This is a genomic window from Solitalea lacus (genome assembly GCF_022014595.1).
Classification (GTDB): domain Bacteria; phylum Bacteroidota; class Bacteroidia; order Sphingobacteriales; family Sphingobacteriaceae; genus Solitalea; species Solitalea lacus.
This window is the reverse complement of the sequence record NZ_CP091740.1, coordinates 2,364,529-2,479,871: the sequence shown is the minus strand read 5'-3', so window position 1 is coordinate 2,479,871 and position 115,343 is coordinate 2,364,529. Positions and strand designations below refer to the sequence as shown.

Sequence of the window (115,343 nt, the reverse complement as noted above, 5' to 3'; positions counted from 1 at the left end):
ACGAAAATGACTAAATTATTTTAAAAACTTAATGTTAAAGTTGAAACTTTAAACTGTTAGTAAAAGTATAAGTAGATAGAAAACCAAACACATTGCATTTAAACCAACTAAAAACCGATCAAAATGTTTGCTTTTATTGTATGTTTACTTATCGCGGTCCTGGTAAGTATTACAATGTCGACCTGCATTATTATGGTAACTGTCGACGCTTATAAAAATAAGGTTTCGAACATGTTTTTTTGGGTATTATTATCGATTTTTTTGCCAGTAATCGGCACTTACATTTATTTCTCAATGCGGAAAGGAAAACATCAAAAAAATAAAGAAAAACTCCTTTTTAGTTAAATGCGGATGCATTGTTTTGAAGGATTAAACTTTTGTTTACTGACCAACAACAGAAATGGAAAGTTTATCGTTCACCTTCACTTAATGCAATATGTGCTGTTTTTTTCGCATGGTACAGAGGAGCTAGTTTAAGTAGGTTGAAACAAGAATCCCCCGCTATATAACGGGGGATTTCTTGATTTGGTTGAGATTGAGAAAAGTTATTCTGAAAAACGTAAATATTGTAAAACAAAAGCCTCCTTTAGAGGCTTCTGCTGTATTTAAGCAACTGTATTAATAGCCTTCATAGCTGTCATTGCCTGACGTAAGAAGTCTCCAACTGCTTCAATTTGATGTGAACGAATAGTTTTATTTACGGCAATTAACTGTTTGTTATCCACTCCATTATCTTTGCCATCGTTATAGTTATTACCAATAATATCTGTTTCAACTGTTTTCATGTAATCAGCCAATAAAGGTTTGCAAGCATGATCAAACAAGTAACATCCATATTCAGCAGTATCAGAAATTACACGGTTCATTTCAAATAGCTTTTTACGGGCAATAGTATTGGCAATTAATGGAGTTTCATGCAATGATTCGTAATATGCCGATTCAGGTTTAATACCTGCTTCAACCATAGTTTCAAAAGCTAATTCAACACCAGCTCTAACCATAGCAACCATTAACAAACCATTATCGAAAAACTCCTGCTCGGTAATTTTTACATCGGATGGAGTAGTTTTTTCAAAAGAAGTTTCACCGGTGGCAGCTCTCCAAGTCAATAATTTAATATCGTTATTAGCCCAGTCTTCCATCATGGTTGATGAAAATACGCCACTCATAATGTCGTCTTGATGTTTTTGGAACAAGGGACGCATGATGGATTTTAACTCTTCCGAAACCTCAAAAGCTTTGATCTTAGCAGGATTTGAAAGACGATCCATCATAGCAGTAATACCACCTTGCTTTAAGGCTTCGGTAATTACTTCCCAACCATATTGAATTAGTTTTGCAGCATAACCACCATCTATTCCTTTCTCAATCATTTTATCAAAACAAAGGATTGAACCAGTCTGCAATAAACCGCATAAAATTGTTTGTTCTCCCATAAGATCCGATTTTACTTCGGCAACAAATGATGACTTTAAAACACCAGCTTTATGGCCACCTGTTCCAACTGCGTATGCTTTTGCTTGAGCCCAACCTTTACCTTCCGGATCATTTTCAGGGTGAACTGCAATTAGGGTTGGTACACCAAAACCCCTCTTATATTCTTCACGCACCTCTGTTCCCGGACACTTGGGAGCAACCATAATTACCGTGATATCTTTACGGATTTTAATTCCTTCCTCAACAATGTTAAAGCCGTGTGAATAAGATAATGTAGCTCCTTTTTTCATTAAAGGCATAACTGCCGAAACCACCGCCGTGTGCTGTTTATCAGGGGTTAAATTAATTACAACATCGGCTGTCGGAATTAATTCTTCATAAGTACCTACAACAAATCCATTTTCTGTGGCGCTTTTCCATGATTGGCGCTTAGCATCAATAGCTTCTTGACGTAAAGCATAAGATACGTTTAACCCTGAATCTCTTAAGTTTAGACCTTGGTTAAGTCCTTGAGCTCCACAGCCAACGATTACAATTTTTTTACCTTTTAATACTTCTACCCCGTCAGCAAAATGATTGTTGTCTAAAAACTCACATACCCCCAATTGGTTTAATTTCTCTCTTAATGAAAGTGTATTGAAATAATTAGTTCTTGATTCCTCTAGTGTTGCAATTTCTTCTGCCGTATCTGCAAAATTGATTTCAGCCATTTTAGTTCTCGTTATTTAGTTAATAGATTGTTTTTTTGTCTCTTAACAGCTCAATACTGTTCTTATTAAACGAATATTCTTTCGTATTCAGTTAATTCTTCTGCATGGTATAGTTCATGCGCCTGCTTACGTTGCTTATGAATAGCAATACGACCTGAATGCACAAACTCTAATAGCCCAAAAGGCTTTAATAAGTCGTAAAACTTCATTAAGTCTTCAATGGTACCAGTTTTTTCTAATGCAGCAAACCCTGGCTCCATATACATTACCCTTGCGCCATGCTCATTGGCCAAATTAACTATCGGGGTTAATTTGATTGATTCCTCAGTATTTACTTTATAAATAGCCACCTCACTAAAGATCATATTGTCTGCATCGTATGCATAGGCAATCAGCACCTCAATAACTTTATTGATTTGTTGTACGAGCTTTTTACTCATATCTTCAGTACAGCGCACTACAATTGTAAAGCGCGAAATTCCCTTCTTTTCTGTTTCGGAAACTGTTAAGCTTTCAATGTTAATACGGCGACGAGTAAAAATGATCGTTAACCGGTTTAATAAACCGATATTGTTCTCCGTAAAAACTGATATGGTATATAATTTTTCCATACACCCGCCCCTTTTGGGTATTTAGTTGATTATTAATTAAACTGAAAATTCAAATTATTAAACCTTTCTTAGGCTGGTTATTCCAATCTTACCTCCGCAACACTTGCTCCGGTTGCTACCATTGGAAATACGTTTACTTCTTTTTCAACCACTACTTCCAATAAGTAAGGCTCTTGAGATGCAATCATTTCTTCAACAGCATTATCAAGTTCACTTCTATCAGTAATTTTGCGTGCTTTTACACCAAAACCTTCAGTAATTTTAATGAAATCAGGATTCTGGAGTTCAACAAACGAGTATCTGTGGTCAAAAAACATTTCTTGCCATTGACGAACCATTCCCAAGAAGTTGTTATTTAAGATTACGATTTTAACCGGAAGCTTATTCTGGGCAATTGTTCCTAATTCCTGAATAGTCATTTGGAAACATCCATCTCCAATAACAGCTACCACTTCTCGTTCAGGAGCGGCTACTTTGGCTCCAAATGCAGCCGGAAGCGCAAAGCCCATTGTTCCTAGCCCACCCGATGAAATAAACGAGTTGGTTCTTTCAAATTTATAGTAACGAGCCGCCATCATTTGATGCTGACCAACATCAGCAATTAGTGCTGCTTGACCCTTTGTTTTTTCAGAAATCTTATTGATTACCTCCCCCATTCGTAAACCACCTTCAGTTGGGTAAATCTCATTCTGAATTACTTTTTCATATTCCTTTAGTTCACATTCCTTAAATTGGTTAAGCCATTCTGAATGTTCGTTTTTGCAAATCAATGGCAGCAATACTTGTAAAGCTTCTTTAGCATCGGCATTAATTGAAACAGCTGTTTTTACATTTTTATTAATTTCTGCCGGATCAACTTCAATATGAATTACTTTTGCCTGCTTTGCATAACGGTTTAAGTCGCCTGTAACTCGATCGTCAAATCGCATGCCCACGGCAATAATCACATCGGCCTGGTTAGTCAACAGGTTGGGGCCATAATTACCATGCATTCCCAACATACCCACATATAATGGATGCGCTACAGGAAAAGCAGAAAGTCCGTGTAAAGTACTCGCCACAGGAATTCCAGCCTTATTTACCAATTCATGAATTTCATTTTCTGATTTCGAAATCAAAACACCCTGACCAATAAATATGAAAGGTTTATTAGCAGAATTAATTAACTCTGCCGCCTTTTCAATCTGCTCATATGTATAATTAGACTTAGGGCGATAACCTCTTACGCTATTACACTTTACATTTACAAATTCTTTAGAAAGGTTTTCGAACTGTGCATTTTTGGTTATATCAATTAAAACAGGTCCAGGGCGACCACTTTTGGCTATGTAAAAAGCCTTGGCGATAATTTCAGGAATTTCATCCGCTGAGGTAACCTGATAATTCCACTTTGTAATTGGCATAGTCATACCCATTACGTCAGCTTCTTGAAAAGCATCAGTTCCCAATAATGATTTAGCTACTTGACCAACAATACAAACCATTGGTACGCTATCCATCATGGCATCGGTAATTGGGGTAATAAGATTGGTAGCTCCAGGTCCTGAAGTTACCAGACAAACACCAACTTTACCAGAAATTCTAGCATATCCTTCTGCTGCGTGTCCGGCACCTTGTTCATGACGCACTAAAATGTGATTCAATTTATCGCGATAATCATACAATGCATCATATACTGGCATAATTGCGCCACCAGGATAGCCAAAGATGGTATCAACCCCTTCAGCAACTAATGACATCATTAATGCTTCAGAACCATTTATCTGACGATTTTCTTTCATGATGGTATTTACCTTTATAGTATCGTTTTGTATTGTTGAATTCATATTGTTTATTTGAAGAGCTTACACAGATTTATGTAAAAACCTGTGTAAGCAATTTTATATTATAACTCGTCTGTTACGCACCCTTCAGATGCAGAAGAAACATTTTTGATGTACTTTGCAAGAGTACCTTTTGTTGCCCTCCATGCCGGTTGTTGCCAAGCAGCTTTTCGGTTGATAATTTCAGTATCACTCAAATTAACATTTAACACACGATTTTGGGCATCTATAGTGATTACATCACCATCTTTTACTAAACCAATTAAGCCTCCGTTTTGAGCTTCAGGTGTAATATGACCAACCACAAAACCATGCGTTCCACCAGAAAAACGACCGTCAGTAATTAAAGCAACATCTTTCCCTAAACCTGCTCCCATAATTAATGACGTTGGTTTAAGCATTTCTGGCATTCCAGGAGCTCCTTTAGGCCCTTGGAAGCGAATTACTATTACATCACCTTTCTGGATTTTTCCACTTAGCACTGCATCGTTAAATTCGAACTCAGTATCAAATACTTTCGCAGGTCCTGAGAACTTTAGCCCTTCTTTGCCAGTAATTTTTGCTACAGAACCTTCTTCGGCTAAGTTTCCATAAAGGATTTGCAAGTGCCCTGTTGACTTAATTGGCGTTTCAACCGGTACTATTACTTTTTGTTCTACAGATAATTCAGGTACTTCTGCAAGGTTTTCTGCAACTGTTTTTCCTGTAACAGTTAAACAATCACCATGTAAAAAGCCTTTGCTCAATAAGTATTTCATTACAGCCGGCGTTCCACCTATTTTATGAACATCCTCCATTAGGTATTTACCGCTTGGCTTTAAGTCAGCGATAAACGGAGTTTTATCTGAAATACGTTGGAAATCATCAATTGTTAATGGCACACCAACTGCTTTTGCCATAGCAATAAGGTGCAATACTGCATTTGTTGATCCACCCAAGGCCATAACCATAGTCATAGCATTTTCAAAGGCTTTGCGGGTCATGATATCCTTTGGAAGAATATTCTTTTCTAAAAGCAAACGAATCGCTTTTCCTGCATTCTTACATTCTTCTTGTTTTTCTTTGCTTGTGGCCGGATTTGATGAGCTGTAAGGTAAGCTCATTCCTAATGCTTCAATTGCTGAAGACATTGTATTGGCTGTGTACATACCGCCACAAGCTCCCGAACCAGGACAAGCATTTTTTATAACTTCCTTAAATTCTTCAGGAGTAATATTGCCTGCTATTTTTTGACCCAATGCTTCAAAAGCCGAAACAACATCTAATTCTTTCCCGTTATGATGGCCAGCATTAATTGTACCTCCATAAACCATTATTGAAGGACGATTCAAACGCCCCATGGCAATTAATGCACCAGGCATATTTTTATCACAGCCCATAACAGTAATTACTGCATCATACCACATAGCTGAAACTACAGTCTCAATACTATCGGCAATTATTTCGCGCGATTGAAGTGAGTAACGCATCCCATCAGTTCCCATTGAAATACCATCACTAACACCGATGGTATTAAAAATGAGTCCAACCATCTCATTTTCAGTAACGCCATGCTTAATTACTCGTGCTAAATCATTTAAGTGCATGTTACAGGTGTTACCCTCGTAACCAGCACTTGCTATACCCACCTGGGCTTTGTTCATGTCATCATCTGTTAGTCCAATGCCGTGAAGCATAGCTTGAGCTGCAGGTTGAGTAGCATCCTGAGTTAATGTCGCACTATATCTATTTAAGTTGTTCATTTGTAAAATTTAATCCTAAGGTAAGTTTTTTTGATATTTTGCTAATTAATCATCGTTTTTCTTTACGATGTTCAATTTATATAATGTATCCTTTGTATTCTTTTAAAGTGACTCGTTTTCTGTATTTTACACTTATTTCATAACCAATTGTATCTTCCCATTTTTTACGAAATCCTCTTCCATCAATACTTTCAATTCCGGCTACTTCTGCTGCGGTTCCAGTTGAAAATGCACCATCAATGTCAAGTAACTCTTCTGGCTTAATATTCTTTTCAACTACTGTATATCCTAAATCTCTAGCGATATCAATCACCGTAGAGCGAGTAATTCCTGGGAAAATATTTCCGAGGTCCGGAGTATAAATCACATTATCCTTTTCAAAAAAGAAGTTTGATGCAGCACATTGAGCAACAAAACCATTTTGGTCTAATAATAGGGCCTCATCGAACCCTTTTGATTTAGCCTCTCGGGTAGCAAGAACAGCATTTACATATTGTCCGCTCACTTTGGTATCAACATGAAATGCTGAAGGACTAATACGACTATATGATGACGTCATCAATTTGGTTTGCTTATCTCCATAATACACTGCCCAACTAAATGAACCAATAAAAATATTATGGACATTACTTGGGGTAAGCGACAAATTATCACCAGCAAATATTAACGGACGGATGTATGCGTTTTTTAGATGATTTCGTCTGATTAGCTCATATGAAATGTCTGTAAGTTCTTCAACTGAATAGTTTAACTTGAAATGTAATTTATCACACGAATAGTGTAATCGTTTGAAATGTTCAATTGGCTTGAAAATACGTGTTCCCTCATCCGTTTCGTAGGCACGTATACCTTCAAAGGCACTATTACCGTAGTGAAATGATTGACTATAAGGGCTTAATAGAACTTCGTTTGCTTTTACATATTTGCCGTTGTAAAACACAATGGAATTTTCATTTGAATACATACGTTATACTATAAGGTTAAAAGATAAAATGCTTTGTGGCGAATATTTTATGCCAATTAACTTGACCTGACTTAAATAATTAATTAAACAAGATACTTTCTGAGCATTTCGTGCTCGTTGACGTTGATGTAATTAATATTATTCTGTTTCAGTCGGTAAAGCAACGGTTCCAAGTCTATTCTTTTTGCCAGCTCAATTCCGACCAATGCCGGCCCAAATTCCTTGTTCGTTTTCTTCAGGTATTGAAAATGCACAATGTCATCATTTGGCCCTAATGCATCATTTAAAAAATTACGAAGTTCACCCGGCTTTTGAGCAAATTCAACAATAAAGTAATGTTTAAGACCCTCATAGATTAAGCTGCGCTCAATTACCTCTGGATAACGGGCAATATCATTATTGCCTCCACTGATTACACATACAACTTTTTTGCCTTTTAAATGACGCCCAATTTTATCTAAGGCGGCCACAGAAAGTGCTCCTGCAGGTTCTGCGATGATACCCTCATTTTGATACAACTCAATCATTGTTGTACAAACTTTGCCTTCTTCAACAGTAATGCATTCATCAACATTTTCGGTTATAAGCTGATAAGTGAGGTCGCCAATTTGCTTTACTGCAGCTCCATCAATGAATGTATCAATGGAATCCAAACTAATGGGTTTACCGGCTTTCGAAGCTGCAATCATTTTTGGAGCACCGGCTGGATCGATTCCAAATATTTTTACTTCAGGTTTATTTTCTTTGTAGAATGAGGATACTCCGGATGCTAATCCGCCACCGCCAATTGGGAGTACTAATACTTCTGCATCAGGCAGTTCATTATAAATTTCCTTTGCTACAGTAGCCTGACCAACTATTGTATTCCAATCGTCGAATGGATGAATAAAGGCTAGTAAATTTAATTCGGAAAATCGCTTTGAAGCTGCATATGCTTCGTCATAAGTGGTTCCTGTAAGTACAATGTTTATCCAGTCGCCACCAAAGCTTTTTACTTTCTCAATTTTCTGACGTGGAGTAACCTGGGGCATAAAGATATGCGCTTTAATTTTCAGTTTATTACAACTTAGAGCAACTCCTTGTGCATGATTACCGGCACTCGCGCAAACCACTCCACGTTCACGCTGCATTGCATCAAGATTAATTATGTTATTGTACGCACCCCTGATTTTATACGAACGTACAGGTTGCATATCTTCACGTTTAAAATAAAGCTTGCAGTTATATTTTTCAGATAAACGTGAGCAAAATTGAAGAGGTGTTTTTACTGCAACACCGTTAAGCTTTTCGGCGGCTAGTAAAACCTGATCTGTTAAATTGGCGGTTGTTGTTTGCATAATATCTTTTATTAAGCAAAAGAGCCGCTCCCTGGTAGGGAAGCGGCTCTTTTTTATGTTTGTGTTTGTTTTACATTTTTGAGTGCACTACTTCCCTGTCATGTGTGAATAATCACCACGATAATAATAATGACAGTAATAATAGTGCTAAGAGTTCTCATTTGTTGATCTATATAGCGAATGTATTGTGATAATTTTAAAAAAGCAAATTTAAGTTTAAAGAAATAATAAATCTTTTACGACGTCCATCGGATTAATAGGTATCATTATAGTAGTAAGGACGGCGCTTGCTAAGCTTCAAATCCTGCAAAATAGATGATCTGACACGTAAATCAATATTATAACTTTTATAAGCGCCAAACGGTATCCAATAGATTGATAAGTCCCAGCAATGCAAATCACGAACAATTCCTAAGCTGGTTTGAGATAATGATTTATTGGTGAAATCATAACCCGTCATACCATTGATTTTCCATTTCTGAGTTAGACTAAAATCGCCATTGATGTTAACAATTTGTGATACAGAGCTTGTATTACCTTGATTAAAGTAGCTAAGCGAGTAATTTACTCCCAAATTCCAAGGAATGTTAAAGTCTATAAATTCATTTGGGTTAGGGTCGATTAAATACAAATCACGTCGTTGCTGAGGAGTTAATGCAGGTCGATTTTTTGATTTTGAGTTAAAATTAGCACTTAAACCTATACTTGCACTGGTTACACGCACCAAAGGCCCTCCATTGGCAATGGAATAACGGTCAATATCTCGCCCTAATGAATCTGTTGCGTATGGGTTAAAAACGGCTGAAAAGTTTAAGTTAACAGTTTTAAACAGGTTAGTGAAACCAGACATATTAATGGGGGCCAACCTAAAGTGCTCCGCTGCAAAATTATAGCTACTCGAAAAGCTTAAGTCGTTCAAAATAGAAATTTTTTTCTCACCATTAATCGTATCTTTCTTTGACCGGACCTTCATTTCAATATTATTGCTCAAACTAAAACTTAAAGCACTTGATTTACCTGTTCCCGGTCCCCCTGTTTCAAATACGGAGTATTGCACAGGATTTCCTGCTGTATCAGTATAGGTTTTGTAATAACCATACTTAGGGTCAGAAAAGTCAGGACGATAGCTATACCCTACCGATGGCCTTAAGGTATGTCTAATTGCTTTCACACCTCCCTTTTTAAACTGCTTTATTCCGTATAAAGTAGTTGAGGCTGAAACAGAAAAACTATATTCCCTTGCTGCTTTAAAACCATTATTATAAGTTGTAATAGGTTTATTTGTTACAGAGTCAACGGTTTTTGTTATGGTTTTAAAGTACCAATTCTCAGTGTACGGTATACTAGGACTGATGTTTATATATTTAAGTACATTGAAATTGGTTTGCAATGAACTCGTATGTGTAATACGGGTTTTAATCTGATCTGCAATCCCCGATTTAAACAATAGACTGTCATAAGTTTGCAAATTGTTATCAAACTGGAGGTTGTAATTTAATCCCAACTTATGATACCAACGTTGAGGACCTATCCTTTTCTTAGAATCAAATGGAGTAATCCGGGCAACGCTAAAGTTCAGGTTAGGTAAGCTTATATAAACAGATCCTGAATTTAGTTCCTGACTGGTTGTTAAACTCGTAGTTAGGTTAAACGGTGTGCCAAGCCATGTTTTGGAATAAGCAATTGATGATCCGATAGTATTATTGAAACGGTTCGGCAGAGGAACAAAACTTCCCGTATTTTGATAAAAGCTGGTAGTTCCGGCATTTACAGATGCCGAAAAGTTAGACCCGGTTCCTTGCCGGCTCTGCGAGTGCGACCATAAAATCCTAAAATCCTTGGTATTTGAGTAGCCAGCGGTCCCTTCCTCTCCAAAAATTTGATTGGAATAAGTAAAATTCAGATTTCCTGTATACTTGTATCGAACCAAATAACGTGATGATAATCCCAAATCATAACTTCCATTTGTGAAAATACTCCCTTTTAGGGCCATATCCATGTTATCGGTTAGGCCTAAATAATACCCTATATCTCTTAGGAAAAAGCCTTTTTGAGCATCTTCTCCAACTGACGGAAAAATCAATCCGTTAGCCCTTTTTGATGTTTTAGGAAAAAAACCAAATGGTAATACTAAAGGAGTTGGAATATCTTCGATAAACAAGTAAGCCGGCCCTGTTACTACCCTGTTTTTCATTACTTTGGCTTTGGTTATTTGAATTCCAAAGTGCATATGACTGGGGTCGTTACATGTTGTATAGACACCACCTTTTAAAAATCCTTCCTGTTTTTCATTTAATTTCATTTGGCCGCCTCTGATAAATCCTTCCCCTTCCTTGCTCACGCCAGACCAAACTTTTGCCTTTTTGGATTTAAAATTATAAGCCAAACTATCGGCAATTAAATCACTTCCTTGACCGGATATAAATGGACGACCTGTATATAAATTTGCTGAATCCTTTATACCTTTTGCATAAACCTCCATCGTGTTTTGGTTTATACGCATAAAGTCAGCTTTAAGAGTTATTCCTTCATAGGTGACAACAGCATCTTTATATAAATACAGAAACTTTCCATCTAAGTCAGTAATAATAGAGTCCTTAGCCGTGTAATCAACTTTAGACTTTATTGCATTACTACTTTTATGACGTTTTATACCTTTCTTAGTAACTGTATCAATTTTAATTGTATCAATTTTGTTGGTTTTAACTTTTACGGTGTCTTTCGCCAGGTTTGATTTTGGTAGAAATAGCAAAAAATCCCTATCATAAGCTTTTGAAGTAGAACTAAAAACGCTTAAAATTGATAGAAACAAGAAGACAGCAAAGGTTTGTAAAAAATGCTTATCTGATAATTTCAAAATATTTAAAAATATTTAATTGAATATTATTTTTGCGATTATGGAATTTAATAGCACCCCAAAGTTAAAGAAATTTAGAGCAGAGAGAATAGTTTTTAACACTTTGGCTCTTTCATTTTTTTTCATCAGTTTATCTTCTTTTAACTTACAAACTAATAATGAGAGTATTAAATTTAAAGAAAGATCAAATTATAAATTTAAAACTGTAGTTATTGATGCGGGGCATGGAGGTAAAGATATTGGCGCAAACAGAGGGTGGGCAGTTGAAAAGAATATTTCTCTTTCAATTGCGTTAAAATTGGGTGATCAAATTCGTGAGGCCTTCCCTGATGTAAAAGTTGTGTTTACACGTAAGGATGATACTTTTGTTGAATTAGATGAACGGGCAAGTATTGCTAATAAGAACAAAGCTGATTTGTTTATATCAATACACTGCAACTCAAACAACAGTAGTTCTCCATATGGAACAGAAACATACGTATTAGGATTACACCGTACGAAAGATAACTTAGAGGTTGCTAAACGTGAGAACTCGGTTATTTTACTAGAGGATAACTACAAAAAGAAATACGAAGGTTTTGATCCGAACTCTCCAGAATCATATATTATCTTTTCTCTTTATCAGAATAAAAACCTCGACAAAAGCTTATCCATTGCAGCCAAAATTGAAGATGAATTTAGTGAAAATGATAACAGGTATAGTCGTGGCGTGAAACAAGCTGGATTTGTTGTGTTGGTTAGAACCAATATGCCTTCAATATTAGTTGAAACTGGTTTCGTTTCTAACCGTGAAGAAGGAAAATACCTTGCAAGCACAGATGGACAGGAAGAAGTTGCATCTTCAATATTTAGAGCATTTAAATCATATAAAAAAGAGCTAGAAATAGCTAATTAACTTGATTGATTACCAATACGATAAATACTGTCATTTTAAAACCTTTGATAATTATACAATCGACAATCATTATCATTGTATAATTGAACGAAGGTTTTTCTTATTTTTGCCACCTAAGAGTTAAGGGAAATTAACCCATGTTAGCTATTGGTTAATTATAAATAACTATCTATTATAGAGTTAGGTAGTGCTTATCTCTATCTATTTTTAAACGAGTCTGATGAAAATAGCAAACGAAACAAAGATTGGAATTTTAACGGCTTTGGCCATTACTTGCCTTATTTTAGGTTATAATTATTTAAAGGGTAACGACGTTTTCTCGAATACACGTAAATTTTATGCTGTTTATGACAGAGTGGAGGGATTAACCGTCTCTCGTCCTGTATTGGTAAACGGATATCAGATTGGTCGCGTGGCTCGTTTAGACCTTTTACCTAATCATAAAATAAGAGCCCGTTTTGATATTTCCGAAAAGTTAGAATTTCCAAAAAACTCAATTGCTGAGATTCAAAGTCCTGATTTGCTTAGTGGAAAAGTAATTGTTTTTAAGTTGGGTAATTCTACAGAAATAGCAGAAGAAGGATTTGAATTTGCCTCAGGAATTGAATCTTCACTGATAACATCGCTAAATCCGGTAAAGGATAAAGCAACCGATGCCCTTGTTAAAATTGATTCGGTATTAACTGCTGTAAATAATATACTTAACCCAGAATTTCAGAAAAGTGTTCAAAAAAGCTTTAAGAGTGTTGAAGTTACCATGAAAAATCTGGAAGGAACCACCGTTAAGTTTAATACGAGTGCAGAAAGGTTAAATAATATTATGGCTAATGTTGAGTCAATTACTCAAAATCTAAATAATAATAACGATAAGATCAGTAGAGTTTTAGCCAACATAGATAACATTACTGATCAAGTTGCTAAAGCAAATATTCATGAAACTTTGTTGAATACGAGTAAAACTATGGCTACGGTTAGTGCTATAATGACTAAAATTCAGAAAGGTGAAGGTTCAATAGGGTTGTTATTAAACGATAATCAGTTATATAATAACTTAAATAAAACAGCCGCTGACTTGGATAAACTGATGGTTGATTTCAGACTTAATCCTAAACGTTATGTTCATTTTTCAATGTTTGGTAAAAAGCCATCACAATACACCACTCCCGATACAGTTGTAATTAAGAATTAACTATATTTTATTTTCTGTAAAAAGGTTCGTTCCCATTTAAGGAATGAACCTTTTTTCTTTTGAAATACTGTTTTAAATAAACTAAAAATTTTAGTTTTTTAAGTTGATTTTAATACTTTTGGCTAAATCAAAAATTAATGATGCAGAATCCAAATCTTGATCCCAACGCAGAACGATTGACTCCAACAGAAAAGGAAATTGAAAAAGTATTACGGCCCCAGGAGTTTGAAGACTTTACCGGTCAAGATAAGATATTGGAAAATCTTAGAATTTTTGTTAAAGCGGCAAAAAACAGAGGCGAGGCATTGGATCATGTGTTACTTCATGGCCCTCCCGGTTTAGGAAAAACTACTCTTTCATATATCATCGCTAATGAAATGGGGACCGGAATTAAAGTTACATCAGGTCCGGTATTAGATAAACCCGGTGACTTAGCAGGTTTATTGACGAATTTATCTGAAGGCGACATTCTTTTTATTGATGAAATTCATCGGTTAAGCCCGTTGGTTGAAGAGTACCTTTATTCAGCCATGGAGGACTATAAAATTGATATTATGCTTGAAACCGGTCCGAATGCTCGTTCCGTGCAAATATCATTGAATCCATTTACACTTGTTGGTGCGACTACTCGGTCTGGTTTATTAACGGCTCCCCTCCGGGCAAGGTTTGGAATTAACGCTCGCTTGGAATACTATGATGCTAAATTACTTACCTCAATTGTAATGCGATCAGCCGATATATTAAATACACCTATTTCAGAAGAAGGAGCCTATGAGATTGCACGTCGTAGCAGAGGAACTCCCCGTATAGCAAATGCACTGCTTCGTAGAACTCGTGATTTTGCGCAAGTAAAAGGTAATGGCTCTATCGATCCTGAAATTGCTCGTTATGCTTTAAATGCTTTAAATGTGGATGAACACGGTTTGGATGAAATGGACAATAAAATTCTATTGACCATAATAGACAAGTTTAAGGGGGGGCCGGTTGGATTAAAGACAATAGCGACAGCAGTTGGTGAAGATGAAGGCACTATCGAAGAAGTTTATGAGCCTTTTTTAATTCAAGAGGGGTATTTGATGCGCACTGCCCGTGGTAGAGAAGCTACAGAGATTGCTTATAAACACTTAAAGAAACTACACACTTCAAAGGGAAATACCCTGTTTTAATAGGTTTATCGAGTAGGAAGATAGGGATTATTTCCCTATCTGTCCTCTCACACCACCGTACGTACGGTTCTCGTATACGGCGGTTTGTTAAAATAACGACGGTTGCCCATCGGCTTGCCATTGACAATAATAATGCTGAAAACCCCAATAGCCTTTCTTTTTCCAGTAGCTGATATTCAGCGTTCTAAGTAAAATGGGGCTGTGTGCAACTCTGGCTGCACCTTTACTTGTGTTGCCCCACTGATAGGCCAATGATTTTCCTACTTCGAGTTTTATTAGGTTGGAGACTTTGGTTCGTATCCGTTTCCATCTCCTCCAGGTGTTGATTCGCAATCGGGTTCTTAACCATTCATCAAGTTTCTCCATTTTACTTCTCGCATTGGCGATTTTAAAGTAGTTTACCCAGCCTCTGATGATTTCATCGAGCTTTTTAAGCTTGTTTGCTTCTGGGCTGGGGTTACTTGATTGGGTTATCCTTTTACATTTCGCTTTCACCCTTTGGAAGGGCTGTTCTCCTATTCTAATCTGCCAGCCTTTCTTTGTTTTATAAAAGCTGAAGCCAAGCAGGTAGCTGTTGGAGGGTCGGCTGATTTTCGTCTTTACCCTGTTTACCTTTAGTAGTAGCTCCTTTTCTATGTATTCTATGATTCCGGCAGCTACTCTTTGGGCTGCTTTCTTACTTTGTACATAGATACTGCAATCATCGGCATAACGCACAAATTTATGTCCCCGCTTTACCAACTCCTTGTCCAGCTCATTTAAAATGATGTTGGAAAGCAATGGGCTTAGCGGGCTACCTTGAGGGGTACCTTCGCTGCGAGGGCTTAGCACTCCGCCTTCCATTATGCCGCTTTTCAGGTAAAGGCTGACTAGTTTTAGGGTGCGTTTGTCCGCAATCTTCTTACTTAGTAAACCCAGTAGTTGCTGGTGGTTTACCTTGTCGAAGAATTTCTCCAAATCCAGCTCTATTATCCATTCCCGGCCTGTGTTAAGGTACTTTTGGGCAGTCATTACTGCCTTATGGGCATTCTTACCAGGCCTGAAACCAAAGCTGTTTTCGTTAAATTCCTGTTCGTACTGCGGAATTAGCCATTGGGAGACCGCTTGTTGCAGCATCCTGTCCACTACACAAGGAATTCCTAGCATCCTTTTGCCACCCTGTGGTTTGCGTATTTCTACTTTCCGCACGGGTTGTGGCTCATAAGTGCCTTGGAGTATACTTTTCAGTAGGGCTTGATAGTGGGCATTTACATAGGGGCGAAGTTCATCGCTCTGCAGATGGTCAATACCCGCTGCCCCTTGGTTGCGTTCTACGGCAACAAGGGCTCTTTCAAGGTTCCTTCTGTCGAATATTCTCTCTAGCATTACTTTAACCGATAGCGCATTCGGGCAATTCCGTCAGTTTCTTTCATTTTCTGCTAAGCTCCTTCTGCAGTCTACTTTCGGTTTCCGACCTTTCCTCATGCAGACAGTTCTCTTACGTGTTTCGGCTTTTTTTTTTTTTTCGCTTCAAATGATTTAGCTGTTTCCTTGCCAATTTTAACATTCAGCCCTTTTCCCAACATTACTTGGAATACTATGGCTTCTGCTGACTTCTGATAACACCAGTGCTTGCATCCCTGCAAGCTGTTTCCGCTTTAGGTTGCGCTTCTCCCGCTGCCAGATTGTTATCAGATCTCTCAGGGTAAGTCTAATCGCTTTCCTCTCATGTAGCCTCTGCATATACATTCATGGCATCTGTGTAGTGTGGGACTTTGATTTCTTTAGCAATCTTATCCTGCCATGACTGCCTCTTATACAGTTTCTGTTCGTAGGCTCGAGAGTTTGCCTTGGGCTTCCTTCTATGTTGTAAAGCAAGAGATCTGGAAGTTTTTTTAATGATTACCTTTGTGATATAAATCCGAAGAGGAAGTGGGCGCTGCTGGAGAGCAACTCACCAGCAATAGGATTTATGACGGTGAATATAGCTTTGAAGCCCCACAATGACAGGGGCTTTTTTGCTGTATTCATTGTCCTAAATGGCTAAAGAAAACTCTCTTGCCCTGAATCTTCAGACACACCTGTCTTTTCAATGAACTAAAAGCCTATAAAAACATCCTTCTATTAGCAGAACCGGTAAATCGGGCTGCAATGCCGTGTTTAATTTTTTATAGATAGTGAGCTGTAGCCTTCAGATAGCAGATACAGAATGACCAGCACTGCAGGAAGCGTGTTATCAGTCTCAGATTAAAAGGATGTTTTTATATGGCGTTTTAGTTTTATTTAACCACTGCACACTCATATTCTTGTTTGTTTATTAATACATACCTGATTCTGTTGAGTAATTTCCGGGCTATTCTTACGATGGCCTTATTCGGTTCCATTCGCCGGCAATACTCATGAAAACTTTTAGTCAGTGCCGGATCCAGGCGTGCGGCTACCCATGCACTTTCAATCAGGGCGCTGCGCAGCACGCTATGCCCCCGTCGGGTGATAGTACCGGCTAGTTCTTTTTCCCCACTTGAATGCGTCGAGGGGATGAGTCCTATAAAACTGCAGAGTTGATCCGTGTTTTTAAACCGGTTAATCGTCTCCAGCTCGGTTAATAAGGTCATGGCCGTTAATAATCCGATGCCAGGGATACTTCGCAGTAAAGCGATGGCTTCCTGGTAAGTACCTGTTTTTGATAGCTCTAGTAAATGCCGGGTGAGTTGCAATACAGAGGCTCTCAAATGTTTCGCTTCTAAAATCATGGCCTGCAGGGCCGTTTTACTACTCTGCTCAGCCATAGCGATGCTTTCCAGCCAATCAACAAAAGGTTTCGACCAGTGGGACTGTTTTTTGGTGAAGGGCGCAGGTAGTTCAATGCCATGAAAGTACAGGAACGATTTTACCCGGTTTTTATACCGGGCAAGGTCCTTGGTCAGTATGGACCGGGTGCGAACTAAACAACGGTCCTCTAGGGTTTTACTGGAAGGAACATAAATCGGGATTAAGGCGCCACTTCTTAATGAGTGTGCGATTTTACGGCTATCCCTGGAATCCTCTTTTTGCACTTTTTCTTTATCGGTGGTGGGAATATCGGCAGGATTGACCACGATGGAGTGAATGCCCAGAGCCTCCAAGCGGTTATGGATCCAGTAGCCGCAGAAGCCTGCTTCGTAGGCGGAATGATAGGTGCCGCCGGGGAAATTCTGCCGGAGATACTGGTGTAATACTTCGGGTTTAGGTGGCTGCGAAAAGGTTTTATGGGTGAGCAGTTCAGTCATAACGGTAACCTGCCAGCTTTTTAAGTGCACGTCAAAACCAACATAAATGTTTTGACCGCTAAAATCTAATTGATTAACTTGTGGTTGCATAAGTTCCAGTGTTATAAAATTTTAGGGGTTCTTTCTTAAATTTACATAACTTCCTGGAACTTATTCCTTTACAAACATACGGCCTTCAGATTCCTTCTCGCGAAGGACACCCTTGCCGTCGGCTAACACTTCCCACTACAAAGCGTGTTCGGGACTTGCACCCTAGAGCTATTAAACATGCCTGACGCACATCGAGTAGGAAGATAGGGATTATTTCCCTATCTGTCCTCTCACACCACCGTACGTACGGTTCTCGTATACGGCGGTTTGTTAAAATAACGACGGTTGCCCATCGGCTTGCCATTGACAATAATAATGCTGAAAACCCCAATAGCCTTTCTTTTTCCAGTAGCTGATATTCAGCGTTCTAAGTAAAATGGGGCTGTGTGCAACTCTGGCTGCACCTTTACTTGTGTTGCCCCACTGATAGGCCAATGATTTTCCTACTTCGAGTTTTATTAGGTTGGAGACTTTGGTTCGTATCCGTTTCCATCTCCTCCAGGTGTTGATTCGCAATCGGGTTCTTAACCATTCATCAAGTTTCTCCATTTTACTTCTCGCATTGGCGATTTTAAAGTAGTTTACCCAGCCTCTGATGATTTCATCGAGCTTTTTAAGCTTGTTTGCTTCTGGGCTGGGGTTACTTGATTGGGTTATCCTTTTACATTTTTCTTTCACCCTTTGGAAGGGCTGTTCTCCTATTCTAATCTGCCAGCCTTTCTTTGTTTTATAAAAGCTGAAGCCAAGCAGGTAGCTGTTGGAGGGTCGGCTGATTTTCGTCTTTACCCTGTTTACCTTTAGTAGTAGCTCCTTTTCTATGTATTCTATGATTCCGGCAGCTACTCTTTGGGCTGCTTTCTTACTTTGTACATAGATACTGCAATCATCGGCATAACGCACAAATTTATGTCCCCGCTTTACCAACTCCTTGTCCAGCTCATTTAAAATGATGTTGGAAAGCAATGGGCTTAGCGGGCTACCTTGAGGGGTACCTTCGCTGCGAGGGCTTAGCACTCCGCCTTCCATTATGCCGCTTTTCAGGTAAAGGCTGACTAGTTTTAGGGTGCGTTTGTCCGCAATCTTCTTACTTAGTAAACCCAGTAGTTGCTGGTGGTTTACCTTGTCGAAGAATTTCTCCAAATCCAGCTCTATTATCCATTCCCGGCCTGTGTTAAGGTACTTTTGGGCAGTCATTACTGCCTTATGGGCATTCTTACCCGGCCTGAAACCAAAGCTGTTTTCGTTAAATTCCTGTTCGTACTGCGGAATTAGCCATTGGGAGACCGCTTGTTGCAGCATCCTGTCCACTACACAAGGAATTCCTAGCATTCTTTTGCCACCCTGTGGTTTGCGTATTTCTACTTTCCGCACGGGTTGTGGCTCATAAGTGCCTTGGAGTATACTTTTCAGTAGGGCTTGATAGTGGGCATTTACATAGGGGCGAAGTTCATCGCTCTGCAGATGGTCAATACCCGCTGCCCCTTGGTTGCGTTCTACGGCAACAAGGGCTCTTTCAAGGTTCCTTCTGTCGAATATTCTCTCTAGCATTACTTTAACCGATAGCGCATTCGGGCAATTCCGTCAGTTTCTTTCATTTTCTGCTAAGCTCCTTCTGCATTCTACTTTCGGTTTCCGACCTTTCCTCATGCAGACAGTTCTCTTACGTGTTTCGGCTTTTTTTTTTTTTTTTCGCTTCAAATGATTTAGCTGTTTCCTTGCCAATTTTAACATTCAGCCCTTTTCCCAACATTACTTGGAATACTATGGCTTCTGCTGACTTCTGATAACACCAGTGCTTGCATCCCTGCAAGCTGTTTCCGCTTTAGGTTGCTTCTCCCGCTGCCAGATTGTTATCAGATCTCTCAGGGTAAGTCTAATCGCTTTCCTCTCATGTAGCCTCTGCATATACATTCATGGCATCTGTGTAGTGTGGGACTTTGATTTCTTTAGCAATCTTATCCTGCCATGACTGCCTCTTATACAGTTTCTGTTCGTAGGCTCGAGAGTTTGCCTTGGGCTTCCTTCAGATTCCTTCTCGCGAAGGACACCCTTGCCGTCGGCTAACACTTCCCACTACAAAGCGTGTTCGGGACTTGCACCCTAGAGCTATTAAACATGCCTGACGCACTAAAAATATAGGGTTACACTTTTTTGGTGTAACCCTATATTTTAGACGAATATCATTACTATTCGTTGTAAATTACATTTACTTTATTTCTTAGGTTATAGTTAGAAGCCATTACCTCTCCATAAGCACCTGCGGTTCTTATAGCTATAAGATCACCACGATTAGTATCTGGTAATTCAACAGCTTTGCCAAAACAATCAGTCGACTCACAAATAGGTCCTACAACATCATATTTCTTATTTTTGACATTGTGATCTTTGGATAAGTTTTCGATTTTGTGATATGCCTGATATAGTGCCGGACGCATCAGTTCTGTCATACCCGCATCTAAAATAGCAAAGTTGGTTACTTGGCCGTATTTCACAAACAAAACCCTTGAAATCAATGAACCACAATTGGCAACCAAAGCCCTGCCTAATTCAAAATGAACCTCCTGATTTGCACTTCTTTCCAGGAAGGAATCAAAAATTCTAAAATAGGTTTCAAAGTCAACAATGTTATTCGTATCCGGATTATAATAATCAACCCCTAAGCCACCGCCAACATTAATCACTTTAATATTGAAATGATGATTAGTAAACCAGTTAACGATTTCATTAACCTTTATGCAAAGGCTTTTGAATACGTTAAAATCTGTTATTTGTGAACCGATATGAAAATGCAATCCAATGCACTCGATGTTGCTTAAAATTTTAATCGCTGCAGCAACTTTTTCGAATTCCCACTGATTGATTCCAAATTTGTTTTCCTCTAATCCTGTAGTAATATACTTATGGGTATAAGCATTAACATTTGGATTAATCCGTAAAGCAACTTTGGCTGTTTTACCTTTTTGTAGTGCCAATTCATTTATAATCTCAAGCTCCTGAATTGATTCTACGTTAAAGCAAAAAATATCTTGATCTAGGGCGTAATTGATTTCAGGGTCCGACTTCCCTACACCGGCAAATACAACCTTATCATTTGTAAAACCACACTCAATTGCCTTCTTAACCTCGCCACCACTAACACAATCAGCTCCTATTTTAAAAGAGCGAATAGTATCTAATACCCGTGGATCAACATTTGCTTTCATTGCATAATGCACATGAAAATTATACTTTGAAGAAGCTGTGGAACAAGCCTCTAACGTTCTTCTTAGTAATGCCAAATCATAATAATAGAATGGCGTTTCTTGAGTACTAAATTTGTTTAGTTGTTCTTGTGAAAACATTTTGGTTTTTGGTTTATAAATCAGTTGTTGCGAACTGATTATAACTAATTAGTTTATTTCACTTAAGTATAAAGGATATTAGTTAAATAATCCTTCATGTAAATCTTGCAATGCAGAATTCTTAAAGCTTGAATCAACAATAATTGAAATGTTATTATTACTACCTCCGTAAGAAATCATACGCATTGGTACTTCTTTTAAGCTATTAATAACTTTCGCTGCATATCCGGTTTTCGAAGCAACAAAGTCTCCAACAATACAGATAATTGTCAGGTCTTTATCAACTTCAACAGAACCAAAATCTGCTAATTCAGCAACAATTTCTTTTAAGTTATCAGTTTTATCAATGGTCACCGATACAGCAACTTCTGAAGTTGTAATTACATCTATCGGGGTTTTATAGCGTTCAAATACTTCAAAGACCCTACGTAAAAATCCATAAGCCATTAACATACGGCTTGATTGAATTTTAACAGCTGTAATACCATCTTTTGCTGCCACAGCTTTAATCTCACCTTCACTACGCTGAGCATCAATTAAAGTTCCAGGTGCTGATGGTTCCATTGTATTTTTTAAACGAACGGGAATGCGGTATTTTTGAGCAGGCAGTACACTTTGCGGGTGTAAAATTTTAGCACCGAAATAGGCCAACTCGGCAGCTTCCTCAAAAGATAATCGGGCAATTGGGCGCGTGTTTTTTACAATACGTGGATCATTATTGTGCATTCCATCTATATCAGTCCAAATCTGAACCTCTTCACTAGTGATCCCAGCTCCAATTAACGAAGCTGTGTAATCACTGCCTCCACGTTTTAAATTGTCAATTTCACCGTATGGATTTCTGCAAATAAACCCTTGAGTGATAAATAAGTTAACATCAGGGTTAGCTTCGAGCATTGGCGTCAATTTTTCATTAATAAACGGTACAATTGGCTCAGCGTCTTCGTCTATCTTCATAAACTCCAATGCAGGTAATAAAACCGCATTAATACCAATTTGCTCCAAATAGATGGTAAATAAATTAGTAGAAATGAGCTCGCCTTGAGCTAAAATAGCACGCTCGTGAGCCGGAGTGAATGATGACTCGTTACCAAATGAATAAATGGTCTCAAAATGAGTTTCAATTACTTCATTACCCTTAGCATAATACTCTTGTTTGGGGAATAAATCCTGAATAAAAACTATGTACTTCGATTTTAAATTATCAATTAATGAAGTTGCCTTATTCTTATCAACCTTATATGCCTCACTAATTTCTACCAGGTTATTTGTTGTACCCGATACTGCTGATAATACAATGATCTGACGTTCATTCGGATTAATGATATCCATCAATTTGCGCATGCGCTCTGGACTACCAACTGAAGTTCCTCCAAATTTTAATACTTTCATTTTTGGGTGAATGATTTAAAATATTTATGTAATTGAGTTTAGAATTCTAATTAAAGTTTGTTACAGGCATTTACCTGTGCGGGGATTAATGAAATTTTAACATTAATGAATGCAATCCTTTATCTATTTATTAAAAGGAATTGTTTAAGTTCCGCTTAAATTTAAAATTTCGCCAAAATAACGATAATTTTTATAATGAATCATTAATTTAGCCGCGAAATTGAAAATTTATGATCAACATTAAATTTGGCACCGATGGATGGCGTGCCATTATAGCTCAGGAATTTACCGTAGAAAATGTAACCAGAGTAGCTTATGGTACAGCATTATGGCTCAAAGAACAGAACAATAAAGCTACAGTTGTTATTGGTAACGATCCACGCTTTGCTGGTAAGCTTTTTGCCGAAACCACAGCTAAAGTATTTGCCAATGCAGGTATTAAGGTGTTTCTTTCTTCGACAGACTTTGTGTCAACCCCTATGGTTTCATTAGGAACTGTATTGTTGAAAGCAGACTTAGGTGTTATCATTACAGCTAGTCACAACCCACCTGCTTACAGTGGTTATAAAATTAAAGCAGCATACGGCGGGCCGGCAACACCATCTTTGGTTGAAGAGGTTGAAAATCTTATTCCCGATAGAGTTCCATTAGAGTTATTGTCAATTGAAGAATATAAAAAGAAGGGACTGATTGAAGATATTAATCTTGAAGATTTATATATCAAGCATATTGAAGAGAATTTTGATTTAGATGCGATTCGCAATTCAGGGATGAACTTTGCTTACGATGCAATGTATGGAGCTGGCCAAAATGCAATGCGTCGCTTATTCCCTGAGGCTACTTTCTTGCATTGTGAGAATAATCCAGGTTTTGACGGACAAGCTCCTGAACCAATTCACAAGAATCTGCAAGAATTCTCTGAGATGATTAAACTAAGTGGTGATATTGATTCAGGTTTAGCTACTGATGGTGATGCAGATCGTATTGGTTTGTATAATGCTGAAGGTGAATTTGTAGATTCCCATCATATTATTTTATTGTTGATTCATTACCTGTATAAGTATAAAGGCTTAAATGGTGATGTAATTACTACGTTCTCTTGTACACAAAAAATTGCGGACTTATGCCGTGCTTATAATCTGCCTCACACTATTACCAAAATCGGCTTTAAATATATTTGTGACCTAATGGTAAACTCAGGCAAAAAGATACTTGCCGGTGGAGAAGAATCTGGAGGCATTGCAATTGCAGGTTACATACCTGAGCGTGATGGAATTTGGATTGGCTTAACAGTGTGGGAGTTCATGGCTAAAACTAAAAAATCACTTAATGATCTAATTCAAGAGATTTACGATTTGGTAGGTTCTTTTGCTGTTGAACGTTATGATTTACATTTAACTGAAGAGAAAAAACAAGCTATTATTACTGCTTGTAAAGAAAGAAAATATCAGTCATTTGGGTCATATAACGTACAAAACGTGGAGGATATGGATGGCTTTAAGTTCCATGTAGGCAATGGATCTTGGGTCATGGTTCGTCCTTCGGGAACTGAACCTGTTTTAAGGGTTTACTCTGAAGCTGCCACATCTGATGATGCATTTTCAATATTAGATGCCACCAAAGCGACTCTGTTAGCTTAAAACATATCATAAAAATCCTCCTGCTTGTCAGGAGGATTTTTTCTTTATGCACTCACGCATTCTTCTCCATAATCAATTGCTTATTTTTGCTGCCATGATAATTAAGTTTTTGATTTAATAATCAAATAAGCTCATGCTATAAATCCTTATGAAAAGAAGTAAGTTTCTGTCAACGCTTGTGGCTGTTACAATAATTACAACTGCCTGTAATTATAAAGGGACAAAAGAACAAGAAAAGGAGATGGATTTGTATACCGAATGTTTAAAGGTACATGATGAAATGATGCCGCAACAAGAAGAATTAATCTCATTAAGGTATAGGCTCAGCACTTTATTAAGTCAATTAGATAGTTTGAAAAGAAGCAATAAAGATTTTGATACTGCAATGTTGCGTAGAAGGATAATTAAAGTTTCATCAAAATTGGATTCAGCAGAAATTCACACTACAAACTGGATGAATGGCTTTACTACTAATCTTGATGAAAAATTTGAAGGCAAAGATCATCAACAAGTTATGGGCTATTTAAATAAGGCTAAAGTTGATATCATGAATATTAAACAAGAGCGAAATCAATCAATTTTGAATACGAAACAACTATTAGATGAATATAAAATTAAATAAGCTTTTAGGGTTAACATTAACAATTCCTTTGTTTTTTGCCTGTACAAGTAACAATAATGAGCAATTACCCATTTTAGGTAGAAGACAAGCCGTAAAGAAAATTGTTAATGGAAATGAAGTAACAGATACCATTTATCAGACTATACAATCTTTCAGGTTTGTAAATCAGGATAGTCAATGGGTAAGCAATGAGACATTTAAGGATAAAATCTACGTTGCTGATTTCTTTTTCACCTCCTGCCCTACTATTTGTCCGATTATGAAAAAGAACATGCTGATAGTTTATAACAAGTTTAAGGGCAATCCTCATTTTGGTATTCTTTCACACAGTATTGATCCCCGTCATGATTCAGTAGCTGTGTTAAAAAAGTTTGCTCATAAAATAGGGGTTGATGATACTCAATGGAATTTTGTAACCGGTAATCGAGACTCGATTTATGCATTGGCTGAACAAAGTTATATGACTATGGCAAAAGAGGATTCTGCTGTACCTGGCGGTATTGTTCATAGCGGTGCATTTATTTTAGTTGATAAGAATAGACATATACGTGGAGTCTATGATGGTACCAATGAACAAGCTGTTGAAAAGATGATTGCTGATATTGATCTGTTACTAGTCGAATCCAATAAAAAATAGTTCTAAAAGGAATGAGTAAAATCATCGGGGTGCTTTCGATTATTGCAGCTACGGTTTTTATGAATGTTGCATGCTCTAATCCAAAGGAAATAAAAGATAAACAATATTATTCAGAAGGTTTATACCTGTATCAGAAATACTGTCAAAACTGTCATATGGATAGCGGCAAAGGATTAGGAGAATTGATTCCGCCACTTGCCGGTTCTGATTATCTAACTAAGCATACCAATCAAATAGCCTGCTTAATAAAAAATGGTAAACGCAATAAAATGTTAGTTAATGGGAAAGAATATGACGGAATAATGCCCGGGAATAACTTAAGTACCATAGAAATTGCTGAGATTATTACGTACATAACGAATTCTTGGGGCAATAAGCTGCCAACATATAGTATAAATCAGGTTGAATTAGACCTTAAAAAGTGCCAATAATTTTTAATTTTGCATTGCAAACTGGTCTGTCGCTGGCCCAATATTGCAAAGTATTGGACGAGAGGAAAGTCCGGGCAACATAGAGCATCCTGCTTCCTAACGGGAAGGTAACATGTAAGTGTTAACAGAAAGTGCCACAGAGAAAATACCGCCTCATTTTTTTGGGGTAAGGGTGAAAACGTGAGGTAAGAGCTCACGGCTTTATCGGGCGACTGATATCGCGGTAAACCTCAGGAGTTGAAAAACCAAATAAACCGGAGCTTGAGGGCTGCTCGCCTAATTTCGGAGGGTAGGTTGCTTGAACTGTTTGGTAACAAACAGTCTAGATAAATGACAGATAATTGTGAGATTTTATCTTGCAATGAAACAGAACCCGGCTTACACGTTTGCATTTTTATAAAAACCCTGCAATTATTATTTTGAATAGTTGCAGGGTTTTTTATATTTACAATATGGCAAAACTATTAATCGTTGACGACGAGCGCAGTATTCGGAATACCTTGCGCGAGATTCTTGAGTATGAGAATTACGATGTTGATGATACCGATAACGGTACATCTGCCCTTGAAATGATTGCCAAAAACAACTACGATCTTGTGTTATGCGACATTAAAATGAACAAGATGGATGGTTTAGAAGTGCTTACACGCTCTCAGCAAACTAATCCTGATCTGCCGTTTATAATGATTTCTGGACATGGAACTGTAGAAACAGCTGTTGAGGCAAGCAAAAAAGGCGCTTTCGATTTCATCTCCAAACCACCTGATTTAAATAGACTTTTAATTACGGTTCGCAATGCTCTAGATCGGGGTGCTTTAGCCACTGAAACTAGAGTATTGAAGAAAAAGGTTTCCAAAACCCGTGAAATTTTAGGAAACTCGGCTGCTATTCAGAAAATTAAGGAAACAATAGAACGGGTGGCCCCTACTGATGCACGAGTACTGGTGACAGGCCCCAATGGTTCGGGTAAAGAGCTTGTAGCCCGATGGATTCATGAGAAAAGTAATCGCTCAAGCAGTCCTATTATCGAAGTAAACTGTGCGGCAATACCATCTGAACTAATTGAAAGCGAATTATTTGGACATGAAAAAGGTTCATTTACTTCTGCAATAAAGCAACGCATTGGTAAATTTGAGCAAGCTCATGGTGGCACCTTATTTTTGGATGAAATAGGTGATATGAGTCTTTCAGCCCAAGCAAAAGTACTCAGAGCCTTACAGGAAAATAAAATAACTCGTGTTGGGGGTGAACGAGAAATTGATGTGGATGTTCGGGTAATTGCTGCAACCAACAAAGATCTTTTGAAAGAGATTGATAAAGGTAATTTCCGATTAGACTTATATCATCGTTTGAGCGTTATTATAATTAATGTTCCACCTTTAAAAGAAAGAACCGGTGATATTAACCTAATTGCGCAAAATTTCTTAGAAGAAATCTGTTCAGATTACGGAATGCCGGGAAAACAATTGACCAGGGAGGCCTTGCGTGCATTGGAACAATTGGAGTGGTCAGGAAATATTCGAGAGTTACATAATATGATTGAACGTTTAATCATTATGAGTGATAAAGTCATCACAGATAAAGACGTTCAAATGTTTTCTCACACTCCACAGGTTTCAACAAGCAATAGTAAGGGGTTTGATTTTGAAAACTTTACTAAGTTTCAAGAGTTTAAAGACCACATTGAAAAACAGTTTATTAAACATAAACTTGAAAAAAATAATTGGAATGTTTCAAAAACTGCCGATGAGATTGATATCCAACGGAGTCACTTGTATAGCAAAATAGAGAAATTTGGGTTAAAGCGTGAAGAAATTGTCGTGAATTAACTTACTGAAGTTATTTTTTTAATAGGTTAAAATTAAAAAGCAGGGGTTAGCCCCTGCTTTCTTCATTTGCAAAAAAAGTAACTTTTATGCGTATTTTATGAAATTTCAAAAAGGTTAACTGGTAAAGTTTTTAAATTTTACAATAAATGGCAGCGTTAAACCATATCCCTTATTGGTTTTACCATTAAATGAATAATCTTGCATACTTATTAAAATATTGAAAAAAATTACCCTTATAGTTTAGTAATAAGCAATACTTTTAACTACTATCTTACAAGTTTTGTGCACTTTCTATAAAAAATAAAAAACATTCATATTTACTGTCTATTCTACTTTTTTACATTTTTTTCTCCATTTAAATAAGAAATATTTTTGTGGTGATTAATGGCATGTTCATTGCGCCAATTAATAATCATTAATCACAAAAATTAAACAGACTAGATTAACGCATTGCCTGAAATATTGCATTGTAAATATTGAACCTAAAACTTTACTAATTATGTGTGGAATTATTGCTTACGTTGGCCAACAGCAGGCTTTACCAATTTTAATAAATGGACTTAAGCGTTTAGAATATCGTGGTTATGATAGCGCTGGTATTGCTGTAATGAATCCAGATTTAACAATTTTCAAGAAAAAAGGAAAAGTAATTAATCTGGAAGAGCATGCAGCCAATAACGAGATCAAAAGTACAATTGGCATGGGACATACCCGTTGGGCAACTCATGGTGAACCTTGCGATCGTAACTCTCACCCCCATCTATCTGATAAAAAAGATTTAGCAATCATACACAACGGCATTATTGAGAACTATGCCACTCTTAAGCAAGAACTCATTAATAAAGGGCATCATTTTGAAAGCGATACTGATAGCGAAGTGCTAATCCACTTTATAGAGGATATTCAGGAGAATTTGAATTGCTCCTTAGAAGATGCTGTACGTGTAGCTTTAACACGTGTTACTGGTGCCTATGCAATTGTGGTAATGTCTCAACATGAGCCGGACACTTTAATTGCAGCTCGGAAAAGCTCTCCTTTGATTGTAGGTATAGGTAAAGATGAGTTTTTCCTTGCATCTGATGCTACACCAATTATAGAATATACTAATCAAGTAGTTTATCTAAAGGATTTTGAAGTAGCTATAATTAAAAATGGTAAGCTAACTATTACTGACCTTCAGAATAATGTACATGATACCTATATTAAAGAACTTGACATTGAGCTGGCTGCAATAGAGAAAGGTGCATTCGAGCATTATATGCTGAAAGAGATTTTCGAGCAACCTAAAACAATTTACGATTGTATGCGAGGCAGAATACTACCTGAAGAGGGAAAAGTTCGTCTAGGAGGAATTAGAGAATATATCGATCACCTGTGTAATGCAAGGCGAATCATTATCATTGCTTGTGGAACCTCATTGCATGCAGGGATGGTTGCGCGTTACTTGTTTGAGGAAATTTGCCGCATTCCTGTTGAAGTTGAGTATGCTTCCGAATTTCGCTATGGTAACCCTGTAGTTCGTGACGGAGATATCGTAATTGCTATTTCCCAATCAGGTGAAACTGCTGATACTTTGGTTGCTATTGAAAAAGCAAAAGAGATGGGAGCCATTATATTAGGTGTTTGTAATGTTGTAGGTTCTTCTATTCCGCGTACTTCCCATGCTGGAGTTTACACCCATGCCGGAGCAGAAATTGGAGTAGCTAGTACCAAAGCTTTCACAGCCCAGCTTACTGTTTTATATTTAATTGCATTACAAGTAGCCAAAGAAAAAGGAACCATTGACAATGATCGCTTTAAGAAAATCGTTAATGAGCTTGACCAAATTCCAGCAAAAGTACAGCAGATTTTAGATAACTCTTATATTACTCAGTCTCTGGCTAGCTTGTATTTGGATGCAAAAAGCATGATTTATCTTGGACGTGGTTATAATTTCCCTATTGCTCTAGAAGGTGCACTTAAAATCAAAGAAATTTCTTACATCCATGCAGAAGGTTATCCGGCTGCAGAAATGAAACACGGCCCAATTGCTCTTATTGATGAAGAAATGCCGGTTGTTTTCATTGCAACAAAGGATCATACTTACGAAAAGATTGTTTCAAATATTCAAGAAGTAAAAGCTCGTAAGGGTAAAGTTATCGCCATTGTAACTGAAGGAGACGATGTAGTAAAAGGCCTAGCTGATCATATTGTTGAAATTCCACAGACAGATGAAATGTTAACACCATTATTGTCAGTTATACCACTGCAACTATTTGCATACTATACCGGTGTCTTAAGGGGATGTAATGTAGATCAGCCTCGTAATTTAGCAAAATCAGTAACCGTAGAATAAACACGCTCAGCTATGGCTTTGATTAAAAAAGATTCCATGCTCCAACTCGGACATAACTTTATTTCGGGTGAACATCTTCCTGACGGAAAAGATGAATACTATTTGCGATTTCAACAATCAGGAGTAAGAAAGCAACGTCAATTAAGGAGGGATGAAATTCAGCTTTTGCAGGCCAATAATAATTTAGCTGATGAGTGGCTAAACATTTGGGTGAGCGATAAATTTAACCCTAGTTACGTTCGTAACTGTAATTTTTACGGTTTGGTACGTATTGGTGATTTAGAAGAATATTTTCTTGAATATCACGACATGCGCTACCCTGTTGGTTTGTACAATTCAACAATTGTTTCATGTGATTTGGGAAATAATGTTTCGATCAATAATGTAAGCTATGTATCTCATTACATCATTGGAAATGAAACGATTCTTTTTAATGTAAATGAACTTCAGGTATCTAATTATTCAAAGTTTGGCAACGGTATCATAAAAAAGAGTGAGGAGGAATCAGTTAGAATATGGCTTGAAATCTGCAATGAAAACGGAGGACGTAAAGTTCTTCCGTTTGATGGTATGTTAACTAGTGATGCATTCTTGTGGTCTAAATACCGTGACGATGATAAGTTAATGGATAAATTCCTTGAAATTACACAAAATCAGTTTCCATCTTCGCGTGGTTACTATGGAACAATTGGTGAGCAATGTGTGATTAAGAATTGTCAAATTATCAAAGATGTCAAGGTTGGTGATGGAGCTTACATTAAAGGAGCTAATAAACTGAAGAATCTTACTATTAATAGCAACTATGAAAGCCGTACTCAAATTGGCGAAGGTGTTGAATTGGTAAACGGTATTATTGGTTACGGATGTAAAATATTCTATGGTGTAAAAGCAGTTCGTTTTTCCCTTGGTAACAACTCTTCACTTAAATACGGTGCTAGGTTGATTAACTCAATTTTAGGTGAAAACTCAACTATTTCTTGCTGTGAAGTTTTAAATTGTCTAATTTATCCAGGACATGAACAGCATCATAATAATTCATTTTTAATTGCTTCGACTGTTTTAGGACAAAGTAATATTGCAGCCGGGGCAACTATTGGTTCAAATCATAACTCAAGGGCAAATGATGGAGAAATAGTAGCTGGTCGTGGATTTTGGCCGGGATTATGTGTAAGCCTAAAACATAATAGCAAGTTCGCATCCTATACCCTTTTAGCCAAAGGCTCCTATCCTGCTGAATTAAATATTTCTCTGCCATTTGCATTAGTTTCTATTAATGAACGTGAAGATTTATTACAGATAATTCCCGCTTATTGGTGGATGTACAACATGTATGCACTTGCTCGTAATGCATGGAAGTATGCAGCTCGCGATGGCAGAATAGTTAAGTATCAGGAGTTTGAGTTTGATTATTTAGCTCCAGATACCATTGAGGAAATTTTCGAAGCTATTCATCAAATGGAAATCTGGACTGGCAACGATTATTCCAGAAAGAAAGAGTTAAACGGGCATACAGGTAAAGAATACGATGAGATTGGTAGAAGTATATTATTAAATTCAACTAAAAAGTTGAATCAAATTGAAGTGTTAGGAGGTGTGATTGAAGCTAATAGTCGTAAATCGATTATACTTAAACCGATGGAAGCTTATGAAGCATACAAGGAAATGATCCATTACTTCGGAATTAAGACGTTAATTCAATATGCCAAAACACACAAACTCGTAAACTTAAAGCAAATAATTGCGCGATTAGGTGATTGCAAACGCTCTAAATGGGTTAATTTGGGTGGACAATTGGTTAGTGAACATGATCTAAATGAGTTAAAAGATAGAATTAAGGATGGCTCATTAAGTAGTTGGAATATGATTCACGATCATTACAATTATTTACATCGTTTTTATGAACAACGAAAGGCTGAATATGCATTTGCCGCATTAAAAGATCTCCATATTGTAGGTTCACTTGAAGAAATTGAAGAAAAATGGAATAAATGGCTAGACTGGGCAATTGAAATTGCGGCAAAGGTTAAAGACCGGACGTTTGAATCAAGAAATAAGGACTATATGAACGAATTCCGCAAATTACCTTATGATAATGAGAAGGAAATGGAAGTTGTGCTCGGAAATATTAATGACAATGAATTCATTAAAACCGTTCAAAACAGTTATTTATTGTTTTTGGAACAGGTAGCACTGTACAAAAACAAAGTAAACGCTTTATAGTAAACGATTAAATATTATGGCAGGCTGCGAAAATACGCGTTAAAAGCGTATTTTTGCAGCCTGTTGATTTTTGTTATAATCTGTTTTATGGTAATCATCAACTTAAAAACTATATAATTTATTATTCGGGTGAAGCACATTCGTAACTTTTGCATTATTGCGCACATTGATCACGGTAAAAGTACCCTTGCCGACCGTTTATTGGAATACACCAAAACCATTACTCAACGTGAGGCACAGGCTCAGCTATTGGATGATATGGATTTGGAGCGTGAACGTGGTATTACCATTAAAAGTCACGCTATTCAAATGAATTATTTGATTAACGGTGAAAATTACGTATTCAATTTAATTGATACACCAGGGCACGTTGACTTTTCCTATGAGGTTTCACGTTCAATTGCGGCTTGTGAAGGTGCATTATTAATCGTTGATGCTTCGCAGGGTATTCAGGCTCAGACTATTTCAAATTTGTACCTGGCCCTTGAACATGACTTGCATATTATTCCTATTCTTAACAAAATGGACCTTCCGGGTGCAATGCCTGAAGAAGTTAAAGACCAAATTGTTGATCTGATTGGTTGTGATCGTGATGAAATCATACCTGCATCTGGAAAAACAGGTATGGGTGTTGATAAAATCTTGGATGCCATTGTAGAGCGTATCCCAGCTCCTAAAGGTGATCCCAACGGTCCCTTGCAAGCATTAATTTTCGACTCTGTATTTAATTCATTTCGTGGAATTATAGCTTATTTCAAGGTTTTAAACGGTGAAATTCGCAAAAATGATAAAGTAAAGTTCGTGGCAACCGGTAAAGAATACATCGCTGATGAGGTTGGTATTCTTAAACTTAACCAGGAACCTAAAGATGTAATTAAGACAGGTGATGTAGGATATATCATCTCCGGTATTAAAGAAGCCCGTGAAGTAAAGGTAGGTGATACCATTACTAAAGTTGATAATCCGGGTGAAGCAATTAAGGGATTTGAAGAGGTTAAGCCGATGGTATTCGCCGGGATATATCCAGTTGATACTGAGGATTTTGAGGAACTTCGCGAGTCAATGCATAAATTACAATTGAACGATGCGTCTATTGTATTTGAGCCAGAGTCATCGGCTGCTTTAGGATTTGGTTTCCGCTGTGGTTTCTTGGGTATGCTCCATATGGAGATTATTCAAGAGCGATTGGAACGCGAATTCGGAATGACAGTAATTACTACAGTTCCCAACGTTTCTTATAAAGCTTATTTAACAAAAGATAATGAGGAAATTATTGTAAACAATCCTTCTGACCTTCCGGATCCAAGCAAGCTTGATCTAATTGAAGAGCCCTTCATTAAGGCTACAATCATTACAAAAGCTGATTTTGTAGGCCCAGTACTATCACTTTGTATCCAAAAACGAGGAACTATTGTAAATCAATCATACCTTACTTCAGATCGTGTGGAGTTAACCTTTGAAATGCCGATGGGTGAAATCGTATTTGATTTTTACGATAAATTGAAAACCATTTCAAAAGGTTATGCTTCATTTGACTACCATCAGATTGGTTATCGCGAGTCAGACTTAGTAAGAATGGACATTCGGTTGAACGGAGATCCTGTTGATGCATTATCGTCATTAATTCACAGGAGTAATGCTTATAACTTTGGTAAGAAAATCTGTGAAAAACTAAAGGAGCTATTGCCACGCCAACAATTTGAAATAGCTATACAAGCCTCAATTGGTGCCAAAGTGATTGCACGTGAAACCGTAAAGGCTATGCGTAAAGATGTGACTGCAAAATGTTACGGTGGTGATATCTCACGTAAGCGTAAGTTGTTGGAAAAACAAAAAGAGGGTAAAAAACGGATGCGTCAGGTTGGTTCGGTAGAAATTCCGCAATCAGCGTTTATGGCAGTATTGAAACTTGATTAGAAAAAAATAGGATTATGATGACTCTATTTATTCATTTCGTAATCCGTAATTCACAATTAGTATAATGCAATTACTTGACGGAAAATTAGTTTCTGAAAAACTGAAGAATACGATTGCTGCCGAGGCAGCTACGTTTACGGAGCAAACTGGTCGTCAACCTCACTTGGTGGCTATCTTGGTTGGTAATGACGGCGCTAGCGAAACATACGTAGCCAGCAAAATGAAAAACTGTGAAAAGGTAGGGTTCAAATCTACCTTAGTGCGTTATGACTCTTCAGTATCAGAAGCTGAGTTACTCCAAAAAATTGATGAACTAAATAAAGATAAGGGAGTTGACGGATTCATTGTGCAACTTCCACTTCCAAAACATATTGACGCTGAAAAAGTAACAGAAGCAATTGATTTTCGTAAGGACGTTGATGGCTTCCACCCTATTAATTTAGGACGCATGCAACGTAATTTGCCAGCTTTTATTCCTGCCACTCCATACGGTATTTTGTTGATGTTGGAAGAATACGGAATAGATACAACCGGTAAATATTGTGTAGTTATAGGGCGCAGTAACATTGTTGGTTCTCCAATGAGTATATTAATGGCGCGTAATTCAAATCCTGGTAATTGTACAGTTACTATTGTGCACAGCAAAACTCCAGATATTACAGAATACACTAAAAAAGCAGATATTTTAATTGCTGCAATTGGCAAAGCTGATTTTGTAACTGCTGATATGGTAAAAGAAGGTGCGATTGTAATTGATGTAGGCATCAATCGAGTTGTTTCAAATGAAACAAAATCAGGATTCAAGTTAAAGGGTGACGTGAAATTTGATGAAGTTGCAGCAAAAACTTCATACATTACACCTGTTCCTGGAGGGGTTGGACTGATGACGATTGTAAGTCTATTGAAAAATACTTTGGCTGCTGCTAAAAAAGAGATTTATCAGTAATAAAAAAATAACAAAAAGACAGTACCACTTTAGGTACTGTTTTTTTATGGAGTTTGATGATTTTGTTGTTATTCAAAACAAAATCATCATTTTAATGTAATAACCTCAGTACGTTATATCGCCATTACGGTAAGAGTTTTTAAACATTCTTATCTTTGCGGCTTTAAAAAAATCTAGCATGTCGGTTCAGGTACCAGAAGACGGAACATTGTTGCCTCTAATGGAGGAATTTTATACCATTCAGGGAGAAGGGTTTAATACAGGAAAAGCGGCGTATTTTATTCGCCTGGGAGGATGTGATGTGGGTTGCCATTGGTGTGATGTTAAAGAATCTTGGGACGCTGAGCTTCACCCGCTAACTTCTTCAGATGTAATTGTAGAAAATGCCGCTAAATATCCTTCTAAGGCTGTTGTGGTTACAGGTGGAGAACCACTGATCTATAATCTTGAATACCTTACCAAGCAATTACAATCCCAAGGCATTAAGACTTTTATTGAAACATCAGGAGCATATCCCCTTTCAGGCAACTGGGATTGGATTTGTTTGTCGCCTAAAAAGTTTAAGGCCCCTCGGCCTGAAATTTTACCTTTAGCCGATGAGTTAAAAGTTATTGTATTCAATAAATCTGATTTTGAATGGGCTGAAAAACATGCTGAGAGTGTTTCTGAGAACTGTAAGTTGTATCTTCAACCCGAGTGGAGTAAGGCAACGGAAATGATACCCCTTATAGTTGATTATGTAATGAATAACCCTAAGTGGGAAATTTCATTGCAAACTCATAAATACCTAAATATTCCTTAGTACCCATTTTTAACATAAATTATTTATCGCTATTTGAACAATATTTAAAAGCTTTAATTTTAACTTAAGTTTTAAAGTTTTATATTGTAACAAGTTACTGACATAAATGAGACTTGTTTTCTCCAAGTTAAAGTTAGCGTCCATCTTTATCGTATTTCTTTGTTCTGTACATTACGGCAAGGCTCAAGTCTCCTATTCAACAACCTCAAGGCAAGCTATTAAGCTATATGAACAGTCTGATAACTTTCTGAATGTAAAAAATTACACAGGAGCTATTGATGTTCTTCAAAAGGCAGTTAAGGAAGATAAATCATTTATCGAAGCTTATCAGCGTTTAGGAGATATCTATCGTATCAATAAAAATAATAGTAAGGCCAAAGAAAACTATCTTCAGGTTGTAACACTTTATCCGGATCATTTAAAGCAAGATTATTTTTATTTGGGTGAAATTGAATTAAAGGAAGGCAATTATGAACAGGCTAAAAAGCATCTCGATAAATTTATGATGTATGCTGAAAAGCCCCAACAGTTCATTGGTAAAACCAAAAAATATTTGGCGGACTGTAAGTTTGGAATAGAGGCAAAAAAAAATCCAGTTCCTTTTAATCCTCAAAATTTAGGTCCGGCTATTAATACGAATGCTGATGAATATTTACCAAGCCTAACTGCCGATGGTAAAATGATGATTTTTACTCGAAAAGAAGCAAATAATGAGGATTTCTACACAAGCGAACTTATAAACAATGAATGGTCTAATGCGGTTAAGCTGAAAGGAAATATAAACACTTCTTACTTAAATGAAGGTGCACAAAGTTTATCATCTGACGGTCAGTATCTTTTATTAACCATTTGTAATGCTCCAGGAGGCCATGGTAGGTGTGATATTTATTATTCTAAATTAAATGGTAATGAATGGTCTTCCCCAGTCAACATTGGTAGTCCAATAAATACAGGTGCATGGGAATCACAGCCTTGTCTGGCTCCGGATGGTCGAACACTTTATTTTGCCAGCGACAGAAAAGGTGGACAAGGGAAAATTGATATCTGGAAATCCTATTTGGAGGATGATGAAAGTTGGAGTGAACCTGAAAATTTAGGTCCAACTATTAACACACCTGAGGATGAACAATCCCCATTTATACATCCTGACAATGAAACTCTATATTTCAGTTCCAACGGGTGGCCAGGAATGGGTAACAGCGACATCTATTTTTCTCAAAAAGATACTAATGGGAGCTGGAAACCTGCAGTAAATGCAGGCTATCCTATCAATACCCATATGGATGATTTTTGTCTTGTGGTTACCGGAGATGGGTCTAAGGGATATTTTTCAACCAATAATACAGAGGGCAAAGCTGGTCATGATTTGTATGTATTTGATATTCCTCAAAGCTTAAGACCTAACATACTAACTTTTATTAACGGAGTGGTTTATGATGAAAAAACAGGATATAAGTTAGATGCTGTTGTAGAGGTTCAAAATTTAAAAACCGGAAAAACAGTTTATCGATCTGTTTCAAATTCTCTAACAGGGCAGTTTTACGCAAGTCTACCACATGGGAATGAATATGCAATGAATGTTTCTAAAGAAGGTTACTTGTTTTATTCAGGTTATTTTTCAACTACTAATATAAAGAATGGTGGTGTTGTTAATCTTAAAGCCCCATTGAAGGAAATTGCTGTGGGTGAAAAGATTGTATTAAAAAACATTTTTTTTGAGACAAATTCTTTCAAATTGAGTTCTGAATCAATGATTGAATTACAAAAGGTCGTTAACTTTATGCGACAAAACCCTGAACTTGCAATTGAAATTTCAGGCCATACTGATAATGTTGGAGACGATAAATCTAACCAGCAATTGTCTGAAAACAGAGCAAAAGTTGTGTATGGGTATTTATTGCGCGCTATACCCAATCCAAAGAGATTTACTTATAAAGGTTTTGGGGAAAATCAACCTATAGATTCTAACGATACTGTTCAAGGTAGAGCCAACAACAGAAGAACCGAGTTGAAAATTGTAAGTATACAGTAGTTTTTATGAATTCGACGCAAAACTATGGGAATCATCGCAGATTGGTAAAAGGCTATCATGTTCTATTATTCTTTCTGTTAACTGTTGGACTAATTGGCTCAGTTGTAAACCTTGTGGCATCTTTCAATAATAGCACTAATTTGTACAGTGCTTCATTAATATGCTTACTTTTTATGACGGTAAGCATTTTGGCCTATTATGCGCGTGTATTTGCCTTAAAAGCTCAAGACAGGGCTATTAAAGCTGAGGAAAATTTTCGTTTTTTTGTATTAACTGGTAAACCGTTGGATAAGCGATTAAGAACCAGTCAGATTATAGCATTGCGTTTTGCCGCAGATACTGAAATTGTAGAGTTAGCAATAAGGGCAGCTGAAGAAAATCTTTCAAATAAAGAGATCAAATTGCTTATAAAAGAATGGAGACCTGATTTCCACCGGGTTTAAATTTTGAATTCAGTTATTAATAATGAATGAAGATAGGGTGATTTTATTTGACGGAGTTTGTAATCTTTGTAATGGAGCAGTTCAATTTGTGATAAAGAACGATCCAAAAGGAAAATTCAAATTTACATCCTTGCAATCTCAATTTGGTCAACAACAGCTTAAAAAATACAATATTAACTTTCAGGATTTTAGTTCGTTTGTTTTAATTGAAAATAACAAACCCCGCTTGAAATCAACCGGGGCCTTATATGTTCTCAAGAATTTAAGAGGATTTTTCCCCCTTCTGTTTGTTCTAATCCTCGTTCCAAAGTTCATCAGAGACTGGATTTATGACCAAATAGCTGCTAAACGTTATCAATGGTTCGGAAAACGTGATCAGTGCATGGTTCCTACTCCAGATCTACAGTCGAGGTTTATTAATTGATTAAATAACCGCCTGACGAACCCTGGTTAACTTTTCTAATAATCCTTCTAATAAGTCCAATTGAAGCATATTAGCTCCATCTGACTTTGCATTTTTAGGATCAGGGTGTGTTTCAATGAATAAACCATCTGCTCCTACTGCAATTGCAGCTTTTGCAATAGTTTCAATCAATTCTGGTTTACCACCCGTAACTCCACTTTCCTGATTTGGTTGCTGCAAGGAATGAGTACAGTCCATAACAACAGGAACATTAAAATGCTTCATTTCAACCAAGTTACGGTAATCTACAATTAGATCCTGATAACCAAACGAATTACCTCTATCTGTTAAAATGATTTTATCATTACCAGCATCCTGAACTTTACCAACAGCATGCTTCATTGATTGTCCTGAAAGGAATTGTCCTTTTTTGATGTTAACTACTTTGCCTGTTTTTGCTGCTGCTACCAATAGTTCGGTTTGACGACATAAAAACGCTGGAATTTGCAATACATCTACATATTCGGCCGCCATTGCCGCTTCTCCACTTTCATGAATATCGGTAACTGTTGGTATGCCAAATTCTTGACCTACTTTGGCCAAAATCTTTAATGCTTTTTCGTCTCCTATACCTGTAAATGAATCTAAACGAGAACGATTTGCTTTACGGTAAGAACCTTTGAATACATAGGGAATATTAAGTTTATCAGTTATCTTAACAATTCGTTCTGCGATTCGTAATGCAATTTCTTCACCTTCGATGGCACAAGGACCTGCTAATAAAAAAAAGTTGGATGAATCTTTATACTTAATTTTAGGAATGTCTACTAACATGTAAATCTATTTTAGTTACTTTTTGGGAATTAATTGCCAAGTTCAGATATAAATTTAATTCGCATTAATTGAATTTCTTCTCTTGAATAATCATCCTCCCCTAGTTCAGCTAATGCTAACTCAATTGAATCTTCTTCGGCAGTTCTGAAATAATCAAATACCTCATCTTGCCTGTCTTCATCAATTACATCATCAATGTAATAGTTAATATTTAGTTTGGTTCCAGATGAAACAATGCTTTCTATCTCTTGAATTAAGCCCTGCATACCTAATCCTTTTGATGAAGCAATGTCATCCAAAGGAATTTGGCGGTCAATATTCTGGATGATGGATACTTTAAGACTTGATTTATTCACCGTTGATTTAACAACCATATCCTGAGGACGATCAATCTCATTATCCTCAACATATTGCTTAATCATTTCAATAAATGGTGATCCATAGCGCAAAGCTTTTCCATTTCCAACACCTGAGATTTGCTTCAACTCATCCATGTTTATGGGGTATTGAGTTGCCATTTCTTCTAATGATGGATCCTGGAAAATTACAAATGGAGGAATGCTTTTTTGCTTCGCAATTTTCTTACGAAGGTCTTTCAGCATTTTCAATAATGCATCATCCAATGCTCCTGCTCCTCCTTTAATGTCATCTTCATCAGTAGCCTTCACCTTATCAAAATCAGTATTCAAAATGAATTTGATCGAATGAGGAGCTTCTATGAACGATTTTCCCAGTTTTGTAAGTTTTAAAATTCCATAGCTATCAATATCCTTAACTAGGAAATTATGAATTACAGACTGACGAAGAACTGATTTCCATACCACCAAACCTCTTTCCTTGCCGCTGCCGAACTCTTCTAGCTTGTCATGGCTAAAAGTATTCATTTCGGCATCTTCCAATCCTGCCAAAATATTTATAATGTGTTCAGCATCAAAATTCTCATCCAGTTTATGAATCAGTTTTAAAACCGCCAACAAATCTGCCTCAGCCTCAAATCGTTCTTTAGGATGGCGACAGTTGTCACACATATTAGAGCAACTGCTTTCATTGAAACTTTCGCCAAAGTAATGTAGAATTTGTTTACGACGACAAACTGATGATTCGGCGTAGTCTATAACTTCGTTTAATATTTGAGTACCAATTTCGCGTTCTGAAACCGGCTTGTCTTTCATGAATTTAGCCAGTTTATCGATGTCTTTCTGATCGTAAAAGGCAATACAATTACCTTCTCCACCATCTCTTCCTGCCCTACCTGTCTCTTGATAATACCCCTCCATGCTTTTAGGCATGTCATAGTGAATTACGAAACGTACATCAGGTTTGTCAATTCCCATACCGAATGCTATGGTGGCAACAATTACCTGAGTTTCCTCCATCAAAAACTTATCCTGCGTTGCGGCTCTAGTATTGGCATCCAGTCCTGCATGATAAGGCAATGAAGGAATTCCGTTTATGTTTAAGGTTTCTGCAACTTCCTCAACCTTTTTTCGGCTTAAACAATAAATAATTCCGCCTTTTCCGTTCTGCGCACGAATGTATTTGATGATTTCTTTTAATTCATTTTTCTTCGGCCTGATTTCGTAATATAAATTAGTCCGATTAAAAGAAGATTTGAAAACTACAGCATTTTGCATTTGCAGGTTTTTCTGAATATCCTGCTGCACCTTAGGAGTTGCAGTAGCTGTTAGAGCTATTATTGGAATATTTTCACCAAATTGGGAAATGATTTGACGAATCTTACGGTATTCAGGCCTAAAATCATGCCCCCATTCTGAAATACAGTGAGCCTCATCCACAGCTACAAATGAAACCTTTACATCCCTCAAAAAGTCAATATTGTCTTGTTTTGAAAGAGATTCTGGTGCTACATAAAGAAGCTTGGTTTCACCTGAAAGCACGTCTTGCTTTACTTTAGCTGTTTCTGTCTTATTTAAAGATGAATTAAGAAAATGGGCAATACTATCGGAACTACCGAAAGCACGTAATTGGTCAACCTGATTCTTCATTAACGCTATAAGTGGCGAAATGACGATAGCAGTACCATCACTCATTAAAGCAGGTAATTGATAGCACATTGATTTACCTCCACCGGTAGGCATAATAACGAACGTATCATCCCCTGAAAGTATGCTGGTGATGATTGCTTCTTGGTCTCCTTTGAACTTTTCAAACCCAAAAAAATTCTGCAAATTATCAAACAGCGACTTTTTAACCTCCATTATTCAAGAAAAAGTTAAGTAATAATATGGTTCGGATTAGTTTGCTAAATTAAAAATAACATAATTTTGCACATAATAAAACATCATAACAATTTAATCCTTGAACAAATTGCAAATATTAGACTCAGCTAAAAAAACGCTTCAGATTGAAGCGGATGCTTTATTAGAATTGCAAACTTACATAAATAACGACTTTGAAACAATCGTTAATATCATTCTTCAATCAAAAGGTAGAGTTGTCATAACTGGAATTGGTAAAAGTGCCATTATTGCGCAAAAAATTGTGGCTACCATGAATTCGACAGGAACACCTGCTCTTTACATGCACGCTGCCGACGCCATTCATGGTGATTTAGGAATGATTCAACAAGATGATGTAACTATATGTATATCAAAAAGCGGTAATACTCCTGAAATTAAAGTACTAGTCCCACTATTAAAACAATCGGGTAACGTATTAATTGGAATGGCCGGAGATATGAAATCATACCTTGCCACTCATTCAGATTATGTTCTAAATACCACCGTAAAGGAAGAAGCTTGTCCGCATAATCTGGCTCCGACAACCAGTACCACTGCTCAATTGGCAATGGGTGATGCTTTAGCAGTTTGTTTACTGCAACAGCGAAATTTCACCAGTCAGGATTTTGCACGTTATCATCCTGGTGGTGCATTGGGTAAAAAGCTGTATCTAAAAGTGAAGGATTTATCAGTAAACAATCAAAAGCCACAGGTAAACACTACAGATGATATCAAACGTGTAATTTTCGAAATTTCGTCAAAACGATTAGGCTCAACTGCTGTTGTAAACAACGAAGAACTGGTTGGAGTAATTACTGATGGTGATTTAAGAAGAATGATGGAAAAGAATGAAAACTTTTCTACCTTGCGTGCCGTTGATATCATGAACAGCTCGCCTAAAACAATTGATTCATCAGCAATGGCAGTTGATGCTCTTGCTCTCATGAAACAACACAATATTTCGCAACTAATTGTAGTTAATAATCACAAATATGCAGGAGTTATTCATCTTCATGATTTAATTAAAGAAGGAATAATTTAACTGTGCAAAAGTATTAAATGAGTAACAATAATCATTTTGTTGTAATTATGGCCGGCGGTGTGGGTAGTCGTTTTTGGCCAGTAAGCAGAACTAATTTTCCAAAGCAATTTATTGATATACTGGGAACCGGTAAAACGTTAATACAACAAACATTTGAGCGTTTTAAAGAAATCTGTCCGGTTGACAATATTTTTATTGTTACTAATGAAAGCTATAGAGAAATTGTTAAAGAGCAGCTTTCTGATATCAAAAATGAAAATATTTTAGGTGAACCGGTAATGCGTAACACCGCACCTTGTATTGCTTATGCTTGCCATAAAATAGCTAAAAAAAACCCTAAGGCTAGTATTGTTGTTGCACCTTCTGATCATTTAATCTTACAAGAAGAAAACTTTAAGCAAATTATTCGTGAATCAATAGAACTTACTGCCGAAAATCCGTTTCTGATAACCCTGGGTATAGTCCCAAGCCGCCCTGATACCGGATATGGTTACATTCAGCATACTAATAAATCTATAGAGAATACTTTCTTTAAGGTCAAAACCTTTACAGAAAAACCAGATTTAGAACTCGCTAAAACATTTTTAACCAGTGGCGACTTTTTGTGGAATGCTGGCATCTTTGTTTGGAATGCCCCAACAATTTTAAATGCTTTCCATAAATATTTGCCCGAAATGAACGAGATTTTTACTGAGGGTAAAATCTTTTACAACACATCCAAAGAAACTGACTTTATAAAAACAGCGTATATGCGTTGTAAAAATATTTCAATTGATTATGGTGTAATGGAGAAGGCTGACAATGTATATGTTCGACCAAGTGATTTTGGATGGAGTGATTTGGGAACATGGGCCTCGGTTTATGAAGTTAAGCAAGAAAAGGATTACGTTGGAAATGTTGTAATTGATACAGATAAGGTAATGATGTATGATTCAGCCAACTGTATTGTAAGAACTGATGCTAATAAGCTGGTGATTTTACAAGGCTTGGACGGTTATATCATAGTTGAGTCAGACGACGTACTAATGATTTGCAAAAAAAGCGAAGAACAGGAAATAAAACAGATAGTGGCTGACGTAAAGCAAAATTACGGAGAAAAGTACCTTTAAATTAAATGATGAATTATAGATGATTGAAACCATTTATAATTCATCATTTATATATCAAAATTATTTTCTTTGTCTGACTGCTTCGTACAAAATTATACCAGCTGAAACGGAAACATTTAGCGAAGCAATTTCTCCCAACATTGGAATTTTAGCCCTTGCATCACAATATTTCATATATTCAGGTGATATTCCATCTTCTTCTGAACCCATTATTATTGCCGTTGGACCCGTGTAGTCAACTTCTGTCAATAAATTATCGGTTTTTTCTGTACAAGCAACTAATTGAAGTCCTGAATCTTTTAAAAACTCAAGTGTTTCTTTCAATTTCATTTCACGGCAAATTGGCACTCTGAATAATGCTCCTGCTGAAGTTTTAATTGCATCGGGATTTACTTGAGCCGAACCTCGTGCAGGGACAATTACCGCATCAACTCCCAAACATTCAGCTGTTCGAACAATTGCGCCAAAATTTCGTACATCCGTTACCCTATCAAGAATAAGTAAGAGAGGCGTTTTCCCTTGAGCATATATTTCAGGGACGATTTGCTCTGTTTTTTGGTAACTTATAGGTGAAATAAATGCGACAACACCCTGGTGATTCTTGGTGGTTAAGCGATTAAGCTTTTCAATAGGTACAAACTGGAACGGGACATCATATTCAGCAATGACTAATCGTAACTCTGCATAGAGATTACCCGCTAGGCCCTTCTGTATGAATAAACTTTCAATTTCTTTACCTGCCGTAATTGCTTCAATTACAGCCCGAATGCCAAATATTAACTCGTTGGTTTCTTTTTTAACTATGCCAAAATTTCTCATGGAATCGCAAAACTACGAATCAATTATTTTATTCTCTGAATATCTGCCATTTAAATTTTAAACAATTTTAGCCTCGATACTATGCATACACAAAGGTTTTCCACATTAAAATAGTTATCAACATAGCTCTTGAAAATACTAAAAAGTTGATTTTTAGACAAACAGAGACGGTATTGTTAACATTTAATTCATTTACCAACAATTTATGTTAATAAGTCCACAGTTCTATATTGCTCGTTTTCAATTAGATTTAAGATTACGGATTTGGCTGTTTAAAAATTTGAACTGTATGAAAGGAGATAAGTAAATATATTTGTCGCCACAACCGTTAAAACTACCTTCGTGTAATTAAGTATGAGTTTAGATAATTTTGAAACAAACGGAAATTCGAGAAGTAAATCCGATAGGCGTACTACGGCTCGTAAAATGCCCCAAACATTAATAGGTGGTAAATTGCAGCCTCAAGCCGTTGAACTTGAAGAAGCCGTTTTAGGGTCGATAATGATTGAAAAGAATGCTTTAACGTCAGTTATCGAATTCCTTCGTCCTGAAATTTTCTATAAAGATTCCCATCAAAAAATATTTAAAGCCATTATGGACCTCTACAGCGAGTCTTCGCCTGTAGATATTTTAACGGTGACCAATCAGTTACGTAAAAGTGGTGATTTAGAAATGGTGGGTGGTGCCTTTTACATAACTGAATTAACCAATCGGGTAGCTTCAGCTGCCAATATTGAGTTTCACGCCCGTATTATTGCTCAAAAGTATCTTCAACGCCAGCTTATTCAAATTTCAACAGAAACGGTGAATATGGCTTATGAGGACACCACTGATATTTTCGAGCTATTGGATAAAGCGGAAAGTGACCTGTTCAAAATTACAGAAGGAAATTTGCGCCGAAATGCCGAAAACATGTCGGACTTGGTAAAAAAGGCAGTGCTGGAAATTGAAAAACTGAAAGATAAAACTGATGGATTGACAGGTGTTCCTTCAGGTTTTACGGCATTAGACCGAGTAACCTCCGGCTGGCAGCGTTCTGATTTGGTAATTATCGCGGCTCGTCCGGCCATGGGTAAAACCGCGTTTATCTTAAGTGCAGTTAGAAATGCATCTGTAGGCTTTAATTTTCCAGTCGCAGTTTTTTCCCTTGAGATGTCATCTGTGCAGTTGGTTAACCGTTTAATTGCCGGAGAGGCCGAGATTGAGGCTGAAAAACTTAAAAAAGGTAATCTCGCTCCGCATGAGTGGCAACAATTGCACTCTAAAGTGGGTAAACTAGCTGAAGCCCCAATCTATATTGATGATACTCCAGCCCTAAATGTTTTTGAGTTACGAGCAAAGGTTCGCCGTATGAAACAGCAATACGGGATTGAAATGATCGTAATCGATTATCTTCAGCTTATGCATGGCTCTGGTGATGCTAAAGGTAACCGTGAACAGGAAATTAGTGGTATTTCAAGGGCATTAAAAGGAATTGCTAAAGAGCTGAGTGTTCCGGTTATTGCACTTTCTCAGTTAAGCCGTGCGGTAGAAACCCGTGGAGGAGATAAAAAGCCAATGCTTTCCGACTTACGTGAATCGGGTTCCATTGAGCAGGATGCCGATATGGTACTTTTCTTATATCGTCCGGAGTATTATGGATTCACTCAGGATGAGAGCGGTCGTTCAACTGCAGGTGTTGCTGAGGTAATTATTGCTAAACACCGTAACGGTTCATTGGAAAATGTTCCTTTAAAATTTGTTGGAAAATACATTAAGTACCAGGATTTAGATCCGGATAATTTTGATTTCAGCAGTTTTGATGTAAATAACCTAAGTGCCTCTGCTGGCCTCTCTCCTTCTGCCGGCTTTGATGACGAACGTCCACAAAACTTTATTATCCGCCCATCAAAAATGAATGAATTTGATGAAGGAGGTGATGATTTTGCACCTTTTTAATAAGTAAAAAAATATAAAAAAAGCCTTTGAACCCTATTCAAAGGCTTTTTTACAATAATTATATTTATAGAAATAATCCTATTAATAATCCCGAAAGCATGATTATTGCAGCAGGAATTTTAGTAAACCGTAATAATGTGAAGGTAACTACAATTATTGCTACAGAGAAATAATTGATATCAATAGGCTTGGCTAATAAAAAGAAGGCTGCAATAACGAATCCAACAGAAACAGCGTTAACACCAGCCATTGAGTTCTTTACTCGGGTAATCTTTTTTAAGTCATTCCAAAAGGGAACAATAAATAAGATCAAAATCAATCCAGGCAAATTGATACCTAATACCGCAGCAAAACTACCAAGTAGTTGCCCCATTATTCCCGAATTTTTCATAGCCATACCACCCAAAAAGGAACTGAATGAAAATACCGGTCCTGGGATGATTTGTTGTAATGCATATCCCGACAAAAATTCCTGTGTGGTGAGGTATTTCTTTAACTCAACAAACTCAGTATACATATAAGGTATCAATACTTGTCCGCCACCAAAAATTATGATGCCGTTCCGATAAAAGTTCTCAAATAAACGAACAGGTAAGCTAAAAAAAGACGTTCTGTTAATTATTGCCCCCATCAAGGCAAAGAATATCAAGATTCCAAAGAAATAGGCTACCTTATTCTTATTAACATTAATTACCAGTTTTTCGCTTAAATCACGTTCTTCATCGTCTGTATTAATTCGTGAAGTTATATAGCCTCCAAATAGAACCAAAACAGGGAACATGAATGGAAAAACAAAAGGATTTTTAAGTAACATGGAACATGTAAAAGCTACTGCAGCTAAAGTAAATGTAAGCTTGCTTTTAATAACCTTTGATGCAAAAATAAAAGCTGCGTAGGCTACAAAACCTAAAGCCATAGGCTCTATTACCTGTAATAATTTTGGTATTTCAATTTTTGAGGAATAGGAAACAAATAATATGGCTGCTATTGCCATCATCAAAGCCGATGGTAATAGCCAAATTAAAAAGGTTAATATGGCAAACCATAACCCTCCTATTTTATATCCAATAGCGGTAATAGTTTGTGTTGAAGCAGGTCCTGGCAAAACCTGACACAACGCATTAAGTTCAAGAAGTTCTTGTTCGCTTAAGTAATTTCTTTTCTCCACAAACTCTTTTAGCATAATGGCTATGTGGGCTTGAGGTCCACCAAAAGCAGTTAAGGTATATTTTATTACATCACCTAAAAAAAGAAACTGTTTAGCCGTCAACGTATTATATTTTAATAAATAGAAGTAAGTTCCTTGTTTATAGCCTATTCATCTTCATAATCTAAACCCAAAACTGAATTTAGTGCTTGTTGAAGTTCTGATGCAGCGTGAAAATTGCCTGCTTTTCTGGCAATTATTAATCCTTTTTTGTATGTTACCTCTGCATCGTCTTTTCTTAAGAGCTTTTCATAAAGTTTGCCCAAATGGTAATAAGTACCTACGTAGTTTTCATCGGTATTTACTAATTCGGTAAAATATTGTAGAGCTAGATCTGTATTATTTAACTTTAAATATTCAGTTGCGATTGCATATTTTAAAAATGAATCATTAGGCTCATTTTCTAAAAAACGTTGTAATTGCTCCAAACGAGAAATTTGCATTTTGAGAATTTAGGGTTTTAGGTATTTTTACAAAATCAATGCATGCAAAATTAGTAAAATACAATTTGCTTTATATATTTGTATGCATGCATAAGTTTTTTTTAATTCAATCAATTAATTTTATGAAAGTACTAGTTTGTATAAGTAACGTTCCGGACACAACAACAAAAATAGCTTTTACGGACAACAATACACAATTCAATACTGCTGGAGTACAATACATCATCAATCCGTATGATGAAATTGCTCTTGCACGTGCAATTGAATTATGTGAAGGCGGTAAAGGATCAATAACTGTAATTAACGTTGGTGACTCCTCTACTGAGCCAACAATTCGAAAGGCACTGGCAATTGGAGCTGATGATGCTATTCGAGTGAATGCGGCACCTCGTGATGCGTATTTTGTGGCAAAACAAATTGCTAATGTTGCGAAGGATGGTGGTTATGACTTCATCCTAACCGGCCGGGAATCAATCGACTATAATGGCTCACAAGTGGCCGCTATGGTTGGTGAGTTTTTATCAATTCCATCTATTTCTATTATTAAAAAAATAGATTTAAATGGAAATACAGCCACTATTGAACGTGAAATTGAAGGAGGAAAAGAAATAATTGAAGCTCCAGTTCCGTTTATTGCAAGTTGTGCAGAAGGAGTAGCAGAACCAAAAATTCCAAATATGCGTGGTATTATGTCGGCACGTACTAAACCTTTGGCCGTGGTTGAGCCGGTTGAGATTGCTAAAGTTGCTGAAGTTAAATCATACAGTACTCCTGCCCCCCGCGGCCAGGTTAAAATGATTGATGCAACTGATGCTGAAAAATTAGTTGAAGCATTACATAATGAGGCAAAAGTTATATAACATATAAGAAGCGAGATTAGAGATGATAGTTCGATCATCTATGCAATCTCAATCCAAATCTAAAATTCTAGTTTAAAATCATGTCAGTATTAGTATATGTTGAAAATGCCGAAGGCAAATTCAAAAAATCAACCTATGAAGTAGTTTCTTATGCCAAAGAAGTAGCTAATCAGTTAGGAACCAGCTTAACAGCATTATCAATTGGAGACGTAGCTGATAGTGTATTGGCTGAGTTAGGAAAATACGGTGCTCAAAAAGTATTATCGATAAACAATCAAAAGTTAAAAAGCTTTGTTAACCAAGCCTACGCTTCTATTATTGCCCAAGCAGCAAAGGCCGAGGGTTCTAAAGTTGTGGTTCTTGCGGCTAGCTTTTCAGGTAAAGGATTAGCTCCTCGTGTAGCTGTTAAACTTGAAGCAGGTTTAGTTGATGGTGCTGTTGAATTACCTGTTTTAAGTGATAACAAATTTACTGTTAAGAAAACTGCATTCTCAGGAAAGGCATTTGCAAACGTAGAGTTAAGTTCCGATGTTAAAATCATCTCATTGGTTCCAAATTCATTCAAAGTTGTAGAACGTCCTGAATCTGCTGCTGTGCAAGCATTTGAAGCTTCAACTTCAGAAAATGACTATAGTGTAATGATTAAAGACATTGTAAGGGCTTCTGACAAAATTTCGTTACCTGACGCAGAACTAGTAGTTTCAGCCGGACGTGGATTAAAAGGACCTGAAAACTGGGGAATGATTGAAGAACTTGCTAATTTGCTTGGTGCTGCTACTGCATGTTCTAAACCAGTATCAGATGCCGGATGGCGTCCGCATTCTGAGCACGTGGGTCAAACAGGTATTGCAATTAGTCCAAACTTATACATTGCCATTGGCATTTCAGGAGCCATTCAGCATTTGGCCGGAGTAAGCTCATCAAAAGTTATTGTGGTAATTAATAAAGATCCTGAAGCTCCATTCTTTAAAGTGGCTGATTATGGTATAGTTGGCGATGCATTTGAAGTTGTTCCAAAGTTAATAGAAGCAATTAAAAAGTATAAGGAAACGGCTTAAAGTAAATATTTTACCCGTTTTCGATTTCTAAATCCTATATTAGCATGTCGTTTGGTTATAAATACCAAACGACATTTTTTACATTTAATGAAGAAGATAAAGCTAGATATTGTAGGATTATCGTATAGCCAAACACAATCGGGTGCCTATGCCTTGGTTATGGGTGAAGTTAATGGACGACGTCGGTTACCAATAATAATTGGCGGCTTTGAAGCGCAAGCAATTGCCATTGAAATCGAAAAAATGACCCCTACCCGACCGCTTACTCATGATTTATTTAAATCATTTGCGTTGTCGTTTGGTATTCAAATTCAAGAAGTTATTATTTATAACCTTGTTGACGGTATTTTTTATGCTAAACTTATTTGTTTTGATGGAAAAAGAACGTTGGAAGTTGATGCCCGAACGTCTGATGCAATTGCCCTTGCAGTTAGATTTAATTGCCCGATCTACACTTATGAATTTATCCTATCACAAGCAGGTATATTAATTGAAGGTAATGAATTTGTCTTTTTGGAAAATGTGGAAGGCAAAGAAGATACTCAATCTGTACCCACTTCAGGTGTTAGCAGTTATGCCTCACTTTCAGATGATGAGTTAAAAGTACAGCTGAAAGCAGCTTTGGAAGAAGAAGCCTATGAAAAAGCCGCCAAAATACGTGATGAATTAAGCCGTAGAAAAGCTTCATAACTTCCTATTTGATCGATTTTATCTATTTAGTTGCATATTTCTATTTCAAGAATACAGATGCTTAAATATGGGTAGATTTACCGGATTATTAGGTGTTGTCCTTATTTTGGGCATTGCTTTTTTAGTTTCAAATAATCGTCAAAAAATAAATTATCGCGTTGTTTTAAGCGGTTTTTTCCTTCAATTTTTTATTGCCGTTTTAGTATTCAGGATAACATTGGTTAGGCAGTTTTTTGAAATGCTAGGAAAAGGAATGGCTAAAATCGAGCACTTTGCATTTCAAGGTGCTTCTTTTGTTTATGGGGGCTTGGCAGTAGATAAAGGTAATGGAACTATCGGGAACTATACTTCAGGAGGATTTGTTTTTGCCTTTAATGTTACTGCAACTATAATATTGGTGTGCGCTCTTGTTGCAGTTTTATATCACTTTGGTATAATGCAACGAATTGTTTCAATTATAGCAAAGGCCATGAACTATATTATGCGAGTGAGTGGTGCTGAAGCATTAAGTAATGTTGCGAGTGCTTTTGTTGGCCAGGTTGAAGCCCAAGTAATGATTCGTCCTTACCTAAAAACAATGACTAATAGTGAACTTTTAGCCAGTATGAGTGGCAGTTTGGCTTGTATTGCAGGTGGAATTTTGGTAGTTTACGCAAAAATGGGAGCACAAGCAGGAATGGACCTAGCTCCTAAGCTCATTACGGCAAGTTTAATGGCGGCTCCTGGAGCTTTGGTGATTTCTAAAATTGTTTTTCCTGAAACTGAAGAAAGTCAAACCCTAGGAAAGGTTAAACTTGAGGTAAAAAGCAGTTACTCGAATGTAATTGATGCTATATCGCATGGAGCTGCAGATGGGTTTAAAATCGCTATGAATGTTATTGCGATGTTGATTGGTTTTATTGCAATAATTGCTTTGCTAGATGCAGTATTGATTTCAATTGGTCATCTTTTTAACCCTGATTTCAACCTAACACTTAATTATATATTCAGTAAGATATTCTACCCTTTTGCATGGGCCATGGGCGTTCCGGCTGCAGATGTGGATAATGTAGCGACACTTCTCGGCCAAAAAATTACTATTAATGAGTTTGTTGCATTTCTAAATCTTACCAATAAATCTGTTCCTATTGTAACCGAAAAAGGCTTAATGATTGTAAGTATTGCTATTTGTGGTTTTGCAAACTTTAGCAGTGTAGGGATGCAGATTGGCGGAATTGGTGCTTTGATTCCAGAACGCAGAGCTGATTTAGCTAAATTAGGTCTGAAAGCCTTATTATGTGGCACACTGGCTTCCTACCTATCAGCCACTATTGCCGGAATCTTAATGTAGCCGTGAAAACAGGTTGTAAAAATTGATAGTGCCAACACGGCATTAAAGGGAGGGGTGATTAGTGGCAAAAGAAAATCACAGCCAAGAAAAAATTATGAAATCAATTTGACCTGCATTTGTAAAAAGCCTAAACACCTTATTTTCTTATTGATACCTCTCTGTGCCTTCGTTTTAAAGTTAATTTATTTCAGAAGTGACCGTTATAACCTTGGCCACGTGATATTCATCATGCAATATATCTCGTTCAGTTTCTTGTTTCTGGTTATAAGTTTAATAAAAAGAGAACGCCTTCCCTACAGTGTGTTTTAGGGAAGGCGTTCTCTTTTTACAGATACGATTTAAAATTATCGCTTCTCAATCGGAATATATTCTCTAGTTGTATGACCAACATAAATTTGACGTGGACGACCTATAGGTTCTTTATTTTCACGCATTTCTTTCCACTGTGCAATCCAACCTGGTAAACGACCTAAAGCAAACAATACTGTAAACATGTCCGTAGGGAAGCCCATTGCACGGTAAATAATACCTGAATAGAAATCAACATTAGGATAAAGCTTACGACTGATGAAGTACTCATCATTTAAAGCAACTTCTTCAAGTTTCTTAGCAATATCTAATACTGGATCGTTTATACCTAATTTACCCAATACATCATCACAGGTTTTCTTGATGATTTTTGCACGAGGATCGAAGTTTTTATAAACACGGTGACCAAAGCCCATTAATCGGAATGGATCATTTTTATCTTTTGCTTTAGCAACCCATTTATCAACATCACCACCGTCGTTTTTAATCAATTCAAGCATTTCAATTACAGCTTGGTTAGCCCCACCATGTAACGGTCCCCATAGTGCAGCAATACCTGCTGAAACAGAAGCATATAGATTACAATCTGATGAACCAACTATACGAACAGTTGAAGTTGAACAGTTCTGCTCATGATCAGCATGTAAAATCAACAATTTGTTCATGGCATCAACCAACACAGGGTCCATTTGGTATTCCTCAGTACGATGACCGAAAGTCATGTATAAGAAATTTGACACATAGTCAAACTTATTTTGAGGGTACATCAATGGATGGCCAATTGCTTTTTTGAAAATCCATGAAACAATGGTAGGCATTTTAGCTACCAATTTTAACATAGTTAATTCAATCTCATCTTTAGATGGATTTGGATTTAATGACTCAGGATAGAATGAAGATAAAGAACAAACCAAAGAAACTAATTGGCCCATTGGATGTGTTTTTGATGGATAACCATCAAAAAACTTCTTCATGTCTTCATGAATCAATGTATGACGACTAATAGCATAAGCTACTTCTTCTAGTTGCTTTTTGGTAGGAAGCTCTCCATATATTAGCAAGTACGCAACCTCCAAAAAAGAAGACTTTTCGGCAAGCTGTTCAATTGGATAACCACGATAACGTAAGATACCTTCTTCACCATCTAAAAAAGTGATAGCACTTTTAGTGGCCCCTGTGTTTTTGTAGCCCGAATCTAAAGTGATATGAGTGCTAAGATCTCTTAATTTGGTAATATCAATGGCTTTTTCATTTTCCGTACCGGTAATAACTGGAAGCTGGTACGTTTTGTCTCCTAATTTAAGTTCTGCTACTTCTGACATAACGTTTGTGAAAATCTATTTGATTGTAAGGAAGCCATAAACAACCCGCAATAATAGATTTTCTGTGAATTATCTTGAACGGGTTTTTATGGAAGTCCAAATTTAATTAATTAAGACAGATTTAAAAATAAATGTACTTTTCTTTGAAATATTTTAAAAAATAATGACATTTTTAATTTAAACAATGAAGAATTTTAAAAAGTTGCAACTTGGTAACCACAGCTAAATTCCTCATTACGAGCTAATGAACGTATGCCTTCCTTATTTTTCAACTGTTGATTAGACTCAACTGCATCAGCAATGCCGTGCCAGGGTTCTAAACAAACAAAATCAGCATTCTTTTTTGCCCAAATTCCGAAAAACGGAAAATTATTGAAGAAAAACGCCAATCCATTAACCGATTTATCGCTCTTTAAGGTAATTTTTGAGGATTTTAGTGATTTAAACACTAAGGCATCCTCATTAAACAGAGAATAATTTAAAGGCAAATGATTTTCATTTTGTAAAACCTTACTATAAGGTTCACCAATCAACCCTCCTACTATTGACCATCGATCAATATTTTCTTTTTCCTTAAACTCCAAATAATAATCATCATAGCGTAAATGAGGTTCTATTGGAACTTTAAATGCCGGGTGGAAACCTACTGAAAAAAACATTTGTTCATTACCTGTATTAGTTACCTTAACTTCAACTTCGAGTATGTTTTCGATTAAGCGATAAATTATTTCGAGGTTAAAATTGAACGGATATTTATTGATTGTTTGATCCGAACTGTTCAAGCCAAAAATAAGCTCATTTTCGGTTTGCTTGATTAATTCGAAATTCAAATCGCGGGCAAAGCCATGTTGAGTTAGTTCATAACTTTTACCATTAATTTGATAAGTATCATTTTTTAGCTTGCCAACAATTGGAAACAATATAGGAGCGTGTTTAGCCCAAGCTTCCCCAGCCTGCCATAAATACTCCAACTTAGTTTGCTTATTATAGATACTATTTATTTCTGCACCCTTGCTATTAACCTTAATGGATAGAAAATTGTTTTCGAGAATATGCATTTGGTTTGTAGGTACAGTATCCAATTGAATTGATTTAGTCACCGTCAATTAAATTACCTAGACCACCCAAAATACTTCCTTCTTCTTTTCTTGGACCTGTTGCCATTGAAAGAATTCTTCCAGCCAGACGAGAAATTGGCAATGACTGAATCCAAACTTTACCTGGCCCGCGTAGAGTGGCAAAAAACAACCCTTCACCTCCAAATAATGAATTTTTAATTCCGCCAACAAACTGAATATCATAATCTACTGTATTAGTAAATGCTACAATACATCCTGTGTCTACTTTTAAAACTTCACCTGGATGGAGCTCTCTTTCTACCACCATGCCCCCGGCATGCACGAAAGCCAATCCATCACCTTCCAGTTTTTCCATGATGAATCCTTCTCCACCGAATAAACCAGTCCCTAGCTTACGTTGAAACTCTATTCCAATTGAAACGCCTTTTGCAGCACATAAAAAAGCATCTTTCTGACAAATTAAACTCCCTCCTAACTGATGCAAATCCATTGGAATAATTCTTCCTGGATAAGGTGCAGCAAATGTTACGTGCCTTTTATTTATACCCTGATTGGTAAAGGCAGTCATAAACAAACTTTCACCAGTTAGTAAGCGTTTTCCTGCCGAAAAAAGCTTACCCATAAAACCTGTATTTTGCTGACTACCATCTCCAAAGATGGTTTGCATTTGAATTTCTTGATCCATCATCATAAAACTTCCTGATTCGGCAACAACCGTTTCTTGTGGATCAAGCTCAACTTCTACACATTGTAATTCTTCGCCATAAATGCGAAAATCAATTTCATGATTGCTTTTCATTAGTGTTTAATTTGTATCTGAATAAGTTTATTGTTTGATTTTCTATAAATTCAATCCTAATAAAGTAACTTTCAGGGTCGATTTTTTTTGATAAAAATACCATAACTTATCGGAAGTAAAATTTTATAATGGTAAAAATTTCATGGCTTTAAAATGGTATAAATTAGATAGTGTTGCCTGGAGGCCTGCTGATTCAAATGGCTTATATCATGTTGGATTTGCCCAAATTCAAGGACGCAAATTTTGCCTGATTAAAAAAGGAAATTCATTTTATGGCGTTCAAAACAATTGTCCACATGCCGGAGGAAATTTAAGTTCTGGCTGGATTGAAAATGATAAGCTAGTCTGCCCGGTTCATAGGCATACTTTCGACTTAATTACAGGACGAGGTTCAGTTGATCAAGGAGATTGTGTCCGCACCTACAATCTGAAAAGCATTAACGACCAGATTTATATTGAACTTCCTTTGTCAATGATCAATCCACTAAATTGGTTTAAACTACTTTAATTAAAGAAATAAAGTAGTTTGAATGAACCGTATTGATTGGTTTTAACAGCATGCTTTGTTTCTTTCGATTTAAAGTTGTAGGATAAATCTACTCCCCAACGATTTTGGGAATACATAAAACCTACTTGCTGACCAAAATACCAAGGCTGAATAGGTTTCACAATTTCTTCAGACGAAAATTGAGTAGAAAACATACCGCCTTGTATTGTTGCATTATATGCAACGTAATTAAAGGATGGCTGCAAGTAAAAGGCCCATTCATGATCACGCTCATTAATTGATGCATTCTTGCTATTAGTTGGTTTGGCATTAAACACACAGCTATTAAAGGCTTTTTCCAATTTACCTAGCCGAATAATTCCACTAGCAGATGCCCCTGAAAAGAAAGTTCCTAAATCACCCTTGCCAATTATAGATGCATCAAAAAAACGCTTGCCTGCCTTATTATTTAATAGCATTCTACGATAATTAATACTGAGATTAATCCCCCATAAATCTTCGATTTGATGCTCCCAACCCATTGGATGATAATAACCAAATGCATTATGCGTCCAACTTTGAAGCTGATCTACTTTGGTTGAAGGGCCAATTATACCTACTGCACCTGAAAATTGTAAGGAAGATTCATTTATATAATGAATTGCCCATAAACCATTTATATAAATATAACCCGCATAAGGTCTGTCAATAAGATCTTCTTGATAATATCCACGTTGCGAAACATTAGACATATAAATTTCATGCCCTAACTCAATTCCATAAATTTTCTTTGCAGTATTTGGCGACCAGCTTTTGTTTTCTGAATTTATTGCTTTGCGTAAAGAGATGAATAATCCATTTGAATAATAACGATCACCTCCAGTAAAAGCATAGGAATCATTATCGGTTTTGCCGCTTAATTGATAATGAAACTGCTTAATTTTTTGAGCGAATATATTCTGTTCAAAAAAGAATAAAAAAAGCACACATGCCCAGAAGAATATAGATCGATTCAATTTTATTATATGAATTTGAAAATGAAGGCATAAAGCAACAAAAAAACGCTGAAACGGCCAAGTTCAGCGTTTATTTTTTTAACGTGGTTAGTTAGTTTTTACCTAGCTAAATTCAGGCAGAAGGGGGATAAAGAGATTATTTCTTTGTTAATTGAAATGGAATCTTGTTTTTGATACCGTAAAGTTGAAAATTATTCAATAGAAAATCGTGAGTATAAATACCCAGATATTTACGTATAACTACTCAAATTTAACCCGTACTTGTACGCATTTTGAATCAAAGTAAAAATAGTTAATTATTGATTTATATTTTTGTTGTATCAAAAAATCAATACTAAAAATGAAAACACAAAACAAAAAGCTTTCACTGGAGCAGGCAAAGAAAATGGTGGACAATTACCGTAACAATGCATTAAAACATGTTAACGGCGTTAAAATGCCAAATTCAATAGATTTCAGTTCAGAATCCGTACAAAAAATATTAAGTAACCCTGAGTGTAAAGGTATCAGAGCGTATTTTGCAGAAGATGAGAAAAATCAGGTGCAATTATTTTTAGTGGGCTATAATGAAGCCGGAGCTGATGTATTACCACAAAGTGCTAAACGTGAAATAGCTTTTGATGAAGAAGATGGAGGAATTGATCCACCGATTAAAATCTGCCCTCCAGATTGTGGTCTTTCATCGTTTTAATTTGATAACTAAAAATGGTATTTGACCTAAACGATATCAATTCAATTAGCTTGTTTATAGCCCTAATCTTAGGGCTATATAAAATTAATAAAGTTGAGGTGTCTGATAAAACATTCATCTTTTTTATAATATACTCCTTTATAATCGACATTCTGTGTCAAATACTTGGAAAATTTAATATCAATAACCATTTCTTGCTTAATATAAATATACTATTGGTTTTTATTTTGATTAATCAACAATTAAACAAATGGAATTTTTATTTTAAAAGGCAGAAATTGTTTTTCGGATTGAACTTATTAATACTATGCATTTGGACCATAGAATCCTTAATTAAGAGTTTTTTGAATTTAAATAACTACTCTTGGGCAATCAGTTCGTTTGTATTAGTTGTTCTTTCCATTCAGCATATAAACAGATTGTTATTCAAAGAAAGTGGCGATCTGATTTTAAACGACAAGGCATTGATTTCCATAGGATTAATTGTCATAAATTTATTCTATACCCTAATAGCCATCTTTGTAAATTTCCGCTTTGTGGCAAGCAATAGTTTTTATTTAAGTGTTGTGCGCTTACATACCCCAGTGAGTATCGCAATCAATATTCTTTTTGCGTTCGCAATTTTTCTCATGCCTAAACGCAAAAAATTCCTTTCAATAAACAGTTAGTTTTTTGCACACAAAACTAATTGCTTTTTCAGAAAATCATTATCTACACCAAATTACTTATTTGCTTCATTATTGGTAAGCTCAGCTATTTTATTTGATTGGGATGATACCATAACAAAAAGCAAAGAAGATAAAGCTGCTGTTTTAACAGCTTATAACTTTAAAAAATCAACCACTAAGAACTTTGTTAACAATTTAAATGCAGCAATTGCAAATTCAGCTACTTTAACCGTTGACCTCTTTTATTTTTCAGGTCTTATTAATTAAAAGGAATATACTCCCAATCAAACCCTGCTTTTCCACCTTCTTAAATTTGGATAATATATAATTCTAAATGGAGAAGTTTATATTCCCTTATTAGCAGAATTTTCATAACAATATTAAGCGAATAATATTATCTACAACAGCTAATTACTCTTTCAGCTTATCTTTAAACACCCTTTTAAATTTTTCCAATTTAGGGGCAATTACAAATTGACAATACGGAGCATCCCCGTTTAAATTGTAATAATTCTGGTGGTAAGCTTCGGCCTTATAAAATTTAGAAAATGGAGCTATTTCAGTAACAATTGGATTTTTAAATGCTCCAGACGCATCCAATTCTTTTTTATACTGTTCTGCAAGTTCTTTTTGTTCATTATTATGGTAAAAAATTACCGAACGGTACTGTGTGCCTTGATCGGCACCTTGTCGATTTAGAGTAGTTGGATCGTGACTGCTCCAAAAAGCTTCAAGTAACTCACCAAAACTAATGACCTTTGGATCATACACAATTTGGGCAACTTCGGCATGACCGGTTTCTCCGGTGCATATTTCTTTATAAGTCGGATTATCCGTCTGACCGCCTGAATATCCTGATTCAACCGATTTAACTCCTTTTAATTGTTGAAATACTGCTTCAACACACCAAAAACAGCCTGCACCAAATGTGACTGTATCTATTATATTATTATTTCCCATCTGCTTTGAAACATTGTTTACTTGTAACGGTTTAATTTTCCTTTCTTCAGGCTTTTGAGCGCAAGCAGTAACACAAAACACAATTAACATTAGGCTCAAAAAACTCTTTTCGCCAGCTTGCATGATTAAATCTTTCATTGTTTAAGTTTTATATCCAGACAAACGTAGAAAATCTTTGATTAGATTTTATCAACATAAATCTGTTACAATAGTTTTACGATGTTGTATTTGTTCAAAATAATTTAAGAAAGATTAAACCGTTAGCAATGTATAGAAGTTATCGAAAATGAGACAAATGAACTCTAAAAATTAGGCTTTATTTTAGTAAATTAATTCAAGTTTTTTCGTTAAAACAGTTCATTTTATTAAACACAATTTGTTTTTTGTAAATTAAAAGAAAGCATTACTTTGTAATGTAAATCAATTAAATTTAACCATCTGATGTTCAGTAAGATTAGTTCGTCAATCAGAAATTTCTTCAAGAAAATCAACGCTTTTCTACCAAAAAATAAGTTTTTAAGAGTTTTAATTTACCTTTTTGTTTCGGTAATAGTCTTCTTTCTGGCTGTTGACCTAAATTTATTTTGGCTGTTCGGTTACTCACCAGGATTTAAAGATCTGAAAAATCCACCTCTTGCCACTGCGTCTGAACTTTACAGTGCCGATAGTGTTTTAATTGGCAGGTATTATAAAGAAAACCGTACTCCGGTAGAGTATAAAGATCTTCCTGAAAATCTTAAAAATGCTTTAATTGATACTGAAGATGCTCGTTTTTACAATCACTCAGGCATTGATATCCGTTCGTTGTTTTCAAGTATCTTTTCCACTCTAAGTGGTGATAGGCGGGGAGCTAGTACCATAACACAACAACTTTCTAAAAACTTGTATCAAACCCGCAGGCAAAAATCATTTGGATTGTTAACGCATATTCCAGTTTTACGCACACTTATTTATAAAACTAAAGAATGGATTACAGCGGTTAAACTCGAAATGGTTTATTCTAAAAATGAGATCCTGACACTTTACCTTAACACAGTGCCTTTCGGAAATAATTCTTTCGGAATTAAAGTTGCTGCAAATAAATACTTTAATAAACAAGTTAATCAATTAGCAACGGAAGAATCTGCGGTGTTAATTGGAATGCTTAAAGCAACGTCAACTTACAATCCTATTTCAAATCCTGAAAAATCTGCGGAACGCCGCAATGTGGTGCTTTCACAAATGGAAAAGTATCATCATTTATCTAAGTCTGAATACGACCATTTATCCAAGTTGCCAATAATCTTAGATCTTAGATATAAAGAAGATAATCTGCAAGAAAAGGATTCTTATATACGAGCTGCAGTAGCTAACTGGTTAAAAGATTGGGCTAAGGAAAACGAATATGACATTTATGCTGATGGTTTGAAAATTTATACAACAATTGATTCTCGGATGCAAAAATATGCCGAAGAAGCTGTAGCTGATCGTATGGCATGGATACAACGTCGATTTTACGGCTATTGGCAAAAACGTAACCCATGGACAAATGAAGAAGGTGATGAAATACCGAATTATTTAGAAACTATGATTGAGCGACTTCCGCTTTATAAAGATCTTCAAAAGAAATTTAAAGGCAATGTCGATTCCATAAATGCTGCTTTGAATTCTCCAAAACGAATGAAAGTGTTTACATGGAAAGGTGAACGAGATACCACTTTTTCAACTATAGACTCTGTGCAGTATTATTCTAAAATATTACAGGTAGGTATGCTTACTGTTGAACCTTCATCATCACACATTAAAACATGGGTCGGAGGTATTAATAATGACTATTTCAAATTTGATCACGTAATCCAATCTAAGCGGCAGGCTGGCTCAACATTTAAACCTTTTGTATATCTAACAGCAATTGATAAGGGAATGTCACCTTGCGATAAAATAAAAGATCAGCCTGTAACCATTAACTATATTGAAAATGGGGAACCCAAAAGTTGGTCACCTAAAAATGCAGATTGGCATTTTACAGGTTATGATATGACATTGCGTTGGGCAATGGGTAAATCATGTAACTCAGTCACAGCTCAATTGACCGAAAAAGTGGGTTGGGATAACGTTGTAAAGTATGCCCATAAATGCGGTATTGAAAGTCCTCTTAAATCTGTTCCATCGGTAGGACTGGGCTCAAATGATGTAAACCTTTTTGAAATGGTATCCGCTTATAGTGTATTTCTGAATAAAGGCGTTTATTCAAAACCGTTATTGGTTACTAAAATTTATGATAAAGATGGAAAAATGATAAAAGAGTTTAAACCCGAACCTAAACGTGTGTTAAGTGAAGAAACTGCTTGGTTAATGATTTATATGCTACAAGGAGGAATACAAGAACCTGGAGGTACCTCTCAAGCATTGTGGGAGTATGATTTATTTAAAAATGGAAATGAAATTGGAGGCAAAACAGGCACAACGTCCAATTATTCAGATGGTTGGTATATGGGGGTAACTAAAGATTTGGTTACCGGAACATGGGTTGGTTGTGATGACAGAAACATACACTTTATGTCAAGTGCATACGGAGAAGGTTCAAAAACAGCTTTGCCAATTTTTGGAAAATTTATGGAGAAAGTGTATTCCGACCCTCATTTAGGTATAACTATGGGTAAATTTCCTAAACCTACTATTAAAATCAAGACAAAGTATTATTGCCCTACTTCTGTCCCTCGGAGGGATACAACCTCTGGCACAGATAGTGCTGATGTAGAGTATGAAACAATGCCAGATAGCATAAATACCGAGTTATAAGTTTCATCTTAACTATTTTTTTCGTATATATGTTTAAACAGTGAGGTCTACCTGAAGTCAAATTCAAGTTTAACTCACAGTTTAATTTTTACACTAAATATATTTATACTCCAATCATGCATAGGTTCTTTACAAAACAGTTATTAATGAGTTTCCTCTCATTAATTTTGTTATTAACCGGATACTCCTCTAATGCACAGTATTTTGGAAGAAATAAGGTGCAATATGAGAAGTTTAAGTTCAAGCTCCTAAAGACACCACATTTCGATATTTATAATTACATGAATAACGATACGGTGATCAATAAATTCGCAGATATGAGCGAAAGATGGTACCATCGTCATAGAAGTGTACTTGAGCATCGATTTGATAATAAAAATCCAATAATGATTTATAATAACCATTCGGATTTTTCGCAGACCACTTTATCTGATGAGAATATTGGTCAAGGAACCGGTGGTGTTACTGAAGGTTATAGAGGCCGGGTATTTATGCCTTTCTTTGAGGCCAATGCACAAACAGATCACGTATTAGGACATGAGTTGGTGCATGCCTTCCAATATGACATTCTAAAAAATGCTGACTCATTAAGTTTATATAACATTCAGAACCTTCCTTTATGGATGGTTGAGGGTATGGCTGAATACTTATCTTTAGGCAGAAAGGATTCACATACTGCTATGTGGATGCGTGATGCTGTAGTTAGCAAAGACTTCCCAAGCTTAAAAGACCTTACTACAACCAATAAGTATTTCCCATATCGTTACGGACAAGCATTTTGGGCTTTTGTAGCAGGAGTTTGGGGGGATACCGTTGTTAAACCACTGTTTGTGAATACTGCAAAGTTTGGCTATCAAATGGCTGTTGACAGTACTTTGGGGTATGAAGAAAGAGTTTTATCCAATATGTGGAAAACTCGAACAATTGAAAATTACAAACCATTTATGCAAGATACTATTGCATTAGTGGGTAAAAAGTTAATCCGTCAGGAAGATTTAGGCGAAATGAATATTTCTCCAGTTTTAAGCCCTGATGGTAATTACGTAACCTTTTTCAGTGAGAAGAATCTGTTTTCTATTGACTTATTCCTGGCTGATGTAAGATCTGGTCGTGTAATCAGAAAACTTTCATCACAGGCGGAAAAATTACACGTAGATAACTACAATTACATACAGGATGCTGGTACCTGGTCTCCAGATGGTCAACGGTATGCTTATATCGTAATGATTAAAGGGAAAAGTGTATTGGTGCTTGTTGATGTTAGAAGCGGTAGAACTATAGAAGAAATAAAGATTAACTCTCTCCCCTATTTTTCTAATCCATCATGGTCTCCTGATGGTAAACAAATGCTAATTTCAGCCATGAATAATGGCAAGTCTGATTTATTCATTTATAATCTTCAAACCAAAAAAGTTAGAAGATTAACAGATGATTATCATTCAGAATTTCATGGAAGCTGGTCTAATAATGGCAAATACATAGTATTTTCATCAGACAGAGGTTCAGATACAGATTTGCCTAAACTTAAATTCGGCTCAAATAAAATTTGTATTTATAACTTGGAAAGTAACACAATTGAAGTGCTGGACTTTTTCCCTGGTGCGAATAATTTCAATGCTCAATTTTCTAATGATGATAAAAAGATATTCTTCCTTTCTAACGCAGATGGTATGCGTAATCTGTATGAATACACTATCGAAACAAAAGAGATTTATAAGTTAACAAAATATTTTACAGGAATAAGCGGTATTACAGAAGATGCACCTGCATTTAGCGTTGGTGGCAAAAATGATTTAATTGCTTATTGTTTGTTCCGCCACGGGGATTATAATTTATACAAGGCAGATGCTGCTGATTTTCCGCGCTTCAAAGTTGATCCTCAAGTAACTGATTTTACTGCTTCATTACTACCTCCTTTTGATCTTCCCAAAGAAAGTATTTTGAGCAAAAATTTGGAAAATATTAAAATTCCTTACAATTCATCAGATTACTTAAAAGCACCTTATCGACCTAAATTTAGCTTGGTTACTGTTCAGCAGAGCGGTGTGGGTGTAGGGTATAACTCACAATTTGGAACAGGAGTAGCTGGAGGCGTTGGATTTTTATTTGGTGATATTTTGGATCGCAATCAACTTTTCGCAGTTGCACAAGTAAACGGTGAAATATATGATATAGGTGGTGGGGTAACTTATTTAAATCGTGCTGGAAGAGTTAATTGGGGGTTGGGTCTATCACATACTCCTTATTTAAGTGCTTATTATGGTGAACCAACATATACCGACGACTCTAGAACTGTGGTTGAGTATCCTTTCTACAGACAGCGTACCTTTATTGAGGAATTGGCATTCTATAGCTATTATCCTGTATCACAAACATTAAGGTGGGAACTAAGTACGAGTCTCAATCATTATAGTTATCGCATCGATAAGTATAGCGACTACTATGAAGCATCAACCGGTTATCCATTAGGAAGCGACAGGCAGAAGCTTGACTCTCGAGCACTTGGATTTACACCATTTAACTTGTTAAACCTGCAAGGTGCTTTTGTTGGTGATAATTCTCAATTTGGATTAACTGCTCCGGTAAAAGGTGAGCGCTTTAGGTTTCAATTAGGCCAAAGCATTGGAACGTATAATTTCACTTCTGCAACAGCTGATTATCGCAAATACTTGTACTATAAACCATGGACAATTGCATTCAGAGGAATGTATTATGGAAGGTATGGCTCTGTTAAAGATTTAAATTTCCTTTATCCTATATATATTGGATATGACCAACTAGTGAGGGCATATAACACAAACTCTTTGTATAATAATTTTAGCTTTAATGGAGAAGGAATTAATGAACGACAATTGTTGGGTGACCACATGGCCATTGCTAATTTTGAGGTTCGCTTTCCATTAACAGGTCCTGAAAAGCTTTCAAAAATTAAATCAGGCTTTTTATTCTCCGATCTGGCATTTTTTGTTGATGGTGGTTTAGCTTGGAGAAATGGTTATCCTGTACAACTTTCTTGGAAACCAGAGCCATATGTACCTCCTATTTATGACCAAGGAGGAAACTTAGTTTCTCCTGAAAAACTAGTATACTCACCAATAGTAAGTTCAGGTTTAACTTTAAGAGTGAATCTTTTTGGTTATGCAGTTTTGGAACCTTATGTAGCAATTCCATTTCAACGATATAATCCTAAACCTTATTTCGGACTATTCATTTCTGGCGGAGGTTGGTAATAGCTGAAGAAACAAAACATTAGTATTAAAGATTGCTTCTAATGAGGCAATCTTTTTTATTTTTGAGCAACATTTATAAAAAAGTATGCTCAAAAATTCCATTTTAACTATTGCAATAATAGTAACCTGTCTTAACACTTCAGCTCAAAGTTCTACAAAACAAACTCCAACTAAACCCAAATTGGTGGTTGGTATTGTGGTGGATCAAATGAGATACGATTACCTCTATCGTTATTTCGATAAATACTCCTCTGGTGGATTTAAACGATTAATGCAGCAAGGATCTAATTGCAAAAACAATCATTACAGTTATGTACCCACATATACTGGCCCAGGACACGCTTCAGTTTATACAGGAAGTGTACCAGCAATAAATGGGATAGCAGGTAATGATTGGTATGATAAAAATATTAAAAAGGGAATGTATTGTACCGAGGATACTACAGTGGTAACCGTAGGCAGTACTTCAAAGGCAGGGCTAATGTCCCCTAAAAATTTACTCGTAACTACAATTACCGATCAATTACGTTTGTCAAATAACTTTGGTTCACGAGTAATTGGAGTTTCTCAAAAAGACAGAGGTTCTATTTTACCTGCAGGACATACTGCTAACGCAGCTTATTGGTTCGATTCTTCAGCAGGAAACTGGATTACGAGTTCCTTTTATATGAATGAACTTCCTAAATGGGTTAAAGAAGTTAATGAAAAGCGTCCAGCCGATAGTTATCTTAATCAAATCTGGACAACTCTATTACCAATTAATCAATATACTGAAAGTGCAACCGATGATCAAGCATTTGAAAGGCCGCTTCCTGGTGAAGAAAAACCAGTGTTTCCACATAAAGCTGTAAACTATGAAGTATTAAGAACAACTCCATTCGGCAATACCTTGACCAAAGATTTTGCTATTAACATATTAAAAAATGAGCAATTGGGTAAAGGTAAATATACTGACTTTCTTGCAGTGAGTTTCTCTTCAACTGATTATGTTGGTCATGCTTTTGGCCCTAATTCAATTGAAGCGCAAGACACTTATATGCGTTTAGATAAAGATATTTCAGAACTCTTAACCTTTCTAGATTCGTATTTAGGGAAAGAGAATGTGCTTGTTTTCTTAACAGCCGACCATGGGGTAGCTAATGTAGCAGGATATAATTTGAGCGTAAAAATCCCGGCAGGAATTAATGATGACAGGAAAATTAGCAAGGCTTTAAATACTCACCTTTCCGAAAAATTGGGAGACGGTAAATGGATTGAATATGCTATTAATGATCAATTATATTTCAACCATTCTTTCTTAAAAGAAAAAAGTGTGAAGTATGAAGATGTATTTACACTTGTTAAAGATTTTTTAATGCAATTGGATGGAATAGCTAATGTGATCGATTTGAATAATATTTCCAATGCTCTCGTACCAGATTATCAACTTAGAATGATCAAAAACGGCATCAATGTTAAACGTTCAGGGGATGTTTATATAATGGAAAAACCAAGCTGGATGTCGGGAAGTAAAATGCAGGGAACAACACACGGCAGTATATATACTAATGATACTCATGTTCCACTTATTTGGTATGGTTGGAATATTCAACCAAAATCAATCAGTCAACGTACCGAAATTGTTGATATTGCAGCCACCCTTGCAACTTTGCTAAATATCCAAGAACCAGTAGGTTGTGTAGGACTACCAATTCAGGATTTAACAAAATAGTTTTGTTCAAATAATATTGAGCTCAAAATATTCCAAACGGTACTATTAACAGTAGTGCCGTTTTTTTCTTCTTTTACACTAAAGGATATTCGTTTATTAGTGGCAGTTGGTTGGAGAAGCGGTTTGGAGGTTTTCGATATGGGGACTGATAAAAGGTATTCCTAAATTTAATCCTCTAACAATTAACAGTATTCCAACTACAAGCATAAATACAGGAATTACTTTGTTTATTTTATTACGCAAACTTAGGTTAAACAGGTTACTCATTAAACTTACGCCGAGCATTGCCGGAATTGTTCCTAAGCCAAAAAAAGTCATAAATAGCACTCCATGTAATGTATTACCTAATGAAGTTGTCCAAATGACACCTAAATAAACAAAGCCACAAGGAAGCAACCCATTTAGCAAGCCTATACCAAACAATGATAAGGCAGATTGCGCTCTAAATAACTTTCCAATCGCCTGCCTTATACTGTTTAAAGGCTTTTGCAATATATCTACTTTAAATAATTTTCCACGATTGAAGTAGGTGAAATACGTAATAACTAACATGATTATTCCTAAGAAAATAGATAACCCTTGTTGAAATCCAGCTAACCTAACACCCATTCCAATTAGACCGAATAACAATCCAATGACAGCATAAGTAAGTACCCTACCTATGTTGTAAAGCATTACAATACTAATTCGATTTAAAATTGAATTATGTTCTCTTACCGGCAATGCCATTGCAATTGGGCCACACATACCTATACAATGAAAGCTGCCAATAAAACCAAAAATAAAGGCTTCAATCATGATTTAAGCTTTATTGCATAAAGATATTCTGTTCAAAGAAATAGTCTTTTCCATCACATTTAACTTGTATTTGCAATAGATATAATCCCTTTACAAATTTGTTGGAAGAAATTTGCTGGACACCCTTCATTGAAGCATTGAGCGGAACCTTTACATCCTTACTTTTATCAGAAGGGCGTACTAAATTAATTTCACCAGATATTGATTTACCCTCAAAATCCTTAGGTAAATCGATAGTAATCGATTTATTTATTGCTTCAACTTTTAAAGATTCACTTAATGTTCCAGCATTTTCACTAGCGTTAATTTTCTCTTGATATTTAAGTTCATCAGCATAGTAATTTGGTGAAATCAGCTCAAAATTTTCTCGCATTGCTCTGTAAGCCAAAAACAAAATGAACACTACGAAACTCAGAAAAAATATAATCGTAAAATATTTCCAATTCAATTTCATAATCTTTTCATTTTTAATCAGTTAAAGGCCCAAGGAATGATGTATTTATGGTTTCAAGTTTTTTATTACCGTTATAAATTCCAACTCTTAAGCTAGTTTTCCGTTTATTTATTGCCGATTGTGGCAAAATGATAAAAAAAGTACTATTTTCTGTTTCTTCTGCCTTTACTACAAGTGATTTGCCTACCATTTTTATTTCAGCATTAATACCATCATTCTCAATTTTTAATTGAATTGGCAATTGATGCCTAGTTTTATTTAATATTTTAATGTTATATAAATTACTAACGCGATTATTAGGTTGTTTTTGATACAACATCCCCCCTACTCTAGTTATTGTTGTGCTTAAATCCTTCCGGGTAGCTAACATTGCAACCATTGCACCAACCAATAAAACAAGTACTGCAGAGTAGGCCTTAATTCGTGGTGTTAATCGAAACTTTTCCTTATTAGCTATATTATTTTCAGATGCAAAACGAATTAACCCTCTTGGTAACCCAACCTTATCCATAATATTATCACAGGCATCAATACAAGCTGTACAGTTTACACATTCTAATTGAGTACCATTTCTAATATCGATTCCTGTTGGACAAACCTTAACGCACTGATAACAGTCAATACAATCGCCGAGTGTTCGAGCCTCATTTTTCCTGAATTTTCCGCGCTTTTCTCCCCTAATTCTATCGTAAGCAACAACTATTGAATCCTTATCAAGCAAAACACCTTGTAACCTTCCGTAAGGACAAATGGCTATACATACTTGTTCTCGCATGTAAGAAAACACGCCATAAAAAACAAATGTAAAAATTAACAAGGCTATAAAACCAGTAAAATGTTGTCCAATAGGTTCACCAATGATTTTCAAAAGTTCATCAACACCTATTACATAAGCTAAAAAGGTGTTGGCTATGAGAAATGATATAGCTAAAAAGATAAAGTGTTTAAGACTTTTCTTAAAGATTTTAGTATTCGTCCATGGGCCATTATTCAAAACTCGTTGTTGGTTATTATTTCCTTCAATCCAATATTCGATTTTTCGGAAAACCATTTCCATAAATATAGTTTGAGGGCAGGCCCAACCACAAAAAACACGACCGAAAATAGCAGTAAAAAGAACAATGAAAACCAGGAAGGTTATCATTCCAAGACCAAAAATGAAGAAATCTTGTGGCCAAAAAGTAACACCAAATAAAGTAAACTTTCGATCTAAAATATTAAATAAAAAAAGAGGGTGACCATTTACTTTAATAAAAGGTAATGCGAAAAATATAATGAGGTATACTATGCTTAATAAAGTGCGATAGTTAAAATACCTTCCTGAGGGTTCTTGTGCATAAATCCATTTACGTTTACCTTTTTCATCAACTGTAGCTAAATGATTTCTAAAATCATCATCGTCATATAATACATCTTCTTGAGCCATTTTCAACTCTTATGGATTTTAGTGCTTCTGAATGAAGTCAATTAGAAAGTAATTAATTATGCACTCCGATCTCAATTGCCGGAGTGCACTGAGTGCGTTTGGTATATCTTAAGAATATTGAATCAAATTACATTTTTGCAGTATTTAACGAATCAGCCTTAGTTTTTGTCGTATCTGCTGGTTTGGTTTCTGCTTCCGATCCATCTTTATACAATTCACCTTGCTTTTCCTTTGCATTTGGAGGATTAGTACCATGCAAGGTTTTAATAAAACTTACCAATTCTTGCATTTGTGAAGGAGATATATCCTGTTGCCAAGATTTCATTCCTTTTTCAGGAACACCATATTTAATTGTTTTAAAAATGTTTTTAACACTTCCTCCGTGCAGCCAATAATCGTCAGTCAAATTAGGTCCTACCCCACCTTCACCTTTTGAACCGTGACAAGCGACACAATTGGTATTGAATATGGTTTGACCTGATTTAATTTGAGCTTGATCAGTAAGTAGTACTACAGAATTTTCATCAACCAAGCTGGCCGATTTTTTACGGAATTCTTCTGATTGCTTTTCTGCGACTGCCAATTCGTTTTTATATTCTTGAATTTGTAATGGCGCCGACCGGAAAACGTGATATACAAGTAAGTAAACAACAGCAAAGAAAATAGTTACATTAAACAACCAAATAAACCATGGTGGCATTTTATTATCTAGTTCGCGTATACCGTCATAATCGTGATCCATCAATAACTCACCTTCTTTTTCAATAGACACAGTTTTATTGATACGTTCAAAGGAATACCATTTCTTTTTGGCCGGCTTGACTGCTGCTTCCTCTTGAACTTTATTTAACAATACTGACTTAACCTCAACTCCATAGTACACTTTTATAAGTTTAAGAATTACAATTGCCAAAAACACAATGGCTAATAATTCCACAATTACTGTTGCCGATAGTACATAAAAAACTAAATCGGCGGAAGAGGCAGAGGCTTTGTCTTCAGCGGGAGTTCCGGCGCCAGGCCCAAATTGTCCAAGTTGTTGCACAGCTAAAACTGTTTTACTAAACAACATTGTAAGTAGCAAAACCAATAAAGGTTTAATAGAAGTTCGGAATTTCATTCTCAAACTGTTTTGTGTTAATTTAAATTAGTTGTTTTCGTTTCCTTCCAGTGGAATATTGCTTACTTCATCAAAATATTGCTTAGGAGCTTTCAAAACATAAATACCAAGTGCAATAAAGAAAATGAAGAATACCATCAAAGAAATCATAGGGTAAACACTTACTCCTGAAATCGATTCGAGATAATTGATAAATTTCATGATCTAACTTATTTATTAGTTTGAGTCATTTTATTTTGTCCTTTAATATCAGTACCCATACGTTGCAGATAAGCAATTAATGCAATAATTTCACGATCACTCTTAGTATCAATACCATCCTTTTTCAAACTGGCTGTTATTGCTAAGGCTTGCTTTTTAAGATCTTCATTTGCTTTTTGATCATACCCTGCAGAATAAGGTACTCCTAAAGTTTGCATAGCCCTAATTTTGGCTGGAGTTGTACTAATGTCAAGTTGCTTGTCCAACAAGAATGGATATGGCGGCATAATTGAACCCGGTGCCATTGATGGTGGATCAAACATGTGGTTAAAGTGCCAAGAATCAGGATACTTACCACCAATCCTTTGCAAATCAGGTCCTGTACGTTTTGACCCCCATTGGAACGGATGATCATAAACAAATTCTCCTGCTTTAGAATATTCTCCGTAACGTACAGTTTCATCACGGAAAGGTCTGATCATTTGTGAGTGGCAATTGTAACATCCTTCACGCAGATAGATGTCTCGTCCTTGCAATTCAAGTGGAGTATATGGTTTAACACTACTTAACGTAGGAATATTTGATTTAACCAGAAATGTTGGAATCATTTCAACTAATCCACCGATTAATATCACAATTAAGCTTCCTACAAGCATTAAGGTAGGTTTACGTTCAAGCACACGATGCCAAAATTCTCCAGTATGTGATGCTTCATGTTCTAATGCAGGAGCTTCAGCTGGTTCATTAGCAACAAACGAACCCGATCTAGCTGTTTTAATAAGGTTGTAGGTCATTACAATAACACCTGTCAAATATATACTACCACCTAGAGCACGCATTGCATACATTGGAAGAACCTGCTGCACAGTTTCAAGGAAGTTTGGATATTTCAACAATCCTTCTTCTGTAAACTCTTTCCACATTAAACTCTGTGTAAATCCGGCCCAGTACAAAGGAACAGCATAAAAGATAATTCCTAATGTTCCTAACCAGAAATGCCAATTGGCCAATTTCTTAGAATATAGTTCTGTTTTAAATAATTTCGGGAATAACCAGTAAAGAACTGCAAAGGTTAAGAAACCATTAAATCCCAAAGCACCAACGTGTACGTGTGCCACCGTCCAATCAGTAAAATGGCTTATTGCGTTAATATTTTTCAGCGAAAGCATCGGGCCTTCAAAAGTGGCCATACCATATGCTGTTAACGCAACCACAAAGAATTTGAGCACTGGCTCTTCTCTAACTCTATCCCAAGCCCCACGCAAAGTTAAAAGCCCATTAAGCATACCTCCCCATGATGGAGCTAAAAGCATAACAGAGAAAACAGTTCCTAATGATTGAGCCCAGTCAGGCAATGCTGTATAAAGCAAGTGGTGAGGACCTGCCCAGATATACAAGAATATGAGTGCCCAAAAGTGAACAATTGAAAGTTTGTAAGAATAAACGGGACGATTAGCAGCTTTAGGCAAAAAGTAGTACATGAGTCCCAAATAAGGTGTAGTAAGGAAAAATGCAACCGCATTATGTCCATACCACCATTGCACAAGGGCGTCTTGTACTCCTGCGTAAGCCGAATAGCTTTTTAAAGCTGTAACTGGCAATTCAATAGAGTTCACGATGTGTAAAACCGCAATGGTAACCAAAGTGGCAATATAGAACCAAATGGCTACATAAATATGCTTTTCCCTTCGCTTAAGGATGGTACCAAACATATTTACACCAAAAACAACCCAAATTAAAGTGATAGCAATATCAAGTGGCCATTCTAATTCAGCATATTCTTTACCAGTAGTGTATCCTAGTAGAAGAGTGACTGCTGCAAGGACTATGATGGATTGCCATCCCCAAAAATGGAGTTTGCTTAGAAAATCGCTAAACATTCGTGCCTTACAAAGACGCTGCAATGAATAGTAAACACCCGTGAAAATAGCATTTCCCACAAATGCAAAAATTACTGCATTTGTGTGCACAGGTCTTACTCTTCCGAAAGTAGTGTATTCAAGCCCAAGATTAAGTTGAGGAAAAACGAGTTGCAGAGCAGCATAAAGACCTGCTGTCATGCCAACAATTCCCCAAAAAATGGTTGCATTGGCAAACTGTTTAACAATCCGATTGTCGTATGAGAACTTTTCAATTTCCATATTGTATTGTTGCGTAGTTAATTGTGTCTATATATAATTAATTTAAATTTTCTTCATTTATTGGTTCCGTATCATCAAATAGAATGCGTACTGAGGGAGTATAATCATCGTCAAACTGACCACTTCTAACGGAGAAAATAAACGCTATCAGAAAGCCAACTGCAACTAAAAGACTAATAATCAATAGAATAATTAACGCGCTCATTTTGTCAACTGATTGTCACAAAAGTATTAGTGTACTGAAAGATAAAACATGACCTATATCATGTTTTGGAAGTTTTATTAAATAATAATTATGATCTTAATACTATAATATAGAATCAATTACGGAATTTGTTAACATGCTTAATTGACTTATTATCAACCGTATAATTTAATAAATTATGAGTAAAACAAAGCTTTTTTTATTCATTTTTTAATATTCCATTTAAAAATTAAACCCTAAAACAACTAACAGTTTTATCTTACAAAAAATCGTTGTATTTTAGTTATTGATAACGATTGGAACGAACTAATAGGAGATAATAAAAACAAAAAAGTATAATTAAATACTTTTATTTGAGATTTTATATCTTACATTTACAATCAAACACAGTTTAAACTTACATATATTATTTATGGAAAAATTCAAACACCTTAAAGAGCTAATTGCTGCTGCGGAAGACGATGCAAGCAAATTTTTTGACAAAGGAAATGGCGCTGCCGGAACACGCTTAAGAAAAGCGATGATGGATATTAAAAATGCAGCACAGGAAGTCCGTAATCTAGTTACTGAGGTAAAGAACAAAGAAAAATAAGAAAAGGCCCACAAAGGGCCTTTTTGATTTTTAGACTATAACTTTTATAGCAATAAAGTATCAATACGATGGGCATGAACCATGTTCAGCTCATCAGACCATGTAAGAATGGTAAAACGGCCATCTTGAGATGCCACCAACGCCATTGCATTACGTTGGTCATAAACAAATTGAGCAGCAGCCAAATGACGTGTGCCTCCGTTTTGTGAAGGATGAATACGCACTGCTCCTCCTCCGACTATGGGTTCGGTAATAATTACCTCATTAACTGTTAAACTATTTTCTGCTCTCGTCACCTTTGCTCCAAAAGCAAGTAGCTCATAATTTTCATTTAAAATTGTTGCTCCGTCCACTGCCGTGATGCCCCCAATTACTTCAACCGCCCTCTTGAATGAATCCTGCCAATGTGTATCTGTCCTGGCTTCGGATTCTTGTTCCATTAATGATGAAATTGAATTATGAGCAGTTATCATCGGATAAGAAATCGGATGAACGATAGAATTTCGCCACTCCTCTGAATTTACAGGAACCACCAAAAGTAACCCTCCCCTTTTATGAGTCCGCATACTTGCAGCTAATTCTATTAACACATTTACAGCGTCATTTTGTGATTTCGGTAAGGGCATGCCACTCAGTGAGTTGATTATGGCAGGGCAATCGGTAAGACTTAAGCTTTCTTCATCCACCATTTTAATATCATCGCCTTTGAGAACTACAACGTTTACAAACTTACCGAAACCGTCTAATCGTTTATGCTTAATAACTAATAATCCCGGTTCAATTACTTCCAGCACTAAGCATAGTAAAGAAATGGTAAATACTGTTCCCCAAATAAACATCTCATTATCTTCAAACCAAACTCCCAAATGAATACCCGGACCTTCAAGAGCCGGTGCTAATTTGGTAATGTTTTTGGGAGTCAGACGTATCTTATGCTCAAAAACTATTGGGTTATCGACTAACTCAGGAGGCAATAAGACAATGGAAAATTTAGGAGGAATTCCTTCTTCATGTCGTAAGCTGGCCCAAAAAGAAGTATCAATGACTGTTTCAATCATTTGGGATGAGGGCGCGACAACCAAATGACTTTGATTCGAAATGAGTGCTTCTGACTGATGATTTTCAAAATGTTTTTCTATATATGGTGCTGCAATTCGTGCTGCAAGGTAACTTGGTTCTGATATCATTGTTGGATTATAAAGTAAAACACCGCCGTAATTGTTTAAGGTAACAAAATATTGTAAATATTGAGGATGAAATCTTAAACAGTAGTTTTTAAAATATGTTTTTAAAAAGAAGAACGTTAATTTAATAGCTAAAGTTAAGGAGCAAATTGAATAGTATGACAAAATTAAAGTTTAGGATTTCTGATATAAAAAGACATGAAGCAGAAGCAGTAGAACTAACCTTAACCCCTATTTCAGGTAAAATACCTGATTACAAATCCGGACAGTTTCTTTCAATAATTAGGATGGAGCATAATCGAGAAATCAGACGTTCCTATTCAATTTGCAGTTCACCATTTATTGATGAACCTTTAAAAATTGTGATTAAAAGGATAGAAAACGGTGAGCTTTCGAGGTGGGTTTATAATAGGATCAAAACTGGAGATTTCATCACAACTCTTGCCCCTGGTGGACAGTTTATTTATCAGCCGGAGAACAATAGAGAACGAACCCTATTTTTATTTGCAGCAGGCGTTGGTATTACACCACTTTTTTCAATTCTTAAAACAGCATTGGTTGCCGAAAATAAGTCAAAAGTTGTATTAATTTACAGCAACAAACATTATCAATTAGCATTATTTCATGATGAATTGATAAAATGGGGTGAGAAATATCCCAATCGTTTAACAATCCTGAACCTATTTAGTCAATCACAAAATCTCCTAAGCGCAAGATTAAATAAACAACTTATTCAAGAACTGGTTCAAAAACATTTAGAATATGAACGTGCTAAAGCCTTATTTTATACTTGCGGTCCAATGAGCTATATGGATATATGTCGACTAACCTTATTGGGAATGGGTTTTGATAAATCGCAAATTAAACGCGAAACCTTTTTTATAACTAACGAAGAAGGTGATGATGATGATGAAAGTGAAAACACTCCTAAAGACATTAATACCTATACGGTTAAATTGCAGTTTAGAGCCCAACAATATGTACTAAGCATTCCCTACAACAAAACTATATTAGATGTCGCACTAGCAAACCATTTAGATTTACCCTATAGCTGTAGAGCAGGCATGTGTAGTACATGCATGGCTAATTGCACAAATGGTATTGTAAAAATGGATTATAATGAAGTTTTGACAGATGAAGAAGTAGCCAAGGGAAAAGTATTACTTTGCGTAGGACATCCTACACAAAATAATATAGAAATCAGCTATCAATAGACTACCCTTTTACCCAAAAATTAAGCTTGGAATTGAAATGAGATTCAACTAGTTGATAATTTGAAGGAATTTCATGATGTGAACTTTGATAAGTGACAATTTTTGTACCTAATGGTCTATTCTTAAAAATTGTATGCAATACATTGGTATAACGTTCATATAAAGCACCTGATAATCCTAATGAACCCTCAAAAAGATGATCTTCATCTTCAACCAAATTTTCAAAAAACGAATTATAAAAGTAGAAATGGTCGAAATTAGAGAAATTGATTTTGGCAAAATCACTAAGTATGAAATGAGCGTTTTTTACCATCAGCGTTTCTTTTGCTTCCTCCGCATAATCTATTAAATCCTTTCTGTTTTCAACACCGTAAAATTGAATTTCAGGAAATCGATTAGCGGCAATTAAACAAAATTTACCCACACCAGACCCAATATCCAATATTTTCACTCCTGATCCTTCAACTAAATAAGTTGCTGCTTTAACGGCTACTGCCATTGGGGTAAAATGCTTACCTGAAAGCTGCTGCATTTTAGGTGGATATAGCTTGTCGAAATTAGTGTTTGAAGCGTAGAAATCAATTTGTGGAGGTGTATAACTCATAACAAAACATAGGGAGTTAATGCAAAGAATAATCCCAATATATAATATTAGCCTATCAGGCAGCTTGAAAAAAAATCCCTGCTCAGTTATTAGGCAGGGATTTTATTTTTAGTATTCGTCTTCGTTAAACAAGAAGTCGTCTTTGGTTGGATAATCAGGCCAAACTTCCTCAATAGTTTCATAAGGTTCGCCGTCATCTTCCAGTGCCTGTAAATTTTCAATTACCTCAACAGGTGCTCCTGAACGGATAGCATAATCAATCAGTTCATCTTTGGTTGCAGGCCATGGTGCATCTTCCAGGTGCGAAGCTAATTCTAGTGTCCAGTACATAGGCAATAGATTTTAATATGGTTTAACAGAAATTTTTCTAATTTTTTGCGAATATAAAATAAAAACGATTATTCGGATAAAAAAGTTTTTTTTATAACAATTAAATTATTAGGAGAAAATTTTAATTATTCCCCATCAATTTAAACTCTAGGTATCCAAATATACTCATCAGCCTTCAAATCTTTTGCCAGCTTTCTAGCTAACACAAACAAATAATCTGATAATCGATTTAGATACTTGATTACCAACTCATTTACTGTACCATCTTCAGCTAACTCAACTACTAAGCGCTCAGCTCTACGACAAACAGTACGTGCCAAATGGCAAAAAGAAACAGTGGTATGGCCGCCAGGAAGCACAAAATGTCTTAATTCTGGCAATTGACTATTCATTTCATCCATTTCCTTCTCAAGTAACGTAATATCTGATTCATGTAAATCAGGAATTATCATTTTTGACTTATTCGGATCCGAAGCCAGGGAAGCACCTACTGTAAATAACCGATCCTGAATCTCCTTTAATATCGATTTATAAGCTTCGCTTATCTGTTGATCCCTAATTAGCCCTATGTATGAATTCAATTCATCAACCGTTCCATAAGAATCAATTCTCAAATGATGTTTTGCAACACGGGTTCCGCCAATTAATGCTGTTGTACCCTTATCTCCGGTTTTAGTATATATTTTCATAACTCACACTTTATAAATAAAATTAGGTCTGATTTTACATTTAGAGGTAAACTCAAACCTAACCAAAATATAAAAAAAATGTAATAAAGTTTATTCCTGAATCATTTCAGTAGCTTCCTTCAACGCACTTCTGATATTGGTATTTAAATAATCATCTTCAATTAAGCCATCACGTAAACGAATAATTCGATGAGCATGCTTAGCAATATCCTCCTCGTGTGTAACCAGAATAATGGTATTCCCCTTTTTGTGAATTTCCTCCATAAGTCCCATAATTTCAATCGAAGTTTTGGTATCGAGGTTTCCTGTTGGCTCATCTGCAAGGATAATAGACGGATTATTCACCAACGCTCTAGCCACAGCTACGCGTTGACGTTGACCTCCTGAAAGTTCATTGGGTTTATGACTAACACGATTCCCCAATCCAACATCTTCCAAAGCTTTTTGAGCACGAGCTATACGCTCTTCTTTTTTTACTCCCGCATATACAAGAGGTAATGCAACGTTATCTAAAGAAGAAGAGCGAGGTAAAAGGTTAAAAGTTTGAAAGACAAAACCAATTTCCTTATTCCGTACTTCTGCCAGTTCATCATCCGTCATGCGACTAACGTCTGTTCCATTCAAAACATATTGGCCTTTTGATGGTGTATCCAAGCAACCCAGGATATTCATAAGTGTTGACTTTCCTGAACCAGATGGCCCCATTAAAGCTACAAATTCGCCTTTATTAATGGTCATCGTTACTGAGTTCAAAGCATGAATTACTTCTGAACCGATAACATATTTTTTTCCAATATCTGAAATTGAAATTAGGGCCGACATATTTTTCTTAGCTGTTCAATATCAAATCTAAACTAAAAGTAATGCTTTGGATATTTGTATGAATAAAATTACAATTAGCCAGAATGTCTCTTTAAATTTCAAACTTTAGTTTATTGCTCAATAACTTTAGCCACTTTAAAATAATCTTCATCAGCATTTGGGGCATTCTTTAAAGCCTCCTCATGTGTAATTTCTTGTTTGATTATATCCTGACGGAAAGCGTTTACATCATCAGTCAAATAAACAAGAGGTTCAACATTTGAAGTGTCTAACTCATTCAATTTCTCCATAAACGTCAAAATCTTATTCATATCGGCAACACTTTCATCCACGTTTTCAACGTCTAGCCGGGCTAAGTGAGCTATCTTTTCTACTACGCTTCTGTCGATCTTCATATTCGCTTAATTTGTTATTTATTAAATGATGAACTTTGTTTTTTAATAATTCATCCTCCTCAGGCTTCAATCCAACAGTTTCAATTGGCTGATGTACAAATATATCAATTACCCCCGGACGAGAACCAAATAATTTCCCATCATCAAAGAATACTTGCCATGCATTTGCAATTGTTACAGGAATGATGGGTGCTTGTTGTTCTATTGCCAATCTAAATGCTCCACTTTTAAAATGATGTAATTGAGGAGGATAACGATCAAGTATTCCACCTTCTGGAAAAATTATCAGACTCATGCCCCTTTTAATATTTTCAGCAGCTTTTTTGAAGGCCCGGTATGACGACAACTTACTTTCCCTTTTAACTGTGATATCTATTGTTTCAAAGAATATCTTAAAAACAGGATTTTCTTTTAGCTCTGCTTTCCCAATAAAATGATGATTTCCTTTACCTATCAACAATAAAATAGGTATGTCTAAAAAAGAGGTATGATTAGGACAAAAAATATAAACGGCATCTTTTTTTATTGGAGTGTCAGATTTGATTCGCCAAAAGATACCTGATAGCAACAGAGGTAATGCCGCATTAATCTTTCTAAAAAAATTCAATGCTTGATAACGGTCCGGCTTTCGTGATGTGTAATAAAAAAAAGGATAAAACAAATAAAACACGATAGCTGTAAGCAAAAAATAATAGTAAAGATGCAGTTTTCTTAAAAATGTTATCACGGTTCAAATTTATAGTTTTGCTCTTTAGGTGTAAACCTTTTGCTCAATTTTTACTTGCATACGTTTTCAAGCTAAATCCTCATTATTTATACCTGGTTTTAGTTATAATTTTTCACACTCATCCGAACTTTTTCCATTTCGTCTAAATTTAAGGGCTTAGCGAATGAATACAGGGGTTTTGCTATGAAAACGGCAGAAAACAAGTAGGGAATCAGGTGGCAAAAAGCGTATGCTCCCGTTCATTTTTCATGGTAGCCTGTACCGGACGGATACTTCGGACGAGGGGCTGTATTCGTTCAATCACATAATCAAGGGTCAGGTAATAGCACAGGCAGATACGGATTTTCTCTACAAAGTTGGAAAAGGCGGTTCTGCCTTTGGCTTTCACTCTTCTGAGCAGTTCCAACAGCAGGTAGGTGATCAGGGCTACAAAGATTTGCGATTTAACGGCGTTTTCACTCGTGCCGATGAATGTTTTAACATTCAGGTTTTGTTTGAGTTGTTTGAAAAATATTTCAATATCCCAGCGGCGTTTGTAAAGGGCGGCAATGGTGGCAGCCTTCCAGGTAGTATTATTGGTGATGATTTCCAGCTGCAGATTGTTTTCCTGATCAAACACCACCACTCTTCGCAGAATCTCTAGCGATAGCCTGTTGGCTTTTGCTTTCGTGCCGGTTAAATGAATCAATTCGTCCTTTAGTATGTGTTGGTCTTCCTGCTCAGGCAGCTCCAGTTCTTCGATCACTTCATATACCGTATTGTCCTTTATGCGGGTGACAAAGGTGTTTTGAGCTTTTATGCTGGCCAGGATTACCTCATAATCCCAATAGCCCTTGTCTTCCAGGATGATGGTATCCTTTGGAAAGATAGTTTGTTCGAAACCTTTGCTGTCATGCGTTTGGGCCTGGCTGATGTTGACCAGGTTGGGCAACATCATGCTTTCATCCCATTGGGTGTGGATTTTAAGACCTCCTTTAGCTGTCCGAAACTTTGCCCAGTCAAACATGCTTAAACAAACGCTAATCGTGCTGCTATCTCGAATCAACAGGGTTTTGTCTTTGACTTCCTCCACAATTTGCTGATTGGAGTATTTACTCAGGCTGCTGCCGTAATGCTTCAACAGGGCCGTATAAAGATGGTCAAACACTTGCCAGTTGCGTTTTTTATTTCCATCGCTCATGGTGCTTTTGGCGGGGCTTTGCTGCAATCCGAGGTCTTTAATGAAGGTTTCGGATACTCCGATGCCCACCGAAATATCCTCCAAAGTGCTGCATTTACACAGCTGTCCGAACAAAAGCGCGACTAAATGGTCGTAAGTCTTGTATTTATGGCAGTATTTATCACTATGATATTTCTTAATGGATTGATTCAGTAGATAACGAGGAATTAAATCAATTATCTGGCGGATTAAAGGTTTATCATTATTTTTGGTGCGGCGAAAAAGGCTCATCTTTTGAAGTTTGGTCACCTCAAATTTGGACTTTTTTCGCCTTTTTTAATTTTGGACTTTCGGATAGTTGTGATAATTTTTATACCCGTTCTGTTAAATAGTATCTAAACAATCTTCATTTCCTGATAATTCAATGTCAGGCAACTTTATTTTTCAAACACTTTTTTTACTTTCGTGCAATGGAAACAGTAGTAAGTGGTATTCGTTCTACCGGAAATTTACATTTAGGAAATTATTTTGGAGCTGTGAAAAACTTCGTTCAGATGCAGAACGAGTACAATTGCTTCTTTTTTATAGCTGATTATCATTCATTAACAACTCACCCCAATCCGGCAAACCTACATGCTAGTGTTCGTCAGGTTTTGGTTGAGTATTTAGCGGCAGGTATCGATCCTGAAAAAAGTACTATCTATATTCAATCAGATGTTCCTGAGGTTACGGAATTATATTTACTGCTAAACATGAATGCGTACCTTGGCGAATTACAACGAGCAACTTCATTTAAAGATAAAGTACGAGCAAATCCAAATAACGTTAATGCCGGCTTGTTAACCTACCCTACCTTAATGGCAGCCGATATTTTATTGCACCGTGCAACTAAAGTCCCGGTAGGTAAAGACCAAGAACAACACTTAGAAATGACCCGTACATTTGGTAATCGCTTTAATACGATGTATGGAACTGAATATTTCCCAGAAGCTTTTGCTTTCAATTTTGGATCAAAACTAGTTAAAGTTCCAGGACTTGATGGTAAAGGAAAAATGGGTAAATCTGAAGGTGAAGGCAACGCTATTTTCCTTGCAGACAAACCAGAAGTGATTCGTAAAAAAGTAATGCGCGCATTAACCGATAATGGACCGGCTGAACCAAATTCAAAAAAACCTGATTATATTCAAAACCTGTTTGATTTGATGAAATTGGTTTCAACCAAAGATACAATCAAACATTTTGACGATTCTTGGAAAAATTGCTCTATCCGCTATGGAGACCTAAAAAAACAATTAGCGGAAGACATGATCACTTTCCTTACTCCTGTGCGTGAAAAAATTGAGGACATTGCAGCAAATGAAACCTATTTACGCCAGGTCGCCCGTCATGGAGCAGCAAAGGCTCGTGAAAGCGCACAAAAAACTATTCAAGATGTAAGAGAGCTTATTGGTATTAAACGATTCTAAATCATTACCTATGCACATAGCAATTGTTGGAAATATTGGGGCAGGAAAAACCACATTGACAGAACTACTAGCTAAACATTACAATTGTGAAGCCTTGTTTGAAACGGTAGATGACAATCCCTATTTAGAAGATTTTTATAACGACATGAAACGTTGGTCGTTCAACCTTCAAATCTATTTTCTTAACAGTCGCTTTATTCAAGTTCTTGAAATTGAACGCAATAAACGTTTTGTAGTCCAGGACCGTACGATTTATGAGGATGCATACATTTTTGCGGACAATTTGCATGATATGAGTCTGATGACTTCTCGGGATTTTCAAAACTACTTATCAATCTTTGACTCAATTAAACAGTTTATCAAGGCACCTGATTTATTGATTTACTTGCGTGCTTCGGTCCCTACATTGGTGAGTAATATTCAGCAGCGTGGCCGCCAGTATGAAGCCGGTATTCGTTTGGATTATTTGAGTAAACTTAACGAAAAATACGAAAGATGGATTGGCAACTATACCGAAGGAAAATTGATGATTATTGATAAAGATAAGGTTGATTTCACCGGTAATCCTGAAGATTTAGGCTTAATCATCAATAATATTGAAAAAGAGTTTCACGGATTATTTAAGTTCTAAATTGTTATAATTTAAATAATAAACCCCAATCGATAAATCCGATTGGGGTTTATTATTTATTTAGCCTCCCGAATTATTTTACAGCTACGGCTTTATCAATCATAAAGTTTAAGTATGCTCGATGAGCTTTGGTTTGCTCATCAGGTGAGACGGCACCCGCCAATGCAGTCTTAATTTTCTTTAAAGTGCTATAGGCAGCAGCTTTTGAAGCATTATCATAACCCATTGGGGCACTGGCAATACCGGCCAATCCTTTAACAAACTCAGTTTGCAAGTTTTGGCGATATAAATTTACAGAACCACCCATATCAGCACTGAAAATTGCTTTAGTTAAATCATTCATTACTTCAGCCACTGAATAACTGTTTCCATATAAGCCAGAATTATTGATACGCGATAAAGTAGTTGGGTGCATAAATTGGTATAATACAGATTGATGCATCGCCAATGCTGTATTTTGTGGTTTATAATCTTCTGTGTTTCCGAAGAAATTAAAACCTCGACGTTGCATCTGCATGTAAGGAAACAAGTAGCTATCCGCAGTATAGGCATTTGGCGCAAATACATAAGTACTCAATACCTCCATTGCCTTTTTCTGCTTTTCTTTTGGAACAACAGTAAATGGCTTATTTGAAGTTGACTGCCCCACAAAACTTCTATCAACATACACCCCACCAATATAACGGCTTAATGAAGCAGCCATTCCAAAGCGTTGGTTAACTAGTAACCCATAACGACTACGTAGTTCGGCGTATGATTGTCCTGATTTACTATACTTAGTTTTCAATTTACTCATCATCGTATTTACTAATTCAAAACGATCTTTAGCATAGGTGATCATATCACTACTCATATCATTGATCATCACTCGTGGATCGATACCATTACCAGGAGATCGCATATCATCAGCATCGTTACCAAATGTTAACTGCGGATCTGTACTTCTGCTTAAGATCTTGTTTAAGCCTGCAGTTTCTTCAAACGGAGTAAATTGAGTATAACCAAATTGTATTGCCCAAATATCATAAGGACCGGCTTTTGTTGTATAATAATCACCCTGTTTACTGCGATCATTTGCAATGTTAATTGCAGGATAATCCATTACAGAACCTTGTAACCCTATTTTGCGAGTGATTTCTGTGTTATTCACTTCTGAAGGGCTTAACATAGTACTTGCCTTCATATTGTGGTTTAGTCCCATGGTATGACCCATTTCGTGCATAATTAAGTAATATAAAAATTGCTTATGCATTTCTTTGATATCACTTTCACCAGCACCAAGCATTTCAGCCATGCTAATACCGGCGCCAAATTGCGCTTTCAGCTCATGTGCCATTGAACAGTGTTTACCGCAGCCCTTTATATTAGTTGTTGATTGTTCTGTTTGCCCAGTAAATGCATCTGAATTAAACAAATCCTCATATACAGGAGTCATACTTCCTGAACGCCATTCAACAGTAATATCTGCTCCCAAAATTTGACCAGTTTTAGGATTTACAAAGCTTGGGCCGATAGCACCATATTGAGGATAAGCCGAAGAAACCCATCTGATAACATTGTAACGTATATCTGCTGGGTCCCAAGTTGCTGTATCAGGCATAATTTTCATGACTACAGCATTTTTAAAACCAGCTTTTTCAAACGCTTCATTCCATTTTAATCCTGCTTCTACAATGGTCTGACGATATTCAACTGGCGTTGTATTTTCAACCCACCAAACAATTGGCTCCACGGGCTCACTCATTACTGCCGACGGATCTTTCTTCACTAAATGCCAGCGATTGATTACATCTTTATAATCAGCTACTTTAATGGTTGTAAGATTATCAACTTCTTGAGTAAAATATCCAATGCGAGGATCATCAAAACGTGGACGATAATCATTCTTAGGAATTTCAAGGAAACTATGCTGCATACTTACACGAGTATATCGCGCATCCGTAATATCTCTTCCTCCATCATTTAATGGCATTGGATTATCATAGGCCAAATCAACCACTACATCAGTATTGTTAGGATATGAACGAATCTTTGTGTACTTCGATTTTGATGGATTCAAACTACCCAAGTTGAAAATTAAACCTTGAGGAATGGATGGAGGTAATATTGGTTTAACTTGATCAAGCTTATCACTTAAGAACAACCCGTCAACAGCTACCAAATAACCGCCTGCATCTTCTGCTACAATTTTATCTGAATAGAAAATAGACTCAGCTACGTCAACGTTCGCTGCTTTACTTACCGGGTTTTGCGGATCATACCAAAAATTTGTATTAACCTGAGCAAATTCCAATTTATCAAAGGCTTTCTGAACCTTAAATACCCAAGTGGCACGAATCATGTTTCGGTTAAGGAACAAAGAGGTTGGGCCTCCCATAGAGAAACTCTGATAAATATACTCTTTACCCAATTGATCTTTTTTAATATACAATTGAACAGTACCTTTGGTGGAATCCTGATAGATCGTAAATAGACCTTCGTTTTTAATACTTCCTTTGATCTTTTCAGTAATACCAACTTTAGGTTGAGCTTTTTTTACTGAATCAACGACTGGAACACCTTTGTTGTCTTTTTTCTTTTGGGCAGAAAGTTCAACGCTGCATAATAGTGCGGGCACTAGCAGCCAAATAATACTTCTGGAAATTTTCATAAAATAATTACTGTGTTTGTAGAATGTTATTAATTAGCACTAACTATTTTTTACTAAAGATTTAAGTTAGATATTAATAATTTAAAAAGAAAATAAGGAAATAAAACAAGTAATTTTGGTATACAATAGGCTATTATAAAAAATAAAACTGCCCGATAATCTTTATTTATCGGGCAGTTTGCAATTCCTATTAGTTTAGGATCATCACGATCATGTTTACCAGAACAAGGTGTACAATGCTACCAATAAGCCACAAATAATTAAAGCCCCAACAGCAAAACCAGGAGTAGTTTTAAACATACTCGTATCAACTTCCAATCCTTGTGACTTCTTTAATTTTTTATCAGCAGCCACTGCAACGGTATCTCCATTACCGTAAGACGCTAGTTCAGCATCTTCAGCCCATTCCTCTTCAGCAGTCTTCTTTTTATTCTCAATAACACTTATAACATACATCACTATAACACAAATTATGAATACAAATCCCATTCGATCTAAAAATGGAATTTCATAAACGCCATTCCCATTGTCTTTCGAAAATCCTATTGATTCCAAAAATGATAAGTTGGCGAAATTGGGTAAAAATTTAAAGAACACCGAAAGCATGAATCCTCCAATAGTTGCGAAAAGTGCAGCATTTGAAGTAGTCTTTTTCCAGAAAAAGCCTAGAATAAACATTGCAAAAATTCCCGGCGAAACGAAACCAGTATATTCTTGTATGTATTGGAAACCTCCCTTTTTATCTATTCCTAAGTTTGGAGCAATAATAATTGCAAGAACCATAGCAATAATAACGGTTAATTTTCCTATCCAAACCAGTTTCTTTTCATCAGCACCGGTATTTAAAACTTTTTTATAAATGTCAAGTGTAAATATGGTAGCGATACTATTAGCCTTACCCGCAAGAGAAGCTACAACAGCTGCTGTTAAAGCCGCAAACGACAAACCCTTTAATCCTGCAGGAAGTAAATTTAAAAGCACAGGATATGCTCTATCAGGATTAACCTCTCCATTCTGCAACATCTCAGCTTGGAAACCACCTTCTTTGTACAACAAATAGGCAGCAATACCAGGAAGCACAACAATAATAGGCATTAACATTTTTAAAAAGGCGGCAAATAAAATTCCGCTTCGAGCAGTTTTTAAATCCGCACCTAACGCTCTTTGAGTAATGTACTGATTACATCCCCAATAGTTAAGGTTAACGATAATCATACCACCAATTAATACAGAAAGCCCTGGTAAATCCATGTAATTAGGATTATCCTTTTTAAAGATCATATGGAAGTGTTCCCCAGCATTTTGGGTCAACTTACTAAAGCCGCTCATAATGCCTGTAGAACCATAATGTTCTGCAACCATGTTTAACGCCAGGTAAGTGGTTGCCAAACCTCCTAAAATGAGAAAGAAAACCTGAATCACATCGGTATATCCAATAACTTTCATCCCTCCCAGCGTAATAATCACAGCAAATACAGCCAAAGCAATCATACAGATATTAAGATTAATACCAGAGATGCTATTAATAGCCAATGCTCCTAAATACAGGATTGACGTAAGATTAACAACAACATATAGCAATAACCAAAACACCGCCATAATCATACTCACAGTAGAATTATATCGCTGATTGAGGAATTGTGGCATGGTGTAAATCTTATTCTTAAGATACACGGGAATAAAAAACACTGCTACTACTATCAAAGTAACAGCGGCCATCCATTCATAAGTGGCAATAGCTAAGCCTAATTTAAAGCCTGAACCACTCATGCCGATAAATTGTTCGGCAGAGATATTGGAAGCTATTAATGAGGCTCCAATAGCCCACCAGGTTAATGAGCCTTCGGCCAGAAAATAATCTTTTGAGCTTGCGTTTTCTGTTTTTTTCCGACGGTAAACCCAGAAGCCATAAGTGGCAATGATAAGGAAGTAAACAAGAAATACAATGTAATCCTTAGTTTCGAGTGTTTTCATGAATTGAATACAGTTTTTGGGATCCTAAATAAATTGGTTTATAAATAAATTTTTCGTTTTCGGTTTATCTCTAAACAAAGCGACTCGTAAGATGACAATATTTCTTCACAAATAAATTATGCTATTTTGACATAAATCAATGCAATTTTAACACCGATAAACCGACCATAAAACGAATAAGATCCTTCATAGTACCATCGTGTAAACATTTTTTTTACTTATAAATAGATTTGATGCAGAATAGCCCTTTAATATTTAAATAATATCCATGAAGGTACATAAAGCATTTCCGAAGCGGAATTAGTGTAATCGGAAAATAACAATGTACCAGTTTCGGAAAATAGCAATGCACCAAAAAGGAAAATAAGAATGTACCATTTCCGTGAATTCGGAAAATAAGGATGTATGATCAATTTTCAATGCGGGGCATGCCCCGCATTGAAAAAGTGCCAAATTACGGTCAGGTTTAACAACAATTTAGCTGACCAAAGATGGATAAAAAAACCATTACTAACTGGATCATGTATCACCAAATTCACAAAATGCTAATCGAGGGATCTTCCCTCAGGCAGATTTCTACCTTCACCGGCCTGGACCGCAGGACGATCAGGAAATATGCAGAAATGAACGAACAGGAGTACGAGGCCTTCCTGTGCCAGAAGGAGGAGCGTCGTAAGCTGCTAACACCCTATGAATCCTTTGTAAAGGAGAAACTGCTGCAGGTTCCCTCTGCCAGTGCCGCTCAACTGCATGACTGGTTAAAAGAACACCACCCTGATTTCCCCCAGACTGGCTCTCGCACCGTATATAACTTCGTGATTTGGGTACGGCAAAAATACCACATTCTACAGGAGCCTAAACTCAGGGATTATTTTCCTGTTGAAGAACTACCTTATGGGGCTCAAGGCCAGGTTGATTTTGGTCAGTATACCCTCAGGTGCGACCAGGGCAGAAAAAAAGTGTATTTCTTCAGTATGGTGCTATCGCGCAGCCGATACAAGTTTGTTTACTTTTCCGACCGTTCCTTTACCACCAAAACAGCAGTAGAGGCCCATGAAGCCGCTTTCAAATTCTTTGAGGGTATTCCCCTGGAACTGGTTTATGATCAGGACCGGTTGTTTCTAGTCGATGAAAACCTGGGGAACCTGCTTTTGACCAGGGAGTTTAAGACCTATGTAACGGAGCGGGATTACCGGTTGTATTTTTGCCGGAAAAGTGATCCTGAAAGCAAGGGGAAGATTGAGAATGTTATCGGCTATATCAAAAAGAACTTTCTGTATGGCAGAGTTTACCATGATATCCAAACCCTGCAGTTACAGGCCATATCCTGGCTGGCGCGGACCGGCAATGCAATGGTTCATGGTGCCACAGGAAAAGTCCCGGAAAAGGAATGGCAGATCGAAAAACCGCATCTTTCCAGCTGGGCACCTGTAAGCCTGCTGCCGGACTGGCTGATGAGCAGTGTACTGAAAAACAACACCTTCAATTATTGTGGGAATACCTATTCACTTCCCTTGGGAACCTATACTGGCAAAAAGGCAAATTATGTGAAGCTTCGTCTGGATGATGATATGCTACAGGTTTACAGTCCGAATGAAGAGCTGCTTTGCAGGCATAAGGTGCCGTTTAACAAAGGCAACCTGATTATAAATACAGATCATAAGCGGGACAAGTCGGGTAAAATTAGTGAGCTAATCATCCAAACTGCGGCACTGTTTCCAGATACAGATAAAGCGGAGCGCTACCTGTTAAAAGTAAAAGAACTCAAGCCGCGGTACGTCCGTGATCAGCTTTTATCGATTCGTGATGCGGTAAGAGAAACCAATCCGGCAACTATAGAATCAGCCATAGAAGAATGCATGGGTAATGCATTTTTTGATGCCGGCACGTTTAAACAGGTACTAAAAAAACATGCTAAGTCTTCTGCGGACATGGCTGCACCACAAGCGATCATCAAGCTGTTGGATCCATCCCATTTGCAAAAAGCAGAAACCAGGCCAGCTTCCAGCGACATCAACCTGTATGAATCCCTTTTTAACAATAAACCCTAATAAGCAATGAATACGATAGAAACCATTAAAAAACAATGTCAGTTACTGCGCCTGGGCGCAGTAACTCCGGGCGTAGAACAGCTGGCAGACCGTGCCGCTGTCGAGGGAATCAGCTACCTGGAATTTGCCAGGAAGCTGCTTGAGTTGGAACTAGATAACAGAAAGCTGCGCGATATGGAACGAAGGGAAAAAGCAGCGAAATTGCCTTCCCGCCATCAACTCGAACTTTATGACAGTACGTCAGCTGAAAGCTTACCTAAAGTGCGCCTGGAGCAGCTCAAAGAACTGAGCTGGCTGGATCAAAACTATAACATCATCCTAATGGGGCCAAGTGGAACCGGGAAAACTTTTCTCTCGGCCGGATTATGTCATCATGCCCTTAAAAATGGGTACCGGGCTTATTTCAGAACGATGGAACAGCTCATGACCATGTTAAGGAATAAAGACATCTCCACCCTGGCTAAAGCAGAGTACAGGCGGTTATCAAAAGCGCAGCTCATTGTGATTGATGACATCATGATCATTTCCGAAACCAAAGTCGAAGCGAACGCTTTCTTCCACTTCATAAATGCTCTGCATGAAAAGACATCTTTTGTGATTACCACCAATAAATCGCCTAAACAATGGGTGGAAGTATTGGGTGATGAAGTGATCACTACAGCACTCTTGGACCGCTTACTTTACCGTTGTGAGATCATCCAGCTCGGAGGCCAGAGCTACCGCATGCAGAACAGAAAATCAATCTTTGAAACTTCAGAATAGCCTCTTATATTTGGTGCAGATCGTACATCCTTGTTTTCCGATCTGTTAAAAACAGTGGTACATCCTTATTTTCCACTATTGGTACATTGCTACTTTCCATTGACAATTAGTTTATTTTTATCTTTCTGATGATTATATTTAAGCTAATAATCTTTTAATATCTATATGAAATCCTATTTCCACAGGTTATATGAATATGAAAAATGGGCAAACGGAAGAATCATCTCAACGTTAAAAACATGTAAAAATCCTCCTGAACGCACATTGCTTCTCTTCGGTCATTTGCTTATTGCCCAACGTGAGTGGTTAAACAGAATTATTAAAAAAGAAACCACAAATAAGTTTTGGGAGCTATTTAGTTTGCAGCAATGCGAAAAACTATATAACCAAAACAATAACGATTGGAGTCACTTCTTTTTAACAATCGGAGAAAATGACTTGGATGTTTCTTTTCAATATAAAAACTCAAAAGGTGAAGAATTTAACACGCCTATGATAGATATTCTTACCCACTTAATTAATCATAGCAGCTATCACCGAGGACAAATTATTGATTCGTTAAAAGGAGTAGTGGAACCATTGCCAATAACTGATTTCATTGTTTTTTCAAGAAACCCTTAGGAGATGTAATTTTGAAAGATACAATTCTAACTTTGCAGATCTTAAAACTGTAATTATTAATGATACACGTTGCCGACGTAAATGACCTGCAATACCTTACCATCCATAAAGTTGGAAATCCTAGCAAAGATGAGCCTTTAGTATTTTCAAAAGCACCAATTGATTTAAGTAATGAAGATATAAGCAGACTTTTAATCAGTTATTTTATTCAACCATTTACAAATAATGCCGAATATTATCACTTATATCATGCCGTTGAACTAGCCCTCAACGATATTTATGTTTATATCTCTCGCATTTTTGAAGATCAAAGCACTTTTCAAGAACAATCTTTTCATATTGCCAAGCATCTTTACGATAACTCCACTCACCCCAAGATTAAAGGTGGTGAATTATATATAGCTTACTTCAATAAATGCTTAATTGATGGTGAAGAAGTGGAAGCGATCGGTATTTTTAAGTCTGAAACAAAGGAAACTTACTTAAAAGTTTACTTGAATGATGAGAACTATGAAGTCAACTATGAAGACGGTATTAATATTAGTAAACTTGATAAGGGCTGTTTGATCTTTAATATCGATAAAGAACATGGTTATCGGGTAAGTATTATTGATACATTAAGTAAGCAAAATGAGGCTGTTTATTGGAAAGACGATTTCCTCAAGGTAAAGCGACGTGAAGATTCATACTTGCAAACTGAAAACTATGTGGATCTCTGCACTTCTTTCATTAATAAAAAGTTAACAGAAAATTTTGAAGTTAGCCGAGCTGATCAAATTGAATTATTGAATAAATCGGCGAATTATTTTAAGGAGAAGGAGACATTTGATTTTGATGAGTTTACGGAAGAAATCATCACACAACCAGCTGTAATAGAGTCATTTAAAGAATATAAGCAACAGTTTGAAACGAATTATGAAATGACACTACCTGATTCATTTGATATTTCGAACCAAGCTTTTAAAAAGCAGGCTAAAGTTTTCAAAAGTATTTTAAAGCTTGATAAAAATTTTCACGTATACATTCATGGGCGTGCAGATATGATTGAAAAAGGTTTTGATGAAGTTAGCGGATTAAATTACTATAAGTTGTTCTTTAAAGAAGAAGCTTAATTAAAATATACAAGGCCGTTGTAAACGGCCTTGTATATTTTAAAGAATAATAATAAATATAAACCTATTTGACTTCAACAGTAATGGTCTTACTCATTCTTTGGCCATAAGATGCATGCATTCCATTTGCAAACTGCAATGTAAGTGTATGTTTACCTGGGCTTAAAGTAAGCTCAGTTTCCGTTTGGCCTTTACCAAAATGAATATGAGTTGAATCAGCAGAAACAGTGGTGCCAGCGGGAGTATATGAACCATCAATTATAAGATGATGGTGTCCCTTGTCGGCGTTAACAGCACCAATTGGCTCAACAGTCATCCCTTTCACTCCCATTTCAACTTTAATCGGATTATTTACCTTTTGACCATCAGTTAAATTAACAAAATAAACTTCCTGACCTGCTTTGATTACAGTTGTATCCACTTTTGCCTCTGTTGACTCATGATGCATGTGATCATGCATTGTTGAATCAGCATCTGTTGCTGTTTTTGACTTATTACTACCACATGAAATTAATAAAATAGAGCTAAATCCTAATAAAAGCAATTGTGTTTTCATAATAAAAAGTGTAAATATTAAGCTGTAAGGTAATTAATTATAAACAAACTCAATTAAATTTTATAAAAAGAAAGGATGGTTACCCATCCCTCTTCATTATTAAAATCACCATATTTTGATTCTTTCTGCTTCGGCCTTCCACATAGAATCACCTTCTTTAATTCCAAAAGCAGTAAAAAACTCTTTCATGTTTATTAAAGGTCCATTGCACCTATATATACCCGGAGAATGAGGATCCGTCACTATACGTTGAGCGAGGGCTTCATCTCTAATATTTGAACGCCATATTTGAGCCCACGATAAGAAGAATCGTTGATCAGCCGTAAATCCGTCAATTAATTCAGTACTTTTTCCTTGAGGAGTCTTTTTAAAAGCTTCATAGGCTATATTTAAGCCTCCCAGATCGGCAAGGTTTTCACCTAAAGTAAGTTGCCCGTTAACATTCATTCCATTCAAAACTGTATAGCCATTGTACTGTTCAACTACCCTGTTTGCTCGTTCCTTAAATTTATCAGCATCCTCCTGAGTCCACCAATCTTTTAAATTACCTTCAGCATCATATTGACGGCCTTCATCATCAAACCCATGTGTCATTTCATGACCAATTACAGCACCTATTCCTCCATAGTTTACCGCATCATCTGCTCCGAAATCAAAGAAAGGAAACTGTAAAATTCCAGCAGGAAACACAATTTCATTAACTGTAGGATTATAATATGCATTAATTGTTGGCGGAGACATCATCCACTCATTCTTATCTACCGGTTTGCCCAGCTTTTCAACCATCGTTTTAAAATCATACTTATTACATTCAACCACGTTAGCATAAAAAGCAGTACGACTTATATGAACCTGTGAATAATCTTTCCAGTTATCAGGATAACCAATTTTGCGAATAAAAGCATTCAGTTTTACCAACGCCTTTTGCTTTGTTTGCTCACCCATCCAATCCAATCGTTTAATTCGATCTTCATAAGTTGATGCAAGGTTATTTATTAAGGCAAGCATCCGCTCTTTGGCTTGTGGTTTAAAATATTTTGAAACATATAAACGACCTAATACCTCACCTATTGAACCGTCAACCACTATAGCTACCCTATCTTCCCTTGGTTTCATTACTTTCTGACCAGTCAAAACTTTCCCATAAAAATTAAAGTTTTCATTTACTGCTTTAGTGTGTAAATAAGGAGCTGCAGAATGAATGACATTCCATCTTAAATAGGCTTTCCAATCGTTTAAAGATGTAGCTATAAGCTGAGTGTCAAATTCTTTAAAGAAATTAGGTTGACGAACCAGCACTTCTGAAATCTCCTTCCCCGTATAATCATTCAGTATCTCCTTCCAATTAGACATTGGAGTTAAAGCCTGAAGATCTTTAAGACTCATTTTATGATAGATTTTATTGGGGTCACGTTGTTCAACACGGGTCATCGATGCTCCAGCTAATGTAGTTTCAATCTTCATTATCGCTTCGGCATTTTTAGAGGCAGTTTTATTATCGTCACCCAAAATCTTAAACATATTCACTAAATGTTTAAGATATTCTGAACGAATGGTTTTGCTTCTATCATCTGCATTAAAATAGTAATCTTTGTCAGGCAAACCCAAGCCACCCTGAGATAATTGAGATATTACCTGTGAACTGTTTTTATCATCTTGATAGATAAAAAAAGTATATACCGGTGAATAACCCATTTTATGCATATCGGATATTACGGTCAATAGCTCTTTTGCATTGCTAATACCGGCAATAGCTTCCAGTTGTTTGGCAATTGGTGTAATGCCTGCATTTTCAATTTCCACTGAATCCATCCCACTTGCATAGAAATCACCGCCAAGCTGACTATTACTACCATAACTTGCGTTCTTTACTGCAGCTTCAGCAAGCAACGTTTTCAGGTTATCATTCGTTTTTTTTATAAGCTGATTAAAGCTTCCCCAACGAGTTTCTGTTGAAGGAATTGGATTATTCTTCAGCCATCCTCCATTTGCGTATTGATAAAAATTATCACCTGGTCGAACGAGTGTGTCCATGTTGGACTTATCAATAAACTTAAAGGAAGGAGATTGTGCAAATGCACCACTGGTTGCAAAAGCCAGTGTTAACAAGCCAAGTAGAGGTCTCTTCATAAAAACTATTTAGTACAAAAAATTTAACTAATATATCAATATTATAATTCTAAGTTCAAATACAATCAACCAATTTTAAGGACCTAATTGTTATGTATTTATTTGTTATAGCCCATTGTGAAGCAAAAAGCTCCGGACGATATGCCTGGAGCTTTTATTCTATAATCTTACAGTCTATTTCTTCAAATATTTATCAAGCCAATCAAAAAATATCCTATTCCACAGTATGCTGTTTTGTGGTTTGGTAATCCAGTGTCCTTCATCAGGAAAATACAAAAATCTACTTGGAATATTTTGTAGCTGAGCTGCTGAGAAGGCCTCCATTCCTTGTCCCAAAGGGACCCGTAAATCCTTTTCATTATGGATTACTAAAATTGGTGTATCCCAATTTTGTACAAATTTATGCGGTGAGAACTGTGAATACGCTTTAGGCTGAGGATTCTTCCAATATGCACCGCCTAAATCAAAGTTAGGGAACCAGGTTTCTTCTGTAGTTCCATACATAGATTCAAGGTTAAACACTCCGCAATGCGCAATAAATGCTTTAAACCTCTTTTGGTGATGACCAGCCAACCAGTATACTGAATAACCGCCAAAACTAGCACCGACCGCACCCAACCGGTTTTTATCGATATATGATTCTTTGGCAACATCATCAATTGCACTTAAATAATCGCGCATACACTGACCACCCCAATCGCCGGAAATCTCCTCATTCCAAGCCTGACCGAAAGATGGCAATCCACGACGGTTTGGCGCAACTATAATGTAGTCATTTGCAGCCATAAGCTGAAAGTTCCAACGATACGAGAAAAACTGACTTACTGTGCTCTGCGGTCCACCTTGGCAATATAATAATGCTGGATATTTCTTATTCGGATCAAAGTCAGGAGGTAAAATTACCCAAACCAGCATGTCTTTTCCGTCGGTAGTTTTTACCATGCGTTTTTCTACTTTACCCAATTTTATAGCAGAAAGAGCAGTTGAATTAGTATTGGTAATTTGTGTTAATTGCTTTTTACCAAGTTCTAGTGTAAACACTTCGGTAGGTAAAGAAATGTTCATCATGGCTGTAACCATCACCGGCTTTTTATTCACATAAGTAAAGTCGAAGTCGGTTATGTCTGCAACGACATTTGTTAGTGGCACAATCTGACTCATCGATCTTAATTTAGGATCGAACAACATGATTTGTTCTGTAGCTTCAATACCGGCAATAAAATAAATACGCTGGCTATCCATATCCCACTCGGCCTTTGAAGCACTATTGTCAAAATGTTTAGTTACGTCAGTGTAATTTTTAGTGGTAATATCGTAAACCAAAATGCGATTTTTATCGGCCTCATATCCATCACGCTCCATACTTAACCACAGTATTTTTTTTCCATCAGGCGAGAAACGAGGATTGATGTCATAACCTTTATTAAAAGCACTTACATCATCAGTAGTACCAGAGGTTAAATCATAAATATAAATATCTGAATTTGTACTTAATGCCTCGGCAGTGCCATTAAGTTTTCGGCAAGTATAAGCTAGTTTTTTATCATCAGCACTAAATGCAAATTGTTCTTCACCACCATTAGGCTGTAAAGGAGCATCAAATCGCTCAGTGGCCATTACATCTTTTATATTGCTAACCTTCCCGTCGGCGTAATTGGCAACAAAAACATGGCTGTATGCATAATCATGCCACTCGGTCCAATGACGATAGAATAAACCATCAATAATACGTGCGCCATCAACCTTCGGCAAATCAGGATAAAGTTCAGCAGGATTTTTATCAAGTTTAACATCGGAAGTAAACCAAAGGAACCCCATTTTTGGAGAATATCCAAATCCTGATATTCCTGTTTCCACACTGGTAATTTGTGTTTTTCCTGATCCATCCGGGCTCATTTCCCAAACCTGTCCATCTTTAATGTAACCAACTTTCTTTCCATCGGGACGCCATTTAGCACTCACCTCATTAGCTGGCTCGTTGGCAATAGGATGTGCGTTTTGACCATTTATATCTACAATGAAAATGTCAGAATTACCCTTATTAGCAGCAATATCCATATTTCTGACATTATAAATCACTGATTTACCATCGGGAGATACTCGTGGCTCCGACACACGGCCAAGTTTCATTAAAAGTTCTGGAGTCAAACGGTTCTGCGCCATCATTTGCGAGGAAGCCAATAACGCCACAGCTACAAAAAATTTCTTCATAAGATTTAAAAAGATTTGAGCGAAGATAAGAATATCAAAAAAGAAAACCGCAGAGATCTAATTAAGCGGTTTTACATCCGATTAATCAGTTAATCTGCGGTTAAAAAAAATCAACAACTAAAGAATAAAAACAGAAACTGTATTTAATTAGTATTTATTTATCTCTGTTGACTGTATTCATTGAAAATGCTGGTAAGCAAACGGCAATGTATTCCGCTCCTTCTGTACCAGGAGTACTATATTGAACCCATTCTCCTTTATGAGTAATGATGGCCTCACCAGCATTTACATCATAAACTCCATTTTTGGTGGAAATCCTAAGCATCCCTTTTAAAACCAATGTATATTCATCAAAATCTGGAGTTTGACCAGGCTCAACCCAACCAGAAGGACTTTCCATTTTGGCAATACTCAGTGAATCAGTATTGGAGTTGACCTTACCAATAAATTCTTTTATAATTTTAGGTTTATTACCAGCTGCCTCAATAACAGAAGGTTGTTTAATTACAGTAGCCATATCAATTATTGCTTTTGTTGATAAATATAAAACATTGAATGTGTTATATTTATTTATTGTACAGATCTCTGATTACAACTGACGCTACGGTACATCCAAAAACGGCCGGCATATAAGAGATTGTACCAATTATTGAACTTTTGTTGGTTCCCTGGGTTGGTATCACGCGACTTGGATCAATATCCTCAGAAGACCAAACCACTTTTACGTTTTCTTTTACCCCCATCTGGCGTAAGCGTTTACGAACATGTTTTGAAAGTGTACAATTATAGGTTTCAAACAAGTCAACTACTCTAACTCGGGTTGGGTCAACTTTCCCACCAGCTCCCATTGAGCTTACTAACGGAATATTACGCTCTTTGCAACCTTTAATAAAAAAGAGTTTAGGAGCAAGTGTATCTATACAATCAACTGCATAATCAAAATTGACGCTATCAAGTACTTCAAACATACGTTCATCACGCAAATATTCACAAAGTACTGTTAAATCTATTTCAGGATTGATATCGCGAATACGATCAGCTAAAACCTCGGCTTTCAATTTACCTTCGGTACTTTTAGTAGCCGGAATCTGACGGTTACGATTACTCGGATCAACTATATCGGCATCTACAATTGTCATTTTTCCAACGCCTGAACGTGCAATCATTTCTGCGCAAATTCCTCCAACGCCACCCAAACCAACAACTAACACATGAGCGTTAACTAATTTCTCAATCTTTTCTTCGCCCAATAGTAAGTTGGTGCGACTCATCCAATAAGGTACTTCCATTTTTGTACAAATACTGATTTAAACGGTTACGCCGATTTCATCCGACGTTCCAAAAACGGCGGCAAAATTATGAAAAACATTCTCTTTTAACTCTATCATACTAATATTCTTTACTTCTGCAGCTCTTTCATATACAGTTGAAATTGAAATATTCACTGTATCAGTTTCTAAAAAAAACTTCTCGGTTGGAACTAATTTGCACACTTCTAAAGATTTCTGTTGGGGATAGATCAGTGATTTACCCAAAGAAAACCAACAATTATACTTTAACAATTGCTCCAACTCATGGTGATTTCCTGTAAAATGATGAAATATAAATGGCAGACTAGTTTCTTTAAGATATGGAACAAACTCTGTGTAAGTTCTAACTGCATGAATTATAACAGGCTTTTTAAATCTTTCTGCAAAAGCTAATTGTGATTCGAAATAATGCCGTTGAATACCAAAGGGTACTTTTGATGAACGATCCAAACCAATTTCACCCAGTGCTAAAACATTGGGAAGCTTTAAGCATTGATTTAGCCTGAAGAAGACTCCATCCCAATTTTTTTGTTCTACATGCCATGGGTGAACACCAACAGAAACAGCATAGGGTAACTGCCTAATTATATCTGGCATTAGCTTTTGAAAGGCATTTCGCAACACCCATTCCCCTTCTCTTGGTTTAAAATGCGAGTGAATATTTATAAAATCTGTTTTATTCGGACGAAACATAGCATTCCCAAAGCATTAAATATTTTGTGCAATAACATAACCCGAAGCCCATGCCCACTGAAAATTATACCCTCCTAACCAACCAGTTACATCTATACACTCACCCCCAAAAAACAAGCCTTCAACTTTTTTGCATTCAAGTGTTTTTGATGAAAGCTCGGCAGTGTCAATTCCTCCCCGCATCACTTCCGCTTTATCATAACCCTTGTCACCAGCAGGTTTAATTGTAAAATTATGAATCAGTTGTTCAACTAAAGAAAGATCATTTTTAGATAAGGAAGCAAGATTTTTTTCAATAGGCAAATATTTTTTCATTGCCTCAACAAACTTCCGAGAATAGTATTTTTCAAGAAAAGAAGCCAAAAGTTTCTTACCAGAAAGTAAGCGTTCTTCATCAAGTAATTCAAGGATGTTGGCACTTGGCAACAAGTCAATATTAATTCGTTCCCCTGCACGCCAATAAGATGAAATTTGAAGGATTGCTGGACCGCTTAGCCCCCAATGGGTAAACAAAATATTTTCTTCAAAACTTATTTTATCGTTAGATACTCTGCTAAATATACTTGTACCGGAAAGTTGCTGATACCATTCATGATCTTTTCCTGTAACAGTAAGAGGAACTAAGGCAGGTGCAGTGGAAGTAAGTTTTACATCAAACTGGCGGGCCAGTCTTAGCGCAAAATCAGTAGCTCCCATTTTGGGAATTGGTAATCCACCAGTAGCCACAACTACCTTTGGTGCATTAAGAAAATGAATTCGGTTAGTTATAAGGTCTTTAAATTCAACAATAAACCCAGATTCATTGCGATTAATACTTTGCACTTCTGCATTGCATAAAATATCCTGACCAAAATCAGCACATAAATCGGTAAATACTTTTACAACATCTCGCGCATTATTGGTAGTTGGAAATAATTGACCTAATGTTTTCTCCTGTCCATAAATGCCATATGTTTCAAAGAAACCAATTGTATCCTGAACAGTCCATTGCGCAAAGGCCGATTTACTAAAATGTTCATTTTCAGAAATAAAATTTTGATTTGAGGCATACAAGTTAGTGTAATTACACCTTCCTCCTCCTGATATTAAAATTTTTGCGCCAACTTTTGCATTTTTCTCCAGAACTAGCACCTTTTTTCCTAAATATCCTGCTTGTACGGCACACATCAATCCGCAAGCCCCTGCTCCCAAAATAACGGCATCAAGGTTGTTATAAATTAAAGTCGAATTTACCGACATATAAACTATCTAATAATCAGTTATTTAATTAATATTAATATTAAAACAGCATTAGTAATCTACTTAAACCATCATTTAAAATGGTTTTATTAAAACACAAGCTGTTTTTCTCAGGTTTATACCTTAACTTTGTTTTATGCATCAAAGCACACAAATATCAGCATTCGGTTCGATTTTACTATTCCTACTTTTAGGAACAGGATTCGTTTTGGTGACTCTTTTCATGTCAAAGTTAATAAGTCCTAATAAACCTAATCCGGAAAAGTTAACTACTTACGAATGTGGCGAAAACCCAACAGGGAATTCGTGGATACAATTTAATATGCGATTTTATGTTATAGCACTGGTGTTTTTGCTTTTTGATGTTGAAATGATATTCCTCTTTCCATGGGCTACAGTATTCGGAAATAAAGAATTAATAGCTGCAGTACCGGCATGGGGTTGGCTAAGCTTTTTTGAAATGGCTATTTTTATTGCCATTTTATTGGTTGGATTGGTTTATGTATGGAAAAAAGGAGACTTGGAATGGATTAAACCTGAACCCATCATCCCTGTTGTTGAGTCAAAAGTACCCATACAACTATATCAAAATATAAACAACCAAGCTTACAAGGTAAAACCTTTTAAGTGGAATTTAATTGATACGGAAGAAAATGTACTGAACAAACTGGCTGTAGAAGAAAAACAGGCAAAGGAAGCTACTGTAGCAGAATCTTCAGAAAATGGCATAGGTTCCTATAAACCTAAATTCAAACCTAAAACAGCTACGTCAGCAAACAATGAAACTGAAAATTTGAATCTTATAAGTGAATTTAAAGATTCACCAATAGAGGAAAAAGAAGCGTACAAACCTAAATTTAAACCACAACTGGCAAAGAAATCAGTAGAAGACACCAACACTTCAAATGATGGGCAATCTGCTAATGTTGAAGCTAAGCCTGCTTATACACCTAAATTTAAACCAAGAGTTGTTGCTAAAGAACCTGATGAAGTAACCAATGAACAAGGTAATACCGATAATGAAATGGCGACTAATGAAACTGAAAAGGAGAAAGTTGCTTATAAACCCAAGTTCAAGCCTCAGTTATTAAAAAAAGAACAAACTGAAGAAAATAGGGAAAGTAGTACCAATGCAAAGGATGAATCTTCGGCAAACAATGAAGAAGTTGTAAATGCGGCACCATATAAACCCAAATTTAAACCACAGCTTGTAATAAAAGCAGCGGAAAATGATGCTTCTGATTCAACCACCTCAACTAAGGATGATTTACCAAAAATAAAGAAAGATCTTTCTTCAGAAATTGCCGAAAAGGAAGAAAAACAAAATGAAGTTAAACCTGCCACAGGGTACAAACCTCGCTTTAAAGCAGCTTTAATTAATAAAACTGAAGATCAACCCAAAGAATAAGAATAGCGTTAACACTAATGGAACAATTAATAAATAAGGTTGAAAGTAATGGTGTTGTTATAACCAAGCTCGATGATTTGCTTAATTGGGCTCGTTTGTCTTCGCTATGGCCAGTTAGTTTTGGTTTAGCTTGTTGCGCTATTGAAATGATGGGTTCGATGGCTGCCAATTATGATTTGGATCGCTTAGGGGTTTTTCCCCGTCCCTCTCCACGCCAAGCCGATGTTATGATAGTTGCCGGAACGGTAACTTTTAAAATGGCCGAGCGAATAAAGCGCCTCTATGAACAAATGCCGGAACCACGTTATGTAATTTCAATGGGCTCATGTTCAAATTGTGGCGGGCCCTATTGGGAGCATGGATATCACGTGGTAAAAGGCGTTGACCGCATTATCCCTGTTGATGTATATGTTCAAGGTTGCCCTCCACGTCCGGAAGCATTAATAGGCGGCATTATAGAACTGCAGAAAAAAATTAGACAAGAGAGTATACTAACAAGGTAATTTTGCTCCCGCTTCTGATTTTTGTGTTAAAAAACTTATCTTATGATAACATAAGATCTGATGAGACACATTTATCAAGCTTGCTTTCATTGTTTATTTTTTAGCATGCTTGTTGGGCCAGCATTTTCTCAACAAGTTGATAGTATTGGAAAACCCAAAAATCAATTGGTTCCTTTTCCGGTTATTGGCAACGCACCAGAAACAGGATTTCAATACGGGGTAGGCGTCATATATACCTTTTTTCTAGCCCCTGATCCAACTACCACACGTAATTCTTATGCTTACAGTTTTAACATGTGGACTGCTAAAAAACAGACACAAATAATTTTGCAGGGTAGTATTTGGACAAAACTAAACAAGTTGAATATTAATAGTTTTGCTAGTTATACTGACTTTCCATTTTTTTTCTACGGAATTGGAAACGACACAAAGCAAAGCGATGAAGACCTAATTGTGTCAACAAGGTATAAGTTTACTGGTATGGCTAAACATAAGCTTCGTAAAAATCTGTATGGAGGTATCGGGCTTTGGCTTCAGGATGATACTTACAAACCCGATGATACGACAGGAATATTTACTACTGGAGATTTCAATGGTAAACAAGGAGGTACAAGTATGTCAATTGGCATTGGTGGCGCTTATGATGATAGAAACTATGAAAACTCAACGACTCAAGGGAGCTTTTTACAGCTAGTTGGATGGACAAGTTTGGGTGTTAGCGGATACCATTTTAGCATGATTAATTTAGATGCAAGACATCTCATTAGCTTGGATAAAACCAAAGTTTTAGGCTTTCATTTAGTTTATCAAACCACCCAAGGAGATGAAGCTCCATTTTATTATTTGCCATATATTGGTGGAGATCAGATCTTACGCGGATATTATACGGGTAGATTTCGAGATAAAAACATGCTTGCCACCCAGGGAGAGTTTCGATATAGACCATGGGGGAAACAAAAAGACCATGGTTGGTTTTCGTTATCACGTTTGAGCTTTGCCGGATTTATTGGAACAGGCTTAGTATTTGATAACGGTGATTTTAGTTTTAATGATTTCAAACCCAATTATGGCGGAGGTTTTAGGTACATGTTTGAACCGCACTCGCGTATGACCCTAAGGTTTGATTACGGTGTTGGAAATAAAAACATGGGAGAAAAACGATCTTCCGGTTTTTACATTTCTTTAAATGAAGCTTTTTGAGCCGATTACGGGTTTCGAACCTGCGACCTTCTCGTTACGAATGAGACGCTCTACCTGCTGAGCTAAATCGGCCTGATGTTTCTATACACCTCCCTCCTCCCTAATTACAATTACAATGAAAATATAAAAACTAAAAAAATCATTTTCAAACTATTTTTCATTTCTCGTGCAAAAGTTTTGAGGGCGGTTTATAAAACATCATTATTTTTGTGCAGAAATGACATTGAAGGAAAAATATACGCAATTAATAAAAGCTGAGGCGAAACGTTTGGGCTTTTTGCATTGCGGTATGGCCAAGGCCGAATTTCTGGAGACCGAGGCTCCTCGGTTAGAGGCCTGGCTAAGTCAGGGCAAACATGGCGAAATGAAATATATGGAAAACTATTTTGACATGCGACTTGACCCTAGAAAGCTTGTTGAAGGCGCCAAATCGGTCATTTCCCTCTCTCTCAATTATTTTAATGATACGGCACAAACGGATCTTGAAGCTCCTAAAATCTCTAAATATGCATATGGCACTGATTATCATTTTGTAATTAAAGATAAATTGAAAGAGCTACTTCACTTTATAAACGAAAACATAGGGGAAGTAAATGGACGAGCTTTTGTTGACTCAGCGCCTATAATGGATAAAGCTTGGGCTCAAAAAGCCGGCTTAGGCTGGATGGGAAAACACAGTAATATCTTAAGCAAAAAGCGCGGTTCCTTTTTCTTTTTGGCTGAACTCGTTGTTGACCTTGATTTTGAATATGACCATCCTATTGCCGATCATTGTGGGCGGTGTACCCGATGCATTGATGCTTGCCCTACTCAGGCCATAACTTCTTCGTATATTGTAGATGGTAGTAAATGTATTTCATACCTAACAATCGAGCTTAAGAATGAAATTCCTTCTGAATTTAAAGGAAAGATGGATAATTGGATGTTCGGTTGCGATGTTTGCCAAGATGTGTGTCCATGGAACAGATTTTCAGTAACTCACAGTGAACCAGCATTTAATCCTCATCCTGATCTTTTAGGTCTAAAAAAAAATGATTGGCTTGAAATTACTGATGAGCTTTTTAAAAAAGTATTTAAAAAATCAGCAGTAAAACGCACCAAACTTTCAGGTTTACAACGGAATATAGACTTTCTAACCAACTACCAAGAATAACCCATCCAACTAGTTTTTTTAAAAATTTAATACATTGATTTACAGCAATTAATACACATAAACGTTTTTATCAACAATACTCTACTAATTTTGTATACTTATTGCTTTAGTTTGACTAAATTGAAACTAATTTATTGGAAACATGAAGTCATCTAAAGCTCTTTTTAACAAATCGGTCTGGGAAGACAATAAGTTAAATACATTATTTAACACCCAATTAATAGGTGTTGCCTTCTCTCGACATGGCTATTTGCTTGAATTAAATCAACAATTTGCTGATATACTAGGATACACTCGTCGGGAATTGGTGGGTACTTATTGGGAGGAGTTTTCGGCTCCTGAATATAAAGAACTAACAATAAGCCACTATGAAAAATTGCTAAACAAGGAAAAATCCCACTTTACCTATGAAAAAGAGCTATTGCAAAAGAATGGAACAAGAATCTGGGTAGAGATAGCATCACAAGCTAAATTCAATGAAGATGATGTATTTGAATATTACCTAGTCCTGGTTAGAAATATTGACTCCCAGAAAAAAGCACTCTCAGAACTGGAGGAACAGATAAAAATTAAGGAGAACCTGATCTCCAAACTCAAATATCAAAACGAGCAACTAAATGAATTCGCTTATTTAATTTCACATAACTTGCGGGCTCCCGTTGGCAGCATGATCGGATTGCTCGAATTAAATGATTCAGGTGTTGTTGATTCAAAAGAACAAATTGATGTATTTTCAGAACAATTTAGAAATTTAACGTATAGTCTTTTAGATACCATTAATACTATTGGAACAGCACTGGATATAAAAGAAAGATCAGAATTAAAAAAAGAACGGATTCGATTTAGGGAAATTTTCAATGCAGTTTTAGTGAATCTTTTGGGAAAAGTGAAGGATTTTGATTTTGATTTAACCACCGATTTCGAGCTAGAAGAGATTGAATATTCAGGTTCTTACATGAAAAGTATCTTACAAAACTTGCTGTCCAATTCATTAAAATATCGCTCCGATGAACGAAAATTAATAATTAAATTAAGAACTTACTCACGTGATAATCTGGAAATTATGGAGATTTCTGACAATGGAAAAGGGATAAATCTTGAACGTAACTCGAGGAATTTATTTGGTCTTCACAAGACATTTCATGAAAATAAAGATGCCAAAGGAGTAGGGTTATTTCTAACTAAAAAACATGTTGAAGCAATGGGTGGTAAAATATTTGCAGAAAGTAATGAAACTTTCGGAATAAAATTCACGCTCATCTTTAATTACCATGAAAATCATTGACAACTTATGCATCATTGACGACGACAGAATTTGCCAATTTATCATAAAAACTTATGCTAAGGCCCGTTCTCTGGCTAAAAACACCCAAATATTCGCTGATGCCAATACAGCCTTAGAATACTTAAAAAATTCTACCGATGACAGCGGGCAACTCCCCGATTTAATTATGCTTGATATTAATATGCCAATAATGGATGGATGGAGTTTTTTAGATGAATTCCAAAAATTAAGCCCTTGGATTAACAAAAAAATCCCAATTTTCCTGATAACATCTTCAATACAAGAAGAAGATCAGATAAAGGCCAAGCAATATTCAGATGTTGCAGGCTTTTACATTAAGCCAATCAATGAAGAACTAATTATGAATATTTTTGAAAAGCTTCCTAATTAACCTTTAGAAATTAATTACTACATAAAACAAAAGGCTCAAAGTGTGTTACAATGAGCCTTTTGCTTTAACTATTTATTTTTCTTAAATGCGTTTCTCAGTCGTATCTCAGTAAGTTTTTTCTTGGTGTACAACGGAAAATCTCCATTCATCATCCAATCATAATAAGTAGGTTCAAACGAGAAGACATCATCTACACGTTTGCCTTTATGTTTCCCAAAATTGAATACTTCTTTTCCTTGCTCATCATAAATCATTCTTCCAGCAAAGTCAACCACATCACGCACATATGTAAATTTGTGTAGTGCATCAACATCGTTAACTACAGGAATAGATTTATTTCCCGCTTTATCTTCATATTCTACATCTTTATATTTCACAAGCTGAGCCAAAAGAACCTCATAGGTAGCTTTAATGTCAGCTTCGGCGGAATGATGATTCTCTATTTCCTTACCACAATAGAATTTATAAGCAGCCTTTAAGGTTCGCTGCTCCATTTGGTGAAAAATGTTCTGAACATCTACCAGCTTACGCCCTTCAATATCAAACTCCACTCCTGCCCGTAAAAACTCTTCCATTAAAAGCGGAACATCAAACTTATTAGAATTATAACCGCCTAAATCGGCGTTTTCTAAAAATTGAGCTAAACTTTTAGCAACCTGCTTAAATGTTGGTTCATCTTTAACATCCTCATCATAAATTCCATGAATTAGCGAAGATTCTATTGGAATTGTCATTTCAGGGTTAACTCTCCGAGTTTTCATTTCAATAGAGCCATTTGGCATCACCTTCAAAATTGCAATTTCTACAATGCGATCGGATGCAACATTTACTCCAGTGGTTTCAAGATCAAAGAAAGCGAGAGGACGTTTTAATTTTAAATTCATTGTAACAGAAAAAGACGTGCTATTAATGGACTTGAAGAAAAAAAAGATCCCGGTTTGTCCGGGACCCAAAGATAAAACTTTTTTCAGGTTTACTAGTTTGAAACGGATAGTTTAATTAACATATAAACTAAATCGATTTCCATTTTATACCGCAGCCAACAGCTTTAGTAAGTGTAGTTTCTGGTTTTTTATTAGTTAATAAAGCGTTAACAGCATTTTCAACATACTTAACTTTTGATTCGTCAGAACCCTCAGTATCATTGTCTATTGCACCAATGTATTCAACTATACCACCACCTGATGTTTTGCTTAAAACAAAAACATGAGGTGTTTTGGTTGCACCATAAGCTCTGGCAATTGCCTGAGAATCGTCTAAGAGATAAGGAAAAGTATATTTCTTTTCAGTTGAACGCTTCTTCATATTATCAAATGAATCTTCAGGATAAGCCGTTGCATCATTTGGATTGATTGCTATCACCGGATACCCTTTAGAAGCAAATTTTTTATCCAGCTCAATAATTCTGGCTTCATAAGCTTTTGCATATGGACAATGATTACAAGTAAACACTACAATAAAGCCTTTAGCTGATTTATAATCAGCCATAGATACCGTTTTCCCATTTACATTTTTTAATTTGAAATCAGTGGCTTTGTCGCCAACCTTGTAGCCTTGAGCAAAAGCAGTAAAGCTGAATAATGCTATACAGGTTAGAATAATCAGTTTTTTCATGATCTTAATTTTTAATGGTGAGATAAGTATGCTTTAATTCATCATAAGTAAAGTCACGCTCATAGAAATTACGAACCGACTTGCTATTGTTAACAATTAAGGTGGCCGGTAATGCTCCTGACCAGGTTGGATCTATTTTATCAATTGCTACCCCCTGATCCTTTTCGTCAAGCAAAAAAATTTCAAGTGGAATATTTTTTTGCTGAACAAAAGGAATCACTATTGATTCAAGCTTCGATTTAAAGTCCATGCTTACCAAAATCACTTTCAATTTTTCTGTTTTAAACTCTTTTTGTAATTCAGCGAAATGCGGAATTTCTTTAACGCAGGGTGCGCACCAGGTAGCCCAAAAATTAATAACAAAAGTAGTGTCCTTACCCCCGGAAATCCTTTGATTTAGTTCGTTGACTTTGACAGGTTTTACTTGTTGAGCTGAAGCAAAACAGGTTTGAAGCAATATAATGAAGGTGACCAAAACTGATTTCATACACCAATTTAACACTTGATATAATGGATTATTGAGAGGTAACGGAAAAATTACCCTTATATGCTGCTTATTCAACTCATAAACAGTAGCCTAAACTTCATTTGAAATTCTTTAGACTTTATTTTGATACCCAGAAAGAATGATACTCTCTAATTTTTTATAATTTAGGCCGAATTTTAAAAACTGCATTAATGTTGAATTTCATAACTTGGGATGTAAGCAGAGAGATATTCTCAATTGGCCCTATTGTATTGCGTTGGTATGGTTTATTGTTTGCATCTGGCTTTGCAATAGGCTATTTCATCATGCAAAAGATATTCAGAAAAGAAGGAATTAAGGATGAGGTACTTGATCGATTAACCATGTATATGGTGGTTTCAACAGTACTGGGAGCTCGTTTAGGACATTGTTTATTTTATGAGCCTGAATATTATTTAAAACATCCTCTTAAAATTTTAATGATTTGGGAAGGCGGATTGGCTAGCCATGGAGCGGCAATCGGTATATTGCTTGGACTTTATTTCTTTTCAAAAAATGTCTCAAAACGCCCTTACTTATGGATTTTAGACCGAATTGTAATTGTTGTTGCATTAGGAGGCGCTTGTATTCGATTGGGAAATTTATTCAATTCAGAGATTTACGGTAAGGTTACAGATGTACCCTGGGCTTTCCGTTTTGTTATGGCTGACGGTCCCAATGCAGCCCCTCGTCATCCGACACAAATTTATGAAGCATTGTTTTGTATAGCATTGTTTCTGTTTCTTCTTTGGTATTACAACAAATATGTAACCCAACTTAAGACCGGAATTATTTTTTCCTATTTCCTTATCTTCTTATTTGCATTCCGCTTCTTTATCGAATACCTCAAAGCTGAACAAGTTGAGTTTGAAAAAGGAATGTCTTTAAACATGGGACAATGGCTAAGCGTTCCGTTTGTGATTGTGGGTATTTTATTATTGATTAAGCAAAGTAAAACACAGCCTCATAATTACCTGGTTACAGATCCACAAAAGCCAACTGCGTAAAGCAGATATATAGAAAATGGAAAAGCGGAATTGGTAAGTGTCATCAATTCCGCTTTTGACTTTTTGCTATCTGATAACAGCTATTTAAAAACGCTTTCAATTAATCCATCCACTCAAAGTTTTCAGCTTTAGGCATAACATCAATCATATTTGTGGCAATTGCCGGTGGAGTTATCAATTTTCGTATTTTAGTATCCATCCATGCCCCATCAACCACAATTGTAGCACACACCTTCCCATCATCTTTTACTAATTCATGTAAGATGGAATACCTAGAAAAATCTCTTTTCAACTTTAATAATTTTATATTAATTAAAAGTTGATCTCCAAAACGTATTTCTCTTTTAAATACAGCTTCTTCTCTAAATAGAACCGGTCCAAAATTATTCTGAATCATTACAAGTGGGGTCACTCCATTTTCAGAGAGGAAATAAGTACGAACCTGTGCTCCGAAATCGTAATATACAGAATGTCTCACATGTAAATTTGGGTCTAAGTCAGCCCAACGAACACTAATGGGTATCGAATATTCTGTCATAAAGTATAATTAAAGCTTGTCAAATTTAATTTATCTACAATTGAATGAACATTCATTCGTATTTTTTGTTTAAAGCAAACAACTTAATCTTAACAATTATTTGTATATTCTAATGAAACAGTCATGTATTTTTACGTACTGTAATCAATAGACAATATGACTCTTATTCATGAAAAAAAACACTGGTTTAATTCTGTTAACCTTTATTTTCATTAGTTTTATAGGCCTTTTAGCCTCATGTAAAAAAAATATTTATACCGGAGCTATGGCTACTTCGGATAGTTCATTTCAAAACTGGCGCTTTATTGGTGAGCAAATTCTGCCTACCGATTTCATGTTTCAAAGTACCCCTGTTGGCGGACTATCAGGTATAGACTTTAATCCTTTAACTAATCAATACTATGTAATTTCTGATGATAGATCAGAACTGGCTCCTGCACGATTTTATACTTTTAAACTTCATTTTACTGCAAATTCATTTGATAGTGTCAAAATTAACGGAGTTTCCTATTTAAGACAGCCTAATGGAAATTTGTACCCAAGTAAGAATCAAGACAAAACCAATGTACCTGACCCCGAATCAATTCGCTATGTAAATGCAACAAACACACTACTTTGGACAAGTGAGGGAGATCGAAAAATAGACGAAGATGATACTTTATTAATAAATCCTTGGTTAAGAGAGACGAAAACAGATGGGAATTATCTATCTGATTTACCTATTCCGGAAAACTATAATATGCAAAAAAAGGAATTGGGAATGCGGCAAAATGGATCAGTTGAAAGTTTAGCGTTAACCCCGGATGAACAGTTTATTTATATTGTCAATGAGGAACCTCTTTTTCAGGATGGACCGCCAGCAGATTTTAATGAGACTGAATCTTATGTTCGTATTACCAAAATAAAGCGTACAACCAAAGAAATCTTAGCCCAATATGCTTATAAATTAGATAAGGTTCATGCTGCTCCTTTAAATCCTAATGGCTTTAAAATTAATGGAGTAGCTGAATTATTAGCTATTTCAGAAAACAAGTTATATGTAATGGAACGATCATTTGCAATTGGTGCAACTCCATCAAACTCAATCAGAGTATTTGAGGTTGATTTACAAAATGCGACAAATGTCATCAATATGCCTTCACTGGCAAATGCACAATTTAAACCTGTAGCAAAACAGCTCGTTTATAATCTATCGAAACTTAAATCTGAAGTAGATAATGTGGAAGGAATTTGTTTCGGTCCCAACTTACCCAACGGAAATAAAACAATTTTATTGGTTTCTGACAATAATTTTAGCACTATTCAAAAAACACAATTTTTGGTTTTCGAGTTAATAAAATAACCATCTTAAAAACTAACTTTCAACAATTTGAAATTGAAAGTTAGTTCTAGAATCCTATTATAAATTGATTAATATTCTGACAGAACAGGCTTATTTCTTAAAATATTCTCGATACTATTCATAACCTTCTCTGTCAGTTTAGGAACAACTTCCAAGGCTCCTAAATTTTGTTTTAACTGCTCTACTTTTGATGCTCCAAGTATAACCGTGCTGACATTAGGATTTTTCAAACACCAAGCCAATCCAAGTTGAGCCATTGGAATATCAAGCTTTTTAGCTAGCTGGCTTAAACGCTTAACTTTTTCTACCCGCTCCTTCGCCAATGTGCGATTTTTCAGCCAATCTAAACCTTCAATAAACAAACGGGTATCCTGAGGATTTTCATTATTATATTTTCCCGATAACAAACCTGATGCTAGTGGAGACCAAATGGTAGTGCCCATACCAAAATCACGGAACAACAACTGATATTCTTTTTCCATTTTCTCTCGCTCAAACATGTTGTACTGTGGTTGTTCCATTAAAGGACCTATTAAACCATTTTTAGCCGCGTAATAATGCGCTAAAGCAATTTCAACACCACTCCATTCTGATGTTCCCCAATATAATATCTTCCCCTGCTGTATCAATGTATTCATAGCCAGGACGGTTTCTTCTATAGGAGTATTTTTATCAGGACGGTGACAAAAAAATAAATCCAGATAATCAACCTGTAACCGTTTCAGTGCTGCCTCACAGGCTTCAAAAATATGTTTACGGGACAATCCTCGTTGATTGGGTAAATCTTGTTCCCAGCCAAAGAAAACCTTACTCGAAACAAGATAGGAACTACGAGGCCAGCTCTTTGATTTTAAGATTCTTCCCAATACCTCTTCTGCTTTTCCACGAGCATAAATTTCAGCACCGTCAAAAAAATTTATACCGTTTTCATAGGCTGTACTGATCAATGAATCAGCTGTTTTATCTTCAATTTGTTTTCCAAAAGTAATCCAGGTACCAAACGATAATGCACTTACCTGTAAACCTGATTTTCCTAGTTTTTTGTACTCCATGTATTTTTTGATTAGAAAAATGAATCTATTTCATAGTTCAATTTACTTAAATAAGTCTTCCGAACTACAAATGAAGTATAAACGCAAAGAGTTTACAGTTGTTTTAATACCAAGTCTGGTATTTTGTGTAGAGTGCTAAAGTTGAAACTAAGCACCATTAGTAATGATAGCGCTCTAAAATTGTTGATTTAATAACGGCATCTCTAAGGTCAAAGTCAATTGAATCCTCATGTTCAAGGTAGTTTTCAAAACGTTCAAACTTATGCAGATGCTTTTCGTGAACGGCTTTAGCACGAAGCACCTCTTCAGGCATATCTTCAACGTTCCTAAGATCAGTGGTACGGACTTTTAATGGTGCCACTTCTCCTGTTTCAACTTTTATAACTGGTTTTTGATGCTTTGGCTCTCTATACTCTTGCTTATGTTTGGGCTCAACAGGTTGTTCCATTCTAGGTTGAGGCATATCTATAAACTCTTTCATTATTACTTCAAATGGAGATCTCTTTAAAGGCGGCGGGCCAACTGTTTGAGAAGGATTTGAAGAGGTTTGTTTATTGGAAGGTTGTCCAGAAGGACTAGACCAAGTAGTTTTACTTTGTTTGGTAGGTGCTGACTGAGTGATTGTTTGTTCCTTTTTTTTGTTTTTATTAAACTCATTCCAAACACGCAATAAAGCTATAACGGCAAAAACAACAAATGGTAAAAACTCCTTGAACTGATCCATTAGTGATGTGTATAAAAAAATTCTACTAAAAATGATTTAGTAAATATATTTAAACCCTTTGAGTGCACAAAAACATTATGTTAAATTCGCACCTCAATTTAGTTTTCAGTGTTCGACAACAATTAATTGAAAGATACAACAAACTATCTATCAAAATATTAGCCGTTAGTCACTCACAACTAGCTATTAAACGATAAAATTTGCATGAAGTTAACCAAGCTTGAAGTACGGGGATTTAAGAGTTTTGGAGATAAAATAACAATCAATTTCGACGAAGGTGTAACAGCCATTGTAGGACCTAATGGTTGTGGAAAATCAAACGTAGTGGATGCCATTCGTTGGGTATTAGGTGAACAAAGTGCCAAATACCTGCGATCAGACAAAATGGAGAATATTATTTTCAATGGCTCACGTACTCGTAAACCAAGCAATTTAGCTGAGGTATCGTTGACGTTTGATAATACTAAAAATATCCTTCCCACGGATTTCAGTACAGTAACCATAACACGAAAACTGTATCGTACCGGCGAAAGTGAGTATCGTTTAAACGATGTAACCTGCCGTTTAAAAGATATTACTGATTTATTTTTGGATACAGGCATCGGTCCTGACTCTTATTCAATTATTGAGTTAAAGATGATTGAAGAGATGCTGAATAATAAGGATGGATCTCGTCGTAACTTATTTGAAGAAGCTTCAGGTATTTCTAAATATAAAATCCGTAAAAAACAGACTTTCAATAAACTAAAAGATACAGAGGCAGACTTAAACCGGGTAGAGGATATCTTATTTGAAATTGAAAAACAATTAAAAACACTAGAAACTCAGGCAAAAAAAACCGAGCGATATTATCGCCTAAAGGATCAATACAAGGAGGTTAGCACACAATTGGCCACCTTCCGCATCCAATCATTTAAATCATCGCTTGAAGAAATTGAACGGCAAGAAATCAGTCATAATGATCAACGTATGGCCTTTCAAGCAGAAAGCGATAAGGTGGAAGCAGTTGTTCAGGCTGAAAAAACGGAAACTTTAGTAAAAGAGAAAAACCTTTCAGTTCAACAAAAAGCGACCAATGATTATATAAACGGCATCCGACAATACGAAAACGAAAAGAAAGTTAAAAACGAGCAACTTAAATACCTACAGGAAAAAGAAGGTCGTTTATCAGCTGAATTGGTTAACGATAAAAACTGGTTGGAAGGAGCAAAAGAAATCTTAATGCAGTTGGAGGAAAGCAGGGCTACTGAACAAGAAAGTCTTAATACCATTCAACGGATTTTGGAAGATTTAAAATTTGAACTTGAAGATAAAAAAACTGAACAAACAGAATTAAAAACCCAAGTTGATAGTCTAACCACTAAAAGCAGAGGCTTACAAGACGATATTTATAAGATTGAAAAAGAGCGGGATATCCTAGAAATTCAATTCGAATCTCTTCAACAGGAATTAAATCGCAACGAAGGTGAAAC

Annotated in this window: 97 protein-coding genes, 1 tRNA gene, 1 other RNA gene and 1 pseudogene (1 of these 100 running past the window's edge); 47 read left to right on the top strand and 53 right to left on the bottom strand. The window is 36.2% G+C overall.

Features of this window, described 5'->3' with window-relative positions; translation table 11 throughout:
* Nucleotides 1–605 precede the first annotated feature (605 nt).
* The 7 genes from ilvC to L2B55_RS10475 all read right to left on the bottom strand — a co-directional run bounded on the left by ilvC (nt 606) and on the right by L2B55_RS10475 (nt 11,481).
* Nucleotides 606–2,147: a ketol-acid reductoisomerase gene (gene ilvC, locus L2B55_RS10505; protein WP_237845221.1), complete on the bottom strand. Its 1,542-nt coding sequence runs from the start codon at nt 2,145–2,147 to the stop codon at nt 606–608.
* A 65-nt stretch (nt 2,148–2,212) separates the two neighbouring features.
* Complete coding sequence (gene ilvN, locus L2B55_RS10500; protein ID WP_237845214.1) at nt 2,213–2,758, bottom strand: acetolactate synthase small subunit; 546 nt, start codon at nt 2,756–2,758, stop codon at nt 2,213–2,215.
* Between the two features lie 77 nt (nt 2,759–2,835).
* Nucleotides 2,836–4,584, bottom strand: a complete 1,749-nt coding sequence (gene ilvB / locus L2B55_RS10495; protein WP_237845212.1) for a biosynthetic-type acetolactate synthase large subunit — start codon at nt 4,582–4,584, stop codon at nt 2,836–2,838.
* A gap of 59 nt (nt 4,585–4,643) precedes the next feature.
* On the bottom strand, nt 4,644–6,323 hold the full coding sequence (gene ilvD, locus L2B55_RS10490) for a dihydroxy-acid dehydratase (RefSeq protein ID WP_237845201.1): 1,680 nt from the start codon (nt 6,321–6,323) through the stop codon (nt 4,644–4,646).
* A 76-nt stretch (nt 6,324–6,399) separates the two neighbouring features.
* Nucleotides 6,400–7,287, bottom strand: a complete 888-nt coding sequence (ilvE, locus tag L2B55_RS10485; protein WP_237845198.1) for a branched-chain-amino-acid transaminase — start codon at nt 7,285–7,287, stop codon at nt 6,400–6,402.
* A gap of 83 nt (nt 7,288–7,370) precedes the next feature.
* On the bottom strand, nt 7,371–8,624 hold the full coding sequence (gene ilvA / locus L2B55_RS10480) for a threonine ammonia-lyase IlvA (RefSeq protein ID WP_237845196.1): 1,254 nt from the start codon (nt 8,622–8,624) through the stop codon (nt 7,371–7,373).
* 253 nt (nt 8,625–8,877) lie between these two features.
* A complete protein-coding gene (locus L2B55_RS10475) occupies nt 8,878–11,481 on the bottom strand; it encodes a putative LPS assembly protein LptD (RefSeq protein ID WP_237845188.1) in 2,604 nt (867 codons plus the stop codon).
* Nucleotides 11,482–11,500: 19 nt separating this feature from the next.
* Here L2B55_RS10475 and L2B55_RS10470 point away from each other — a divergent pair, with 19 nt between their 5' ends.
* The 3 genes from L2B55_RS10470 (at nt 11,501) to ruvB (ending at nt 14,731) form a co-directional block, all read left to right on the top strand.
* Nucleotides 11,501–12,376, top strand: coding sequence for an N-acetylmuramoyl-L-alanine amidase family protein (locus L2B55_RS10470; RefSeq protein WP_237845181.1), 876 nt, complete (start codon nt 11,501–11,503; stop codon nt 12,374–12,376).
* 220 nt (nt 12,377–12,596) lie between these two features.
* Nucleotides 12,597–13,565, top strand: a complete 969-nt coding sequence (locus L2B55_RS10465) for an MlaD family protein (RefSeq protein WP_237845174.1) — start codon at nt 12,597–12,599, stop codon at nt 13,563–13,565.
* Nucleotides 13,566–13,705: 140 nt separating this feature from the next.
* A complete protein-coding gene (ruvB, locus tag L2B55_RS10460; protein WP_237850285.1) occupies nt 13,706–14,731 on the top strand; it encodes a Holliday junction branch migration DNA helicase RuvB in 1,026 nt (341 codons plus the stop codon).
* Between the two features lie 87 nt (nt 14,732–14,818).
* Here ruvB and ltrA (L2B55_RS10455) read toward each other — a convergent pair whose 3' ends face one another.
* The 5 genes from ltrA (L2B55_RS10455) to L2B55_RS10435 all read right to left on the bottom strand — a co-directional run bounded on the left by ltrA (L2B55_RS10455) (nt 14,819) and on the right by L2B55_RS10435 (nt 22,802).
* A complete protein-coding gene (gene ltrA / locus L2B55_RS10455) occupies nt 14,819–16,096 on the bottom strand; it encodes a group II intron reverse transcriptase/maturase (protein ID WP_237845152.1) in 1,278 nt (425 codons plus the stop codon).
* 893 nt (nt 16,097–16,989) lie between these two features.
* Entirely contained in the window at nt 16,990–18,069 is a 1,080-nt protein-coding gene (locus L2B55_RS10450) for an IS110 family RNA-guided transposase (protein WP_237845150.1), read from the bottom strand.
* 270 nt (nt 18,070–18,339) lie between these two features.
* Entirely contained in the window at nt 18,340–19,617 is a 1,278-nt protein-coding gene (gene ltrA, locus L2B55_RS10445; protein ID WP_237845111.1) for a group II intron reverse transcriptase/maturase, read from the bottom strand.
* Nucleotides 19,618–20,255: 638 nt separating this feature from the next.
* Nucleotides 20,256–21,410, bottom strand: coding sequence for a diaminopimelate decarboxylase (lysA, locus tag L2B55_RS10440; RefSeq protein WP_237845067.1), 1,155 nt, complete (start codon nt 21,408–21,410; stop codon nt 20,256–20,258).
* 78 nt (nt 21,411–21,488) lie between these two features.
* Nucleotides 21,489–22,802 carry an aspartate kinase gene (locus L2B55_RS10435; protein ID WP_237845065.1) on the bottom strand — a complete coding sequence of 438 codons (1,314 nt, stop codon included), beginning with the start codon at nt 22,800–22,802 and terminating at the stop codon, nt 21,489–21,491.
* 230 nt (nt 22,803–23,032) lie between these two features.
* Between L2B55_RS10435 and L2B55_RS10430 the strand changes: the two genes are divergently transcribed.
* The 14 genes from L2B55_RS10430 (at nt 23,033) to L2B55_RS10365 (ending at nt 39,080) form a co-directional block, all read left to right on the top strand.
* Nucleotides 23,033–24,442: a phosphohexomutase domain-containing protein gene (locus L2B55_RS10430; RefSeq protein WP_237845064.1), complete on the top strand. Its 1,410-nt coding sequence runs from the start codon at nt 23,033–23,035 to the stop codon at nt 24,440–24,442.
* Between the two features lie 148 nt (nt 24,443–24,590).
* Nucleotides 24,591–25,064, top strand: a complete 474-nt coding sequence (locus L2B55_RS10425; protein WP_237845062.1) for a hypothetical protein — start codon at nt 24,591–24,593, stop codon at nt 25,062–25,064.
* Entirely contained in the window at nt 25,045–25,701 is a 657-nt protein-coding gene (locus L2B55_RS10420) for an SCO family protein (RefSeq protein WP_237845055.1), read from the top strand. Before L2B55_RS10425 ends, L2B55_RS10420 begins: the two co-directional genes overlap by 20 nt.
* 11 nt (nt 25,702–25,712) lie before the next feature.
* The gene (locus tag L2B55_RS10415) at nt 25,713–26,132 is read left to right on the top strand and encodes a c-type cytochrome (protein WP_237845053.1); all 420 of its coding nucleotides are present in this window, start codon (nt 25,713–25,715) and stop codon (nt 26,130–26,132) included.
* Nucleotides 26,133–26,145: 13 nt separating this feature from the next.
* Nucleotides 26,146–26,529: RNase P RNA component class A (gene rnpB, locus L2B55_RS10410), an RNA gene on the top strand.
* 55 nt (nt 26,530–26,584) lie between these two features.
* Nucleotides 26,585–27,961 (top strand): sigma-54-dependent transcriptional regulator, encoded by a 1,377-nt coding sequence (locus L2B55_RS10405; RefSeq protein WP_237845051.1) that lies wholly within the window; start codon nt 26,585–26,587, stop codon nt 27,959–27,961.
* A 499-nt stretch (nt 27,962–28,460) separates the two neighbouring features.
* Nucleotides 28,461–30,296, top strand: coding sequence for a glutamine--fructose-6-phosphate transaminase (isomerizing) (gene glmS / locus L2B55_RS10400; protein WP_237845043.1), 1,836 nt, complete (start codon nt 28,461–28,463; stop codon nt 30,294–30,296).
* A gap of 12 nt (nt 30,297–30,308) precedes the next feature.
* Entirely contained in the window at nt 30,309–32,516 is a 2,208-nt protein-coding gene (locus L2B55_RS10395) for a DUF4954 family protein (RefSeq protein ID WP_237845041.1), read from the top strand.
* 129 nt (nt 32,517–32,645) lie between these two features.
* Nucleotides 32,646–34,433 carry a translation elongation factor 4 gene (gene lepA, locus L2B55_RS10390; protein ID WP_237845038.1) on the top strand — a complete coding sequence of 596 codons (1,788 nt, stop codon included), beginning with the start codon at nt 32,646–32,648 and terminating at the stop codon, nt 34,431–34,433.
* A gap of 64 nt (nt 34,434–34,497) precedes the next feature.
* Nucleotides 34,498–35,379: a bifunctional 5,10-methylenetetrahydrofolate dehydrogenase/5,10-methenyltetrahydrofolate cyclohydrolase gene (locus tag L2B55_RS10385; RefSeq protein WP_237844956.1), complete on the top strand. Its 882-nt coding sequence runs from the start codon at nt 34,498–34,500 to the stop codon at nt 35,377–35,379.
* A gap of 178 nt (nt 35,380–35,557) precedes the next feature.
* Nucleotides 35,558–36,181, top strand: coding sequence for a 7-carboxy-7-deazaguanine synthase QueE (locus tag L2B55_RS10380; protein ID WP_237844954.1), 624 nt, complete (start codon nt 35,558–35,560; stop codon nt 36,179–36,181).
* Nucleotides 36,182–36,287: 106 nt separating this feature from the next.
* On the top strand, nt 36,288–38,213 hold the full coding sequence (locus L2B55_RS10375) for an OmpA family protein (RefSeq protein ID WP_237844952.1): 1,926 nt from the start codon (nt 36,288–36,290) through the stop codon (nt 38,211–38,213).
* 5 nt (nt 38,214–38,218) lie between these two features.
* Nucleotides 38,219–38,656, top strand: a complete 438-nt coding sequence (locus tag L2B55_RS10370) for a DUF6526 family protein (protein ID WP_237844941.1) — start codon at nt 38,219–38,221, stop codon at nt 38,654–38,656.
* A 22-nt stretch (nt 38,657–38,678) separates the two neighbouring features.
* Nucleotides 38,679–39,080, top strand: a complete 402-nt coding sequence (locus L2B55_RS10365) for a thiol-disulfide oxidoreductase DCC family protein (RefSeq protein WP_237844939.1) — start codon at nt 38,679–38,681, stop codon at nt 39,078–39,080.
* Here L2B55_RS10365 and kdsA read toward each other — a convergent pair whose 3' ends face one another.
* A complete protein-coding gene (gene kdsA, locus L2B55_RS10360) occupies nt 39,081–39,893 on the bottom strand; it encodes a 3-deoxy-8-phosphooctulonate synthase (protein WP_237844932.1) in 813 nt (270 codons plus the stop codon).
* Nucleotides 39,894–39,922: 29 nt separating this feature from the next.
* The gene (recQ, locus tag L2B55_RS10355; RefSeq protein ID WP_237844930.1) at nt 39,923–42,112 is read right to left on the bottom strand and encodes a DNA helicase RecQ; all 2,190 of its coding nucleotides are present in this window, start codon (nt 42,110–42,112) and stop codon (nt 39,923–39,925) included.
* 100 nt (nt 42,113–42,212) lie between these two features.
* Here recQ and L2B55_RS10350 point away from each other — a divergent pair, with 100 nt between their 5' ends.
* On the top strand, nt 42,213–43,175 hold the full coding sequence (locus L2B55_RS10350) for a KpsF/GutQ family sugar-phosphate isomerase (RefSeq protein ID WP_237844928.1): 963 nt from the start codon (nt 42,213–42,215) through the stop codon (nt 43,173–43,175).
* A 17-nt stretch (nt 43,176–43,192) separates the two neighbouring features.
* Complete coding sequence (locus L2B55_RS10345) at nt 43,193–44,284, top strand: mannose-1-phosphate guanylyltransferase (RefSeq protein WP_237844926.1); 1,092 nt, start codon at nt 43,193–43,195, stop codon at nt 44,282–44,284.
* A gap of 60 nt (nt 44,285–44,344) precedes the next feature.
* On the opposite strand, the gene rlmB is transcribed toward L2B55_RS10345, so the two are convergent.
* Nucleotides 44,345–45,103, bottom strand: coding sequence for a 23S rRNA (guanosine(2251)-2'-O)-methyltransferase RlmB (gene rlmB, locus L2B55_RS10340; protein ID WP_237844924.1), 759 nt, complete (start codon nt 45,101–45,103; stop codon nt 44,345–44,347).
* Nucleotides 45,104–45,457: 354 nt separating this feature from the next.
* Between rlmB and dnaB the strand changes: the two genes are divergently transcribed.
* Nucleotides 45,458–47,041, top strand: a complete 1,584-nt coding sequence (gene dnaB, locus L2B55_RS10335) for a replicative DNA helicase (protein ID WP_237844917.1) — start codon at nt 45,458–45,460, stop codon at nt 47,039–47,041.
* 64 nt (nt 47,042–47,105) lie between these two features.
* Here the strand turns inward: dnaB and chrA are convergent, their stop codons facing one another.
* Together chrA and L2B55_RS10325 are read right to left on the bottom strand one after the other, a co-directional pair.
* Nucleotides 47,106–48,311 carry a chromate efflux transporter gene (gene chrA, locus L2B55_RS10330; protein ID WP_237844909.1) on the bottom strand — a complete coding sequence of 402 codons (1,206 nt, stop codon included), beginning with the start codon at nt 48,309–48,311 and terminating at the stop codon, nt 47,106–47,108.
* A gap of 44 nt (nt 48,312–48,355) precedes the next feature.
* Complete coding sequence (locus L2B55_RS10325) at nt 48,356–48,691, bottom strand: tetratricopeptide repeat protein (RefSeq protein WP_237844901.1); 336 nt, start codon at nt 48,689–48,691, stop codon at nt 48,356–48,358.
* A 122-nt stretch (nt 48,692–48,813) separates the two neighbouring features.
* On the opposite strand from L2B55_RS10325, the gene L2B55_RS10320 reads away from it, so the two are divergent.
* The 4 genes from L2B55_RS10320 to L2B55_RS10305 all read left to right on the top strand — a co-directional run bounded on the left by L2B55_RS10320 (nt 48,814) and on the right by L2B55_RS10305 (nt 52,629).
* Nucleotides 48,814–49,551 (top strand): electron transfer flavoprotein subunit beta/FixA family protein, encoded by a 738-nt coding sequence (locus L2B55_RS10320; protein WP_237844895.1) that lies wholly within the window; start codon nt 48,814–48,816, stop codon nt 49,549–49,551.
* A gap of 80 nt (nt 49,552–49,631) precedes the next feature.
* Nucleotides 49,632–50,609, top strand: a complete 978-nt coding sequence (locus L2B55_RS10315) for an electron transfer flavoprotein subunit alpha/FixB family protein (RefSeq protein WP_237844893.1) — start codon at nt 49,632–49,634, stop codon at nt 50,607–50,609.
* Between the two features lie 87 nt (nt 50,610–50,696).
* On the top strand, nt 50,697–51,299 hold the full coding sequence (locus L2B55_RS10310) for a bifunctional nuclease family protein (protein ID WP_237844887.1): 603 nt from the start codon (nt 50,697–50,699) through the stop codon (nt 51,297–51,299).
* 67 nt (nt 51,300–51,366) lie between these two features.
* Nucleotides 51,367–52,629 (top strand): NupC/NupG family nucleoside CNT transporter, encoded by a 1,263-nt coding sequence (locus tag L2B55_RS10305; protein ID WP_237844880.1) that lies wholly within the window; start codon nt 51,367–51,369, stop codon nt 52,627–52,629.
* 344 nt (nt 52,630–52,973) lie between these two features.
* Here L2B55_RS10305 and L2B55_RS10300 read toward each other — a convergent pair whose 3' ends face one another.
* The 3 genes from L2B55_RS10300 to L2B55_RS10290 all read right to left on the bottom strand — a co-directional run bounded on the left by L2B55_RS10300 (nt 52,974) and on the right by L2B55_RS10290 (nt 56,138).
* Nucleotides 52,974–54,260, bottom strand: coding sequence for a citrate synthase (locus L2B55_RS10300; RefSeq protein WP_237844878.1), 1,287 nt, complete (start codon nt 54,258–54,260; stop codon nt 52,974–52,976).
* Nucleotides 54,261–54,454: 194 nt separating this feature from the next.
* Nucleotides 54,455–55,360 (bottom strand): aldose 1-epimerase family protein, encoded by a 906-nt coding sequence (locus tag L2B55_RS10295; RefSeq protein WP_237844862.1) that lies wholly within the window; start codon nt 55,358–55,360, stop codon nt 54,455–54,457.
* A complete protein-coding gene (locus L2B55_RS10290; protein WP_237844860.1) occupies nt 55,353–56,138 on the bottom strand; it encodes a TIGR00266 family protein in 786 nt (261 codons plus the stop codon). Before L2B55_RS10290 ends, L2B55_RS10295 begins: the two co-directional genes overlap by 8 nt.
* Nucleotides 56,139–56,280: 142 nt before the next feature.
* On the opposite strand from L2B55_RS10290, the gene L2B55_RS10285 reads away from it, so the two are divergent.
* Complete coding sequence (locus L2B55_RS10285) at nt 56,281–56,646, top strand: Rieske (2Fe-2S) protein (protein ID WP_237844853.1); 366 nt, start codon at nt 56,281–56,283, stop codon at nt 56,644–56,646.
* Here the strand turns inward: L2B55_RS10285 and L2B55_RS10280 are convergent.
* Nucleotides 56,643–57,641 carry a lipid A deacylase LpxR family protein gene (locus tag L2B55_RS10280; protein ID WP_237844831.1) on the bottom strand — a complete coding sequence of 333 codons (999 nt, stop codon included), beginning with the start codon at nt 57,639–57,641 and terminating at the stop codon, nt 56,643–56,645. The two genes, L2B55_RS10285 and L2B55_RS10280, sit on opposite strands and share 4 nt — an antisense overlap.
* 340 nt (nt 57,642–57,981) lie before the next feature.
* On the opposite strand from L2B55_RS10280, the gene L2B55_RS10275 reads away from it, so the two are divergent.
* Both L2B55_RS10275 and L2B55_RS10270 read left to right on the top strand, forming a co-directional pair.
* Nucleotides 57,982–58,332, top strand: coding sequence for a hypothetical protein (locus tag L2B55_RS10275; RefSeq protein ID WP_237844829.1), 351 nt, complete (start codon nt 57,982–57,984; stop codon nt 58,330–58,332).
* A 740-nt stretch (nt 58,333–59,072) separates the two neighbouring features.
* On the top strand, nt 59,073–59,267 hold the full coding sequence (locus L2B55_RS10270; protein WP_237844827.1) for a hypothetical protein: 195 nt from the start codon (nt 59,073–59,075) through the stop codon (nt 59,265–59,267).
* A gap of 144 nt (nt 59,268–59,411) precedes the next feature.
* On the opposite strand, the gene msrA is transcribed toward L2B55_RS10270, so the two are convergent.
* Nucleotides 59,412–60,098 (bottom strand): peptide-methionine (S)-S-oxide reductase MsrA, encoded by a 687-nt coding sequence (gene msrA, locus L2B55_RS10265; RefSeq protein ID WP_237844825.1) that lies wholly within the window; start codon nt 60,096–60,098, stop codon nt 59,412–59,414.
* A gap of 303 nt (nt 60,099–60,401) precedes the next feature.
* Between msrA and L2B55_RS10260 the strand changes: the two genes are divergently transcribed.
* The 3 genes from L2B55_RS10260 to pafA all read left to right on the top strand — a co-directional run bounded on the left by L2B55_RS10260 (nt 60,402) and on the right by pafA (nt 67,682).
* On the top strand, nt 60,402–62,741 hold the full coding sequence (locus L2B55_RS10260; RefSeq protein WP_237844817.1) for a penicillin-binding protein 1A: 2,340 nt from the start codon (nt 60,402–60,404) through the stop codon (nt 62,739–62,741).
* 146 nt (nt 62,742–62,887) lie between these two features.
* Nucleotides 62,888–65,971: a DPP IV N-terminal domain-containing protein gene (locus tag L2B55_RS10255; protein WP_237844810.1), complete on the top strand. Its 3,084-nt coding sequence runs from the start codon at nt 62,888–62,890 to the stop codon at nt 65,969–65,971.
* Nucleotides 65,972–66,056: 85 nt separating this feature from the next.
* Nucleotides 66,057–67,682, top strand: a complete 1,626-nt coding sequence (gene pafA, locus L2B55_RS10250) for an alkaline phosphatase PafA (RefSeq protein ID WP_237844808.1) — start codon at nt 66,057–66,059, stop codon at nt 67,680–67,682.
* Nucleotides 67,683–67,778: 96 nt separating this feature from the next.
* Here the strand turns inward: pafA and L2B55_RS10245 are convergent, their stop codons facing one another.
* From L2B55_RS10245 to ccoS, 7 genes are all read right to left on the bottom strand, one after another.
* Nucleotides 67,779–68,480, bottom strand: coding sequence for a sulfite exporter TauE/SafE family protein (locus tag L2B55_RS10245; protein WP_237844800.1), 702 nt, complete (start codon nt 68,478–68,480; stop codon nt 67,779–67,781).
* 10 nt (nt 68,481–68,490) lie between these two features.
* A complete protein-coding gene (locus tag L2B55_RS10240; RefSeq protein ID WP_255696407.1) occupies nt 68,491–68,934 on the bottom strand; it encodes a FixH family protein in 444 nt (147 codons plus the stop codon).
* Nucleotides 68,935–68,947: 13 nt separating this feature from the next.
* On the bottom strand, nt 68,948–70,360 hold the full coding sequence (gene ccoG, locus L2B55_RS10235) for a cytochrome c oxidase accessory protein CcoG (RefSeq protein ID WP_237844791.1): 1,413 nt from the start codon (nt 70,358–70,360) through the stop codon (nt 68,948–68,950).
* A 127-nt stretch (nt 70,361–70,487) separates the two neighbouring features.
* Nucleotides 70,488–71,480, bottom strand: a complete 993-nt coding sequence (locus tag L2B55_RS10230) for a cbb3-type cytochrome c oxidase N-terminal domain-containing protein (protein WP_237844784.1) — start codon at nt 71,478–71,480, stop codon at nt 70,488–70,490.
* Nucleotides 71,481–71,507: 27 nt separating this feature from the next.
* Nucleotides 71,508–71,681: a CcoQ/FixQ family Cbb3-type cytochrome c oxidase assembly chaperone gene (locus L2B55_RS10225; RefSeq protein ID WP_237844782.1), complete on the bottom strand. Its 174-nt coding sequence runs from the start codon at nt 71,679–71,681 to the stop codon at nt 71,508–71,510.
* 8 nt (nt 71,682–71,689) lie between these two features.
* Nucleotides 71,690–73,822 (bottom strand): cytochrome-c oxidase, cbb3-type subunit I, encoded by a 2,133-nt coding sequence (ccoN, locus tag L2B55_RS10220; RefSeq protein WP_237844780.1) that lies wholly within the window; start codon nt 73,820–73,822, stop codon nt 71,690–71,692.
* Nucleotides 73,823–73,859: 37 nt separating this feature from the next.
* Complete coding sequence (gene ccoS, locus L2B55_RS10215) at nt 73,860–74,027, bottom strand: cbb3-type cytochrome oxidase assembly protein CcoS (protein WP_237844774.1); 168 nt, start codon at nt 74,025–74,027, stop codon at nt 73,860–73,862.
* A 412-nt stretch (nt 74,028–74,439) separates the two neighbouring features.
* Here ccoS and L2B55_RS10210 point away from each other — a divergent pair, with 412 nt between their 5' ends.
* A complete protein-coding gene (locus tag L2B55_RS10210; RefSeq protein ID WP_237844761.1) occupies nt 74,440–74,619 on the top strand; it encodes a histone H1 in 180 nt (59 codons plus the stop codon).
* Nucleotides 74,620–74,663: 44 nt separating this feature from the next.
* On the opposite strand, the gene L2B55_RS10205 is transcribed toward L2B55_RS10210, so the two are convergent.
* On the bottom strand, nt 74,664–75,806 hold the full coding sequence (locus L2B55_RS10205; RefSeq protein ID WP_237844754.1) for a putative sensor domain DACNV-containing protein: 1,143 nt from the start codon (nt 75,804–75,806) through the stop codon (nt 74,664–74,666).
* A gap of 155 nt (nt 75,807–75,961) precedes the next feature.
* On the opposite strand from L2B55_RS10205, the gene L2B55_RS10200 reads away from it, so the two are divergent.
* Nucleotides 75,962–77,017, top strand: coding sequence for a ferredoxin--NADP reductase (locus tag L2B55_RS10200; RefSeq protein ID WP_237844752.1), 1,056 nt, complete (start codon nt 75,962–75,964; stop codon nt 77,015–77,017).
* Between the two features lies 1 nt (nt 77,018).
* On the opposite strand, the gene L2B55_RS10195 is transcribed toward L2B55_RS10200, so the two are convergent.
* The 7 genes from L2B55_RS10195 to L2B55_RS10165 all read right to left on the bottom strand — a co-directional run bounded on the left by L2B55_RS10195 (nt 77,019) and on the right by L2B55_RS10165 (nt 82,034).
* Nucleotides 77,019–77,621 carry a class I SAM-dependent methyltransferase gene (locus tag L2B55_RS10195; RefSeq protein ID WP_237844750.1) on the bottom strand — a complete coding sequence of 201 codons (603 nt, stop codon included), beginning with the start codon at nt 77,619–77,621 and terminating at the stop codon, nt 77,019–77,021.
* Nucleotides 77,622–77,729: 108 nt separating this feature from the next.
* Nucleotides 77,730–77,951, bottom strand: coding sequence for a DUF2795 domain-containing protein (locus L2B55_RS10190; RefSeq protein WP_014680377.1), 222 nt, complete (start codon nt 77,949–77,951; stop codon nt 77,730–77,732).
* A gap of 140 nt (nt 77,952–78,091) precedes the next feature.
* Complete coding sequence (locus tag L2B55_RS10185) at nt 78,092–78,640, bottom strand: cob(I)yrinic acid a,c-diamide adenosyltransferase (protein ID WP_237844748.1); 549 nt, start codon at nt 78,638–78,640, stop codon at nt 78,092–78,094.
* A gap of 90 nt (nt 78,641–78,730) precedes the next feature.
* Nucleotides 78,731–79,462 (bottom strand): ABC transporter ATP-binding protein, encoded by a 732-nt coding sequence (locus L2B55_RS10180; protein WP_237844740.1) that lies wholly within the window; start codon nt 79,460–79,462, stop codon nt 78,731–78,733.
* A 110-nt stretch (nt 79,463–79,572) separates the two neighbouring features.
* Complete coding sequence (gene gatC, locus L2B55_RS10175) at nt 79,573–79,857, bottom strand: Asp-tRNA(Asn)/Glu-tRNA(Gln) amidotransferase subunit GatC (protein WP_237844728.1); 285 nt, start codon at nt 79,855–79,857, stop codon at nt 79,573–79,575.
* Complete coding sequence (locus L2B55_RS10170; protein ID WP_237844722.1) at nt 79,799–80,542, bottom strand: lysophospholipid acyltransferase family protein; 744 nt, start codon at nt 80,540–80,542, stop codon at nt 79,799–79,801. Before L2B55_RS10170 ends, gatC begins: the two co-directional genes overlap by 59 nt.
* A 253-nt stretch (nt 80,543–80,795) precedes the next feature.
* Nucleotides 80,796–82,034: an IS4 family transposase gene (locus L2B55_RS10165; RefSeq protein ID WP_338092180.1), complete on the bottom strand. Its 1,239-nt coding sequence runs from the start codon at nt 82,032–82,034 to the stop codon at nt 80,796–80,798.
* 179 nt (nt 82,035–82,213) lie between these two features.
* On the opposite strand from L2B55_RS10165, the gene trpS reads away from it, so the two are divergent.
* Both trpS and L2B55_RS10155 read left to right on the top strand, forming a co-directional pair.
* A complete protein-coding gene (trpS, locus tag L2B55_RS10160) occupies nt 82,214–83,209 on the top strand; it encodes a tryptophan--tRNA ligase (RefSeq protein ID WP_237844720.1) in 996 nt (331 codons plus the stop codon).
* A gap of 10 nt (nt 83,210–83,219) precedes the next feature.
* Nucleotides 83,220–83,840 (top strand): deoxynucleoside kinase, encoded by a 621-nt coding sequence (locus L2B55_RS10155; RefSeq protein ID WP_237844718.1) that lies wholly within the window; start codon nt 83,220–83,222, stop codon nt 83,838–83,840.
* Between the two features lie 73 nt (nt 83,841–83,913).
* On the opposite strand, the gene L2B55_RS10150 is transcribed toward L2B55_RS10155, so the two are convergent.
* Nucleotides 83,914–86,490, bottom strand: coding sequence for a zinc-dependent metalloprotease (locus L2B55_RS10150; RefSeq protein ID WP_237844715.1), 2,577 nt, complete (start codon nt 86,488–86,490; stop codon nt 83,914–83,916).
* 216 nt (nt 86,491–86,706) lie between these two features.
* Nucleotides 86,707–88,464, bottom strand: coding sequence for a sodium/sugar symporter (locus L2B55_RS10145; protein ID WP_237844712.1), 1,758 nt, complete (start codon nt 88,462–88,464; stop codon nt 86,707–86,709).
* Between the two features lie 542 nt (nt 88,465–89,006).
* Between L2B55_RS10145 and istA the strand changes: the two genes are divergently transcribed.
* From istA to L2B55_RS10125, 4 genes are all read left to right on the top strand, one after another.
* Complete coding sequence (gene istA, locus L2B55_RS10140; RefSeq protein WP_237844450.1) at nt 89,007–90,515, top strand: IS21 family transposase; 1,509 nt, start codon at nt 89,007–89,009, stop codon at nt 90,513–90,515.
* Nucleotides 90,516–90,521: 6 nt separating this feature from the next.
* Entirely contained in the window at nt 90,522–91,277 is a 756-nt protein-coding gene (gene istB / locus L2B55_RS10135) for an IS21-like element helper ATPase IstB (RefSeq protein WP_237844452.1), read from the top strand.
* Between the two features lie 165 nt (nt 91,278–91,442).
* Nucleotides 91,443–91,898, top strand: a complete 456-nt coding sequence (locus L2B55_RS10130; protein ID WP_237844710.1) for a DinB family protein — start codon at nt 91,443–91,445, stop codon at nt 91,896–91,898.
* A gap of 59 nt (nt 91,899–91,957) precedes the next feature.
* Nucleotides 91,958–93,010, top strand: a complete 1,053-nt coding sequence (locus L2B55_RS10125) for a nucleoid-associated protein (protein ID WP_237844709.1) — start codon at nt 91,958–91,960, stop codon at nt 93,008–93,010.
* Nucleotides 93,011–93,074: 64 nt separating this feature from the next.
* Here L2B55_RS10125 and L2B55_RS10120 read toward each other — a convergent pair whose 3' ends face one another.
* From L2B55_RS10120 to L2B55_RS10090, 7 genes are all read right to left on the bottom strand, one after another.
* Complete coding sequence (locus L2B55_RS10120) at nt 93,075–93,566, bottom strand: DUF4399 domain-containing protein (RefSeq protein ID WP_237844701.1); 492 nt, start codon at nt 93,564–93,566, stop codon at nt 93,075–93,077.
* 105 nt (nt 93,567–93,671) lie between these two features.
* A complete protein-coding gene (locus L2B55_RS10115; RefSeq protein WP_237844694.1) occupies nt 93,672–95,696 on the bottom strand; it encodes a M13 family metallopeptidase in 2,025 nt (674 codons plus the stop codon).
* Nucleotides 95,697–95,870: 174 nt separating this feature from the next.
* Nucleotides 95,871–97,907 (bottom strand): dipeptidyl-peptidase Dpp5, encoded by a 2,037-nt coding sequence (gene dpp5, locus L2B55_RS10110; RefSeq protein ID WP_237844687.1) that lies wholly within the window; start codon nt 97,905–97,907, stop codon nt 95,871–95,873.
* 154 nt (nt 97,908–98,061) lie between these two features.
* Complete coding sequence (locus L2B55_RS10105) at nt 98,062–98,424, bottom strand: cupin domain-containing protein (protein ID WP_237844685.1); 363 nt, start codon at nt 98,422–98,424, stop codon at nt 98,062–98,064.
* A gap of 49 nt (nt 98,425–98,473) precedes the next feature.
* The gene (locus tag L2B55_RS10100) at nt 98,474–99,196 is read right to left on the bottom strand and encodes a tRNA threonylcarbamoyladenosine dehydratase (RefSeq protein WP_237844677.1); all 723 of its coding nucleotides are present in this window, start codon (nt 99,194–99,196) and stop codon (nt 98,474–98,476) included.
* An 18-nt stretch (nt 99,197–99,214) separates the two neighbouring features.
* Complete coding sequence (locus L2B55_RS10095) at nt 99,215–99,814, bottom strand: TatD family hydrolase (RefSeq protein ID WP_237844669.1); 600 nt, start codon at nt 99,812–99,814, stop codon at nt 99,215–99,217.
* A gap of 111 nt (nt 99,815–99,925) precedes the next feature.
* Complete coding sequence (locus L2B55_RS10090) at nt 99,926–101,149, bottom strand: BaiN/RdsA family NAD(P)/FAD-dependent oxidoreductase (protein WP_237844663.1); 1,224 nt, start codon at nt 101,147–101,149, stop codon at nt 99,926–99,928.
* A gap of 136 nt (nt 101,150–101,285) precedes the next feature.
* Between L2B55_RS10090 and L2B55_RS10085 the strand changes: the two genes are divergently transcribed.
* The 3 genes from L2B55_RS10085 to L2B55_RS10075 all read left to right on the top strand — a co-directional run bounded on the left by L2B55_RS10085 (nt 101,286) and on the right by L2B55_RS10075 (nt 104,260).
* The gene (locus L2B55_RS10085) at nt 101,286–102,557 is read left to right on the top strand and encodes an NADH-quinone oxidoreductase subunit A (RefSeq protein WP_237844655.1); all 1,272 of its coding nucleotides are present in this window, start codon (nt 101,286–101,288) and stop codon (nt 102,555–102,557) included.
* Between the two features lie 17 nt (nt 102,558–102,574).
* Nucleotides 102,575–103,060, top strand: a complete 486-nt coding sequence (locus L2B55_RS10080) for an NADH-quinone oxidoreductase subunit B (RefSeq protein WP_237844648.1) — start codon at nt 102,575–102,577, stop codon at nt 103,058–103,060.
* Between the two features lie 105 nt (nt 103,061–103,165).
* On the top strand, nt 103,166–104,260 hold the full coding sequence (locus L2B55_RS10075; protein ID WP_237844646.1) for a BamA/TamA family outer membrane protein: 1,095 nt from the start codon (nt 103,166–103,168) through the stop codon (nt 104,258–104,260).
* Here L2B55_RS10075 and L2B55_RS10070 read toward each other — a convergent pair.
* Nucleotides 104,260–104,332 (bottom strand) — tRNA-Thr (locus L2B55_RS10070). The two genes, L2B55_RS10075 and L2B55_RS10070, sit on opposite strands and share 1 nt — an antisense overlap.
* A gap of 145 nt (nt 104,333–104,477) precedes the next feature.
* On the opposite strand from L2B55_RS10070, the gene queG reads away from it, so the two are divergent.
* The 3 genes from queG to L2B55_RS10055 all read left to right on the top strand — a co-directional run bounded on the left by queG (nt 104,478) and on the right by L2B55_RS10055 (nt 107,089).
* Nucleotides 104,478–105,413, top strand: coding sequence for a tRNA epoxyqueuosine(34) reductase QueG (queG, locus tag L2B55_RS10065; protein ID WP_237844644.1), 936 nt, complete (start codon nt 104,478–104,480; stop codon nt 105,411–105,413).
* Nucleotides 105,414–105,555: 142 nt separating this feature from the next.
* Complete coding sequence (locus L2B55_RS10060; protein WP_237844632.1) at nt 105,556–106,698, top strand: sensor histidine kinase; 1,143 nt, start codon at nt 105,556–105,558, stop codon at nt 106,696–106,698.
* Nucleotides 106,685–107,089, top strand: coding sequence for a response regulator (locus L2B55_RS10055; protein ID WP_237844630.1), 405 nt, complete (start codon nt 106,685–106,687; stop codon nt 107,087–107,089). Before L2B55_RS10060 ends, L2B55_RS10055 begins: the two co-directional genes overlap by 14 nt.
* Before the next feature lie 71 nt (nt 107,090–107,160).
* Here L2B55_RS10055 and L2B55_RS10050 read toward each other — a convergent pair.
* The 3 genes and pseudogenes from L2B55_RS10050 to L2B55_RS10040 all read right to left on the bottom strand — a co-directional run.
* A pseudogene (locus tag L2B55_RS10050) lies at nt 107,161–107,973 on the bottom strand (exonuclease domain-containing protein); the annotation flags it as partial.
* A gap of 127 nt (nt 107,974–108,100) precedes the next feature.
* Nucleotides 108,101–108,703, bottom strand: a complete 603-nt coding sequence (locus tag L2B55_RS10045; protein WP_237844628.1) for a thioredoxin family protein — start codon at nt 108,701–108,703, stop codon at nt 108,101–108,103.
* A gap of 4 nt (nt 108,704–108,707) precedes the next feature.
* Nucleotides 108,708–109,190 carry a TlpA family protein disulfide reductase gene (locus L2B55_RS10040; RefSeq protein ID WP_237844626.1) on the bottom strand — a complete coding sequence of 161 codons (483 nt, stop codon included), beginning with the start codon at nt 109,188–109,190 and terminating at the stop codon, nt 108,708–108,710.
* Nucleotides 109,191–109,381: 191 nt separating this feature from the next.
* Between L2B55_RS10040 and lgt the strand changes: the two genes are divergently transcribed.
* Nucleotides 109,382–110,215: a prolipoprotein diacylglyceryl transferase gene (lgt, locus tag L2B55_RS10035; RefSeq protein ID WP_237844624.1), complete on the top strand. Its 834-nt coding sequence runs from the start codon at nt 109,382–109,384 to the stop codon at nt 110,213–110,215.
* 100 nt (nt 110,216–110,315) lie between these two features.
* Here lgt and L2B55_RS10030 read toward each other — a convergent pair whose 3' ends face one another.
* A complete protein-coding gene (locus L2B55_RS10030; protein WP_237844617.1) occupies nt 110,316–110,753 on the bottom strand; it encodes an acyl-CoA thioesterase in 438 nt (145 codons plus the stop codon).
* A gap of 169 nt (nt 110,754–110,922) precedes the next feature.
* On the opposite strand from L2B55_RS10030, the gene L2B55_RS10025 reads away from it, so the two are divergent.
* A complete protein-coding gene (locus tag L2B55_RS10025) occupies nt 110,923–112,095 on the top strand; it encodes an esterase-like activity of phytase family protein (protein ID WP_237844615.1) in 1,173 nt (390 codons plus the stop codon).
* 68 nt (nt 112,096–112,163) lie between these two features.
* On the opposite strand, the gene L2B55_RS10020 is transcribed toward L2B55_RS10025, so the two are convergent.
* Both L2B55_RS10020 and L2B55_RS10015 read right to left on the bottom strand, forming a co-directional pair.
* The gene (locus tag L2B55_RS10020) at nt 112,164–113,147 is read right to left on the bottom strand and encodes a potassium channel beta subunit family protein (RefSeq protein WP_237844613.1); all 984 of its coding nucleotides are present in this window, start codon (nt 113,145–113,147) and stop codon (nt 112,164–112,166) included.
* Between the two features lie 157 nt (nt 113,148–113,304).
* Entirely contained in the window at nt 113,305–113,871 is a 567-nt protein-coding gene (locus L2B55_RS10015; protein ID WP_237844611.1) for a hypothetical protein, read from the bottom strand.
* A 204-nt stretch (nt 113,872–114,075) separates the two neighbouring features.
* Here L2B55_RS10015 and smc point away from each other — a divergent pair, with 204 nt between their 5' ends.
* Nucleotides 114,076–115,343 carry the beginning of a chromosome segregation protein SMC gene (gene smc / locus L2B55_RS10010; RefSeq protein ID WP_237844609.1) on the top strand. It continues 2,275 nt past the right edge of the window, so 1,268 of the gene's 3,543 nt are visible here — the first part of the coding sequence; its start codon is at nt 114,076–114,078; its stop codon lies off the right edge, out of view.

Coding starts and splice junctions, on each gene's coding strand:
- L2B55_RS10085 (WP_237844655.1), top strand. CDS start 101,286: ATGCATCAAAGCACACAAATATCAGCATTCGGTTCGATTTTACTATTC.
- L2B55_RS10145 (WP_237844712.1), bottom strand. CDS start 88,464: ATGAAAACACTCGAAACTAAGGATTACATTGTATTTCTTGTTTACTTC.
- dpp5 (WP_237844687.1), bottom strand. CDS start 97,907: ATGAAGAAATTTTTTGTAGCTGTGGCGTTATTGGCTTCCTCGCAAATG.
- L2B55_RS10165 (WP_338092180.1), bottom strand. CDS start 82,034: ATGAGCCTTTTTCGCCGCACCAAAAATAATGATAAACCTTTAATCCGC.
- L2B55_RS10310 (WP_237844887.1), top strand. CDS start 50,697: ATGAAGAAGATAAAGCTAGATATTGTAGGATTATCGTATAGCCAAACA.
- istA (WP_237844450.1), top strand. CDS start 89,007: ATGCTAATCGAGGGATCTTCCCTCAGGCAGATTTCTACCTTCACCGGC.
- L2B55_RS10205 (WP_237844754.1), bottom strand. CDS start 75,806: ATGATATCAGAACCAAGTTACCTTGCAGCACGAATTGCAGCACCATAT.
- L2B55_RS10045 (WP_237844628.1), bottom strand. CDS start 108,703: ATGAAAAAACTGATTATTCTAACCTGTATAGCATTATTCAGCTTTACT.
- ilvA (WP_237845196.1), bottom strand. CDS start 8,624: ATGCAAACAACAACCGCCAATTTAACAGATCAGGTTTTACTAGCCGCC.
- L2B55_RS10105 (WP_237844685.1), bottom strand. CDS start 98,424: ATGGCTACTGTAATTAAACAACCTTCTGTTATTGAGGCAGCTGGTAAT.
- L2B55_RS10030 (WP_237844617.1), bottom strand. CDS start 110,753: ATGACAGAATATTCGATACCCATTAGTGTTCGTTGGGCTGACTTAGAC.
- L2B55_RS10130 (WP_237844710.1), top strand. CDS start 91,443: ATGAAATCCTATTTCCACAGGTTATATGAATATGAAAAATGGGCAAAC.
- L2B55_RS10195 (WP_237844750.1), bottom strand. CDS start 77,621: ATGAGTTATACACCTCCACAAATTGATTTCTACGCTTCAAACACTAAT.
- L2B55_RS10315 (WP_237844893.1), top strand. CDS start 49,632: ATGTCAGTATTAGTATATGTTGAAAATGCCGAAGGCAAATTCAAAAAA.
- gatC (WP_237844728.1), bottom strand. CDS start 79,857: ATGAAGATCGACAGAAGCGTAGTAGAAAAGATAGCTCACTTAGCCCGG.
- ilvE (WP_237845198.1), bottom strand. CDS start 7,287: ATGTATTCAAATGAAAATTCCATTGTGTTTTACAACGGCAAATATGTA.
- L2B55_RS10200 (WP_237844752.1), top strand. CDS start 75,962: ATGACAAAATTAAAGTTTAGGATTTCTGATATAAAAAGACATGAAGCA.
- L2B55_RS10180 (WP_237844740.1), bottom strand. CDS start 79,462: ATGTCGGCCCTAATTTCAATTTCAGATATTGGAAAAAAATATGTTATC.
- L2B55_RS10115 (WP_237844694.1), bottom strand. CDS start 95,696: ATGAAGAGACCTCTACTTGGCTTGTTAACACTGGCTTTTGCAACCAGT.
- lysA (WP_237845067.1), bottom strand. CDS start 21,410: ATGTTTTCACAAGAACAACTAAACAAATTTAGTACTCAAGAAACGCCA.
- L2B55_RS10025 (WP_237844615.1), top strand. CDS start 110,923: ATGAAAAAAAACACTGGTTTAATTCTGTTAACCTTTATTTTCATTAGT.
- L2B55_RS10120 (WP_237844701.1), bottom strand. CDS start 93,566: ATGAAAACACAATTGCTTTTATTAGGATTTAGCTCTATTTTATTAATT.
- L2B55_RS10405 (WP_237845051.1), top strand. CDS start 26,585: ATGGCAAAACTATTAATCGTTGACGACGAGCGCAGTATTCGGAATACC.
- L2B55_RS10230 (WP_237844784.1), bottom strand. CDS start 71,480: ATGAAATTCCGAACTTCTATTAAACCTTTATTGGTTTTGCTACTTACA.
- L2B55_RS10225 (WP_237844782.1), bottom strand. CDS start 71,681: ATGAAATTTATCAATTATCTCGAATCGATTTCAGGAGTAAGTGTTTAC.
- L2B55_RS10420 (WP_237845055.1), top strand. CDS start 25,045: ATGAATATAAAATTAAATAAGCTTTTAGGGTTAACATTAACAATTCCT.
- recQ (WP_237844930.1), bottom strand. CDS start 42,112: ATGGAGGTTAAAAAGTCGCTGTTTGATAATTTGCAGAATTTTTTTGGG.
- ilvD (WP_237845201.1), bottom strand. CDS start 6,323: ATGAACAACTTAAATAGATATAGTGCGACATTAACTCAGGATGCTACT.
- ilvN (WP_237845214.1), bottom strand. CDS start 2,758: ATGGAAAAATTATATACCATATCAGTTTTTACGGAGAACAATATCGGT.
- L2B55_RS10185 (WP_237844748.1), bottom strand. CDS start 78,640: ATGAAAATATATACTAAAACCGGAGATAAGGGTACAACAGCATTAATT.
- L2B55_RS10260 (WP_237844817.1), top strand. CDS start 60,402: ATGTTCAGTAAGATTAGTTCGTCAATCAGAAATTTCTTCAAGAAAATC.
- dnaB (WP_237844917.1), top strand. CDS start 45,458: ATGAGTTTAGATAATTTTGAAACAAACGGAAATTCGAGAAGTAAATCC.
- L2B55_RS10305 (WP_237844880.1), top strand. CDS start 51,367: ATGGGTAGATTTACCGGATTATTAGGTGTTGTCCTTATTTTGGGCATT.
- rlmB (WP_237844924.1), bottom strand. CDS start 45,103: ATGAGAAATTTTGGCATAGTTAAAAAAGAAACCAACGAGTTAATATTT.
- L2B55_RS10320 (WP_237844895.1), top strand. CDS start 48,814: ATGAAAGTACTAGTTTGTATAAGTAACGTTCCGGACACAACAACAAAA.
- L2B55_RS10245 (WP_237844800.1), bottom strand. CDS start 68,480: ATGATTGAAGCCTTTATTTTTGGTTTTATTGGCAGCTTTCATTGTATA.
- msrA (WP_237844825.1), bottom strand. CDS start 60,098: ATGAAAGATTTAATCATGCAAGCTGGCGAAAAGAGTTTTTTGAGCCTA.
- glmS (WP_237845043.1), top strand. CDS start 28,461: ATGTGTGGAATTATTGCTTACGTTGGCCAACAGCAGGCTTTACCAATT.
- L2B55_RS10100 (WP_237844677.1), bottom strand. CDS start 99,196: ATGGAAGTACCTTATTGGATGAGTCGCACCAACTTACTATTGGGCGAA.
- ilvC (WP_237845221.1), bottom strand. CDS start 2,147: ATGGCTGAAATCAATTTTGCAGATACGGCAGAAGAAATTGCAACACTA.
- L2B55_RS10210 (WP_237844761.1), top strand. CDS start 74,440: ATGGAAAAATTCAAACACCTTAAAGAGCTAATTGCTGCTGCGGAAGAC.
- L2B55_RS10190 (WP_014680377.1), bottom strand. CDS start 77,951: ATGTACTGGACACTAGAATTAGCTTCGCACCTGGAAGATGCACCATGG.
- L2B55_RS10465 (WP_237845174.1), top strand. CDS start 12,597: ATGAAAATAGCAAACGAAACAAAGATTGGAATTTTAACGGCTTTGGCC.
- L2B55_RS10090 (WP_237844663.1), bottom strand. CDS start 101,149: ATGTCGGTAAATTCGACTTTAATTTATAACAACCTTGATGCCGTTATT.
- lgt (WP_237844624.1), top strand. CDS start 109,382: ATGTTGAATTTCATAACTTGGGATGTAAGCAGAGAGATATTCTCAATT.
- L2B55_RS10375 (WP_237844952.1), top strand. CDS start 36,288: ATGAGACTTGTTTTCTCCAAGTTAAAGTTAGCGTCCATCTTTATCGTA.
- ccoS (WP_237844774.1), bottom strand. CDS start 74,027: ATGAGCGCGTTAATTATTCTATTGATTATTAGTCTTTTAGTTGCAGTT.
- L2B55_RS10430 (WP_237845064.1), top strand. CDS start 23,033: ATGATCAACATTAAATTTGGCACCGATGGATGGCGTGCCATTATAGCT.
- L2B55_RS10155 (WP_237844718.1), top strand. CDS start 83,220: ATGCACATAGCAATTGTTGGAAATATTGGGGCAGGAAAAACCACATTG.
- L2B55_RS10095 (WP_237844669.1), bottom strand. CDS start 99,814: ATGCCAGATATAATTAGGCAGTTACCCTATGCTGTTTCTGTTGGTGTT.
- L2B55_RS10395 (WP_237845041.1), top strand. CDS start 30,309: ATGGCTTTGATTAAAAAAGATTCCATGCTCCAACTCGGACATAACTTT.
- L2B55_RS10450 (WP_237845150.1), bottom strand. CDS start 18,069: ATGCAACCACAAGTTAATCAATTAGATTTTAGCGGTCAAAACATTTAT.
- L2B55_RS10040 (WP_237844626.1), bottom strand. CDS start 109,190: ATGAAATCAGTTTTGGTCACCTTCATTATATTGCTTCAAACCTGTTTT.
- L2B55_RS10020 (WP_237844613.1), bottom strand. CDS start 113,147: ATGGAGTACAAAAAACTAGGAAAATCAGGTTTACAGGTAAGTGCATTA.
- L2B55_RS10290 (WP_237844860.1), bottom strand. CDS start 56,138: ATGAAAAGCAATCATGAAATTGATTTTCGCATTTATGGCGAAGAATTA.
- L2B55_RS10425 (WP_237845062.1), top strand. CDS start 24,591: ATGAAAAGAAGTAAGTTTCTGTCAACGCTTGTGGCTGTTACAATAATT.
- ccoN (WP_237844780.1), bottom strand. CDS start 73,822: ATGGAAATTGAAAAGTTCTCATACGACAATCGGATTGTTAAACAGTTT.
- ruvB (WP_237850285.1), top strand. CDS start 13,706: ATGCAGAATCCAAATCTTGATCCCAACGCAGAACGATTGACTCCAACA.
- L2B55_RS10075 (WP_237844646.1), top strand. CDS start 103,166: ATGCTTGTTGGGCCAGCATTTTCTCAACAAGTTGATAGTATTGGAAAA.
- L2B55_RS10285 (WP_237844853.1), top strand. CDS start 56,281: ATGGCTTTAAAATGGTATAAATTAGATAGTGTTGCCTGGAGGCCTGCT.
- L2B55_RS10370 (WP_237844941.1), top strand. CDS start 38,219: ATGAATTCGACGCAAAACTATGGGAATCATCGCAGATTGGTAAAAGGC.
- L2B55_RS10325 (WP_237844901.1), bottom strand. CDS start 48,691: ATGCAAATTTCTCGTTTGGAGCAATTACAACGTTTTTTAGAAAATGAG.
- istB (WP_237844452.1), top strand. CDS start 90,522: ATGAATACGATAGAAACCATTAAAAAACAATGTCAGTTACTGCGCCTG.
- pafA (WP_237844808.1), top strand. CDS start 66,057: ATGCTCAAAAATTCCATTTTAACTATTGCAATAATAGTAACCTGTCTT.
- L2B55_RS10080 (WP_237844648.1), top strand. CDS start 102,575: ATGGAACAATTAATAAATAAGGTTGAAAGTAATGGTGTTGTTATAACC.
- L2B55_RS10150 (WP_237844715.1), bottom strand. CDS start 86,490: ATGAAAATTTCCAGAAGTATTATTTGGCTGCTAGTGCCCGCACTATTA.
- L2B55_RS10255 (WP_237844810.1), top strand. CDS start 62,888: ATGAGTTTCCTCTCATTAATTTTGTTATTAACCGGATACTCCTCTAAT.
- ltrA (WP_237845111.1), bottom strand. CDS start 19,617: ATGCTAGAGAGAATATTCGACAGAAGGAACCTTGAAAGAGCCCTTGTT.
- L2B55_RS10345 (WP_237844926.1), top strand. CDS start 43,193: ATGAGTAACAATAATCATTTTGTTGTAATTATGGCCGGCGGTGTGGGT.
- ilvB (WP_237845212.1), bottom strand. CDS start 4,584: ATGAATTCAACAATACAAAACGATACTATAAAGGTAAATACCATCATG.
- L2B55_RS10275 (WP_237844829.1), top strand. CDS start 57,982: ATGAAAACACAAAACAAAAAGCTTTCACTGGAGCAGGCAAAGAAAATG.
- L2B55_RS10435 (WP_237845065.1), bottom strand. CDS start 22,802: ATGAAAGTATTAAAATTTGGAGGAACTTCAGTTGGTAGTCCAGAGCGC.
- L2B55_RS10385 (WP_237844956.1), top strand. CDS start 34,498: ATGCAATTACTTGACGGAAAATTAGTTTCTGAAAAACTGAAGAATACG.
- trpS (WP_237844720.1), top strand. CDS start 82,214: ATGGAAACAGTAGTAAGTGGTATTCGTTCTACCGGAAATTTACATTTA.
- L2B55_RS10055 (WP_237844630.1), top strand. CDS start 106,685: ATGAAAATCATTGACAACTTATGCATCATTGACGACGACAGAATTTGC.
- L2B55_RS10380 (WP_237844954.1), top strand. CDS start 35,558: ATGTCGGTTCAGGTACCAGAAGACGGAACATTGTTGCCTCTAATGGAG.
- L2B55_RS10015 (WP_237844611.1), bottom strand. CDS start 113,871: ATGGATCAGTTCAAGGAGTTTTTACCATTTGTTGTTTTTGCCGTTATA.
- L2B55_RS10300 (WP_237844878.1), bottom strand. CDS start 54,260: ATGTCAGAAGTAGCAGAACTTAAATTAGGAGACAAAACGTACCAGCTT.
- kdsA (WP_237844932.1), bottom strand. CDS start 39,893: ATGTTAGTAGACATTCCTAAAATTAAGTATAAAGATTCATCCAACTTT.
- queG (WP_237844644.1), top strand. CDS start 104,478: ATGACATTGAAGGAAAAATATACGCAATTAATAAAAGCTGAGGCGAAA.
- ccoG (WP_237844791.1), bottom strand. CDS start 70,360: ATGGCTCAAGAAGATGTATTATATGACGATGATGATTTTAGAAATCAT.
- L2B55_RS10060 (WP_237844632.1), top strand. CDS start 105,556: ATGAAGTCATCTAAAGCTCTTTTTAACAAATCGGTCTGGGAAGACAAT.
- L2B55_RS10240 (WP_255696407.1), bottom strand. CDS start 68,934: ATGAAATTGAATTGGAAATATTTTACGATTATATTTTTTCTGAGTTTC.
- ltrA (WP_237845152.1), bottom strand. CDS start 16,096: ATGCTAGAGAGAATATTCGACAGAAGGAACCTTGAAAGAGCCCTTGTT.
- L2B55_RS10365 (WP_237844939.1), top strand. CDS start 38,679: ATGAATGAAGATAGGGTGATTTTATTTGACGGAGTTTGTAATCTTTGT.
- L2B55_RS10415 (WP_237845053.1), top strand. CDS start 25,713: ATGAGTAAAATCATCGGGGTGCTTTCGATTATTGCAGCTACGGTTTTT.
- L2B55_RS10125 (WP_237844709.1), top strand. CDS start 91,958: ATGATACACGTTGCCGACGTAAATGACCTGCAATACCTTACCATCCAT.